The organism is Nitrosopumilus sp., from assembly GCA_029862745.1.
Lineage (GTDB): Archaea > Thermoproteota > Nitrososphaeria > Nitrososphaerales > Nitrosopumilaceae > Nitrosopumilus.
Genome location: JAOTWS010000007.1, coordinates 1 through 106580 on the forward strand (window position 1 = coordinate 1; position 106580 = coordinate 106580).

General features: G+C 32.2%; 126 protein-coding genes, 6 tRNA genes and 3 pseudogenes. 72 read left to right on the forward strand and 63 right to left on the reverse strand.

The genetic code is table 11. The features are described from left to right. The 5 genes from OEM44_08085 to OEM44_08105 form a co-directional block, all read left to right on the forward strand. On the forward strand, positions 1-1004 hold a 1004-nt coding region (locus OEM44_08085), incomplete at its 5' end, for a thrombospondin type 3 repeat-containing protein (protein MDH3516757.1). A 12-nt stretch (positions 1005-1016) separates the two neighbouring features. Further along, positions 1017-2054, forward strand: coding sequence for a thrombospondin type 3 repeat-containing protein (locus OEM44_08090; protein ID MDH3516758.1), 1038 nt, complete (start codon positions 1017-1019; stop codon positions 2052-2054). A gap of 12 nt (positions 2055-2066) precedes the next feature. Next, positions 2067-4868: a thrombospondin type 3 repeat-containing protein gene (locus tag OEM44_08095; GenBank protein ID MDH3516759.1), complete on the forward strand. Its 2802-nt coding sequence runs from the start codon at positions 2067-2069 to the stop codon at positions 4866-4868. Between the two features lie 48 nt (positions 4869-4916). Further along, the gene (gene dusB, locus OEM44_08100; protein MDH3516760.1) at positions 4917-5876 is read left to right on the forward strand and encodes a tRNA dihydrouridine synthase DusB; all 960 of its coding nucleotides are present in this window, start codon (positions 4917-4919) and stop codon (positions 5874-5876) included. Positions 5877-6015: 139 nt separating this feature from the next. After that, entirely contained in the window at positions 6016-6255 is a 240-nt protein-coding gene (locus OEM44_08105; protein ID MDH3516761.1) for an Lrp/AsnC ligand binding domain-containing protein, read from the forward strand. Positions 6256-6420: 165 nt separating this feature from the next. Here OEM44_08105 and OEM44_08110 read toward each other — a convergent pair whose 3' ends face one another. Next, positions 6421-6762, reverse strand: a complete 342-nt coding sequence (locus OEM44_08110) for a P-II family nitrogen regulator (GenBank protein ID MDH3516762.1) — start codon at positions 6760-6762, stop codon at positions 6421-6423. 125 nt (positions 6763-6887) lie between these two features. On the opposite strand from OEM44_08110, the gene OEM44_08115 reads away from it, so the two are divergent. Next, on the forward strand, positions 6888-7064 hold the full coding sequence (locus OEM44_08115) for a hypothetical protein (protein MDH3516763.1): 177 nt from the start codon (positions 6888-6890) through the stop codon (positions 7062-7064). A 98-nt stretch (positions 7065-7162) separates the two neighbouring features. After that, on the forward strand, positions 7163-7858 hold the full coding sequence (locus OEM44_08120; GenBank protein ID MDH3516764.1) for a hypothetical protein: 696 nt from the start codon (positions 7163-7165) through the stop codon (positions 7856-7858). Between the two features lies 1 nt (position 7859). On the opposite strand, the gene OEM44_08125 is transcribed toward OEM44_08120, so the two are convergent. The 14 genes from OEM44_08125 to OEM44_08190 all read right to left on the reverse strand — a co-directional run bounded on the left by OEM44_08125 (position 7860) and on the right by OEM44_08190 (position 19943). Further along, the gene (locus tag OEM44_08125; protein MDH3516765.1) at positions 7860-8435 is read right to left on the reverse strand and encodes a hypothetical protein; all 576 of its coding nucleotides are present in this window, start codon (positions 8433-8435) and stop codon (positions 7860-7862) included. A 64-nt stretch (positions 8436-8499) separates the two neighbouring features. Further along, positions 8500-8721 carry a hypothetical protein gene (locus OEM44_08130; protein ID MDH3516766.1) on the reverse strand — a complete coding sequence of 74 codons (222 nt, stop codon included), beginning with the start codon at positions 8719-8721 and terminating at the stop codon, positions 8500-8502. A gap of 16 nt (positions 8722-8737) precedes the next feature. Continuing rightward, positions 8738-9301, reverse strand: coding sequence for a TATA-box-binding protein (locus tag OEM44_08135; GenBank protein ID MDH3516767.1), 564 nt, complete (start codon positions 9299-9301; stop codon positions 8738-8740). Positions 9302-9367: 66 nt separating this feature from the next. Then, complete coding sequence (locus OEM44_08140; protein MDH3516768.1) at positions 9368-9817, reverse strand: ASCH domain-containing protein; 450 nt, start codon at positions 9815-9817, stop codon at positions 9368-9370. Positions 9818-9821: 4 nt separating this feature from the next. Then, complete coding sequence (locus OEM44_08145; GenBank protein ID MDH3516769.1) at positions 9822-11372, reverse strand: pyridoxal-phosphate dependent enzyme; 1551 nt, start codon at positions 11370-11372, stop codon at positions 9822-9824. 87 nt (positions 11373-11459) lie between these two features. Beyond that, on the reverse strand, positions 11460-13022 hold the full coding sequence (locus tag OEM44_08150) for a VWA domain-containing protein (GenBank protein ID MDH3516770.1): 1563 nt from the start codon (positions 13020-13022) through the stop codon (positions 11460-11462). Then, complete coding sequence (locus OEM44_08155; GenBank protein ID MDH3516771.1) at positions 13023-13868, reverse strand: AAA family ATPase; 846 nt, start codon at positions 13866-13868, stop codon at positions 13023-13025. It abuts the gene before it with no gap. Continuing rightward, positions 13858-15315, reverse strand: coding sequence for an NAD(P)/FAD-dependent oxidoreductase (locus OEM44_08160; GenBank protein ID MDH3516772.1), 1458 nt, complete (start codon positions 15313-15315; stop codon positions 13858-13860). Before OEM44_08160 ends, OEM44_08155 begins: the two co-directional genes overlap by 11 nt. Positions 15316-15496: 181 nt before the next feature. Next, positions 15497-15925: an exosome protein gene (locus OEM44_08165; GenBank protein ID MDH3516773.1), complete on the reverse strand. Its 429-nt coding sequence runs from the start codon at positions 15923-15925 to the stop codon at positions 15497-15499. 25 nt (positions 15926-15950) lie between these two features. Continuing rightward, positions 15951-16562, reverse strand: coding sequence for a 30S ribosomal protein S3ae (locus OEM44_08170; GenBank protein MDH3516774.1), 612 nt, complete (start codon positions 16560-16562; stop codon positions 15951-15953). Between the two features lie 40 nt (positions 16563-16602). Further along, a complete protein-coding gene (serS, locus tag OEM44_08175; protein ID MDH3516775.1) occupies positions 16603-17868 on the reverse strand; it encodes a serine--tRNA ligase in 1266 nt (421 codons plus the stop codon). After that, positions 17868-18110: a KEOPS complex subunit Pcc1 gene (locus OEM44_08180; protein ID MDH3516776.1), complete on the reverse strand. Its 243-nt coding sequence runs from the start codon at positions 18108-18110 to the stop codon at positions 17868-17870. The genes serS and OEM44_08180 overlap by 1 nt, the downstream gene beginning before the upstream one ends. Continuing rightward, positions 18073-19494, reverse strand: a complete 1422-nt coding sequence (locus OEM44_08185; GenBank protein ID MDH3516777.1) for a DHH family phosphoesterase — start codon at positions 19492-19494, stop codon at positions 18073-18075. The genes OEM44_08180 and OEM44_08185 overlap by 38 nt, the downstream gene beginning before the upstream one ends. Next, the gene (locus OEM44_08190; protein ID MDH3516778.1) at positions 19494-19943 is read right to left on the reverse strand and encodes a 30S ribosomal protein S15; all 450 of its coding nucleotides are present in this window, start codon (positions 19941-19943) and stop codon (positions 19494-19496) included. Before OEM44_08190 ends, OEM44_08185 begins: the two co-directional genes overlap by 1 nt. Before the next feature lie 123 nt (positions 19944-20066). Here OEM44_08190 and OEM44_08195 point away from each other — a divergent pair, with 123 nt between their 5' ends. After that, the gene (locus OEM44_08195) at positions 20067-20399 is read left to right on the forward strand and encodes a hypothetical protein (protein MDH3516779.1); all 333 of its coding nucleotides are present in this window, start codon (positions 20067-20069) and stop codon (positions 20397-20399) included. Positions 20400-20440: 41 nt separating this feature from the next. After that, positions 20441-20782: a hypothetical protein gene (locus OEM44_08200; GenBank protein MDH3516780.1), complete on the forward strand. Its 342-nt coding sequence runs from the start codon at positions 20441-20443 to the stop codon at positions 20780-20782. Between the two features lie 92 nt (positions 20783-20874). On the opposite strand, the gene OEM44_08205 is transcribed toward OEM44_08200, so the two are convergent. The 3 genes from OEM44_08205 to OEM44_08215 all read right to left on the reverse strand — a co-directional run bounded on the left by OEM44_08205 (position 20875) and on the right by OEM44_08215 (position 22428). After that, on the reverse strand, positions 20875-21405 hold the full coding sequence (locus OEM44_08205) for a hypothetical protein (protein MDH3516781.1): 531 nt from the start codon (positions 21403-21405) through the stop codon (positions 20875-20877). Positions 21406-21445: 40 nt separating this feature from the next. Continuing rightward, entirely contained in the window at positions 21446-21760 is a 315-nt protein-coding gene (locus OEM44_08210) for a hypothetical protein (protein ID MDH3516782.1), read from the reverse strand. A 98-nt stretch (positions 21761-21858) separates the two neighbouring features. After that, complete coding sequence (locus OEM44_08215) at positions 21859-22428, reverse strand: methane monooxygenase/ammonia monooxygenase subunit B (GenBank protein ID MDH3516783.1); 570 nt, start codon at positions 22426-22428, stop codon at positions 21859-21861. A 195-nt stretch (positions 22429-22623) separates the two neighbouring features. On the opposite strand from OEM44_08215, the gene OEM44_08220 reads away from it, so the two are divergent. The 4 genes from OEM44_08220 (at position 22624) to OEM44_08235 (ending at position 25520) form a co-directional block, all read left to right on the forward strand. Continuing rightward, complete coding sequence (locus tag OEM44_08220) at positions 22624-23247, forward strand: ammonia monooxygenase (protein MDH3516784.1); 624 nt, start codon at positions 22624-22626, stop codon at positions 23245-23247. 111 nt (positions 23248-23358) lie between these two features. Next, the gene (locus OEM44_08225) at positions 23359-23721 is read left to right on the forward strand and encodes a hypothetical protein (GenBank protein MDH3516785.1); all 363 of its coding nucleotides are present in this window, start codon (positions 23359-23361) and stop codon (positions 23719-23721) included. A 142-nt stretch (positions 23722-23863) separates the two neighbouring features. Then, positions 23864-24514: an ammonia monooxygenase gene (locus tag OEM44_08230; protein MDH3516786.1), complete on the forward strand. Its 651-nt coding sequence runs from the start codon at positions 23864-23866 to the stop codon at positions 24512-24514. Between the two features lie 139 nt (positions 24515-24653). Next, positions 24654-25520 carry a DNA adenine methylase gene (locus tag OEM44_08235; protein ID MDH3516787.1) on the forward strand — a complete coding sequence of 289 codons (867 nt, stop codon included), beginning with the start codon at positions 24654-24656 and terminating at the stop codon, positions 25518-25520. A 1-nt stretch (position 25521) separates the two neighbouring features. On the opposite strand, the gene OEM44_08240 is transcribed toward OEM44_08235, so the two are convergent. Then, positions 25522-25595 (reverse strand) — tRNA-Thr (locus tag OEM44_08240). A 91-nt stretch (positions 25596-25686) separates the two neighbouring features. Between OEM44_08240 and OEM44_08245 the strand changes: the two genes are divergently transcribed. Continuing rightward, a tRNA-Leu gene (locus tag OEM44_08245) sits at positions 25687-25806 on the forward strand. A 2-nt stretch (positions 25807-25808) separates the two neighbouring features. On the opposite strand, the gene OEM44_08250 is transcribed toward OEM44_08245, so the two are convergent. Continuing rightward, a complete protein-coding gene (locus OEM44_08250; GenBank protein MDH3516788.1) occupies positions 25809-26195 on the reverse strand; it encodes a hypothetical protein in 387 nt (128 codons plus the stop codon). A 115-nt stretch (positions 26196-26310) separates the two neighbouring features. Between OEM44_08250 and OEM44_08255 the strand changes: the two genes are divergently transcribed. Continuing rightward, positions 26311-27204, forward strand: coding sequence for a B12-binding domain-containing protein (locus tag OEM44_08255; protein ID MDH3516789.1), 894 nt, complete (start codon positions 26311-26313; stop codon positions 27202-27204). Between the two features lie 7 nt (positions 27205-27211). On the opposite strand, the gene OEM44_08260 is transcribed toward OEM44_08255, so the two are convergent. Both OEM44_08260 and OEM44_08265 read right to left on the reverse strand, forming a co-directional pair. Further along, positions 27212-27286: transfer RNA gene (locus OEM44_08260), tRNA-Ile, on the reverse strand. Between the two features lie 33 nt (positions 27287-27319). Further along, complete coding sequence (locus OEM44_08265) at positions 27320-27874, reverse strand: thioredoxin family protein (protein ID MDH3516790.1); 555 nt, start codon at positions 27872-27874, stop codon at positions 27320-27322. A gap of 80 nt (positions 27875-27954) precedes the next feature. Here OEM44_08265 and OEM44_08270 point away from each other — a divergent pair. The 6 genes and pseudogenes from OEM44_08270 to OEM44_08295 all read left to right on the forward strand — a co-directional run bounded on the left by OEM44_08270 (position 27955) and on the right by OEM44_08295 (position 32143). Further along, positions 27955-28028: transfer RNA gene (locus OEM44_08270), tRNA-Ala, on the forward strand. Positions 28029-28334: 306 nt separating this feature from the next. Further along, positions 28335-29408, forward strand: a complete 1074-nt coding sequence (locus OEM44_08275) for a hypothetical protein (GenBank protein ID MDH3516791.1) — start codon at positions 28335-28337, stop codon at positions 29406-29408. Between the two features lie 497 nt (positions 29409-29905). Then, positions 29906-30175, forward strand: a pseudogene (locus OEM44_08280) (hypothetical protein). Between the two features lie 76 nt (positions 30176-30251). Next, positions 30252-30728, forward strand: coding sequence for a pantetheine-phosphate adenylyltransferase (locus OEM44_08285; GenBank protein MDH3516792.1), 477 nt, complete (start codon positions 30252-30254; stop codon positions 30726-30728). A gap of 52 nt (positions 30729-30780) precedes the next feature. Continuing rightward, positions 30781-31110, forward strand: a complete 330-nt coding sequence (locus OEM44_08290; protein ID MDH3516793.1) for a hypothetical protein — start codon at positions 30781-30783, stop codon at positions 31108-31110. Positions 31111-31183: 73 nt separating this feature from the next. Continuing rightward, complete coding sequence (locus OEM44_08295) at positions 31184-32143, forward strand: hypothetical protein (GenBank protein ID MDH3516794.1); 960 nt, start codon at positions 31184-31186, stop codon at positions 32141-32143. Positions 32144-32290: 147 nt separating this feature from the next. Here OEM44_08295 and OEM44_08300 read toward each other — a convergent pair whose 3' ends face one another. Both OEM44_08300 and OEM44_08305 read right to left on the reverse strand, forming a co-directional pair. Then, positions 32291-32572, reverse strand: coding sequence for a hypothetical protein (locus tag OEM44_08300; protein MDH3516795.1), 282 nt, complete (start codon positions 32570-32572; stop codon positions 32291-32293). Beyond that, a complete protein-coding gene (locus tag OEM44_08305) occupies positions 32569-33681 on the reverse strand; it encodes a tryptophan--tRNA ligase (GenBank protein MDH3516796.1) in 1113 nt (370 codons plus the stop codon). The genes OEM44_08300 and OEM44_08305 overlap by 4 nt, the downstream gene beginning before the upstream one ends. A gap of 51 nt (positions 33682-33732) precedes the next feature. Between OEM44_08305 and OEM44_08310 the strand changes: the two genes are divergently transcribed. The 5 genes from OEM44_08310 (at position 33733) to OEM44_08330 (ending at position 38330) form a co-directional block, all read left to right on the forward strand. Continuing rightward, positions 33733-35121, forward strand: a complete 1389-nt coding sequence (locus OEM44_08310; protein ID MDH3516797.1) for a phenylalanine--tRNA ligase subunit alpha — start codon at positions 33733-33735, stop codon at positions 35119-35121. Next, entirely contained in the window at positions 35112-36746 is a 1635-nt protein-coding gene (gene pheT, locus OEM44_08315; protein MDH3516798.1) for a phenylalanine--tRNA ligase subunit beta, read from the forward strand. The genes OEM44_08310 and pheT overlap by 10 nt, the downstream gene beginning before the upstream one ends. Positions 36747-37045: 299 nt before the next feature. Then, on the forward strand, positions 37046-37465 hold the full coding sequence (locus tag OEM44_08320; GenBank protein MDH3516799.1) for an EVE domain-containing protein: 420 nt from the start codon (positions 37046-37048) through the stop codon (positions 37463-37465). Between the two features lie 43 nt (positions 37466-37508). After that, positions 37509-37748, forward strand: a complete 240-nt coding sequence (locus OEM44_08325) for an Lrp/AsnC ligand binding domain-containing protein (GenBank protein MDH3516800.1) — start codon at positions 37509-37511, stop codon at positions 37746-37748. Between the two features lie 15 nt (positions 37749-37763). Next, a complete protein-coding gene (locus OEM44_08330; GenBank protein ID MDH3516801.1) occupies positions 37764-38330 on the forward strand; it encodes a hypothetical protein in 567 nt (188 codons plus the stop codon). Between the two features lie 14 nt (positions 38331-38344). Here the strand turns inward: OEM44_08330 and OEM44_08335 are convergent, their stop codons facing one another. Next, positions 38345-38977 carry a hypothetical protein gene (locus tag OEM44_08335; protein MDH3516802.1) on the reverse strand — a complete coding sequence of 211 codons (633 nt, stop codon included), beginning with the start codon at positions 38975-38977 and terminating at the stop codon, positions 38345-38347. A gap of 153 nt (positions 38978-39130) precedes the next feature. Between OEM44_08335 and OEM44_08340 the strand changes: the two genes are divergently transcribed. After that, complete coding sequence (locus tag OEM44_08340) at positions 39131-41398, forward strand: aconitate hydratase (protein MDH3516803.1); 2268 nt, start codon at positions 39131-39133, stop codon at positions 41396-41398. Positions 41399-41411: 13 nt separating this feature from the next. Here OEM44_08340 and OEM44_08345 read toward each other — a convergent pair. Continuing rightward, positions 41412-41565 (reverse strand) — tRNA-Trp (locus tag OEM44_08345). Between the two features lie 90 nt (positions 41566-41655). Here OEM44_08345 and OEM44_08350 point away from each other — a divergent pair. From OEM44_08350 to OEM44_08370, 5 genes and pseudogenes are all read left to right on the forward strand, one after another. Continuing rightward, entirely contained in the window at positions 41656-42189 is a 534-nt protein-coding gene (locus OEM44_08350) for a hypothetical protein (protein MDH3516804.1), read from the forward strand. A gap of 30 nt (positions 42190-42219) precedes the next feature. Beyond that, complete coding sequence (pdxS, locus tag OEM44_08355) at positions 42220-43188, forward strand: pyridoxal 5'-phosphate synthase lyase subunit PdxS (protein MDH3516805.1); 969 nt, start codon at positions 42220-42222, stop codon at positions 43186-43188. Continuing rightward, a complete protein-coding gene (gene pdxT / locus OEM44_08360; GenBank protein ID MDH3516806.1) occupies positions 43185-43802 on the forward strand; it encodes a pyridoxal 5'-phosphate synthase glutaminase subunit PdxT in 618 nt (205 codons plus the stop codon). The genes pdxS and pdxT overlap by 4 nt, the downstream gene beginning before the upstream one ends. Before the next feature lie 62 nt (positions 43803-43864). Next, positions 43865-44245 (forward strand): hypothetical protein, encoded by a 381-nt coding sequence (locus tag OEM44_08365; GenBank protein ID MDH3516807.1) that lies wholly within the window; start codon positions 43865-43867, stop codon positions 44243-44245. A gap of 428 nt (positions 44246-44673) precedes the next feature. Then, positions 44674-44934: pseudogene (locus tag OEM44_08370) on the forward strand (peptidase). Between the two features lie 5 nt (positions 44935-44939). Here the strand turns inward: OEM44_08370 and OEM44_08375 are convergent. The 3 genes from OEM44_08375 to OEM44_08385 form a co-directional block, all read right to left on the reverse strand. After that, the gene (locus OEM44_08375; GenBank protein MDH3516808.1) at positions 44940-47258 is read right to left on the reverse strand and encodes a valine--tRNA ligase; all 2319 of its coding nucleotides are present in this window, start codon (positions 47256-47258) and stop codon (positions 44940-44942) included. Between the two features lie 7 nt (positions 47259-47265). Further along, positions 47266-48081 (reverse strand): 6-carboxytetrahydropterin synthase, encoded by an 816-nt coding sequence (locus OEM44_08380; protein MDH3516809.1) that lies wholly within the window; start codon positions 48079-48081, stop codon positions 47266-47268. Between the two features lie 70 nt (positions 48082-48151). Beyond that, positions 48152-48430: a 4a-hydroxytetrahydrobiopterin dehydratase gene (locus OEM44_08385; protein MDH3516810.1), complete on the reverse strand. Its 279-nt coding sequence runs from the start codon at positions 48428-48430 to the stop codon at positions 48152-48154. 69 nt (positions 48431-48499) lie between these two features. Here OEM44_08385 and OEM44_08390 point away from each other — a divergent pair, with 69 nt between their 5' ends. Then, positions 48500-49255, forward strand: coding sequence for an asparagine synthase C-terminal domain-containing protein (locus OEM44_08390; protein MDH3516811.1), 756 nt, complete (start codon positions 48500-48502; stop codon positions 49253-49255). Here the strand turns inward: OEM44_08390 and purB are convergent. The 3 genes from purB to OEM44_08405 form a co-directional block, all read right to left on the reverse strand. After that, the gene (gene purB / locus OEM44_08395) at positions 49248-50609 is read right to left on the reverse strand and encodes an adenylosuccinate lyase (GenBank protein ID MDH3516812.1); all 1362 of its coding nucleotides are present in this window, start codon (positions 50607-50609) and stop codon (positions 49248-49250) included. The genes OEM44_08390 and purB overlap by 8 nt on opposite strands. Positions 50610-50790: 181 nt before the next feature. Next, positions 50791-51012, reverse strand: a complete 222-nt coding sequence (locus tag OEM44_08400) for a hypothetical protein (protein MDH3516813.1) — start codon at positions 51010-51012, stop codon at positions 50791-50793. A 5-nt stretch (positions 51013-51017) separates the two neighbouring features. After that, positions 51018-51503, reverse strand: a complete 486-nt coding sequence (locus tag OEM44_08405; GenBank protein MDH3516814.1) for a CBS domain-containing protein — start codon at positions 51501-51503, stop codon at positions 51018-51020. A gap of 403 nt (positions 51504-51906) precedes the next feature. Here OEM44_08405 and OEM44_08410 point away from each other — a divergent pair, with 403 nt between their 5' ends. The 3 genes from OEM44_08410 to OEM44_08420 are packed head-to-tail and all read left to right on the forward strand — an operon-like array spanning position 51907 to position 54073. Further along, a complete protein-coding gene (locus OEM44_08410) occupies positions 51907-53355 on the forward strand; it encodes an RtcB family protein (GenBank protein MDH3516815.1) in 1449 nt (482 codons plus the stop codon). Further along, positions 53352-53762, forward strand: coding sequence for a DNA-binding protein (locus OEM44_08415; GenBank protein MDH3516816.1), 411 nt, complete (start codon positions 53352-53354; stop codon positions 53760-53762). The genes OEM44_08410 and OEM44_08415 overlap by 4 nt, the downstream gene beginning before the upstream one ends. After that, entirely contained in the window at positions 53762-54073 is a 312-nt protein-coding gene (locus tag OEM44_08420; GenBank protein MDH3516817.1) for a hypothetical protein, read from the forward strand. Before OEM44_08415 ends, OEM44_08420 begins: the two co-directional genes overlap by 1 nt. Here the strand turns inward: OEM44_08420 and OEM44_08425 are convergent. Continuing rightward, complete coding sequence (locus tag OEM44_08425; protein ID MDH3516818.1) at positions 54070-54558, reverse strand: 30S ribosomal protein S11; 489 nt, start codon at positions 54556-54558, stop codon at positions 54070-54072. The genes OEM44_08420 and OEM44_08425 overlap by 4 nt on opposite strands. Positions 54559-54674: 116 nt before the next feature. Here OEM44_08425 and OEM44_08430 point away from each other — a divergent pair, with 116 nt between their 5' ends. Next, positions 54675-54995 (forward strand): hypothetical protein, encoded by a 321-nt coding sequence (locus OEM44_08430; protein ID MDH3516819.1) that lies wholly within the window; start codon positions 54675-54677, stop codon positions 54993-54995. Here the strand turns inward: OEM44_08430 and thiL are convergent, their stop codons facing one another. After that, positions 54996-55946, reverse strand: coding sequence for a thiamine-phosphate kinase (gene thiL, locus OEM44_08435; protein ID MDH3516820.1), 951 nt, complete (start codon positions 55944-55946; stop codon positions 54996-54998). After that, positions 55930-57228: a phosphomannomutase gene (locus OEM44_08440; protein ID MDH3516821.1), complete on the reverse strand. Its 1299-nt coding sequence runs from the start codon at positions 57226-57228 to the stop codon at positions 55930-55932. The genes thiL and OEM44_08440 overlap by 17 nt, the downstream gene beginning before the upstream one ends. Before the next feature lie 53 nt (positions 57229-57281). Between OEM44_08440 and OEM44_08445 the strand changes: the two genes are divergently transcribed. After that, positions 57282-57355: transfer RNA gene (locus tag OEM44_08445), tRNA-Thr, on the forward strand. Between the two features lie 181 nt (positions 57356-57536). Here the strand turns inward: OEM44_08445 and OEM44_08450 are convergent. Further along, entirely contained in the window at positions 57537-58019 is a 483-nt protein-coding gene (locus tag OEM44_08450; protein MDH3516822.1) for a MarR family transcriptional regulator, read from the reverse strand. Positions 58020-58288: 269 nt separating this feature from the next. On the opposite strand from OEM44_08450, the gene OEM44_08455 reads away from it, so the two are divergent. Together OEM44_08455 and OEM44_08460 are read left to right on the forward strand one after the other, a co-directional pair. Then, positions 58289-59716, forward strand: a complete 1428-nt coding sequence (locus tag OEM44_08455) for a hypothetical protein (GenBank protein ID MDH3516823.1) — start codon at positions 58289-58291, stop codon at positions 59714-59716. 538 nt (positions 59717-60254) lie between these two features. Beyond that, positions 60255-61031, forward strand: coding sequence for an SIMPL domain-containing protein (locus tag OEM44_08460; protein ID MDH3516824.1), 777 nt, complete (start codon positions 60255-60257; stop codon positions 61029-61031). A gap of 440 nt (positions 61032-61471) precedes the next feature. Here the strand turns inward: OEM44_08460 and OEM44_08465 are convergent, their stop codons facing one another. Further along, positions 61472-61651, reverse strand: a complete 180-nt coding sequence (locus OEM44_08465; GenBank protein ID MDH3516825.1) for a hypothetical protein — start codon at positions 61649-61651, stop codon at positions 61472-61474. 94 nt (positions 61652-61745) lie between these two features. Between OEM44_08465 and OEM44_08470 the strand changes: the two genes are divergently transcribed. Continuing rightward, entirely contained in the window at positions 61746-61925 is a 180-nt protein-coding gene (locus OEM44_08470) for a hypothetical protein (protein ID MDH3516826.1), read from the forward strand. A gap of 3 nt (positions 61926-61928) precedes the next feature. Here the strand turns inward: OEM44_08470 and OEM44_08475 are convergent, their stop codons facing one another. Continuing rightward, a complete protein-coding gene (locus tag OEM44_08475) occupies positions 61929-62210 on the reverse strand; it encodes a winged helix-turn-helix domain-containing protein (GenBank protein MDH3516827.1) in 282 nt (93 codons plus the stop codon). Between the two features lie 84 nt (positions 62211-62294). On the opposite strand from OEM44_08475, the gene OEM44_08480 reads away from it, so the two are divergent. After that, a complete protein-coding gene (locus OEM44_08480) occupies positions 62295-62885 on the forward strand; it encodes a hypothetical protein (GenBank protein MDH3516828.1) in 591 nt (196 codons plus the stop codon). Here the strand turns inward: OEM44_08480 and OEM44_08485 are convergent. Together OEM44_08485 and OEM44_08490 are read right to left on the reverse strand one after the other, a co-directional pair. Then, positions 62882-63073: a hypothetical protein gene (locus tag OEM44_08485; GenBank protein MDH3516829.1), complete on the reverse strand. Its 192-nt coding sequence runs from the start codon at positions 63071-63073 to the stop codon at positions 62882-62884. The two genes, OEM44_08480 and OEM44_08485, sit on opposite strands and share 4 nt — an antisense overlap. 136 nt (positions 63074-63209) lie before the next feature. Beyond that, a complete protein-coding gene (locus OEM44_08490; protein ID MDH3516830.1) occupies positions 63210-64961 on the reverse strand; it encodes an AIPR family protein in 1752 nt (583 codons plus the stop codon). Between the two features lie 841 nt (positions 64962-65802). On the opposite strand from OEM44_08490, the pseudogene OEM44_08495 reads away from it, so the two are divergent. The 5 genes and pseudogenes from OEM44_08495 to OEM44_08515 all read left to right on the forward strand — a co-directional run bounded on the left by OEM44_08495 (position 65803) and on the right by OEM44_08515 (position 70994). Then, a pseudogene (locus tag OEM44_08495) lies at positions 65803-66480 on the forward strand (zinc-binding dehydrogenase). Positions 66481-66573: 93 nt separating this feature from the next. Further along, positions 66574-67044, forward strand: a complete 471-nt coding sequence (locus OEM44_08500) for an MgtC/SapB family protein (protein MDH3516831.1) — start codon at positions 66574-66576, stop codon at positions 67042-67044. A 158-nt stretch (positions 67045-67202) separates the two neighbouring features. Next, a complete protein-coding gene (gene corA / locus OEM44_08505; protein MDH3516832.1) occupies positions 67203-68264 on the forward strand; it encodes a magnesium/cobalt transporter CorA in 1062 nt (353 codons plus the stop codon). Positions 68265-68514: 250 nt separating this feature from the next. Further along, complete coding sequence (locus tag OEM44_08510) at positions 68515-68925, forward strand: cupredoxin domain-containing protein (GenBank protein MDH3516833.1); 411 nt, start codon at positions 68515-68517, stop codon at positions 68923-68925. 1181 nt (positions 68926-70106) lie between these two features. Continuing rightward, positions 70107-70994 carry a hypothetical protein gene (locus tag OEM44_08515; GenBank protein ID MDH3516834.1) on the forward strand — a complete coding sequence of 296 codons (888 nt, stop codon included), beginning with the start codon at positions 70107-70109 and terminating at the stop codon, positions 70992-70994. A 422-nt stretch (positions 70995-71416) separates the two neighbouring features. On the opposite strand, the gene OEM44_08520 is transcribed toward OEM44_08515, so the two are convergent. Both OEM44_08520 and OEM44_08525 read right to left on the reverse strand, forming a co-directional pair. Further along, positions 71417-71548, reverse strand: a complete 132-nt coding sequence (locus tag OEM44_08520) for a hypothetical protein (protein MDH3516835.1) — start codon at positions 71546-71548, stop codon at positions 71417-71419. 294 nt (positions 71549-71842) lie between these two features. After that, on the reverse strand, positions 71843-72040 hold the full coding sequence (locus tag OEM44_08525) for a hypothetical protein (protein ID MDH3516836.1): 198 nt from the start codon (positions 72038-72040) through the stop codon (positions 71843-71845). 499 nt (positions 72041-72539) lie between these two features. Here OEM44_08525 and OEM44_08530 point away from each other — a divergent pair, with 499 nt between their 5' ends. Beyond that, complete coding sequence (locus tag OEM44_08530) at positions 72540-73607, forward strand: hypothetical protein (GenBank protein ID MDH3516837.1); 1068 nt, start codon at positions 72540-72542, stop codon at positions 73605-73607. Between the two features lie 101 nt (positions 73608-73708). Continuing rightward, entirely contained in the window at positions 73709-74614 is a 906-nt protein-coding gene (locus tag OEM44_08535; protein ID MDH3516838.1) for a carboxypeptidase-like regulatory domain-containing protein, read from the forward strand. Between the two features lie 151 nt (positions 74615-74765). On the opposite strand, the gene OEM44_08540 is transcribed toward OEM44_08535, so the two are convergent. Next, positions 74766-74987 carry an NFYB/HAP3 family transcription factor subunit gene (locus OEM44_08540; GenBank protein MDH3516839.1) on the reverse strand — a complete coding sequence of 74 codons (222 nt, stop codon included), beginning with the start codon at positions 74985-74987 and terminating at the stop codon, positions 74766-74768. A 96-nt stretch (positions 74988-75083) separates the two neighbouring features. Between OEM44_08540 and OEM44_08545 the strand changes: the two genes are divergently transcribed. From OEM44_08545 to cgi121, 3 genes are read left to right on the forward strand one after another with little or no spacing between them, the layout of a single operon-like run. Further along, the gene (locus tag OEM44_08545; GenBank protein ID MDH3516840.1) at positions 75084-75839 is read left to right on the forward strand and encodes a TatD family hydrolase; all 756 of its coding nucleotides are present in this window, start codon (positions 75084-75086) and stop codon (positions 75837-75839) included. Positions 75840-75871: 32 nt separating this feature from the next. After that, complete coding sequence (locus tag OEM44_08550) at positions 75872-76207, forward strand: 40S ribosomal protein S17 (GenBank protein MDH3516841.1); 336 nt, start codon at positions 75872-75874, stop codon at positions 76205-76207. Between the two features lie 33 nt (positions 76208-76240). Then, the gene (cgi121, locus tag OEM44_08555) at positions 76241-77014 is read left to right on the forward strand and encodes a KEOPS complex subunit Cgi121 (GenBank protein MDH3516842.1); all 774 of its coding nucleotides are present in this window, start codon (positions 76241-76243) and stop codon (positions 77012-77014) included. Here cgi121 and OEM44_08560 read toward each other — a convergent pair. The 6 genes from OEM44_08560 to OEM44_08585 form a co-directional block, all read right to left on the reverse strand. Continuing rightward, positions 77006-77527, reverse strand: a complete 522-nt coding sequence (locus OEM44_08560; protein MDH3516843.1) for a THUMP domain-containing protein — start codon at positions 77525-77527, stop codon at positions 77006-77008. The genes cgi121 and OEM44_08560 overlap by 9 nt on opposite strands. After that, positions 77524-78114, reverse strand: a complete 591-nt coding sequence (locus OEM44_08565; GenBank protein MDH3516844.1) for an L-threonylcarbamoyladenylate synthase — start codon at positions 78112-78114, stop codon at positions 77524-77526. Before OEM44_08565 ends, OEM44_08560 begins: the two co-directional genes overlap by 4 nt. 160 nt (positions 78115-78274) lie before the next feature. Continuing rightward, positions 78275-78562, reverse strand: coding sequence for a MarR family transcriptional regulator (locus tag OEM44_08570; protein MDH3516845.1), 288 nt, complete (start codon positions 78560-78562; stop codon positions 78275-78277). A 118-nt stretch (positions 78563-78680) separates the two neighbouring features. Continuing rightward, positions 78681-79322 (reverse strand): hypothetical protein, encoded by a 642-nt coding sequence (locus OEM44_08575; protein ID MDH3516846.1) that lies wholly within the window; start codon positions 79320-79322, stop codon positions 78681-78683. A 57-nt stretch (positions 79323-79379) separates the two neighbouring features. Further along, positions 79380-79589 (reverse strand): hypothetical protein, encoded by a 210-nt coding sequence (locus OEM44_08580; protein MDH3516847.1) that lies wholly within the window; start codon positions 79587-79589, stop codon positions 79380-79382. 69 nt (positions 79590-79658) lie between these two features. Further along, entirely contained in the window at positions 79659-80825 is a 1167-nt protein-coding gene (locus OEM44_08585; GenBank protein MDH3516848.1) for a CBS domain-containing protein, read from the reverse strand. Positions 80826-81300: 475 nt separating this feature from the next. Between OEM44_08585 and OEM44_08590 the strand changes: the two genes are divergently transcribed. Then, positions 81301-81405 (forward strand): universal stress protein, encoded by a 105-nt coding sequence (locus OEM44_08590; GenBank protein ID MDH3516849.1) that lies wholly within the window; start codon positions 81301-81303, stop codon positions 81403-81405. Positions 81406-81582: 177 nt separating this feature from the next. Beyond that, positions 81583-81864, forward strand: coding sequence for a Fe(2+)-trafficking protein (locus tag OEM44_08595; protein ID MDH3516850.1), 282 nt, complete (start codon positions 81583-81585; stop codon positions 81862-81864). Here OEM44_08595 and OEM44_08600 read toward each other — a convergent pair. Continuing rightward, on the reverse strand, positions 81861-82322 hold the full coding sequence (locus tag OEM44_08600) for a hypothetical protein (protein MDH3516851.1): 462 nt from the start codon (positions 82320-82322) through the stop codon (positions 81861-81863). The two genes, OEM44_08595 and OEM44_08600, sit on opposite strands and share 4 nt — an antisense overlap. An 80-nt stretch (positions 82323-82402) precedes the next feature. On the opposite strand from OEM44_08600, the gene OEM44_08605 reads away from it, so the two are divergent. From OEM44_08605 to pyrF, 3 genes are read left to right on the forward strand one after another with little or no spacing between them, the layout of a single operon-like run. Next, the gene (locus OEM44_08605) at positions 82403-83404 is read left to right on the forward strand and encodes an adenylosuccinate synthetase (GenBank protein MDH3516852.1); all 1002 of its coding nucleotides are present in this window, start codon (positions 82403-82405) and stop codon (positions 83402-83404) included. 49 nt (positions 83405-83453) lie between these two features. Then, positions 83454-84140 carry a hypothetical protein gene (locus tag OEM44_08610; GenBank protein MDH3516853.1) on the forward strand — a complete coding sequence of 229 codons (687 nt, stop codon included), beginning with the start codon at positions 83454-83456 and terminating at the stop codon, positions 84138-84140. Continuing rightward, a complete protein-coding gene (gene pyrF, locus OEM44_08615) occupies positions 84121-84861 on the forward strand; it encodes an orotidine-5'-phosphate decarboxylase (GenBank protein ID MDH3516854.1) in 741 nt (246 codons plus the stop codon). Before OEM44_08610 ends, pyrF begins: the two co-directional genes overlap by 20 nt. On the opposite strand, the gene OEM44_08620 is transcribed toward pyrF, so the two are convergent. From OEM44_08620 to OEM44_08635, 4 genes are all read right to left on the reverse strand, one after another. Further along, positions 84841-85260 (reverse strand): NUDIX domain-containing protein, encoded by a 420-nt coding sequence (locus OEM44_08620; protein MDH3516855.1) that lies wholly within the window; start codon positions 85258-85260, stop codon positions 84841-84843. The two genes, pyrF and OEM44_08620, sit on opposite strands and share 21 nt — an antisense overlap. Next, positions 85257-85985, reverse strand: coding sequence for a polyprenyl diphosphate synthase (gene uppS, locus OEM44_08625; GenBank protein MDH3516856.1), 729 nt, complete (start codon positions 85983-85985; stop codon positions 85257-85259). The genes OEM44_08620 and uppS overlap by 4 nt, the downstream gene beginning before the upstream one ends. Before the next feature lie 134 nt (positions 85986-86119). Next, positions 86120-87265 carry a DUF373 family protein gene (locus OEM44_08630; protein MDH3516857.1) on the reverse strand — a complete coding sequence of 382 codons (1146 nt, stop codon included), beginning with the start codon at positions 87263-87265 and terminating at the stop codon, positions 86120-86122. Positions 87266-87336: 71 nt separating this feature from the next. After that, positions 87337-87837, reverse strand: coding sequence for a hypothetical protein (locus OEM44_08635; protein ID MDH3516858.1), 501 nt, complete (start codon positions 87835-87837; stop codon positions 87337-87339). 252 nt (positions 87838-88089) lie between these two features. Here OEM44_08635 and OEM44_08640 point away from each other — a divergent pair, with 252 nt between their 5' ends. The 7 genes from OEM44_08640 (at position 88090) to OEM44_08670 (ending at position 93442) form a co-directional block, all read left to right on the forward strand. Further along, on the forward strand, positions 88090-88236 hold the full coding sequence (locus tag OEM44_08640; protein MDH3516859.1) for a DUF5679 domain-containing protein: 147 nt from the start codon (positions 88090-88092) through the stop codon (positions 88234-88236). 69 nt (positions 88237-88305) lie between these two features. Beyond that, positions 88306-88728 (forward strand): translation initiation factor IF-2 subunit beta, encoded by a 423-nt coding sequence (locus tag OEM44_08645; GenBank protein ID MDH3516860.1) that lies wholly within the window; start codon positions 88306-88308, stop codon positions 88726-88728. Beyond that, on the forward strand, positions 88728-89024 hold the full coding sequence (locus OEM44_08650; protein MDH3516861.1) for a DUF424 family protein: 297 nt from the start codon (positions 88728-88730) through the stop codon (positions 89022-89024). Before OEM44_08645 ends, OEM44_08650 begins: the two co-directional genes overlap by 1 nt. An 85-nt stretch (positions 89025-89109) precedes the next feature. Further along, positions 89110-89919 (forward strand): serine protein kinase RIO, encoded by an 810-nt coding sequence (locus OEM44_08655; protein ID MDH3516862.1) that lies wholly within the window; start codon positions 89110-89112, stop codon positions 89917-89919. After that, positions 89916-90488, forward strand: coding sequence for a KH domain-containing protein (locus OEM44_08660; protein ID MDH3516863.1), 573 nt, complete (start codon positions 89916-89918; stop codon positions 90486-90488). Before OEM44_08655 ends, OEM44_08660 begins: the two co-directional genes overlap by 4 nt. Beyond that, positions 90475-92346 carry a DNA topoisomerase VI subunit B gene (locus OEM44_08665; GenBank protein MDH3516864.1) on the forward strand — a complete coding sequence of 624 codons (1872 nt, stop codon included), beginning with the start codon at positions 90475-90477 and terminating at the stop codon, positions 92344-92346. The genes OEM44_08660 and OEM44_08665 overlap by 14 nt, the downstream gene beginning before the upstream one ends. Further along, positions 92336-93442 carry a DNA topoisomerase IV subunit A gene (locus OEM44_08670; GenBank protein MDH3516865.1) on the forward strand — a complete coding sequence of 369 codons (1107 nt, stop codon included), beginning with the start codon at positions 92336-92338 and terminating at the stop codon, positions 93440-93442. Before OEM44_08665 ends, OEM44_08670 begins: the two co-directional genes overlap by 11 nt. On the opposite strand, the gene OEM44_08675 is transcribed toward OEM44_08670, so the two are convergent. Both OEM44_08675 and OEM44_08680 read right to left on the reverse strand, forming a co-directional pair. Beyond that, positions 93443-93901 carry an Hsp20/alpha crystallin family protein gene (locus OEM44_08675; protein ID MDH3516866.1) on the reverse strand — a complete coding sequence of 153 codons (459 nt, stop codon included), beginning with the start codon at positions 93899-93901 and terminating at the stop codon, positions 93443-93445. Positions 93902-94043: 142 nt separating this feature from the next. Beyond that, on the reverse strand, positions 94044-94175 hold the full coding sequence (locus OEM44_08680) for a DNA-directed RNA polymerase (protein MDH3516867.1): 132 nt from the start codon (positions 94173-94175) through the stop codon (positions 94044-94046). A 170-nt stretch (positions 94176-94345) separates the two neighbouring features. Here OEM44_08680 and OEM44_08685 point away from each other — a divergent pair, with 170 nt between their 5' ends. The 4 genes from OEM44_08685 to OEM44_08700 are packed head-to-tail and all read left to right on the forward strand — an operon-like array spanning position 94346 to position 95674. After that, positions 94346-94564 carry a hypothetical protein gene (locus tag OEM44_08685; GenBank protein ID MDH3516868.1) on the forward strand — a complete coding sequence of 73 codons (219 nt, stop codon included), beginning with the start codon at positions 94346-94348 and terminating at the stop codon, positions 94562-94564. A gap of 43 nt (positions 94565-94607) precedes the next feature. Next, positions 94608-94961: a hypothetical protein gene (locus OEM44_08690; protein ID MDH3516869.1), complete on the forward strand. Its 354-nt coding sequence runs from the start codon at positions 94608-94610 to the stop codon at positions 94959-94961. 21 nt (positions 94962-94982) lie between these two features. Beyond that, on the forward strand, positions 94983-95381 hold the full coding sequence (locus tag OEM44_08695; GenBank protein ID MDH3516870.1) for a hypothetical protein: 399 nt from the start codon (positions 94983-94985) through the stop codon (positions 95379-95381). 8 nt (positions 95382-95389) lie between these two features. Continuing rightward, the gene (locus tag OEM44_08700) at positions 95390-95674 is read left to right on the forward strand and encodes a hypothetical protein (protein MDH3516871.1); all 285 of its coding nucleotides are present in this window, start codon (positions 95390-95392) and stop codon (positions 95672-95674) included. On the opposite strand, the gene OEM44_08705 is transcribed toward OEM44_08700, so the two are convergent. From OEM44_08705 to OEM44_08720, 4 genes are all read right to left on the reverse strand, one after another. After that, positions 95671-96462 (reverse strand): S-methyl-5'-thioadenosine phosphorylase, encoded by a 792-nt coding sequence (locus OEM44_08705; GenBank protein ID MDH3516872.1) that lies wholly within the window; start codon positions 96460-96462, stop codon positions 95671-95673. The two genes, OEM44_08700 and OEM44_08705, sit on opposite strands and share 4 nt — an antisense overlap. Further along, the gene (locus OEM44_08710) at positions 96462-96974 is read right to left on the reverse strand and encodes an adenine phosphoribosyltransferase (GenBank protein ID MDH3516873.1); all 513 of its coding nucleotides are present in this window, start codon (positions 96972-96974) and stop codon (positions 96462-96464) included. Before OEM44_08710 ends, OEM44_08705 begins: the two co-directional genes overlap by 1 nt. A gap of 39 nt (positions 96975-97013) precedes the next feature. Further along, a complete protein-coding gene (locus OEM44_08715) occupies positions 97014-99137 on the reverse strand; it encodes a biofilm-associated protein (protein MDH3516874.1) in 2124 nt (707 codons plus the stop codon). Positions 99138-99235: 98 nt separating this feature from the next. Beyond that, positions 99236-101329: an ATP-binding protein gene (locus tag OEM44_08720; protein MDH3516875.1), complete on the reverse strand. Its 2094-nt coding sequence runs from the start codon at positions 101327-101329 to the stop codon at positions 99236-99238. 104 nt (positions 101330-101433) lie between these two features. On the opposite strand from OEM44_08720, the gene OEM44_08725 reads away from it, so the two are divergent. From OEM44_08725 to OEM44_08735, 3 genes are read left to right on the forward strand one after another with little or no spacing between them, the layout of a single operon-like run. Then, complete coding sequence (locus OEM44_08725; protein MDH3516876.1) at positions 101434-101895, forward strand: hypothetical protein; 462 nt, start codon at positions 101434-101436, stop codon at positions 101893-101895. 55 nt (positions 101896-101950) lie between these two features. Beyond that, positions 101951-102736, forward strand: a complete 786-nt coding sequence (locus tag OEM44_08730; protein MDH3516877.1) for a transcriptional regulator — start codon at positions 101951-101953, stop codon at positions 102734-102736. After that, a complete protein-coding gene (locus tag OEM44_08735; protein ID MDH3516878.1) occupies positions 102733-103326 on the forward strand; it encodes an RlmE family RNA methyltransferase in 594 nt (197 codons plus the stop codon). The genes OEM44_08730 and OEM44_08735 overlap by 4 nt, the downstream gene beginning before the upstream one ends. Here the strand turns inward: OEM44_08735 and OEM44_08740 are convergent. Continuing rightward, positions 103316-104464, reverse strand: coding sequence for a tRNA (guanine-N1)-methyltransferase (locus OEM44_08740; GenBank protein ID MDH3516879.1), 1149 nt, complete (start codon positions 104462-104464; stop codon positions 103316-103318). The genes OEM44_08735 and OEM44_08740 overlap by 11 nt on opposite strands. Positions 104465-104987: 523 nt before the next feature. On the opposite strand from OEM44_08740, the gene rnhB reads away from it, so the two are divergent. Next, positions 104988-105608, forward strand: a complete 621-nt coding sequence (rnhB, locus tag OEM44_08745) for a ribonuclease HII (GenBank protein ID MDH3516880.1) — start codon at positions 104988-104990, stop codon at positions 105606-105608. Here rnhB and OEM44_08750 read toward each other — a convergent pair. Then, a complete protein-coding gene (locus OEM44_08750; GenBank protein MDH3516881.1) occupies positions 105605-106348 on the reverse strand; it encodes a fibrillarin-like rRNA/tRNA 2'-O-methyltransferase in 744 nt (247 codons plus the stop codon). The two genes, rnhB and OEM44_08750, sit on opposite strands and share 4 nt — an antisense overlap. Beyond that, a partial coding sequence (locus OEM44_08755; GenBank protein MDH3516882.1) for a hypothetical protein occupies positions 106266-106580 on the reverse strand: 315 nt, incomplete at its 5' end. The genes OEM44_08750 and OEM44_08755, both read right to left, overlap by 83 nt.

The following is a 106580-nucleotide window of genomic DNA, read 5'->3' on the forward strand; positions in this document are numbered from 1 at the left end:
ATACACTCACTACACAGTATCAATTCCCAGATACTGACGGTGATGGAATTGAAGATAGATGGGACTCATGCATTAATGAGCCTGAAAACTATAATGATTATCTAGATAAAGATGGCTGTCCAGATGTTGAAGGAACAACGGGAGGTAATATGCTTGATGCTGATTATGATGGTATAGCAGATCATTTAGATCAGTGTCCAATGATTGCTGAAAGATATAATGGCTTCCAAGATGATGACGGCTGTCCCGATAGTATTGATTATCAAACAATAGGAGATTCTGACGGTGATGGTATCTATGATGATATAGATCAGTGCCCTCTTGCTAAAGAGACATACAATAGATATCTAGATTCAGACGGCTGTCCAGATTATGTAGCAGATAACAAATTTGTTTTTGATACTGATGGAGATGGTATTATTGATAACCTAGACTTGTGTCCAAATCGTCCTGAAACATTCAATGGATTTTTAGATTCAGATGGCTGTCCAGATAATCAAACATCCTCTATTGATACTGATAGAGATGGAATTTCTGATAATTTAGATTCATGTCCTCTAGATCCTGAAACTTACAACAGATTTCAAGATGATGACGGTTGCCCTGACACTGCAGATACACTCACTACACAGTATCAATTCCCAGATACTGACGGTGATGGAATTGAAGATAGATGGGACTCATGCATTAATGAGCCTGAAAACTATAATGATTATCTAGATAAAGATGGCTGTCCAGATGTACCTGGTGCACAATCAACTACTCCTACATATGCCGATTCAGATAATGATGGTTATCCAGATGTAATTGATTCATGTCCATTAAATCCTGAAACATGGAATAAATATCTAGATTGGGATGGTTGTCCTGATACTGCTCCAGAACAGCAAAGATTTGTACACGATGATGATCTAGATGGCATCATTAATGATGAAGATCTCTGTCCATTTGATCCTGAAGACTATGATGGAGACAGAGATACAGATGGATGTCCTGACCAATAGGTGTATCGAAGAATGAAAAAACAATATCTTTTAGGATTTTTGATTTTACTTACTACCACCATTGGAATGTTTCCAAGTGGAGTATATGCTAATGAAGCAATTGATTCTGACGGTGATGGAGTTCCAAATAACCTAGATCAATGCCCTCATCTTCTAGAAGACTATGATCCACAATATGGAAATAACATTGATGGTTGTCCAGCAGACTTTGTACCATGGTATGATGAAGATTATGATGGCATTCAAGACCACATTGATAATTGTCCAACTCTAAAAGAGACATACAACAGATTCCAAGATGAAGATGGTTGCCCTGATACACTTCCAGGAACTAAAGTTGGAGGATCTCCAGATTCTGACGGTGATGGAATTAATGATTATAAAGATCATTGCCCAAACCAACCTGAAACTTTTAATGGAATTCTTGATTTAGATGGATGTCCAGATAATTATATTTTAAAAACTGATAGAGATCAAGATGGAATTCCAGATGCAATAGATGCATGTCCAACTGCTAAAGAAACATGGAATAAATTCCAAGATGATGACGGCTGTCCAGATATTATTTCCAAATCATTTGTCGTTGATTCAGATAATGATGGAATATTGAATATCCATGATACATGCATACTGGAACTTGAAACTTATAATTTCTTCCAAGATGATGACGGCTGCCCAGATGTTAATAACATACAACCTGATTCTGACGGTGATGGTATTCCAGATGTAATCGATATGTGTCCCACACAAAATGAAACATGGAACAAATATTTTGACACTGATGGCTGTCCAGATACTTTACCAGTTGGAAATGTCATAATTGATAGTGATGGTGATGGAATAAACGATAATGTTGATTTGTGTATAAATGAAAAAGAAACCTGGAACAAGTATCTTGATAATGACGGCTGTCCAGACATTGCACCTGAGCAGTCAAGATACAAGCATGATGCTGATTTGGATGGTATTATCAATCAAAATGATCTCTGTCCATTTGATCCTGAAGACTATGATGGAGACAGAGATACAGATGGATGTCCTGACCAATAGGTGTATCGAAGAATGAAAAAACAATATCTTTTAGGATTTTTGATTTTACTTACTACCACCATTGGAATGTTTCCAAGTGGAGTATATGCTAATGAAGCAATTGATTCTGACGGTGATGGAGTTCCAAATAACCTCGATTACTGTCCTCATCTTCTAGAAGACTATGATCCACAATATGGAAATAACATTGATGGTTGTCCAGCAGACTTTGTACCATGGTATGATGCTGATTATGATGGCATTCAAGACCACATTGATAATTGTCCAACTGTAAAAGAGACATACAACAGATTCCAAGATGAAGATGGCTGTCCTGATACACTTCCAGGAACTAAAGTTGGAGGATCTCCAGATTCTGACGGTGATGGATATCCTGATTATATGGATTTGTGTCCAAATCGTCCTGAAACATTCAATGGCATTGATGATAAAGACGGTTGTCCTGATGATGCTTCAAGTTTAAAAGATACTGATAGAGATGGAATTTCTGATAATTTAGATGCGTGTCCTCTAGAATCTGAAACCTACAACTTCTACTTGGATCAAGACGGCTGCCCTGATAATGTAGATACACTCACTACACAATACCAATTCCCAGATTCTGACGGTGATGGAATTGATGATAGATGGGATCAATGTTTAAACGAACCTGAAAACTATAATGATTATCTAGATAAAGATGGCTGTCCAGATGTACCTGGAATTTCACAATCTGCATTACCTGATTCTGATTATGATCTGATTCCAGATATATATGACGCATGTCCATTTGAGCGTGAAAACTATAACAAATTCCAAGATTCTGACGGCTGTCCCGATGAAATTGAACTTTCAGTCTCAGGTGATTCTGACGGTGATGGAATTCCTAATAGTGTTGATCAATGTCCTTATTCTAAAGAAACTTACAACAAATTCCAAGATGATGACGGTTGCCCTGATACACTTCCAGGAACTAAAGTTGGAGGATCTCCAGATTCTGACGGTGATGGAATTGTTGATAATCTAGATCGTTGTCCAAACCAACCAGAAACATATAATGGATTTTTAGATTCTGACGGCTGTCCTGATAACTCTGACTCTATTCTTGATTCAGATAATGATGGAATATTGAATATCAATGATGCATGCATACTGGAACCTGAAACTTATAATTTCTTCCAAGATTCTGACGGCTGCCCAGATTCAAACGATTCTATGACTTCATCCTATCTATTCCCAGATTCTGACGGTGATGGAATTGATGATAGATGGGATCAATGTTTAAACGAACCTGAAAACTATAATGATTATCTAGATAAAGATGGCTGTCCAGATGTACCTGGAATTTCACAATCTGCATTACCTGATTCTGATTATGATCTGATTCCAGATATATATGACGCATGTCCATTTGAGCGTGAAAACTATAACAAATTCCAAGATTCTGACGGCTGTCCCGATGAAATTGAACTTTCAGTCTCAGGTGATTCTGACGGTGATGGAATTCCTAATAGTGTTGATCAATGTCCTTATTCTAAAGAAACTTACAACAAATTCCAAGATGATGACGGTTGCCCTGATACACTTCCAGGAACTAAAGTTGGAGGATCTCCAGATTCTGACGGTGATGGAATTGTTGATAATCTAGATCGTTGTCCAAACCAACCAGAAACATATAATGGATTTTTAGATTCTGACGGCTGTCCTGATAACTCTGACTCTATTCTTGATTCAGATAATGATGGAATATTGAATATCAATGATGCATGCATACTGGAACCTGAAACTTATAATTTCTTCCAAGATTCTGACGGCTGCCCAGATTCAAACGATTCTATGACTTCATCCTATCTATTCCCAGATTCTGACGGTGATGGAATTGATGATAGATGGGATCAATGTTTAAACGAACCTGAAAACTATAATGATTATCTAGATAAAGATGGCTGTCCAGATGTACCTGGAATTTCACAATCTGCATTACCTGATTCTGATTATGACGGTATAGCAGATCATTTAGATCAGTGTCCAATGATTGCTGAAAGATATAATGGCTTCCAAGATGAAGATGGCTGTCCCGATAGTATTGATTATCAAGCAATAGGTGATGGTGATGCCGACGGTATCTATGATGATGTAGATCAATGCCCTCTTGATAAAGAAACTTACAACAAATTCCAAGATGATGATGGCTGTCCAGACTCAGTTGCAGATAATTTAACCACTCATGATTCTGACGGTGATGGAATTGTTGATAACCTTGACTTGTGTCCAAATCGTCCTGAAACATTCAATAGCATTGATGATAAAGACGGTTGTCCTGATAATGATCTTGGTATAAGAGATGCTGATAGAGATGGAATTTCTGATAATTTAGATTCATGTCCTATAAATCCTGAAACTTACAACAAATTCCAAGATGAAGATGGCTGCCCTGACACTGCAGATACACTCACTACACAATACCAATTCCCAGATTCTGACGGTGATGGAATTGAAGATAGATGGGACTCATGCATTAATGAGCCTGAAAACTATAATGATTATCTAGATAAAGATGGCTGTCCAGATGTACCTGGTGCACAATCAACTGCTCCTACATATACTGATTTAGATAATGATGGTTATCCAGATGTAATTGATTCATGTCCAATAAATCCTGAAACATGGAATAAATACAATGATCATGACGGTTGCCCTGATACTGCTCCAGAACAGCAAAGATTTGTACATGACGATGATCTAGATGGCATCATTAATGATGAAGATCTCTGTCCATTTGATCCTGAAGACTATGATGGAGATAGAGATAATGATGGTTGCCCTGATTACTGATGTTAATTATTTGAAATACTAAATATATTCAGATTATAAAATTAAATTATGCTTCCAAATTTTTCAAGTAGAGCATTTTTAGCTCCTATGGCTGGAGTCAGTGATCCTGCACTTCGACTACAATGTAAAAACATGGGAGCTGGTCTTGTTGTTACAGAATTTACCAATATCCATAGTATTGTAGCTAAAGAAAACCAACTTAAAGAAAACATGCAAACAATACGAGAATTCATTGAATATTCAGAACAAGAACGCCCACTATCTGTTCAGCTGTTCGGTTCTGATCTTATTGCATTAGAAAAAGCTGCAAAAATTGTAGAACCTTATTTTGATATGATTGATTACAATATGGGTTGTCCTGCACCTCATATTACTAAACAAATGGCTGGAGGAGCTCTTTTACAAGAAGTTAATCTAACTCAGCAAATATTTCGCACACTTGTAAATGCCGTAAAAAAACCTGTAACTCTCAAAATTCGTTCCGGTGTGACAAATGCCAGTAGATTTCTTTTTAGAGATATTGCTGAAATTGCTGAAGATGAGGGAATTCAAATGATTACTCTTCATCCAAGAACTGTAAGTCAAGGTTATTCTGGAAATGCAGATTGGGCAATGATTAAAGAACTAAAAGAAATTTCCAACCTGCCTATTGTTGGAAATGGGGATATCACTACTCCTGAAGATGCTAAAGCTATGATTGATGAGACTGGTTGTGATTATGTCATGATTGGTCGTGGTGCAATGGGAAACCCATTTTTATTCGAGCAAATTAATGATTATCTAAAAACTAATTCCTATAGCGAATATTCTTTTAAAGATCGATTGGATTCTTTTTTTGATTATTTACACATTACAAGTAGGTATAAAATCAAATTTGCAAATATTAAGAGTCAGGCTATACGATTTACAAGAGGTATGTATTGTGGTTCTAAACTTCGTTCAAAAATTACCACTTCAAAAAATATTGAGGAACTAAAGAAAATTATGAATGATGCATATAACAAATAGAAATTTATTAAATTATTTTAAATCACTTTACATCTATTAATAATAGTACCAAAATTTGTACTAAATTTTTGAAAAAATTTGATTATTCTTATATATTTCAAAATATAGTTCAAAGTATGAACTTAGGATTTGATTTCTAATGGCAACAGCTTATGTTCTCATAAACTGTGAACTTGGTTCTGAAGATGCAGTAATCTCAGAATTAAAATCCATTAACGGAGTTGTTGAAGTACATGGTACATTTGGTGCATATGATATCTTAGCTAAAGTTGAATCCAATCTGGTAGAAGCATTGCGTGAAACCATCACTTGGAAGATTAGAAAAATCCCAAAAATTAGATCAACTTTGACATTGATGGGAATTGAAGGTCAACAATAATCTTCAACATACCTTGCTTTTATACTCAAATTGTAATATGTTACCATCCCTTCAAAAACACGGTCCTCCAAAGGGACACCTAACTGAGAGGGGTAGCAACCTCTCAGTAGTTAATTCCAAATCAAATTCACATGTAACTATTTTTAATTTAATAAAAGAAAATGATTAGAGAGCATCATTACCTCTCTTTTTTGATGCAATGTTGATGGTATCATCAACTGATGATATCACTATGATGCCATCTCCTGGGTTTCCAGTAAATGCTGCATTTGTAATTGCGGTGGTTATTTTGTCCACATCCAAGTCATTCACAATTGTACTAATCGTTGCAACTTTGTTGAATTCAGCAATAAAAGTACCTGTTCCTCTACCTGCCCTTATGGTTTGTCTTTGTCCAGAACCTCTTCCATTACCTTCAAGAATGGTAAATCCGCCAACTATTCCTTTTATTGCTTCTGATACTGCACCAGTTTTATCAATATGTACAGTTGCCTCAATTCGTTTCATTTCAATTCTTCTTTTATCATTGTTTAAAAAAGATTATATGTTTTTATTCAAATTTTATGATACTATAAGGTAATTGGTTATATTATAATCCTCTGACCTTTTTAGTACTAAATTAAATCAAAATTATGAAAAGTGATGAAAAACGATCTCATAGATTAAACTATCTTTTAAAATATTATTTGACAAATCCTAAAGAATATGATCTATATCTAAGAGCCAAACAAATGGGAGTGACTGACTCAACTGCTAAGGATTACATTAGAACAGTAATTATTCAAGCCCAGAAGATTTATTCAAAATAGTTTTAACCTATTCAAAAATTTACCTTTTTCTATTCTTAAGAAATCCTAAGAATCTAAAACAAGGAATTCATAAATAATCAATATATGAGAAAATACACATGGATGATCCATTACTAGATGATGTAAAAGCTCTTTTAGATAAAGACTTTGGAGATGATCGTATTCTAAAGCAAATTTGTAGAGCTTGTGAAAATAACGAAGTCATTAGTAATTATGAAAGAAACTATGTTAGAAAATTAGCAGAAAAATATCTGGGAAAAAAACCCAAAATTACTTCCACTCCATCTGCTGAAGAAAAAAATGTGGTTACAGATGTTATGATGTCACAACCAACACATATTCAAAAAATCCAACCACCTCAAAGAAAACCAGTAAAAATTCCATCTAGATCAAAAAATACAAAAATGATTATTGGGATTGGTACTGTTGCTTTGGCAATTATCATTGTAGTTGGTGTGTCATTTAGTGAAATGTCAGATGGACTTTCAAAAATAGATCCTAAAAATAATTCTATTCCTGTTTCATTATCTATTCAAACTGATTTGCCATCATACAATAAAAAAGATCTGATATCCATAAGTGGTGTATCTAATACTTCTGGAAATGTAAATCTCTCTATTGTAAATCAAAATAATGAACTTGTATGGACAGAACAGGTATCATTAAAAAATAAAGGATCTTATTCGACTATATGTATTGCTGGTGGACCAGGCTGGGAAAGTTCTGGAACTTATACCATCAAAGTAGATAATGGAGTGGAAACAAAATCAAGCACATTTTCATTTATTGCATAGTTTATTCAAATTCTTTCCAATGAGAATCAATTAAATCTCTTAATTTCTCAACACTAATTTCTTCCATATGTTCACGATAAACAATGAATTTATTTTGTCTTCCAGATCCTTCATCATAAATATTAGATGTGTTTTTTGGGATTGCATTATTTTTCCACTGATCCATTCCAAAAATCCATACTGTTGCATCCGGATTTGAAAATTCAATGTCATCACAACCTATAACATAAAGATAACATTTTGTTACACGATTTAATTTTTCATGCAATTTTTCATAGGCTATCATTTGACCCTTTGCAATATTGATCTTATCATTATGGAATCCTTTGAATTCTAGAATGACAAAACTTCCTTTGTGCTCAATTAGCCAATCTATATCCGTACCACCTGAGGCTATCATTCCATGAACAATTAAATCTCCTAATACCTCTCTCCCGCGACTAAATTCCTGTTCATCAAAAATTTGGTATTTTGCTTTTGGACTCTTGCGAATTATTTGTCTGGATGTTTCTTTAGAATTAACTAGATTCTCTTTTTCATATAATGTATCAATCAAATCGTTAGTTTCATCAGTCATAATCTTTTTTTAACTTTAAAACTCGATGATAAGAGAGTTTGTACAGTTAGGTGATTTCCTTGATCTATCTACAGAAAAATTCTTGTCCTGTTCCTTTGTATAAAATAAAATATTCATCTTGATTCTTCCTATCTTTTTTAGCGTTCAATGCATCTTGATACATTTCGAAATGCTCAATTAAATACAATTGATTTCCTGGTTCTCCAAAATAATCTATTCCTACTAAATTAAATCCAATTTCAGGAGTTAATTTGATCTTTTCACGCTCAAAAATATCTTCAGTCAATTTCTAAAATAAAAAATCACTGATCATAAATCATTAAATCCTTTTCTTCTAATAATGCATGTAAATTATGAACCGAACGATATACATCCGATTCTTTTTTAGCACCTGTACATACTAATTTTCCTGAGGCAAATAACAAAATTACAGTTTTTGGATCAAGCATTCTGTGAATTAGTCCAGGAAACTGTTCTGGTTCATACATACTTCGTGGCAAGGTTCTTGCTGCTTTTTCCAGGTGAATTTTTCCACCCAAATTAATGGCTGCAACAATATTTTGAACTGTGATCACTGCATCTTTTTTTATTTTGATTTTTCCCTTTCTTAGTTTTTGAACAACTGTGTTTACAGCTTTAATGGACATCTCTTCTGATTTAGCACCAGTACATACCATCTTCCCTGTTCTAAAAATTAATGTTGCTGTTCTTGGATTTGCTAATCTAAAAACTAGTCCAGGAAATTGTTCTGGATGATATTCTGTATCGGGAAATTTTTCTGTAATTTCAATAAGATCAATTTTTTGATCAACTGATGCAGATGCAACTACGTTCTCAACACTAACAATAGGCTTTGTTTGAGGCATAACGAGGGACTTTAAATAGCCCCTTTATATATACTAGTCAAATTTTTTTCAAAAATATGCCAAACGCTAATGATGTCCTATCAATTGATAGCTATGCTCTTTATCCATGATATCTGTAATAATGTCTCTATTTTTTATTTTAGGTATTTTGAAATCAAATAATCCTAATTGACCCTTCTGTGGAACTGGAATTCTAAATGATTTAGGGTTTCTTAACATGAATCCATAAGTCTTATTTTGAAATTTTTTTGATGACAAATGAAATTTTTTATCTAATTTTATTTCTTTTAATGAATTGTATTTTTTTATATCGTAAATCTCTGCTTTACCAATAATTGCACCTGTAACAAATTTTTTATCCATTTTTAATCTAATACAATCATCTCTTCTTATTTTTAATGGAGAATGAATTAAAAACTCTCCTCTAAAATTTGTACTCCAATTTCGTAATTCAATGGTTTTCTCACCTGAAATAATTAAATCTGCAAATGGCTGAGCCACAGAAAGGCATTTCAAGATTTTATTCAGTTGCTACCTTAATTAATTCACCAGGGTTTTTACCTCGTCCTTCCGGTAAATTTGTAATTCCGCCATTCAAACTTTGCGTAATTATTCCCTTACTGGCTAAAACTTGTGCAGTCATTAACGAAGTATTCCCAGCCATACATACTAGTAATGATTTTCCTTTTGTTCCTTCTAATTCTTTTTTAAACTCATTTGGAATTTGTTGAGTTTGTAATAATTGCTCTATAGTTTTTGCTTTAGGTACGGAAATTTTTGATTTATCAATACCCAATGATTTTGCTATTAATTCAATTCCTTTCTCACGTGGTGTATATTGTGTATGAACCCAAATAATTCGATCATAGTCTTTTGCTATTAATGCTGCATCATCTATAGAAATATTCATTGATAGTTTATTTTCTCCTATTTGCTCAAAATTCTTTTTGTATTTTTCAATTCCATCTGCCACTATTACGACCACTTTTTTATTATTTCCTGAACTGAACATTTGAATTGTTGAATACAATGCTAGCGCTGTACTCTCTCCTATATTATGACCTTTATCTACAAAAAACTTGAGAAGAAACTTTGCTTTTTCAAAATCTACTTCATGTTCTGCAGCGTATAGGTCAGGGTTATATAATTTCAATCCCAAAGCTTTGCTTTTAGTTCTAATTCCTGCAACATCTTGACCAGGAATAGGAAATACTACATGAATTGATTTTTTATCATATTTTTCAGTCATATACTGACTCAAACCTCCAGAAGTTCCCCCTGTACCAAATGAACAAATAATATGATAGTCCTTTAATGAATCACCCTTCTCATACAGCTGTTGATCAATTTCAGGAGCCGTAATAGTTCTATGAACATCCGTGTTCAATTCATTATCATACTGTTTTGGGCAAAATAAATCATAAATTTTTGCAAGAAACCTTGCCAAATTTATGATGTCCTGTTTTGCTAGCAATGCTTCTATCTCTTGAATATTTTTGTCAAAAATTTCAGGATTAAATCCAAGATCTGACAATTGAGATCTAACATTTCCTGCAGTTGCTTTTGCAGCTAACTCATTTGCTTTATTCTCCATTCCTGGTGCTGGACAAATATCCATATCTAAATCCATAATTCGAATATTTTCATTTCTTAATTCTTTAAAGACTCCTTCTTGTAATTTTCTTGAAACAAGTACAACCACATTAATTCCAAGTTTTGATAATTGTCCTAATGCTATTCCAAAATTTCCTGAGGTAGCTTCAATTACTGTCTGATCTCTTCTCAACTTTCCAGAAAGTATTGCGTTATGAATTATATGACTTGCTGCTCTGACTTTGATTGAGCCACTTAGTAATGTAGAATCAAACTTACCATAAACTTTCAAATCTTTATCATCCAGATCTAATTTATAAATGGTTTTAGCACATTCTATCAAATCTTCAGTAAGATCAACTAATGGAGTAGGATTGATAATCTTTGCATCTTCTAAGTGAGGTACATTACACCATATTTCATCCTCAAATCTTTTTAGTAAAATACTATCGATTTCTTTTCCTTCAATCTCACTCATTCTTTTTCCTCTGAATTAACATTTTTTTCAAGCTCATATAAAATATCTGTTACATTTTATATCAATTATTTTATTGATAACTAATTTTTATGCACCTAGAATACTAATTACTTTACTGGGAATATCATTTAATCTGCTTACAGCCATAGTTTTCTCATATCCTAAATATCTTAAATTATTTGCAATAGTTGTAGCTCTTACTGTGTTTTGACCAAGACCTAACGCTACCATCCTAATTCCTAATCCTTTGAATATTTTGGTTATATTTCTAACAGCATCAGAATCTGATGGTTCACCATCAGTTAATGTCAGAAAAATATCTGGTCTTTTTGCTTGTAAAATTGGTAGCATTTTATCATAAACTTCTGCTAGTGGTGTTGATCCATTTGCAACAATTTGAGCTAATCTCTTTGCGGTAATGTTGTTCCATTTCATATTTTCTGGTTTAATTGACCAGCATACTACTGATCTGTTTTCTGTGCTAAATGCATATACTGCAAATTTTACTTTAAGAAAAGATAAAACTTCACATAATGCTAGAGTTGCTTTTTTGTATTCAATAGCATCAGACGCAATACTTGATGAATGATCCAACAAAATTACAATTTTAGTTTTGATTGATTTTTTTACATCCGTAAAAAATGACTCATTACCCTCAATGTAGCTCTCCTCATCAAATTCATCTCCAGATCTAAAATGTTGTTCTTTCCAACCATATTTCCATTCTTTAAATTTCATTTTTAATCCATTAATTAAATTCATGTCATAAATTACCGTTTCATCTATATTGCTTGTAGATGGAATTTGAATTCCTATTGCATCTAATGACAATCCTTTATTTTCTGATTTTTTATTTTCGTCTAACAATATTTTATACTCATCATATACATTATCCCCCCTAATCACTGATGCAGGATCAACTGTACCAAAATCACCTTCTTTGTTTCTAGTAATTATTTTTAAAATTTTTAATAGTTCTTCTTCAGACAATGGCATTCCAGCTTTCATGAAAGGTAATGAAACTGGAATAGTTAGAAGAGAATCAATGTCTAAAATCTTGATTATCTCTGTTACATTTTTTCCAATCCAATTTGTATTATGATTTTCATCAATTGCTTTCTTGATAATCTTTTTTGCAAATTTGGATGCCTTTTTTATTTTTTCAAAATTACTAGATTGAATTTCGCCCTTGATTGCATCAAACATAAAATATTGATAAAACGCTTCGACAATTCTTGCTTTACCGTATACTGTATGAAGTTGAGGTCTAGCCACAAGCATGTATGTATAATTAAAAATTAATTCTTCATCCATTCCCTTCCAAATTTTTCTTCCTAATTGTTGAATTCTTTGCGTTTCTAATGTATTGAGAATAAATCCAAATGCATGATCATTACTAAGAATTTTTTTACAATATTTTATTCTCATTGCTTCATACCACAATGATGTCCTAAATTGTCTATATTTTTGGAAATCATTTCCTATTCTTTTTTCTAGTGGTGTGATCATCACTTTATTTTCATTAAGTCTTGTTCTAGTTTCTACTTTATCTGAAATCTCTACAATTATGTTTTCTTTTTCAGACCATCTTCTTACTAGAAATGTGGCGATTTCTAATAGTGATTCATTTTTGAGCTGAATTGTTTTCATTTAATTTCCAAACATAGAAGTAATTATGTCACTAACTTTTTGATATTCTATATTTCCCCATTGTGTGTACACATTTCCAAACACGATACCTGCTGCATCTTTTGATGACATTCCTTTATCTAGTAATTTTCCAAATGCAATAGTTTCTCTTAAGCTTGGTGAATAAAATAATTCTTCAACTGCAGCAGCTTGTCTTAATGTATTTGCAAGTTTGATTGCTTGAATTATTTCTGATTCATGTTCTCTGGAAACATACTTTTTTACAATTTCTAATTCTATGTCTTCTGGTGGGTATTCTAATTTGATTCTTACTGGAAATCTACTTAGTAACTGTGGAGGCAATTCTTTTGTACCGCTATGTGTTAATGGATTGATTGTTGCAACTACAAACCAATTTTCTTTTGCTTTGACCACTTCTCCTGTCGATTCTTTTAATGCAATTTGTCGTCTATCGTCTAATGCTTCATCTAATCTGAGTAACACATCTGCTTCTGCCGAATTAATTTCATCAAGGTAAAGTATGTCTCCCACTCTCATCGATTTTATCAATATTCCTTCCTCAAAACTCACTGTTCCGTTGGTAAGTGTTTTGGTACCGATCAGATGGCTTTCTCTAGTTCTTAAACTAAAATTAATTGATTCTAAATTCATATTCTTCTTTTTTGCAAAATCTCTTACTAGAGATGTCTTTCCAGTTCCTTTCGGTCCTATTATGATTACAAAAAGACCTGCCTCATATGCCTTATTCATGATTTGAATTGAATTATTCCAATCTAGATATTCTAATTCTTTCAAAGTATATTTTTGTTGATTTGAACAATATTTAATATTAGATCTATTTTCCAAATGCTTCCACTTTTGCAAATGCTTCATTTAGTTTTTTATGTAATATTTTATTCCATTCATCAAAACCTGAAGGATCTTTTGGATAATTCTCATAATGGTTTACTAACCACTGGTTTTGTTTTGATGTGTATCGTAATCCATCTGCTACTGTTTTATTCATTGCGCCTCTTATGATCAACCCAATTTTTCCCAATCCTGAAAAATCTGGATGCTCTCCTTTGCTAATTGCTTCAACATCCATATTTCCCAAAAAGTGTTTCATTCCATAACTTATTTGCTCATTACTCATTTGTTGAACTAGTCTTCTAAAAAGTTCAAGACCTGCAGTTTTGTATCCATATTCTTTAATAAAATCTAAATTGTACTGCCAAAGCCTTGCTTCTGAAACATCATTAGCTTCTAGTGCTTTTACTACATTATTTCCAATAATTGTACCTGCAATTAATGCAGGTCCAATTCCTCCAGCATCAATTGGTTTTGGCATCCATGCAGAATCACCTACCATCATATACCCACCAGAAACCATACAATCATTTTGCCGTCTAACTGAAACTTGGAATATTCCTGAATTATTATTGATATCTTCTGGATCCTCTGAAAGTCTTGGGTTTCTAATTGCTTTATTTCTATGTAAGTATTCTTTCATTAGGGATTCTACATTATCTTTTTTCCCTAATCTTTTGTTCCTTCTTTCTAAAAGTGATTTCTCAACTCCTAATCCTATGTTTACTTTGTTATCTGCTTTAGGAAATACCCAGCCATATCCACCAGGTGCGATATCTTGATCTAAATGAATAATACAGTATTCAGGATCAAATTCTGAAAGATCTTTCTCGCCTTGTTCAAAATACATTATGTATCTGCCAGTTGATTCTAAATCTCTTCTGTCGATTCTTTTTTCTACCTTTGTTGAGTTTTGGAGTCCATTCCTAAGCATAGATGTAACTCCTGTAGCATCAATCACAATTCTTGATGTTTTCTTAAAAGGTTGTTTTGTTTTATTATCTATTCCTTGAACTCCAACAACTTGTTGTCCTTCATAAATCAAACCTGTAAGATTTATCTCAAATAGAAATTCAATACCCATTTTCTTACATCGTTCATTTTGGATTTCTGGTAGCTTTTGACGATTAAGCATATATCCTGCACCATCAAATGGGATTGCTGTTTCTTTGTCTGGAGAATATGCCATTACTCCTTTTACATCATGCTCTATTTCGGGTCCAGTCCAAGCAACTTTTATTCTATTTGTCATAAAGTCAACTGCTTCTTTGGAGCATGCATCTCCACATACCCAGCCTGCCAATGATTTTCTGCCTGGTAAAAATTCTGGACTTCTATCCACAATCAAAATCTTCAAGTTTTGATTTGCATAATGAGAAATAGACTGTGCAGTAATTGTGCCTGCAAGACCTCCACCTGCTATTATAACATCATAATCTACCACAATAATTGGGCCCGTCTATCCGTATTTAAAATAATACTGTGATGACTAACTATCTATATCAAAAGTATTGATCGATTGATATTTGGGGTCGGTTCGTCGCGGCTTCTTCAAGGCGTTAGCTCAGACTGGAGCGGCTAATATTTCCTCATTCCCAAACTGAATACTCTCATTCCTATTTAACCTAGGTGACAATTTGAAAAATTTCTGTAAATGTTTTGACAGTATCTTTTTTGTTGTAAATTGGGGTGTGAATTTTTATTTTTATTGTTTCTTTTTGACTAACTACAAGATTACCTTTGATTAATTCTTGTTTGTCTACTCTCATATGAAATCTAGAATCTGCGGTTCTTTCTTCAATTTCATCAATTAATTGATCGATTTGTTTAGCAGACAACAACCCAAGTAATTTTCTCATAAAATTCTGAGCCTGTTTTTTTACTATTTTTGCATTTAAGATAATTATTGGATTTTCAAAGTGACCTATAGTCTCATTAACTGTAAAATCACTCTTTTTCAGATCTAAATAGTCTTCAAATGATTGAAAAATTTTTAAAATATCCTCAGTGGCATGAACGATCACATCTATTGTAATCTCAATTTTATCAATCATAATTGTAAAGAAATAGTCTTGCTGGTTATGCTTCAAGTAATTTTGTTTCTTTATCAGCTGTTCTGATGAGTTTTACTTTCTCAAGACCTACATGTCTTACTCTGATGACTTTCTTGAATGCTGCCATGATATCTGAATTAATTTTACTGTAGCATGTTGCTTGAACAAATTGTTCTATGTTCATACTAGGAATTGTATTGTTAATCACATCTCTTGCAATCAATCTTAATGCATGTTGTCTAGATGTGTTTAGTTGTCTATGAGTTAGAGCTAGTACTTTGACTCTAAAGACATATCCATCCTTGGTTTTAATATCTACAACGAAATTGATCTTTGATGAACCCCGTCTTACTAAACTACGCAAGAATTCTTTTGAATATTCATATCTCTTGAAAATTGTTGATGCTTTATCACCATCAACCTTACTAATCTGGAAATAGATTTTGTACTGATGCTGTGATGGATCTCCCTTTAATATGTCGTAAAGTGTAACTTCTAGAACCCTACCTAAAGCATTCTTGTCATCTGTAATTGGGACATATCCGATCGGGACATTGTTAAACGAATCTGGCGCATACACTGTAACCCAGCGTTTTTCTCGCCACTTGTCCTTTACTCGACCTTTTCTACGTGCCAATTACTAACGACCTTTGAATCCAAAATATAAGGGTATGTCACTAGATCTCTTTCTGATTTCCCATGTAACTTTGTAAAACCTGAGGAATTCTAATATGACCATCCTTTGTTTGGAAATTTTCCATAATAGATACCAGAACCCTAGTAGTGGCAATCAAAGTACTGTTAAGTGTGTGAATATATTGGGTGTCTTCATTTGTTTTATCTCTGTATCTTATCTTTAATCTTCTTGCTTGATAGTCCAAACAATTCGAGCAAGAAACAATTTCTCTATATGTATTCTGTCCTGCCATCCAAGCTTCAATATCGTATGTCTTAGATGAAACTTTACCCATATCTCCAGTTGATAATAGAACTACTTTGTATGGTATTTCTAAATTTTGATAAAATTCTTCAGATACTGCTAACATTTTTTCATGCTCATTACGAGAATCCTCTGGTTTAGAAAAAATAAACTGTTCAATTTTATCGAATTGATGAACTCTGAAAATCCCTTTTTGATCTCTTCCATGCGCTCCTGCTTCTTTTCTAAAACATGGACTAATACCTGCATATCTTAATGGAAGATCTTTTCCATCTATGATCTCTTTTGAGTGCATTGCTGCCATAGCATGCTCAGATGTCCCAATCATGTATAGATCTTCTTCTTCAATTTTGTATATGACTTCTTCAAAATCATCTGCAATAACTGCCCCTTCCATTGACTCTCGATTAATCATGTAAGGTGGTTGAACTAACGAATACTCTTTTTTTGCAAGAAATTCTAATCCATAGTGGATTAATGATTGATTTAATCTTACAAGATCATTTTTTAGATAATAAAATCTTGCTCCTGCTACCTTTGCAGCTCTTTCTAAATCTACCAAATCCAAATTTTCAGAAATATTGATATGATCATTTACTTTGAAATCAAAATTTGGTATCGTTCCCCATTTTCGAATTTCCTTATTGGCCTTTTGATTCATTCCTATAGGAACTGATTCATCAACAAGATTTGGAATAGTCATTGCTAGTTTTGAATATATATTTTCAATAATTTGTTGTTCAGATTCTAATTTTGCAAGATTTTCAGAAATATTTTTCATCTCTGATAAAATTGACGATGGATCTCTCCCTTCCTTCTTTTTTTGTGAAATATTCAAGGCCAGTTTATTCTTCTTTTTTCGTAATTCATCCGTCTGAATTATTAATTCTCGTCTTTTTTGATCTGATTTAATTAATCCATCCAAATCAAAATATACAGATCTTGCCTTGAGCATATCTCGAATAACCTGTGGGTTTTCTTTGATTATTTTTGGATCCAACATTACTCTATCACCTTCAAAGCAACTTGGATATGCTCAACAACTTCATCTACTGTTCCAATTAGATGTTTCATATTCTTCTTACTTTCAAAATTAAAAACTAGTTTGTTATCAACATTCTCAACATAAAGACTCAATCCTTCTGGGAAATTCACATTATCTGGTTCTAGAGCTTTTTTGATCGCATCTGCCTTTTCTATTGATATATTATTGAGAATTACCTGAACTTGACACGTTAATGACATTTATTTCTAAATAATTAAGAAACTCGTCTAATTTGTCTTTAGTTATTTTTGCTCCTGCTGCTGCATTATGACCTCCACCTACACCATCAAATTTTTCAGCTCCTGTTTTCATCAATTCACTGAGATTTATCTTTGATTTACATCCAAAGGCTTTTCTTGATGAAAATTTTATTGTGTTCTCTTCACCCTTGGTTCTTAATATTACAATTTTTCCTGAATTTTTTGGCGATCCTGCAATCAATGATGAAATAGTACCTGTCATGGTTTCTGGAACTATGTCATCTCCATTTACCATGATACATGTATCACTTTCTGAAATTCGCCATCTTTCATTAGTTAAGATGTTCATGTATCCTCTGATCATCTTTCTATATTCTGTCAAAATGGCTTCTCCTTCTCTTAGAATCTTGTTTCTATCCCCCATACATATTGCCATCCCTACACCTGAACGATTAATTCTTCCACATGAATTTAGCATAGTTGAAAATTCTCGCCCATCTCGTAAGAAACTTCGTCTGTCTTCTCTAGGAAATGTATAGGTGTATCCAATTAATTCCGACATTATCTCTGTAGCGTTTTTTCCAGAAGTGAATTTTGTAATAGCCTCAATTACCTGTTTTTTTTCATCCTCGTTAAGTTCTGCTGGAACTCGCCACCTTCCCTCTTCTTTTAGCTTAATTCCTGATGAATTTAGAAGAGAAAAACATGCATCTCTATTCCATGTTAAGCCTTCGATAAATGGTTGTGAAGTAAAGGCAAGAGCGTCTGGAAGTGATCTTGTTTCTCTACCTACTAATAATAAATCCAAATCAATGTCTACCAAACCCTCTTCTTTGGCAATATTAGCAATCTCAAAATTTTTACCTGTAAACGATTTCCTTTCTCCTTGATCTTGTCTATCTCCTAATGCTGAAACTACTGCAATTGCAGACAAATCTGAATTTCTTTCATCTAAAGCCATTGATGCAAGATATGCCATTCCACCTGCACAAATTTCAACTCCTCCATCTATACCGTATTTCCATGCATTGATTATATTTTGATTATCTATCTCCTCCTCTGAAATTTGATGATGATCTAAAACAATCCAGTTGTCTCCCAGGGTTTGATCAAGTTCATTTGCAAACCCTCCCCCAAGATCTGTTATTATGTGAAAATCACGAGAATCTGTTTTGAAAGACTCTACTACCTTTCTACTAAATTCCTTTGATGTTCTAACAGTACAATTAGCACCTGCTCTTATGAGTGCTTTAGTGATAATACTACCAGACGTAAGTCCGTCACAATCAATATGTGTTGTAACTGAAATTGATTTTTTAGTTTTTATTGATTCTGAAATTTTATCTTTAAAAAATGAAAGCGACTCATTAAATGACTTTGTCATTACTCTAATTGAGCAACCACTGATTTATATTTCCAGATTTTCGAAATTCTGCCAATCCTTTTGTAGTATACGGATAATCTGTGAACTTTAGCTTCGATTAATTCCAAAGATCTAACGTTTCTGTTATCTCCTTTGTTTGATTTTAGGTGTTTTTGAAGATTAACTGCTTTTCTCACAATATTTTCTAAATCTTCTGGCATCTCTGCTTTCAAATCATTTTCTTCTAAAATTTGACCCATGCTTTTTTTTGTAATTGGTTTGATTAGAGGAATAGCATGCTGATCTCTTAGCTTAATTCCAATTTGACTAGGAGTTAACCCGTCTTTAGAATATTTCACTACTAATTCTTCAACTTCTGAAGGACTTTGTGTGATCCAAGAAGGTGCACGCAACGTAGCTGGTCTAATAGAATGTGATTTTCCATGTCTGTGAGAGTGTAATCGTCCCATAATTTTGCTCATTAAAGAACAGAATTAAATGTTACTTTACTGATCTCGCTCATTTTATAGAAATTTGGGGTTTAGAATAAAAGTTAAATAAGTCTCTGGACTCAAAATGAGCAGGTAAACGGTATGAATACAAAAGTACTATTAGCAGCATCCCTAGTTGCTGTCTTCACTATTGGACTCTATGGAGAGGATGCAATAGCATTTGCACAATACATGGGTAACGTAGGTAGTGAAGGTGAAACCGGATCATACACATTAGAAGAAGCACTTGAAATTCAAAGAAGAAGAATTCAAGCAGCTGAAGCCAATCCAGCTTCTGGTTCAGGAACTCCATATCTTGACGCAAGCGGTGTAGTTGGTGCATCAGTTATTGCAGGTGCAGTATTCGGTGGTGTTGCAGGCGCTTTCTTCATTAGAGGAAGATCTGGCAAATACGCAGCAATGGGTAGAGGATAAACAAACCTCACTATTTTCTTATTTTCTTATTTTAATCCTTAGTGTATACTGATCTCGTACTTTATGATAATAAAAGAAATGTATATATCGCACAAATTGAGCCAAAATATACAATGACTCCTATCGTAGGAACCTTCCTAAGTATTCTGTCTTCAATTACAGGACAATTAGGACCAAACTATGATCCATTATTCTATGATGTAATGATTTACATCTTCGGAACCATGATGTTCACAATATTCCTTCTCGGAATTATCTCATTCTGGTTACGTGTACACGGTTGGGCTTACAAAGACAATCGTGAGAGATGGGTCGATGAATTAGACAGACACTTCGAAAGAGAAGGTATCGGTCTTATTCCAGACAACGGTAAATACTGGTAAAAATCACTTCCTTTCTTCTTTTCATTATTTTTAATACTTTAAGTTGAAAGTGTATTGAGTTTTTAAATATATGATTTCTTCATTTACATTTACTATTTTTCAGGTGGGAGGTAATCTTTATCCTTGGTTTCATCATATGCCTTTGTGGTAAAGACTCCTTTGTAGTTGTAACCATCTTGCAATGGTTGATTAATGAAATGAGGCGATTCCTTATCGTTGACGTATATTGTTGATTTACTCTGATCCATATCTTTCAGAGGAAAATCCCACATCCACAAAAAGTGACCTATTTCAAATGGATACTTTTCTTCCCATTCTACGTAAATTGTACCATCGTCTGTAAGTGTATACATAGTTCTTTTACATTCATCACCGTTTAATCCTGCGTTAATGTTTGCAGGTATGGGTGTTGGGAGACCGTCTATGACTAACTCTAAAGTGACTTTCATTTTGTATGGTGTCTCTTTATCATTAATACAAACTTTGAGAGGATTGTTTTGATTTAATTGAGCTTGAATTATTGTACTTCCTAAACCTATTGAAACTGCAATGATTGCCGTTATTGCAAGGAATTTAATGGTTTTTTTCCTTTTGTAGGGATCTCCCATTCCAGGGTATTTCATATTGTGATGACTTTAGTTCGATTACTTAAAGTCCTTTCTTTTAATCAATCATTATCTCGATTGTATCACATTGATCTTGATGATCAGCTAAAAAGTATGTGATTTCATCAGAGTCAATTTCTAACCACTCTGATTCTCCTTTGTATTCTAAATAGTCTTCAACAAATAAATCTCCTGGACCTGTTAACCTAACTACGACTTTTCCATTTTTTGTTTGTTGTTCAAATGGCAATTTGAGAACTTTACCTCTTCTTTGATTTTGGATATTTATTTTGTATTTGTCTGTTCTAAATTCTATTTCTCCAAAAAAATAACTTTGAAAAATATCTAATTTGAGTATCTTAAAACTTAGCATATTCTAATTACTTTTCTCTAGAAGATAAAACTTGATCTGTTGGATTTACGTTAAACGTTGTTAGTATATAGAAAATGAAAAGGAAAAGGTTGGGTTGTTTAGATTACTTGCCAGGGTCGTGTTGCAAACGTGATAACATAACCAACACCTATTATGATTGATTGATATGCGATGTTAGTATATGGGATTGGTTTGATAATTGGTTCTCCTTCAACAACTACTGTTTGACCTGGACCAAGTCCTGGACCAACTTGTGCTATGTTGAGTTGGGTGTGTACGTGATAAACACCTGCTTCAAGTGCTTTGGCTGATAGTGAGTAATCGACGACAGCATTACCTGAAATGTCAAAGACGTTTCCTGGTGGATCTCTTGCCAACATCTCCCATCTGTTACCTGCGTTGGTAGACTCTGTGAAAATGGATAGCCATCCTCTTAGGTCTCTCTCTACTAAACTGACTAGAGTTCCTTGAACTGTCAAGGTCTCGCCAGTTTGCAGGGATTGTCTGTTGAAGGTTTCATCCTCAATTCTGATGAAACGACTCTGGAGTTGTGCTTGGACACCGTGTGCATCTGCAGTTGGAAGTATAGTTTCAACCCAGTTGAAGCCTAGTGTTCCTAGTGCAAGTACTACAGCTAGTCCAAATACGAAAATTGTTTTTTCGACCATAGTTATCCCTAATATTGAGGAATTAATACACATCGTTATATGTTTTGCTTTAATGACGCAGATCGATATTTATTATAATGTTAAACATTGATGTTATACAACAAAATTCATACAAATTAATTCAAAATTACAATTTTTTTACATCATTTTAATAAATTAATTTTATAAATAACTAGTAATTTTGCTATAAATTTGATGCAAATCCATTATTTTCAAATCTCTTACTTTATATTCAGAATTAACACGTTAGACAACATGGCACAGATGCCCGCATTAATCCCAAAAGAAGTTGAGATCCAGAGACTAAAGAAAATCTGGCTCATCGTTATTGCTATGGGTTCAACTGCAGCATCAGTCGAAGTAGACAACTTCGTTGATGGTTCTTTACATCAAACCTCTATCAGAGATAGTGCATTTACACCAGCTCACTGGTGGCTATACTCCCACTTCATTACATTACCACTTGGATGGGGAGCAGCAGCAATCTATGATAGAAAAGTACCAGTTCTTAGAGGTCCAAATAACTCAATGAACACAGGTTTAAAGATGACCATTCTTGGTTACCTTGCAACTATGTTTACAATTGGAGTCAATGAGATGTGGCACTTTTGGTTTGTAGAAGAAATCTTTGCAGTTCCAAATCACTGGATGTTTAACATGGGAGTCGTAGTGGCTTTCATGGGTGCACTTGCATACGTAGTCAGAGTATATGCTCGACTTGTAGAATTAGGTGCAGAAACTCCTGGTGAGAACCCATACGTTGCTGAGATGTACAAGATGGCCCTAGAAGGCAAATTGTACAGCAGAGCAATTCCTTAGAAAAAGTGCATTAGCACCTTTTTTTCTTTTATTATTTTTAAACAACGTAGATCGTACCATCTTGTCAGTTTAGGAAAGACTTAAAAGAATCTGAATTAGAATAGTTCTAGAATGACTCTTCCTAAAGGATTCGGTTCTGGCGGCGCTGGTGGATCATCAAGCGCTGATATAGAACGGATGATTGGACGACGCGTTGAAAATATGACTGGTATGATCACAATTTCATATTGGGCAGCATTGTTGGCAACTTTTGGTGGTACTGCAGCAGGATATTTCTATTATCCATGGGCATATCCAACAGCAAGTGGTCACTTTGCATTCATCGTACTTGCAATCATTGAGGCAATAGGTTACATCTTCTGTGTTAAAGTCATGGAAGAAGGTTCCAACAAGAATAGTAATGGTATAGTTGGTGGCAGTATTGCTGCTTCTGTAGTATTTGTTCTATTCGTATCTCTGTACGTCGGTTGGTAACTAGAAGGAAAAACCCCTTCAGACATTTCTTTTTCATTTTAGTTCAGGGTAAAAGCAATACCTGAACACGTTTTTTTAATTCTGAACAACGATCTTCATCACACTCTAAAATTTTATATACTGACCATTTATTTGACATCATATGGTCTGGTTAAGACGATGTACACACTACTTATTCATAGTAGTTGTTGCAGTTAACTCTACACTGTTAACAATTAATGCAGGAGATTACATCTTCTACACTGACTGGGCTTGGACTTCGTATACGGTATTTTCAATATCGCAAACGTTGATGCTTATTGTAGGTGCTACATATTACCTAACATTTACAGGCGTTCCAGGCACAGCAACGTACTACGCTCTAATTATGACAGTATACACATGGATAGCAAAAGGCGCATGGTTTTCGCTAGGATATCCATATGACTTCATTGTAACTCCGGTTTGGTTACCATCAGCAATGCTGTTGGACTTAGTCTACTGGGCAACAAAGAAGAACAAGCACTCCTTGATACTGTTTGGCGGCGTACTGGTAGGAATGTCATTACCATTATTCAATATGGTAAACCTGATAACGGTAGCAGACCCACTAGAAACGGCATTCAAATATCCAAGACCAACATTACCACCATACATGACACCGATAGAACCACAAGTTGGTAAGTTCTATAACAGCCCAGTGGCTTTAGGTGCAGGTGCAGGTGCAGTGTTGGCATGTACGTTTGCAGCGTTAGGTTGTAAACTTAACACTTGGACATACAGATGGATGGCTGCTTGGTCAAAGTGGGACTAAAACTCCAACCTTTTCCTTTTCATTTTATTATTCATGTTTAGACGACTCTCTAAACTTCAAAATTTGATTAAAAAATACTGCACATATTGTGATCTTTTATTGTCTGTTTTAACAATATGTAATTTTGTGATTATAATAAGTGAAGCAGCAATTTTCTCCACAACTATCAAAAATAATTCCCAAACCATTTGTAAAATGGGCTGGTGGAAAACGTCAACTAATCCCAATTTTAAATAAGAATTTACCTAAAACTTTTGGTACTTATTATGAACCATTTCTTGGAGGCGGCGCATTACTATTTCATATGTTAACTGAACGTAATAGGCAAAAATGTAGTATCTCTGATCTTAACTCTGATCTTGTATTATCATATATTACTATCCGAGACAGAATAGATGATCTGATCACATCTCTCAGAAACCATGAAAAGAATTACCAAAAAGATTCAAAATCATACTACTATTTTGTTAGAGAAAGCAATCCTAGAAGTGAAATTGAAAAAACATCTAGATTGCTCTTTTTGAATAGAACATGTTTCAATGGTTTATACCGTGTAAATAGCAAGGGAAAATTCAATGTCCCACTAGGTAAATATTCTAATCCAAACATTCTCAATAAGGATAATCTCTACTCTGTAAGTAATATTTTACAATCCAGTAGAATCTCTATTCAATGTTGTGATTTTGAGGCAGTCCTAAGAGATGTCAAGAAAGGTGATCTTGTATACTTTGATCCTCCTTATCACCCAATCAGTGACACTTCAAACTTTACCAGTTACACAAACAAGGATTTCACATATGATGATCTTAACAGACTTGCAGATCTTTGTATGAAATTAGATTCTAAAGGCTGTAAGGTTCTTCTGTCGAATTCTAATTCTAACGAAGTTGTAGATATGTTCTCTACAAAACCTTGGACTATAGCCAAAATTAGAGCAAATCGATCAATCAATTCAAACTCTAAAAAGAGAACTGGTCACTTTGAATTGTTAATTAAAAATTATTAGAAGCTTCGAACGGGATCTGAACCCGTGACCTTTACATTACCAATGTAACGCTCTACCAGGCTGAGCTATCGAAGCACAAATTTACCGTGTACAAAATCCTTATAATTCTTGATTCTGGACCTATTTTCTCTAAACTGTTAAATTTCACTCAGATTTTTATCCTTTTGGAGGAGTAATCAAGCCTGGCCAAAGTAAGCACTATGCTTTTGGACATGCAGGACTTAAGATCAAATAATGGGTGATCCTGTCTCTCAGGAGTTCGTGGGTTCAAATCCCACCTCCTCCACTTTATCTTGGATTTTTAATTCCTCTGGAGTTTAGAACTTCGTAGATATCTGGTAGTGAAAACACAAAGCCAACGTGTACACAATCTTTTTCATCACAGAGCTGACAAAACAATTCACCTTTTTGAATTGTAACTTCTGCAATTCTATTTTTGATATTATCTTTTAAAATAACACGATCATCATCAACTGAAATTTTTTCAATTTTTGGAGCATATCTTGCAAATGTTTTATCTTTTTGCATCATCTCCTCTAGCATGTAAGTTACATAACCTGCAAAACTGTTGACCCCCTTCATTGTTAGGTCATCTTTACTTTTTTGATAAACTTCGTGGAATTTATCATAGACAGTTTCTGAAACGGTGATTGATTTGAATCCTGCTTTTGGCAATTACTTTCCCTTACCGTACTTTAAAGTACTCAAGTATATAATGTTTTATGATTAAATAATACTCTTGTGTGCTAATGGAAATTAGTCTTTATACATTACCTTGCCCTAGAGCACCATGGGTAAAGGCTATTCAACTGAGGAGATTAGAAGAAAACTGATCTCGTCTTTGGATGGTCATAGTGATGGAATGTCTGGTGTTGAAATTTCAGAGAGAATAGGTGTTAATAGAATCACCATGGCAAAATATCTCAAAGTTTTTGCAGCTGAAGGATTACTGCGACAAAAAAATATTGGAAATATCACATTGTGGTTTTTAGAATCAGGACAGGAATCCTTCAATTTCCCTGATGATTACTTCAAAGTAGTATCTAGATATATTGAATGTTTGGTAAAAGGTACTGAAGATCAAGTTTATTCTTTAATACGTAATTGTCTCTACTCTGGGGGAGCGATAAATCGTTTGATATTGGAAGTAATTTTACCTTCTATCGATCATGTTAAAAATTTGTTTGATGAGGGTAAAATTGGAACTGCAGAACAAAATTTACTTGAAACCACTATCTCCAAATCCCTTCAAATCTTTAATCAGATTCAGATAGTTTCTGATCCAAAAAAGAATGTAGTTGTAATTGCAGCTGACATGTACAGTAAATTACATTCTGAAGCAGCATCTGCTGCATATCATTCTGATGGTTGGAAGGTTTCTCATTTGGGTGATATGTCATCTGCAATTAATGTCTTGTTTGATCTCGATTTTCAAAAACTGATTGGAAAAATATGGAAAAAAAAACCTGGAATACTACTTGTAGTTATATTTTCACAAACTAGTGAAGGTCTAAACTTTTTTGCAGACTCTATAAATCCTATCAAAAAAAAATCTGGCAAGTATATGAAATTAATCCTTTGTGGAAAAACATCCAAAAAAGCCAAAATCCTCTCTGATTTATCATCTGAGAAAATTGGAGATGTTTTACAATGGTCTCAAACAGTTTTTCAAAATACAAAATAATAAAAAATGGGCCCGATGTGATTCGAACACATGACCTTTCGATTATCAGTCGAACGCTCCAGCCAAGCTGAGCTACGAGCCCACGAACAAATCTCTAGGCAAGACTCATTTAAGTTTAATTTTCTTTCCACTTGATTGAACATCCGATTGATGGCTCAAAATCTTTTTCAATTTTTTCTCCAGACAACAATCTTTCGATATTTTTAATCATTGTTTTCTCAGTAGCTGAATCATCTGGCTTCATGGCATTATCTATTCTTCCATGAAAAACTAGTTTTTTTTGGCTGTTAAACAAGAATGGATCTGGAGTGCACATTGCACCATATTTCTTGGCAATTTCTTGAGTTTCATCTACTAGATAATCAAACCCAAATCTTTTCTCTTTTGCTGTCTGTTTCATTGCATCAAAACTGTCTTCAGGATAGTCAGTAGAATCATTACTGTTTATTCCTATGATATGAATCTCATTTCCAAATTTTTCATATAACTCATTGAATGCATCAACTTTTGCCTTGACATATGGGCAATGATTACACATGAAGATAATCAAAATTCCTTTCTTTCCATGATAATCATTTAGAGAGTGTTTTTTGTCATCAATTCCTAATAATTCAAAATCTGGCGCAATATCTCCTGTTTTTAATTTGATTTGGGATTCTAAAAGTACCATGGTATCAAAATCTTGTTTTCAAATAAAATCCTTGCCAAGAAGACAACAATTAAAATCCACAGATTATTCATTTTTCATGTGGGCCGGTAGTATAGCCTGGTAGTATACCCGCCTTGCACGCGGGGGGTCACGGATTCAAATTCCGTCCGGTCCACTTCTAATTGTCTCTGATCTACGCTGAATTTCAGATTACTGCATGGGTTTAAATAGGATAAGTTTACGTTTTTTTTTATGGCAAGTGCAGCAGACGGTTGGCCGGTATTTATTCCACTCATTGTCGGTTTGGCTCCAGGTTTAATCTACTGGATAGCAATTACCGCAAAGAGAAAATAATATTACCTCTATTTTTAATTTCTTTTTATTCTTTGGTAGTGTAAACTAGGTTAAACGTTGTTACCTTTCTTGTTCACTATATCATATGTTACATGAAATTAATCTCTAATTTGAAGAAAATTTAGCGATGAAACTTTTTGTATATGCATTTATGATTTTACTTTTGGTTCCTTTTTCACAGGCATTCTCAGCAGAAAAAACCGATAACCTTCCAACACTGAGTGTTTCTTTGATGAATGAAACTTTTACCTATCGCGATTCTGAAGGCTACACAGTTATAGTTGGATTAGTTGAAAATAATAATCCTCTAGCTTCTGTGTCCAATGTCAGTCTAAAAGTCAATTTCTTTGATGATTTTGATCCTAATCCTCTGGAAGTAATTAATGGATATACCACTCTTGACGTAATTCCACCAAATGGGAAGTCCCCTTATTCTATTCGCTCTCAAACACCTAATCTTGACATCACTCAGGCATCTGTTTCTCTTTTGGGGTTTGATTCATCTGTAGAAAAACAAAAAGGACTTCATGTAAATCCAAGTGATGTATCTTTGAATACCTCGTTTAGATTTTCAGGAGTTTTACAAAATGGCGGTGCACCAAGTTCTAACACTAATGTCTATCTTGCTTTCTATGATGCCTTTGAACCCCCAAGAATACTACAAGTATCTACAATTGAACTTGGGTCTATTGATTCAAACTCTGAAGTTTCTTTTAATTTTAATGAAAAGATTGATTCAAGAGCAATAGGAATATACCTGTTTGCAGAATCCGACGTTTTCATTTCTGATTTGGTTGATGTTAAAATCTCTCACCCTCAAATGTCAACTAAACTGGTAACAATTTCTAATGTATCTGTTGAGGATTTGAACGGTGATAAATTATCTGAACTTAAAGTTGGTTCTATTGTTAATATAAAAAGTCAAACCTTAATTGAATTTGCAGCGGATCAAAAATCTGATGAAACTGCTTATACATATTATATCCAAGTTAAGAAAACTTCTGATAATCGTAATACTCCTGGAATTATAGAATACATTGGAAAATATGATGGAAGATTCATTGATGATGGATCAGAAATACAAATTATTGACTGGATTCCACAACAACAAGGATTATTTTACATCGAGACATTTGTTTGGGATAGAAATAATATTCCAATTGCAGAACCAGGCCCTGTGGTACTAATTATTGTAAATTAATCTCTAATTTCATTATTTACTAACCCTTTAAATTATGAAAGAAATGCCTAATGTTAATAATGAGGTCTAACAAAATTTTTGTTTTTATTGTAATGTTGATATTTATCACTGCCTCTTCAGAACATCTAGTTTTGGGTTATGGCGGACCTCCTGAACAAACCAGTGCTAATAATTACACTACAAAGATAAACACCAATCAGGAGTCTTACGATCTTGGTGAATCTGTTATATTTTCTGGAAATGTCAATAAATACGATGAAGATAGAAGTCTGAGAATTTCAATTTTTGATTCTAACAAAAACCTAATTGTAACTCAAAAAACTCTTGTTGATACTGATGGTACATTTTCCCATAGTTTAGTCCTTGATGAATATTTTCTTTATGGAAAATATACAGTTAAAGCTCAATATGGTAATTCAAAGGCAACTGTTGAAAGTATTTCTTTCTTGATAAATTCTAATGACATATCATCTATAGAAGAAGCATCTAATCAAAAAATTCCTAATTGGATTAAGAGTAATGCCGGTTGGTGGGCAAATGGTCAAATTGATGACAATTCATTTGTAGAAGGAATTCAATTCTTGATCAAAGAAGGATTAATGAAAATACCTGTTACTAAACAAGGTACGATTTCTCAAGACAATGATATCCCTAATTGGATTAAGAGTAATGCCGGTTGGTGGGCAAATGGTCAAATTGATGACAATTCATTTGTAGAAGGAATTCAATTCTTGATCAAAGAAGGATTAATGAAAATATCAAATTAATCCCATTTTTGATATTATTTTGATTAAAACGACGAAAAAAAGATAGTAATTTATTTTCAGACTTTGATAAGTTAGTATGTCAAAATTTCTGCTTGTTGCCATGGGTGGTACATTTGATATTATTCATAAAGGACATCTAACTTTACTTTCAAATGCATTTGGAATCTCTGACAAAGTGATAATTGGTCTAACTAGTGATGAACTTGCTATAAAAAAGGGAAAACTTCTTACCAACAAATATGAAAAACGTTGTGAAAATCTGAAAAGACTTATCTTAAAAGAATTTCCAAATGTTTCATTCCAAATTAGTAAATTAGATAATGATTTTGGCCCTGCAGTTTTAGAGAAAGAAGTTGAAGCATTAGTAGTAAGTGATGAAACAAGTAATCAAGGAGATATTTTAAATAAATTAAGAGAGGAAAAGAAACTCCCACCGGTAAAAATAATTATAATTCCTATGTTTTTGGCAAAAGATGGTAGACGTATATCTACAACTAGAATTAAAAATTCAGAAATAGATGCAGATGGAAACTTACTATCTGTTGACAAGTAGCTCCTCTAACATTGAGTAATTGGAATAAAACAAAATTTTTGAATTTAGTCACATGACAATCATCAATAGTATGATGAAAAAAATAGATACTGATGTATCTAACCTTAAGCAGGGCCTATATCCTCAAAACCTATCCTTCTGGTATCATAAAATTATCAAAGAAACAATTGAAATGGCTCCACCTTGGCTTCACGACAAAATCAAGGTACATCAAGATCCAATTCTTACTATGAAATTTAATTTAGATATTTCAAAACGTGCTGTCAGATATTTTATGATTGGAGTAGACAATAATTTAGATAACATGCCATATTCCACAAAACTCTATTTTCTTAAAGTACAAGAAATAATGTCAACTGAAATGGACAAATCCTTAGTTTGATGCTTTATATGTATTCTAGGCATAAACTTAAGCCGTAAGTATCTATATACAATAGATCTAAAACATACAGCAAATGGAATTATACAAATCAAAATATTCGGATAAAAAAAAATCTCACAGAAATAATAAACGAAACAATGAATCATTTCGTTCATTTAGATATTCCAGAGATGACAATAGAGGCGAGTCTACAACTGTAACATGTGCTGATTGTAGTGCTGAATGCCAAGTTCCATTTGTTCCAAGAACTGATAGACCTGTTTATTGTAGTGATTGTTTCAGAAGAAACAAATCACATGATTCAGAAAGTGACAGAAGTTCAAGATATTCCAGAGATGACAGAAGTTCAAGATATTCCAGAGATGACAGAAGTTCAAGATATTCCAGAGATGACAATAGAGGCGAGTCTACAACTGTAACATGTGCTGATTGTAGTGCTGAATGCCAAGTTCCATTTGTTCCAAGAACTGATAGACCTGTTTATTGTAGTGATTGTTTCAGAAGAAACAAATCACATGATTCAGAAAGTGACAGAAGTTCAAGATATTCCAGAGATGACAGAAGTTCAAGATATTCCAGAGATGACAGAAGTTCAAGATATTCCAGAGATGACAGAAGTTCAAGATCATCTTATGGTCAAGAATCTAGTGCAAACAAATCTAGATCCAAAAAATCAAGAAACGATAAATTTTTAAAAAAACAAGAGCGTTTCTATTCTCATGGTTCAGATAAATTCTATGCAGGAATAAAAGAAAAATTATTTGAAATATTGGGAGGTAAGATTTGTTCAAGTTGTGGTTTTAAGGACGAAAGAGCGTTGGAAATTGGCTACATATTTGGCGATGATTCATCTGACGGTACTGGACGAGGTAATGCTTCTCTAATGGGAAAATATATCTCAGAACCTGAACTTGCCAGAAAAGAACTTAAAGTATTGTGTTTAAATTGTAATGAACTAAGAGAAATTATATCAAAACCCGAAGAAAATTATTCAAAACCTAAACAGAAAAAGAGTAGATATTTCCCACGTTAACCTCTAAAATCATCTTTAAGAATTTATTAACACTTTAATTATAATTATTTTGAAATTAAATTATGAATGGTGACTTTAAGGCATTAGGAATTTCTTTGATTGTCATAGTTGGAGTTATAACTCTATATACTGTGTTTGGTCAGTAGATTACCCCTTAACAATTTCTACAATATTTTCAAGAATATTGGTTGAAACTAGCTGATGCTCTTTATCAATGACTGACTGAATAAAGTCAGCAAATTTCTCTACATCAACTTCATCTTTTAATAATATACTATGAGCTGATTTATCTTTCAATGAAATAATTAATTCATTTTTCACAGCATTTAGAATACCTGTGATGAAAGTTTCATTACCATCCTTGATGAAAATCAATGTGGCTAACTTTGTAGCTTCGTACTTATCGTCACATATGATGCGTATTTTCATTTATTTTCAAAAAGGAATTCATCTATCTTATTCTTTGCTTCTTCTCTTTTTTTCTGATGAATTGCAAGAAAATTATTAATTTTTTCAATTAGAATTGCTTTTAATTCCCCTGAAAGCAATTTCCCGGACTTATAATTCTCGTAAACTGATTTTAATTTATTGTCATCTGGTTCAAAAAATATTCTTAGGTATTGATATGACACATCAACATCTGGATTACCTCCAAACTTTCTATGTTGTTGAACATCTAACTGCCCTCCTGAAAATGCATATTTGTTAATTTTATTTTTCACAATATTTGGTGTATCAGTTGTGTAAACTGTACCTTTTTCATCAGAAGCTGACATTTTTCCACCTGGACCTTCTAAACCTGGAATCATTATATTGTGAATTAGAGCTGGTTTTGTTTTTCCTATTTTTGGTGCTATGTCTCTTGTTAACCTAAAGTGAGGATCTTGATCAACTCCTAATGGAATTAAAACTGGTTTATCTTCAATAAAACACGGTGCAGATTGTAAAGATGTGTAAAAAATCATACCAATATTTGTTTCATTTGTAAATCCAAATGTAGCTTTTGTATTGGAAAAATTAATTTTTTTTGCTACTTTTGCTGCAATTGGATAGAGAGTTTGAATATTTTTTGTATTGATAATAATTTTTGTTTTTTCTGGTTTGAAACCTAAAGCGATAAAATCTAATGCATTTTCATACGCAAATCTTCCTGTTTCTTCCAAAGTCAAGTCAGGTTTTGAATAAAACTTTTCATCGTCGGTAAGCTGAAAATACATATTCACATCAAATTTTTCCTGTAACCATTTTGCAAACATCCATGGTACTAAGTGCCCAATGTGAGTATGACCTGATGGTCCTCTACCTGTATATAGAAAAAATTTGTTACCTTTTTCATACTCATCAAGAATTCTGTTGAACTCTCTATGTGAAAAGAAAATCCCTCTTCTGAGCATATAGTGATCATCTCCAGTAATTCTTTTGATTCTATCCAATAATTCTGAAGATATCTTCTCAGTACCGAATTGCTTGATTAATTTATCATAATCTATGTCTCCTTCCACATGCCAAGGAGTTACAATAAAGTCATCAACTGACATTCCTCTTGACTTAGGTTAAGGTTTAAAAAGTCTTTTTCGAATTCTTTGCTGTTGTCACAAGTTTTTCATGATATTGAAAAAAAAATTATCCTTGCTCTTAGAGAAAACCCAAAACAATCTCTTGGAACTCTAGAAAAACACACACAGCTTTCACCTGATCAAGTTAGACGAGGAATTGAATGGTTGAAATTAAAAGGTTTAGCTAATGTAGATGAATCAAAATCAAGTATTATCAGCTTAGGTAAAAATGGAATTGAATCTCTTCAAAAAGGACTCCCTGAAAGAAGATTACTGGATTTGCTAAAAAGTGGACCTAGAAAACTGTCTGATCTACAAAAAGAACTTGGATCTGTTTTTGGCACTTCAATTGGACTGGCAAGAAAAAATAATTGGATAGAAACATCGTCTGAAAATATTTCAATAAAGAATCCACCATTAGAATTTCCTGGTGAAAAAACGCTCAACCAAATTGGAGAAAAAAAATTACCAAAAGACGAAATTGATAATAATGATCTTTCTTCACTTCTAAAAAGACCTGATTTTATTATTGAAGACATTGTGAAAACCAAAGAAATCACTTTGACTGATTCTGGAAAATCAATAGTAATTTCAAATTCTTCCGGAGAAATAGATGTTGAAGCAAAAGTGCCTAATGTTTTCGTTGCAAAAACTCATCCGCTAAAAGATACTATTGATGAAATTCGTGAAATATTTGTCACATTGGGTTTTTCAGAAATAATTGGTAATATGACTCAATCAAGTTTTTGGAATTTTGATGCTCTGTTTACTCCACAAGATCATCCAGCGAGAGAATTGCAAGATACCTTTTATCTTGATAGTATTTCAGCCAAAAAAATCGCCACACCTGAACAAATTAGAAAAGTTTCTGATTCTCACAAGAAAAATTGGAGATATCATTGGGATATCAATGAGGCAAGAAAAATGGTTTTAAGAACACATACTACTTGTGTCACAATAAAACATTTAGCAGAAAATAAGTTAGATGAGGCTAGAGTTTTTTCTCTAGGACGTGTATTTAGAAATGAAAAAGTAAGTTACAAACATCTTGTAGAATTTAATCAAATCGAGGGAGTTGTTGTTGGGAAAGATGCAAATCTTCGAAATCTAATGGGGATTCAGCGAGAATTTTATAAACGCATTGGAATTACAAAAATTAAATTTTGGCCAACATTTTTTCCATATACAGAACCATCGCTTCAAACAATGGTGTATAATGAAAGATTGGGAAAATGGATTGAATTATTTGGAATGGGGATTTTTAGACCTGAAGTGACTAAACCTCTTGGAATTACTACCCCTGTTTTGGCATGGGGTGGAGGTATTGAAAGAATCGCAATGCTAAAGTATGGTCTAGATGATGTTAGGGAATTTTATAATAATAATCTTGATTGGTTAAGGAATGTTACAAAATGCCAGTAGTTGAACTATCATACACGCGACTTCAAAAATTAGTTGGCAAGGTAACAAAAAAGCAAATTTCTGATTCATTACCTTTTCTGGGATTAGATATTGAATCTGAAGACAAAGACCTTGTCAGAATTGAATATAGTCCAAACAGACCTGATTATTCTACTGATTTTGGAATTGCACTTGGTTTGCAAGGATTACTAGATATAAAAACTGGTGCAGTTAAACTAAAAATCAAAAAATCAAACAAGTACCAAATATCTGTAAAATCTGGAGTATCAAAAATTCGCCCTTTTCTTACTGGAATTATTGCAAAAAATGGTAATATTGACAACAAAATTCTTGAACAGCTCATACAAATGCAAGAGGATCTACATATGGGAATTGGTAGAAAACGTACAAAATCTTCAATTGGCATTCATGATCTTGATAAAATCTCATTTCCACTAATGTACACAACAACTCACAGAAATACTAAATTCATTCCTCTCAAATCTACTAAAGAAAATACTATTTCTGAAATACTCGAACAAACTGATGTAGGTAGAAATTATGGATATATTTTAGATAATTCTTCAAGTGTACCCATAATTACTGATTCTAATAATATCATAATATCCCTACCTCCAATCATCAATGCGGCAATCACAACTGTTACAACAAAAACAAAAAATCTCTTTGTTGAGGTAACTGGAATTAATAAAGATGATGCTGAAGATATGCTTTCAGTAGTTGCAACCATTCTAGAAAGTGCCGGGTTTGCTTTGGAATCGGTTAAAATATCTGGCACAAAAAATTCATCACCTAAACTAGATCCAAAGAAAATATCTGTAAGTACTTCATTAATTAATCAAATTCTTGGTTTGAATCTCAACACTTCAAAAATTCTTTCATCACTAAAAAAATCTAGACTAGATGCAATCTCTAATGGGAATAAAATTATTTGTACAATTCCTGCATATCGATTCGATATTTTTGGACCTATGGATTTGGTAGAAGAAGTTGCTTTAGGATATGGAATTCAGAATCTTGAGCCTACTTTGATTCCTTCTCAAACAATTGGCCAAATAAATCCAGTTTCTCTTCAACTAAAATCACTAAATCAAATTATGATAGGACTTGGATATCTTGAAGCCCTAAATTCAAGCTTGACCAGTAAACGTGTTTTGTATGATATGACTAACAGAAATTCAACTAAAATCCTTTCTGTACTTGATTCAAAAAGTCAAGAACATACCATTTTACGTGATTCAATTCTTCCTGGATTATTAGAAAATCTTTCAAGAAACATTCATGAATCATATCCTCAAAAACTTTTTGAAACTGGTGTTGTTTTTACTATTGATAATCCAATATCTGAAAAAATTAATTTTTCTAGTATTTGTGCCCATAAAGATGCAAATTTCACTGAAATTAAGTCCATACTGCAATCTGCATTAAAAATTGGCTTTGGCATTTCAATTGAAACAAAAACCTTTTCTCATCCAACATTTGAAGCAGGACATTGTGCAAGTGTGATTTCAAACGGTAAACCAATTGGGATGATTGGAAAAATTGATTCCAAGATTGTTGAAAATTACAAAATTCGTATACCTGTTATAGGTTTTGAAATATCTCTGTCAGAATCAATTCTTTAAAATAAAATTCAATTTAACAAAAAATAATCTCATGAAACGGTATTTCATCAATGGTTTTTAGTAGGAGTTGATACATCATTAAATGCCCGAGAGCAGGCACGCAGACGGATTAGGATGATGTCGATCGTAATGATACCAATGATTTCTAATTCACCCAGGTGTGCTACATTATGGGCAACCCCGGTTTCAGAACGCGAGGAGGCTTATGGCTATGTACCCATGATTTTGTGCGAGTCAGAACCGGGGAACATTAATCTTTCAAAAACCATAAAACACCGCTAATCATATAGAAAAATGAAATGACAAATTATTGGTTGGCAAAACAAGAACCTAGTGGTCCAAGAGGATATAATTTTGAACAACTAAAAAAAGAAAAAACAACAATTTGGGATGGGGTTCACAATAATTTAGCATTAAAACATATGCGAGGAATGGCAGCTGGTGATCTTGTTTTGTTTTATCATACAGGTAATGAAAGACAGGCTGTAGGGATAATGGAAGTTACTTCAAAACCTTACCCTAATCCCAGAGAAGATGTTGAACGCTTCATTGCAGTGGATGTAAAATATAAAAAAACATTGAAACGACCTGTAACCCTTTATGAAATGAAAAAAGATAAAAAATTCAAAGATTGGGAACTGATACGAATTTCAAGATTATCTATAATGCCTGTACCGAAGCCAATATGGGATGCTATTCTAAAGATTTCTCAAAATTAACTATAATCGCTTTATTGATATAGTAGATTTGTTTGGTTGAATCATGGCAACAGCTTATGTTTTAATAAACTGTGAACTGGGTTCTGAAGAAGCTATTATAAAGCAACTAAAGAGCTTGGACGGTGTTAAGGAAGTTCATGGAACTTTTGGCGCATACGATATTTTGGCCAAAATCGAATCTGATACTGTTGAAAAACTAAGAGAAACAATTACCTGGAAAATCAGGAAAATTGAAAAGATTCGTTCAACCCTGACCCTAATGGGTATTGAAGGCCAAACATAATATCTTTTTTTTATTATGATTTTACATTTTATTTTTGTAATAAAAGAAGAAGATCGTGATAAGCGACAGTTTGAATTTGAATATGTTAAGAAAATGGGCCAATTTTATAAAAGATGGATTAAAGACAAATTTAATAAAGATTATGAGATTCAGTGTGATGAATTAATCACAACGCCAAGAAATATTCTTCAAAGGCTTGACACTCCCACACTTTTACGTGATCACCAACAACGAGGAAATGACATCTATCATTTTTACTTGACATATTTCAAACCTTGGTGGACTGATTGCACTTGTGAAGGATATCACGCTGAAAATTTTGGAATGGTGTTTTGGCAAAAACCTAAAGAAACAAATGATACATTGTTTCTTGCAGAAAAAAACTGCACAACTGTATCTCATGAACTCCTTCATGAATTATTAAGAATATCTGGTCATAAAAAATTCATTCAAGTAGTTCATGATATTTGGACAAAGCATTTGTTTGAACAATTAGAATTTGAACAATTTGATGAAAATTTTCAAAAAACTAATGAAAAACCCATGTTTCTTACAATGAATACTTCACAATTAAATCTGTAATCTAATTTTTAAAATCAGCACTTTGTAACAGAATATATGTTATTTTCAAAGTTTGCAGTTTTAAAATTCAACATATTTTCAGGATCATCTGATCTTGATTTGCTTAATTTTTCAAGTTCTACTAATGCATCTCCTCTGAAACCTACGGAAGAACCATAAATTCCATCTGTTAACATTGTTCCATGATCTCCTCTTTTGATATCATCAACCATTTCATAAAATCTAGTTGTTTCTTTTTTATTGACTGGGTTTCCTGTTGCTTTGTTATATGCAACCGCTATATACATTCCATTATTTTTTATTGCAACTGGAATCTTGTGATTTTTTCCTGATATTCCAGGAATAGTATCATTAACTATGACTTCACATTTGTGATACATACTTGAAACATATGCAAAAAATCTATACTGTGCATACTTTCCTGCACTATCTTCTTCACATCCGACAAATACCTTATGTAATAATTCCAATGCGTCATCATTCATACTTTGTAATCTATCATCAATCCTACCTCTTTCAAGAAGTTCAGATTTACATTCTTTAGCTACTAGTACTAAAATGAAATCTGGTAAATTATAATTCTTAAGAGCTGCTACAAATGCTCCTGCTTGAGACATTCCAAATTTTGGGAACCCTTTATTGACCATAATTACACCTCAATTTTGTAAATTTTGAACTTCTCAACCTTGTATAATAAAACTGCTTTTCGTTTATAATTGTTGAGAATTCTATGCCTAATTATGTATTTTTCTTAATTTTTGAATTGTAAATATTAAATTCGGGAAGATTCTATGTTTTACATGGATATCAGTACTACCACTCAACTTGTTTCAAATGTTTATTCAAAAATTAAAGAGAATGTTGTAAAATATAGAAACGTTGTTGGAAGACCTCTTACGCTTACTGAAAAAATTTTATCTGGGCATCTTTATGAGGTACCTAACAAAACTCTTACTGGTGGAAAAGACTATGTTTTTCTTAAACCTGATCGAGTTGCATTACAAGACGTAACCGGTCAAATGGTAATGCTTCAATTTATGCAAGCTGGACTTGACCAATCAGTATTACCTACAACTGTTCATTGTGATCATCTGATTAGAGCTGAAGTTCAAGGTGATGTTGACATGAAGGTCTCTCTTGATGAAAATAGTGAAGTTTTTAAATTCCTTCAATCTGCAGCCGCAAAATATGGATGTGGTTTTTGGAGACCTGGAGCTGGAATTATTCATCAAGTAGTTCTTGAAAATTATGCATTTCCAGGAGGTTTGATGATAGGTACGGATTCTCATACTCCTAATGCTGGTGGGCTAGGAATGATTGCAGTTGGTGTTGGTGGATTAGATGCAGCTGAAACTATGGCTGGGCTTCCTTGGGAGTTACTTTATCCAAAAAAAATTGGTGTTAAATTAACTGGAGAACTAAATGGATGGACAGCACCTAAAGATATCATACTAAAAGTTGCAGAAGAATTGACGGTTTCTGGAGGAACTAATTCTATTATAGAATACTTTGGTCCTGGAACAAAATCTATCAGTTGTACCGGAAAAGCCACAATTACCAACATGGGAGCAGAAATAGGTGCAACTTGTTCAATTTTTCCATATGATGAAAGAATGGAAACTTATCTAAAATATACAAACCGAGAAGAAATCGCTGAATTAGCAAATCAAAATAAAGAATTACTTGTAGCAGATCCTGAAGTCGAGACAAATCCTAAAAAGTTCTTTGATAAAGTAATTGAAATCAATCTATCTACGTTAGAACCTCATATTGTTGGCCCTCACACTCCTGATTTAGCAAGAGCAATTTCAAAATTAGGTGAAGATGTAAAATCAAATGATTATGTTGATCCAATATCTGTTGCACTGATCGGAAGTTGTACCAATTCATCTTATGAAGACATGTCTAGAGTCGCAAGTATTGCTCAACAAGCAAAAGAAAAAGGAATCAAATCTAAAATCCCCCTGTTAATTACACCTGGTTCTGAACAAATTCGTGGAACCATAGAAAGAGATGGTCAAATGGATTCTCTTAAACAAATAGGTGCAACTGTTCTGGCAAATGCATGTGGACCATGTATTGGACAATGGAATAGACCTGAATTAAAAAATGACGAAAAAAATACAATTGTTACTACGTTTAACAGAAATTTTCCAGGACGAAATGATGGTCGTAGAAGTACTTTGAATTTTATTGGTAGTCCTGAGATGATTATTGCATTAGCTTTAGGTGGCAAATTATCTTTTAATCCATTAAAAGATGAACTTACAGCTTCAGATGGAACAAAATTCAAACTAGAACCCCCAAAACCTGCACCAGAAGTTCCTGAAAATGGATTTATGATTCCTGAAGGAATTTTTATTGCACCACCTGAAGATTCGAATGATATTGAGGTAATTATTGATCCTAACAGTAAAAGACTGCAACTTTTAGAACCTTTTTCAAAATGGGATGGAAAAGACTTTGTTGATTTACCAGTTCTAGTTAAAGCTAAAGGAAAATGTACTACTGACCATATTTCTCCAGCTGGTGCATGGTTGTCTCTTAGAGGTCATTTAGACAATTTGAGTGATAACATGCTTTTGGGAGCAGTCAATGCATTTAATGATGAAGTAGGTAAGGGTAAGAATATTCTCAATAGTAAACTTGAAACATTTTCAAATATTGCAAGACAGTATAAAGAAAAACAAATTAGATGGATGATTGTAGGTGACAATAACTATGGTGAAGGTAGCAGCAGAGAACATGCTGCAATGTCTCCTCGATATTTAGGATGTACCGCAGTTATAACCAAAAGTTTTGCTAGAATTCATGAAACAAATCTAAAAAAACAAGGTATCTTGGCATTGACATTTAGTAATCCCGATGATTATGATAAAATCCTTGAAGATGATAAAATCAGTCTTGTAGATTTAAACAAATTAGAACCAAATACGCAAGTCAAATGCATCATCTCACATGCAAACGGAAGTAAAGATGAATTTTTATTAAATCATTCATATAATAAATCCCAAATTGAATGGTTCAAAAATGGTTCTGCACTGAATGTTTTGAGGAATAATCAGTAGATTTTTTTTGACGTGGGGCCGACCGGAATCGAACCGGCGACCTACGGGTCACTACAGCTCCAAACTTACATCATCCGTGAGTCAGTTTAGCTTAGTTAACCTTTGGAGCCCTTAGCGGTGATCTTTTTCGTAGACACTGTCGCCCTACCAGGCTAGGCTACGACCCCACAAACAAGAATAAAATAGACTTGAATTTTAAGTTATTTTTAACCAAGATTTATTTGCAATAATAATTAATTTACTATTGATTATCAATAATGGTAAAACCAATTTACTTAGTATTAGGTGCTATTCCAGTAATTGTAGCTCTGTTAATTTCGGTACCATTAATTATTAAAAATGAAATTCCTACATCTGCAGCAAATTATACTGATGAAATTGAAATTGAATATACAAAACATCAGTTAAAAAAGATCTCTAATGGGATTACTGAAAGAACTGGTGCACAAAAAACTGAAATTCTTTACATAAAAAATGATGGTGAGACAAAATATTCTGTTACTGAACAAGGTTATCTTAAACCTGATGTTCGATCTCATTTAGATGAAAAAAAACTTAATAAAATTAAAGCACTGATAAAAGAAACTGGATTCATTGCAATTCCATCTGAATCCTTCAAAGTTTTTGACAATGCAACTGAATATCAGAAATCAAATGTCAAAATTACTCTTAATGGTCATGTCAATCAAATACACTGGCCTCAACAAAACGTTACAAATGATTTTATTCCTCCAATAATCACTATGGTTGAATCAGAACTTGATTTAGTTATGTCTGAACTTAGTGAATAGATACAAATAGTCATTAGGAAAAATTAGAATATGCTTTCACTATCTGGCGAACGACATGATGCAAAAGGAATAATTTCTGAAAAAATAAACTCATCTGATATTTTACGCGGCTCGTCTACTCTTAAACGTGGATTCGCCCATATGTTAAAAAATGGAGTTGTAATGGATGTCACAACTGTAGAACAAGCTCAAATTGCTGAAGAATCTGGAGCAGTTTCTGTAATGGTTTTAGACAAACTCCCATCTGAAGTTAGAAAAGCTGGAGGAGTTGCACGAACCGCAAGCATTAGAATTATTGAAGATATTATGGATTCTGTTACAATTCCGGTAATGGCAAAATGTAGAATTGGTCATATTCATGAAGCACTTGTTCTTCAAGAAACTAATGTTGATATGATTGATGAATCTGAAGTTCTAACTCCTGCTGATGAGCTTCATCACATTTGGAAATGGGACTTCACTACTCCTGTAGTTAATGGTGCAAGATCCTTGGCTGAAGCTTTGAGAAGAATTGAAGAAGGAGCATCAATGATTAGAACAAAAGGAGAACCTGGAACAGGAAATGTTGCAGAAGCAGTAACTCATATTAAAAAATTAAACGATGAATTGAGAATAATTAAGGGAATATATGATTCTGGAGATAATCAAGATTTAGTTAGAATTGCAAGAGAATTCAAAGTTTCATATGATATTGTTAAACAAACTGCAAAACTTGGGAGATTACCTGTAGTAAATTTTGCAGCCGGAGGAATTGCAACACCAGCTGATGCTGCATATCTTATGTCACTTGGATGTGATGGAATATTTGTTGGCTCTGGAATTTTTAATGCCGATGATGCAAAACAAAGAGCAAAAGCAATAGTTTTAGCTACTACTTTTTGGAACGAATCTGATAAAGTTAAAGAAGCTCAAAAAATGATAGATGAAAGACAATCTATGTTAGGGTTAGATGTTAAAACACTTGAATTACGTATGCAAGATCGTGGTGGTTCAGCATGAGTCTTAATATTGGAATCTTATCTATACAAGGAGATGTTCAAGAAAATCTCCTTTCAACTAAATCAGCAATTGAACAATTAGGATTAGATGCTAAAGTATCTGAAGTAAAAACCCCTGATGAAATTTCTCAATTAGATGGTCTGATTATCCCTGGCGGTGAAAGTACAACAATTGGTCAACTCTCTCTAGTAAATGGTTCATTAAAAATCCTGAAGGAAAAAATTGAAAGTGGAATGCCAGTACTTGGAATTTGTGCAGGAATGATCATGCTTTCAAAAACAGCTGATGATCGTGTTATGGGTAAAACTGATCAACCTCTTTTAGATATTCTTGATATTAAATTGGAAAGAAACTCATTTGGCAGACAAAAAGAATCCTTTGAATCTTATGTGTCAATGGATTCTATTGGAATTCCTAAATTTAATGGTGTGTTTATTAGAGCACCATCTGTCTCTGATGTTGGTTCAGGAGTAGAAATACTTTCAAAATTTAATGAACGAATCATTGCAGTAAAGAAAGGCAATGTGATTGGTACTGCATTTCATCCCGAACTAACAGGAGATACATCATTACACAAATTCTTTGTAAATCTGATTAAGATCTCAAAAAATTAGTCAATCTCTAAATTGATAACTTCTGAGCAATTCTTTTTAAGTATATAGGCTTTTTTTTTAAAATGAAGATAAAGTTGGGATTATTTACGATTTTATCTATTTTACTATTATGCTCAATAGGAATTCTTACCATTGATACAGCATTTGCTCAAGATTCTGAAGATTACAGAGAAAACTTAACAGAAAATCTAGGTGGACAAACTGAAAAATATGAAGAGAAATTAAGAGAAATTAAAGAAAAATATCAAAAAAAGATTGATGCTCTATCTGAAAAAAACCTTCAAACATTAGAAAAATCTGAAGCAAGAAAAGAAAAACTAGAAGAAAACTCTGAAAACATACAAGAGAGATTAAAAGCAAAATCTGATATGCTAGATGATGCAGTAGGTGATGAAATAACTATAGAATTATCCGAAACTATAGCAGGTATAACTGGAAATTAAGAATGTTTAAAAAAAATTGTTTCTATTTTCTTGGATTTATCTTTTCAATTATTCTAATCTCACCAATTCAATTATCTCATGGAGAAATAGGGTCTATCTCTGTAGAATCATTTGATGTTAACTATGATATTGAGAATGGAAGTCTTGAAACAATTTACTTTGATCCTGATTTTGTTGAATTGATCATTATAATGAATACTATATCTGATGGAACTATAGAGTTGACAATTCCAAGATCTCTATTGGATGCAAAATTTGATACTTCTGACGATGTCTTTTTTATCTTAGTTGATGGTTTTGAAACTAATTACATAGAAATAGATTCAACATCTGACTCTAGAACTATTATAATTCCATTTTTTGGGGGTGATTCAATTATTGGTATTATCGGAACTGATTCTCTTAATATATTCTCAGAGGAACCTAAAATTCCATCTTGGATTAAAAATAATGCTGGATGGTGGGCTGATGGACAAATTGATGATGTTGCGTTTGTACAAGGAATTCAATACCTGATAAATAATGGCATTATGAATATCCCTCCAACTGAATCTGGAGATTTGTCTGGAAAAGATATTCCATCTTGGATTAAAAATAATGCTGGATGGTGGGCTGATGGACAAATTGATGATGTTGCGTTTGTACAAGGAATTCAATACCTGATAAATAATGGAATTTTAGTGGTATAATAGGCTCAATCTAGTAAATTATGCATAGATTTCAAGTCATTTTTGAATGGCTTGAGAATTTCAGGAATTTCAACTTTGATTGGATCTTTTAATGACAAACTTTGAGATTTTTTTTCATTCCACACTTTAGAATTAAATTCAGTTATCTCTTTGGTGATTTTACTTTGATCTTCTAAATTCTCAGGTTCGATTTGTTTTTGTTTATGTATACTTTCTTTTGAATACAAAATTTTCCAAAGATGTTCAGTTATGAATGGCGTGATTGGCGCTAATAATTTTAAAATCGTTGAGAGTGATTTATGTAGTGTAAATATGGCACCATCACGTTCTCCATCTGAGAAATTAATGCCATAAGCTCTTGCTTTAACCATTTCAATGTAATGAGCTGCAAACAAGTTCCATGTGAATTCTCTAATTGCAATTGCAGGAATAAAAAAGTTATATTCATCATAGCCTCGCTTACATTCTTTCACTAGGTTATCTAATTCGGATAGAATCCATTTGTCTGACTCACTAAGTGTTCCAGATTTTATTACTGGAAAGCTTGACAAGAATCTTGATATATTCCATAACTTACTGAGGAATTTTTTAGTTGATTCAATTTTTTGTTCATTACATCTGAAATCATATCCATGATTAATTTCACTTGCGCTCCAAAATCTAAAAGTGTCTGCACCTAATTTTTCTATCACTGGTAATGGATCTATTGCATTTCCTTTACTCTTACTCATTTTCATTCCTTTTTCGTCAAGACCATATCCCATAACCCATGCTTCAGACCATGGCTTCTTTCCTGTTAGTTGTTCACATCTTAGTAGTGTATAATACAACCATGTTCTTACAATATCTTTTGCTTGTGGTCTGATTGAAGCAGGATATACCTTTTTGAAAAATTCATCATCTCTATTGAATTTACTAATGAAAAGTGGAGATACACTTGAATCCATCCATGTATCAAATGTTCTCTCTTCCCCAACAAATTCTGTAGAATCACATTTTGTACAATTATTGATTAAACATCTTTCATTCCAAGGTTTATAGTATTTCCCAGGCTCAGGAACGTAGGGTTCTGAACATTTTTTACAGTACCAAATTGGAATTTCAGTACCATAATACCTTCTTCTAGATATTGGCCAATCGATATTGATAGATTCCAACCAATTGATTAGAATTTGTTTATGCATTGTTGGATGAAATTCTATTTCTTGTCCCAACTTTTTCATTTTTTCAACTGAATCTTTTTGTTTGAGATAATACTCTTCCATTGGAATGATTTCAATTGGAGTTTTACTTCTTTCTGAAACAGGCGTTCTATGAACAATTTCTTCAATTTTTTCTACAAAGCCATTTCTTTCCAAGTCTTCTATGATTTTTGTTCTCGCTTGTTTTGGTTTTAACCCTGCATATTCTCCAGCTGCATCTGTCATCTTTCCATCTAATCCAATTGCAACAACCTCTTCTAATTCCAGTTCTCTAAATAACGCTACATCGTTTTGATCACCATAACTACATATCATTACAGCACCAGAACCAAATTCTTTTTGTGCTGAATGATGTGTTCTTAATTCAACCTCTGCATTAGTAATTGGAACTATCACTTTCTTTCCAATATATTTTGAATATCTTTTATCTTCAGGATTTACAATAATAGTTCTACACGCACAAATTAATTCCGGTCTTGTACTGGCAATTATTATTTCCTGATCTGTGTCTTTAATTTTGAATTTCATGTATACCAGTTTAGTGGATAAATCTTCGTATGTTATCTCTGCATCTGCGATAGTAGTTCCTGATACCCAATCATAGTTATTTGGTCTGTTTGCCAGGTATATCTGACCCTTCTTCCATAATTCAATGAATGTTGATTGAGTTAGAGTTCTGTACTCCTCTGAATCAGTTCTGTAGTAATTTGCAAAATCCCCACTAATTCCCAAATTTTTCATAATGAGAATCATCTCTGCTTCTAAATCATCAAGTGCATCTCTACACAAATTTAGAAATTCATTTCTATCTGTTTCTCTCATTCTGATGTTGTGTTTTTTTTCTGTGTATAGCTCTACTGGTAATCCATTTCTGTCAATTCCTATTGGGAAATAGACATTTTTTCCAGCCATTCTTGCAGTGCGTGCAATCATATCGATCTGTGAATAATGTGCTGCAGCTCCAATATGCCATGGTCTACCTGAAGGATATGGGGGAGGAGTATCTATGGTAAAATTCTCATTTTCTGGTTTGAATTCATAAGTTTTTTCTTCTTCCCATTGTTTTAGAATATTTTTCTCTAACTTTGGATCCCATGCTTTTTCTGATATTTTAGGTTCCATTTTTTATCTATCTTGAAATATTTGAAATAATATGAGATCCTTTATTGTAGCCTTCATATATGTAAACTCCAAGTGCTTCTACATTTGACGGCATTTTAGGCGCTAATAATTTGATAATCTCACTTGAAAGATTTTCTACCGTAGCTTCCCCTTCTAACAAATAAGTAGTATTTTTTGGAACTTGTAACTCAAACATTCCTTTAGGACCTTCAAATTGAATATGATAATGTGACTCATCTTCCTTTCTCAAGTATTTTCTATTTATGAAAAATTTATGATCAAACACATTTACAACCTCTTTGATGATTTTTTTTGCTACCCCAAAATCTAATAGTAAATTATCTTTCATCTGTCCTACAAGTTCTACCATTACAGAAGATGTATGCCCGTGCAGAATAGAACATTTTTCAACTAATGGAAGTATGTGTGCATAATCAAATGAGAATGATGCATCTTCTAAAAATATAGAACCTGTCTGAGGCGATTTTTCATAAAATACAATATCTTGTAATTCTTTAATTTGTGCAACATATTTTGCATGACCAATTGCCATTACTTTGTCTTTTGGAAAGTCTTCTTTGATCTGTTTGTATTTTTCAATATCTTCATCATTGTCAATTACTTCAATTAACCCCTTCTTTGTCTTAAAATCTACAGTAATTTCTTTTCTGTTCTTTAAGACAATCTTGTGATTATATTCATATTCTTCTTCAAGAAAGGTGAGCATCTGTGCAATGGTCAACTCTGTTCTTGTCCTAAGCAAATTTCCCTTTTTATCAACATATCTAAAATCTGAATCCATTATTGTTGGAGTTGAAGCCATGTGAAGTCATCTTATTTTGGATATAATATAAATTCCGTAATGGTTGTGCCTAAAAATATATCCTTTGTAACTATACGAAGGAATTCAGGATTTTTGCTAGATTTACATCATTTTTTGTAATGCCTCCAGCATCATGAGTTGTCAATTCCACTGTAATTCTATTGTATACATTAAACCACTCTGGATGATGATTCATTTTTTCAATCTCCATGGCTGCTCTGGTCATAAAACCAAATGCCTGATTGAAACTATCGAATTGAAACTCCTTGTGTAGTTTTTCATTAACAACACTCCATCCTGATAGATTCTTTAATTCATCCTCAATATCTTGTTGGGATAATCGTATCATACTGTATTATATTTAATGTTAAATTAAAAGATTGATTCATTACCTTTTATGGAATATGTGATATAAACCATGGATGAAATAAACAAAAAATTACTTGAGCATATCAAAAATTCTATTTCTGAGATTGTTAAAGTGAAAAAAATTGGAATCGCTTTTTCTGGAGGCGTAGACAGTGCATTAATCTCTAAAATATGCTCTGACATGAATTATGATATTATATTGCTTACAATTGGATTCCATGAATCTCATGATATTTTATTTGCAAAACAAGTTAATGAATATCTAAAATACCCTCATCATGTTTTAGAAATTGATTCAGATACATTTCCTTCAATATCCTCTAAAATTCACCAAACAATAGAGACTGATAATTTATCTTGGAATGAAAACTGTATTGCTTTTCATTATGTTTCTAAACTAGCAAACTCTTTAGAACTTGACACTGTAATTACAGCAAATGGAATAGATGAATTATTTTGTGGATATAATGTATATAGAGAAGTATTTTCTGAAGGAGAATCAAAAATTAACCAAGTCATTCTTGCTAAATTAGATAATGAATTAAAAATGATGAAGGCTGTCAATCTAGTTGCATCTGAATTTGGAGTAACAATACTTCAACCATTACTCTCACAAAAATTCATCGAATATGCAAAAACTGTCCCAATATCTGAAAAAATTCATGACTCTGAAGATCTATATCGTAAACACATTATACGAAAATTAGCCCAAGAAATTAATGTTCCAGAACTTTCTTGTACAAAACGAAAAAAAGCATTACAGTATGGCTCTAAAATTCACAAGGCTTTACTAAAAACTAGATAAATTTCTTAACTGTACTTTGAACTGATTTTTCTACATTACTAATGATTGTAGGTGATGCTCCAAGGTGTTTTTCTGGTGAAAATATTGCATCAATTTCTTTATCGGTTAGCTTTGAGGAAAATGCTTTATCCCTTTTGATTGCATCCTTGTAGAACATTCCTTTATCGTTTGCCTCAAATGCAACTCTCTGAACATCTCTATATGCATGAAATCTTGGAATACCTTTTTTGATTAGTGCTTCTAAAACAAATTCTGCAAAGATTTGGCCTTTTGTGATGTATAAATTATCTATAATTCTTTTCTCATTTACCAACAAGTTTGAAATAATTCTGGTCATAGTTTCTAACATTTCGTCAACTAAAATGGATACAGTTGGTATTACAAATCTTTCATTGGCTGAATTTGAAAGATCTCGCTCATGCCATAATGGAATATTTTCAAATGCAACCGCGACTTGACTTCTTACTAATTTGGATAGTGATGATACTCTTTCACTCTTTATTGGATTTCTTTTTACAGGAACTGCACTGCTTCCCATTTGCCCTTTTTTGAATTGTTCTGCAACCTCTCCGATCTCAGTTCTCTGTAAATTTCTAATCTCTATTGCAATTTTTTCTAATGTAGCACCAATTAGTGCCAACTCAAAAACATATTCAGCATATCTTTCTCTAGGAACAACTTGAGTTGTAACTTCTGCTGGAAATAATTTTAATCGCTTTGCAGCTCTTTTTTGTACTTCAAGTGACTTTACGCCCATTAGTGAGCCTGTCCCTACAACACCCAATGTCTTGCAAATCAAAATTCTTTTCTTTATCTCTTCAATTCGCTCTACATGTTTTGCCATCTCTGCAGCCCAGTTTGCAAATTTCAATCCAAATGAAATAATACTTGCATGTTGACCATGTGTTCTACCAACTGCTGGAATCTTTGCATGGTTTACTGCTTTTTTTGCAAGAATTGATGCCATCTTTGCAACTTTAGGCTCAATAATTTGTAATGCATCTCTCATCTGCATTGAATTACTAGTATCGACTAAATCATTACTTGTAAGACCATAGTGAATCCATGGTCTTGCATTTTTGCTACATTTTTCACTAAGTGCTTCTACCAAGGCTGCAGTGTCATGATCACTTTTTGCCTCTAACTGTTTGATTCTTTTTGCAGTGATTTTTCCAGACATTACAGCTCTGTGAATTTCTTTACCTACACTTTTTGAGATCATTCCTATCTCGCTTTGGGAAATGGCAACAGATCCTTCGATCTCCAATTGATAATCTACTTTCTTTTGTTCACTGAAAATATCCATCATTTCTTTTGTGCCATAACGACCATTATCGATAGGTAAAATTGCCAATATTCTTAGTCATTTTACATTGAAAATAAATCTACTTATGAAATCAATGTTCATAATTTCTTTAGAGATTAAATCTACTCTGACTCTTAATTTATGGCAATCACAAAGACAGCCTTTTTGCTATCACATTCGCTTGCAATCTGGACACACCTTCTTTCTCCAATATTGCACTGTATCCATTTTAGTATCGCTGTGTCACTTTGAAAGTCCCTTTTTTCACTTGAAGAAGAATTTTGATCAAATACAATATCCAAAACCCAATTAGTATGTAATACAAAATACTTACATCCGGCTCTTCTAGAATTTCTCTTGATTCTTCATCTACAGGCTGATCAAATGGTGGTATGTATACAATTCCAAGAAAAATTGGTATTGTTACTAGAATAATAATTGGTATTACCATGATTTCTAATTATATGGACTATAATTTGTATAAATTTTTGCTACTGAATGAAAATACATGTCTCTCATATCTTCTTCTACTGATACTGCCAATAAATTAACAATGTCTGTTGCTGTAATTATACCAACAACATCCCCCTTATCAATTACGGGTAATTTTCTTACTCCACTTTTATGCATCAAATCTCCTGCAGCTCTCACTGTTTCATCTGAACTTATCGAAATCAATGGTGATGACATTATCTGTTTTATGGGTGTACTAATTTGATATGCATGAGCAGCAACTTTTACTGCAAAATCCCTATCTGTGACAATTCCTACTGGTTGGTTATTTTTCATAATAATTATTGCTCCAACTTTTGCATCTTCCATCATTTTTGCAGCTTCATTGATTGTCATTGTTGCATCTATGGAAACAACTGATTTAGTCATTACATCTGCTATTGTCATTATTTTTGCCTCTGTCATTTTACGAATTAACTTGTATCTCATTCCATATTTGGATCTTCTAGAATCTCAAAGCTGAAAATCATACAAGATAATCTAAATTTACTTTAAATAAAAAACTGATTAATTTTTTTTATTTTCCAGAATAATCTTAAATTATTTTGACTTTACTACTCTCAATAATTTGCAAAGTTTTTTGAAGTTATTTTTCTATAATACCTGTATCTTGTAAAACCCATTCTAGGGATTTGAAATACCATTGTTTAAAATTTTTCTCATCAATTACCCAATCTGGGTTTGCTCTTAGTTCTGCAAGTAACTGATTGGCTTTTTTTGTAATTGTTGCTTGATCTAACCCATTTTATAGTTGCTTTTGTTTAATTTAAAATTGTTTTTAGAAATCTTCTGATGATTTAAATTGGATTGAAAGAAAATTTTATCAATACTGATGTCTACTGTTATTCCAAAAAAAATTGGAGAAAATCAATACCAAATTGAACCTGATTCAAATCTTGGAATGAAAGTACCTGTGAGAATCTATGCTGATGAATCTCTTTTGCAAAAAATGCTGTCTGATAGAACAATAATGCAGGCACGAAATGTTGCTTCAATTCCTGGAATTATAGGCCACAGTGTTGTATTGCCTGATGGTCATGAAGGTTATGGTTTTCCTGTTGGTGGTGTTGCAGCTATGGATGCTGAAGAAGGGATGATTAGTCCCGGTGGAGTTGGATATGATATTAATTGTGGAGTAAGATTACTTCGTTCAAATTTAAGCGAACAAACAGTTCGTTCAAAACTAAAGGAGCTTGTAACTGATCTTTTCAATTCTATTCCATCAGGTGTTGGATCTAAAGGTGCAGTTAAGCTAACCCATTCAGAACTTGATGAAGTTTTAGTAAAAGGAGTTAATTGGGCAATTGACAATGGTTATGGTTCATCACATGATTCTGATGTATGTGAAGAGAATGGCCAAATTCAAAATGCTGATCCAAACGAAGTTTCTGATAAAGCAAGAAAAAGAGGTGCACCTCAACTCGGAAGTTTAGGTTCTGGAAACCATTTTCTTGAAGTACAAAAGGTTGCAGAAATTCATGACGAAGAAGCAGCAAGTCGAATGGGAATTAAAGAAGGTACTATTACAGTTTTGATTCATTGTGGTTCTAGAGGTTTTGGTCATCAAGTATGTAGTGATTATCTTAGAATTTCTGAACAGGCAATGACAAAATATGATATCAATTTACCTGATAGAGAACTTGCCTGTGTCCCTAATAATTCTGATGAGGGTGAATCCTACAGAAAAGCAATGTTTGCAGCATTAAATTTTGCATGGAGTAATAGACAAATGATAACTCATTGGACAAGAAATTCTTTTGAACGTGTGTTTCATCAATCCGAATCTGATCTTGATATGAAATTAGTTTATGATGTTGCGCATAATATTGCAAAAGTAGAGAAACACAAAGTTGATGGCAAAGAACGTAAACTTGTAGTTCACAGAAAAGGTGCTACACGAGCATTTCCTGCAAACCGAGATGAAATACCATCAAAATACCGTGATTTGGGCCAACCTGTTTTGGTTCCGGGTTCAATGGGTACTGCAAGCTGGATTTTACTTGGAAAACCCAATTCTATGAGTTTGAGTTTTGGCTCAACTGCTCATGGGGCAGGAAGAACAATGTCTAGATCCAAAGCTAGAAGAAATTACACTGAAGATGATGTAAAAAAATCCTTGAATGACAAGGGCATATTTATCAAAGCATTAACTCGAGATGGAGTTGTAGAAGAAACTCCTCTTGCATACAAAGATGTTGATGCTGTAGTTAACGTCTCTCATAATCTGGGAATTGCCACAAAAGTTGCAAAATTAGTACCTATTGGTGTGATTAAAGGTTGAATGAAGAAGATTCTGAACTTGAACGATTAAAGGCAAAACGACTAGCTGAAATGCAAAAAAATATTTCTTCTAGAAAAGATCAAAGTCCTAAATCTCCAGAACAAGTAATCCCACCAAATCCGCGAGATTTATTGGTCAAAATACTTGGATTTAGAGGATTAGAAGTGTTAGAAAACGCTGAATCTCAATTTCCAAATGAAACTAAAATTATTGTTGAAAAACTATCTGAATTAATTAAAACTGGTGACATCAATGAAATTATTGATGGAGGGAAACTGTTGACATTATTTAGATCAGTTGGGATAAATGTTCGAATGAAAACAAACATCAACATTGAACAAGATGGAAAATTTATATCCTTAAGCGATAAACTTAGTAACCAATCCTCTAATGATAATGATGAATAATGAATATTGTTTTAGAAGTTGGAACAAAAAATTATGTCGATGATTTACTTATAATTAAAAAAGCTCTTTCCCATATGGAAAGCTTAGTTGGCGCATATAATGGATATGTACTAAGTGAACCATCATCAAAATTTGGATGGACATTTTTTAAATTGTCCTTTAAACCAAATTTACAAAATGGTATTGAAGAAAAATTTTCTGACATGATACAAAAATATCCTTCAAGTGATCATACACAAAAATTTGCAGATTTTATTAATGATTTTTTTATTTCTAAAGGTAGCGACGTTAAAATAAAAATATCTGATTAAACTCTTCTTCCTCTTTTTCCACCTTTCTTTCTAGTGGTATCATGAGGAATTGGTGTTACATCATCAATCCTTCCAATTTTAAAACCGCCTCTTGCTAAAGCTCTGATTGCAGCTTGTGCTCCTGGACCAGGTACTCTGGAGCCAACCCCTCCTACTGCACGAACTCTAATATGGAACCCTGTGAATCCTTTGGTTTTTCCAACCTCTACTACTGCATTTGCAGCTTTCATTGCAGCAAATGGAGATGATTCGTATCTGTCAGCGTTAACATGTACACCACCAGAACTAATGGATACAGTTTCGCCACCTGTCAGGTCGGTCATGTGAATAATTGTATTATTATAACTACTGTAAATGTGAACTATTCCCCATTTCTCAGGACCATCTTTCTTTGCTGTCGGCTCAGATTGTGTTTCTTCAACTTCTGATTCAACTTCGTCTACAACTGACTCAGTTTCTTTAATTTCCGCCTCAATTTTCGACAATGTCTATCCACACCTTAAAGGGTTTAAAAAACATTGATTTTTTGACTTTATTCCATTTGGTCACTTGACTTAAAATTTGTGATTCTTCATATACTGTGGTATTCTGGTTAATTTTAATGACATCTATTTTTTTATTAGCACTCGGAATTGGGGTTGCAACTCTTTTATTGGCTTCTGCTATATTCTCCTTTCTGACACCGCTCTCCGATTTTGTTTTATCCCCTCAAGAACAAAAATGCCAACAAATAGCCAATGAAGGTTACAAAATTCATAAAATTTACCCTAATTCAAATCCAGATGAATTACCTAATAATGATTTTCAGCGTTTGATGTATTTAGATGATTTATGGATAAAAGAGTGCGTTTCTGTTTTACCTGCTGATTCTATATTTAATATCGTAAATAACGTAGAAAGAAACTCTCCATATGGTGAATAGTTATCTAAAGTGTTTCCATCCTAAATCTTTCAGACGAAAAAAACCATTATCTTTTTTCACATAAACGCCATTACCAGAAGTAACATATCCAATCTCGATGATTGGAATCTTGTAAATTTTAGCATTTTTTTGAACTATTTTTTTGTATTTAGGCGACACTGTAAATACAAATTCATACTCTTCTCCTCCATGAAAAATTAAATCATTTAAATTAAGTTTTTGAGATTTTGCATATTTTTCTAAATCTGTCATATGTGGAAGATTGTTGATAACAAATTTCTTTTTACTTTGTTTTGACATTTCATTTAATGTTGTAGATAAACCATCACTAGAATCCATTGATGATGAAAAATATTTTTTATTTTTTAAACCAAATTTTAATTGAGGTTTTGGTTGTGTTACTGATTTAATTGCTTTTTTCACAAAAATATCATTTCCCTTTTTCTTATTGAGAAGTATGTTTAATCCAGCAGATGTGTAGCCAAACGGTCCAGTCACAAATATTAGATCCTTTTTTTTAGATCCTTTTCTTTCTACTATTCCATCTGTCTCTCCAAAAATACATACATTGAAAACAATCTCTTTCCCTTCATTTGTGTCTCCTCCAAGAATAGAAATACCGTATTCATTACATGCCTTTTTAAAACCTATTCCAATTTCATTAATTTTTGAGCGTAAAATTGTCTTTGGTAGATTTACTGAAATTATCCCAAATTGAGGTTTTACACCCTTTGCAGCAAAATCACTTACACATGCAACAATACTTTTTCTTGCAGCATCTGATAATTTCATTTTAGATGGAATATCTGTACTTTCAACTAATGTGTCTGTCTTCACTGCAATTTTGTTTTTCCCAAATTTCCAAATTTCAACATCTTCAGTTACAAACTTCTTACTACCTAATTTACTCTGAAAGATCTTGATTATTGATGATTCATCTAACTTTCTCATAACTCTGATTCACCAACTCTAATGCATCCTTTACGATTTTTTTACATTTTATCTCATTATTAGATTCTGCTGAAACCCTAATGATATCTTCTGTGTTTGATTTTCTGATTAGGATCCAACTATCCTCATCAATAATCCCTTTTATCCCATCTAATGTATTTACTCCTGAGTATTCTTTTGAAATTTTAGATGTCAATTCTTCAATTACTTTATCATGAAAATTTGAATCAACTTTTATTTTCTCTCTGATTTGACAATAACTTTCCATGTAATTCAAAATTTCATTGAATTCTGATGTTCCTAACATTGACGCAATTAGTCCGCTTGTTATAATCCCATCTCTACAATAATTGAATTCTGGTAAAATAAATCCACCACTGCTCCCTTCACCTCCAGCTTGCGCATTATTTTTTAACATTAGATCAATCACATTTGCTTCTCCTACTTTGGATCTTTGTACTGTTCCACCCTTTTCTTTGATGAATTTTTCAACTGAAATACTTGTATCTATACTTAGGACAAAATCTTTGTATCCTAATCCTAGAGATTTCGCTACTCCTAACCCTAATGTCACATCTGGAGCTTGTTTTTTTCCTTTTCTAACTACGACTAAACGATCTCCATCTAAATCAAATGCAAATCCTATTTCTTTTTTATTTGATATTGTAATTAATTCATATAACTCATCGGATGTGGGATCTGGACCTCTGGAACATCCTAAAAGACTTTCATTTAGAATTTCAATATCGCATCCAATTATTTTCAATAATTCAGGTGCATACCCGCTAGCAGCCCCTCCACCTATATCCACAACTATTTTTGGATTATTTTCTATGCTTCCTATGATTTTCTTTGCATCGTCTATATACGTAGATGTAATATCATTTTCAGTGCCTATTTCTGTTTTTAATTTTTTTTGATACTTAATAATTTGTGGAAGTTCTTGTTCATTAATTCCTCTACCTTCAATAATGAATTTCATCCCATTCCATTCAATTGGGTTATGAGATGATGAAATAACTAATCCCGCACCATATTTCCTTGCCTCTCTAAAAACTACAGGAGTTGGTGCTGTTTCTAAATTGAAAACATTAATCCCTCTTCCCATTAATCCCGCACTAGCTGTTTCTTTTATAATTGAGCTTGATGGTCTGGTGTCTTTACCAACAACACATTTTTTTGATTTGATTAATGATGAAAAATTACCACACAATTCTAAAATGTCATTTAGATTAAGGTCCTCTCCAAATATTCCTCTTATCCCAGAAATTGTTTTTTTCAATTAATCCAACTCAGAAAGACTTTTTATTAACTCTGATGGGTTTATCCAAACGTGCCTTGGTAGCTCAGCCTGGTAGAGCGAACGCCTCGTAAGCGTTAGGCCGCGGGTTCAGATCCCGCCCGAGGCTTTTAACACTAGTTTTAATAACCCTAACTACATACATTACGATGAAAGAAGATATCGATATGGTCATCACAAAAATAGTTTAAATGGACGGTGACCTAAAAGATCAGGAGACAGGTTCTACATCATATTATAAAAAATATCTCAAAATGTTTTACATATGAGTCATATTTGGAATATGAACGCTATAACTTTACCAGTATTTTTTGTGATTTGTTTTGAGGATCAGTCCACAGGTCGGGATCCATTTTTTCTCCCATTTGCTTGATGAATTCTTCAGTGTTGGCCCTTATTTGCTCTAGTACTTTTTTGGTAACCTCCATGTCTTTTTTCGATATTTTATCCAATCCCATATTTCTTATCTCCAAAATTGAATCAATTATTGGATCCACTACATCTTTGGATTTTTTGGTCATAAAGATTAGATTATTTCTCCTATCTTTTGGGTCTGATTGTCTTGTAAGATACCCTTCTTTTTCCATCTTGTCTATCACTGGTACAAGAGTAGGGGCCTCAACAAATATCATATCTGCAATAGTCTTTTGAGTAATCCCCTCTTTTATTGAAAGTACAGCAATTATCTTCCATTGTGCACCTGTTAAGTCAAAACGTTCATGCATCTTAATGTCTGCTGCTTTTTCCCATGATTTAGCTGATGTTTTTAGCAAAAGTCCTATGCTTTCTCTAAGATCTAGTGTTTTAATTTCAGATTACCTCTTTACCTTTTTCTTTTTTCAATATGTGTTATATATGTAGTAATTAGTCTTATATTAATTAAGAATTAAGTCATTTAAATATAATCATTAGTATCCTAATCTTTATTATTTACAACAAATTAGTCAAAATAATGGGGGCTGTGTTTACTCAGTTGTGTAAAATCAAAGAAACAAAATTATCAAGAAATAGCAAAAAATTATTTTACCTTATCTTTTTATGTATGATTTCAGTTTCTCTTATCCAAGTTACCTATGCCCAGACTGAAAGTAATGATAATGATGTTAAGATAGATGAGCAAGTAACTCTGTCTGACGACCTACTTTCTGATCCAATAGCACAAGACCTTCTAAAAAAGATAGAACAGACACGAAAGTTCATTGCTGAATTGGAGCAAAAGGAGTTTGAAGAAAATCAAGCAAAACAAAATCTTGAAGAGAAAAGAATATTATCCTTGAAACACCTCCAGCAGGATTTAGAAGAATGGGAGAGGTTATGGGAGAAGCATTCATCAAAGAATGCATTTGAGAGTTTTGTAAGCAAGAAACCTGAATATGTACGAGGCGTATTCTGGGATCAGTTTGAATTCAAGGAACAAAAGGTCAAAGCAGGACGAGAAGCTCTAAAACAAGTTTTACTAGATGGCGGAAGTCTAAAGGATGCACGAGATGCATACCACAAAGCAGCCACAACAAAAAAGATTGAATTAATTGAAATGAATGCACAATTTAACGTAAAACATAATCTGGCATACTATGGACAACAACAACTATTCAACTCTACAGGGCAGTTCCACCCTTCACCTGCAGCTGAGACAAGTATTGCACAGTACTATACTGATTACAGACTAGATCCAACATACTTGTTGGCAAATCCAGATGATGAATATTCAGCTAATTATGGATCAAATACAAGTCTCGATATGCAATGTAGATCAGATTATGTAGTTGTACACAGAACAAATCAAAACGATTACGTTTGCATCCAAGAGTCCACTGCAGAAATATGGGAACGACATGAAATGGGTAAAATTGTAGACAAGGAAGAAAAAATATCAGTTGATGAAAATTCTATGGTACAAAATGTAGCTACTAACCCCGGTACTCAATGTCGTGAAGGATACACTGTGTTGTATCACATAACAGAATCAAATTATCAGTGTGTTTCAGAATCCACTGCAGAAAAATGGCTAAGTGCTGGAACAGGCGAGGTCCATGATCTACTACAATACATCTCAGGAAAAGATCAATACAAGATAATATTGGATGAGGTCTATGAGATTAATCAGGAAATATCAAACATTGATGAAGAATATGACCTCAAGCTAGTCCAATTAGAAACCAAATATGATGATATCCTAAAAGATGTCGAAAAATCTGCAAAACAGGTAGAGAAAGATCTGCTAAGTGAATTTCATGCAAGTCAAACTATGACCAAAGATGATCTAGGCAAAAAAATAATTGTCGTGAGAGACAATCTTGAACTAGAAAAAAAGAGTATAATTCAAGATAAATCAAATGCAATCATATCTCTTGAATCAGAGCTAAAAGATATGATGCTTGACATTGCAAAAAAATACGAGAATGATTCAGACATTGAAGTAATCTGGAGTACTGTAAAGTCAACCTATGAGGCAGTTCCAAGAAGATAATCTTGAAATTCAAACAGATTTTAAGAAATAAAAAAGAATAATTATTCTAGAACTGATTTAATGAAAAATAATTTTGGTTCTTAAGACGAAAAACTACCAGCAGCATCTTGGTGAGATCCTTTGAAGATTAGTACGATATTTGATTAGAGTATACTGACACAATTCTAACATTAAAACAAAATAACATGTCAATTTACTTTATGCTATATTCCTGTATAAAAGATAGATACAACAATGCTTGTCTAGATCTTTTTTTATTTTTATTTCAAATAGTTTATAATTGTACATTTGATCTTTTCATATCATTCACTGATGATTTGACTGGATAAATTATTCTTGAACCTTTTCTACAAACTTTGTAATTATCCCAGCACGAATCAACAAATGCTAAACTGAGAGGAAGTACGTACATCATCATGGATATTTATTGATGGCAACAAATAATTCTTTTCGCCTTCTTTTTAATTTAGTTTATAACATTTGCTATTAAATCATAATTTAATCAAACCTTATCTTTTGAATATATCATTGTACTATAATGAAAACAAACCAGACAATATTTCTTAGTGCAATAATTGCAATAGCGGTTCTGGCATCAGTGAATGTACTGAATACGAGCAATGAAGCAGTAGCACAAGTAACAGAAAATAATCTTCAAGAGAGAACAATCTCTGTTACAGGTATGGCTAATACCTTAGTAGAACCTGATTTGCTAGTAATCACATTTGGAATGGAAACACAAGAAAAGACTGCAAAAGAGGCACTCGATACAAACTCTAATGCAATGAATGACGTGATAACTGCAATCAAGACCACAGGAATTGTAGAAGATGAGATTAGTACTTCTCAGTTTAGCATATATCCAATCTATGATGGATTTGAGGATCCATTAACTAAAAGATGGACACAAGAACTCAGAGGATACCAGGTCACAAACACCATATCTGTAAAAACCACTAGTTTGAATTTGGCAGCTGAAATCATTGATAATGCAGTAACTGCAGGTGCAAATAGAGTAGATAATGTATACTTTACAATCTCTCCGGACAGACAGACAATGCTAAAGGATGATTTGATTGGACGAGCCATAGAGAATGCAAAAGAAAAAGCTGAAAAAGCACTCTCTCCACTTGATTATACAACTATTGGAGTCAAGGCAGTATCTTTATCTGACTTTGCAATACCTCAACCCATGCCAATGTATGACATGGCATTTGAAAGTATGGCAGTAAAATCAGCACCAACACCAATATTCTCATCCGATCAAGAAATCAATACCAGCGCAAATGTGGTATTTCTAATTGGGAGTAAATAGCCCAATCTTTTTTTCCTTTTAAATAAATTACAACTATACATTTGTGAAAAATATCAATACCTATCTTCCTTTGTTTATGATAATTGCAATAATTGGAGTATAGTACAATGTCATAATGTTGATTCACTTTATTTTTTGTTATATTTTTCTTTTATAGGATGATGATCTTTTGATTCCCGATCTGTTAGGACTCTGAATGGTTGCGTTCAAAATCCACCGAGACTTTGTTTTGTTAATTTTTTTTAATAATATATAGAAAATTCTTAAGAGATTGATTCATCAAAGGTTTCAATATCTGTTTCTAACTCTTTTCCTAAACCTTTCCACCATTGCTTTGTTTGATCTGTCATATCTTCTCTAATTATTTGCGTAAAATTGTCCTTTATAGATCTGTCGATTGATTAATAATTAATCATTTCATAACATATTCTAAAATAATTTTACTTCTCTTGTTTCCTTTTCATTTTTCTGTATATGATTATCAAAAGTGTACCTCCTGCACATCCCCAAAATAATTCTGATGTGCCGTTTCTTATTCCATATGATTCAAATAAACCTACAAAGGCTAACGACATTACTGCAACAAGAACTAATCCTACAATTTCAAGTATCTTTACCATGATCTTCTGTTGCAATCATGTACTATCAAAAAGATATATGGTTTTGTAAATTAGTTCATTTGTGGATAAATATCTTTTAGTGATCTTGATCTTTATGGTTGTGACCATTCCTATAGCATTTGTTGAACCTTCTACGGGTCAATTCAGAGATCCACCGCTTATTCCACTATTTTATGCAGCTATAGGTGGAATTATAATTATTCTGGTTTATAGCTCTTACAAAGATAAAAAAGACCGCCAAAAGGCTAACGCTAAAAGGAGATCTAGAAAATAGATTTTAAAGCTCTAACCCAAATGATTCAGCAATACTTGAAAAATTCATGTATGAATCTAAATACTGTCTACCTTTAGGAGTTATTACAAAAGTGTTCTTTCCATCAAATTCGATTTTATTAATTAAACCTGCACCGGTTAAATTCTCTAAAAATTTAGATAATCTTGAATGTGATAAATTTGCCTTGGTGAGAAGAGATGTTGTTTTAATGCCTTCTTGACCCGATTGTTGAGTGGCAGTTAGTAAATCCGCAACAATTTGCATACTAGTTCTATAGGAAGTCATATTCTACTTATTCTCAAACTCAGATATAAGGGTATTACCATTAATTCAGATCAGATAAATAAGCTTCAAGTTGATTTTCATCCAATGTCATCCCAATCATCTATACCGTGGTTTGATGACTTTGTGGGTGTTGCTTATAGATACTATGATCTTAGAATGAACGTTGTTCCATTATTTACTGACAGAAAAAAATCTACATCCATTTGGCATGATATTATTCACTGGTGGGTAGATCCATCCATTAAAATTAGATTTTTAGAAATGGTTGATAAGTATTGGTTTATCCTTGGTGCTGATTCCCAAAAGCCTGAAACCAATCTATCTTTTTTCAAAGAATTACCAAAATCTGAAAATTATACACGATTTAAGAAGGGTCATGGAGGAGAAGCATATCTAAGATTAGGAGTTTATACAAAAAAAATCCTTAATGATGTAAAAAAGGACGCTCTATGTGATTGTGGGCATGAAGCTCAAGATCACGATGAAGGAGACTGTGATGTATGTCTTTACAACAAATGTGATTGCAAGAAATTTTCTAGTTTTCAAATAAATTTGTTGAAAAAAAAAAAAATTATTACTGACATTAAATTTTTAGAAGAAAAAAATGTAAAAAGTGATCCTTTTGTTTGGAATTGTATTAATATTAACAAGTATTCAAAATCTAAAAAAAACTAATCTAAATGTTTGTTAACTCTAATGTGTTCTCCTGGATAATATTCGTCTAATTTTTTGGAATAACATTTTCCACAAAGTGTTCCTTCTATACCCCATTCGTCCATTGCTCTGAAATGTAATTGGACTTTTTCGCTACAAATTACACATTTGTCTTTTATCCCCAAAGTATCTTTGTTCTTTTTAATCAATATAAAAAACATTCTAGAATACATGTACTTAGAAAAATTATGTTAAATATTACTGGTTTATAGGTAACTTAGGTAGAGTCTGATCAATGTAAACCTCCTGCAAGATTTTTACTTGGTTGGATCTCTACCCTCCTAATTAAAATAAACTGTTTGCCAATTTTTTTAATGCCGCAATTTCCTCCTCTTCCTGCCTGATCTTCTTATCGATCACGCGAAGCATTGTGTCATTCCAAACATGCTGAGAGAAAAAATTATGTTTGGTATTTGCTAATTCAATTTCATCATCTACTACTGTATCTTCAAGAAATTTGGTTACTATTACATCCGTAATTTTTAAAATTCTTGAATTAAGTTTAAAACTACGAAAAATAGGTTCCAATTTTCTTATATCTTCTTTAAAGTCTCCTTTTGATTCAATGATTTTTTTATGTAGTATTCTAAAGTACACTGCAACAAAAAATAAAGTTGCATATCTTTTTGTTTTATGACCTCCTTGTTTTCCATATCTCAATGATTTTTTTGCAAATTCTTTAACAAGATATGGATAGAGTAAAATTCTATAATCATCTTTTAAATTATCATTAAAAATATCATCATACTTACTTCCTCTTGGGAGAAATTGGGCCGGTGAACTATATGCTTCAGTTGGTCTTTGTTCTATTCCTGCAACCAATGATTGAATTGCATCTTTGGCAACAATTACTTTCTTATGATTATCTGGAAGATAATTATTATATGTTGAATCTCCCTCGTATTCACATTGCTTTGATTTTGTTTTTGTATCAAAAGAACCTGCTTGAATTTCATAAAAGTAACCACAATTTTTCAATTGTGATTTAATTGATTTGTGGAAATCCATTAATGAAACGAGATCTTTTCCTCTTACTGAGTTTTGAGAATTTCTATATTTTGTAATGTTATTTTGTTCTTGTTCATCATCCGCTTTGATAATTGTAACTGTCATAGAACCCTCCATGTTTTTTGTTCTCTTTGAATGATCTAAAATTGAATTTGATGTTTGCGCACCATTAACAATTTGAGGAGCATAAAGATCTATAATATTTTCTCCTAATTCTGTAAAATCACTAACTACAATCGTGATCCCATTATTATAAAAAAAGAATTTATCTGGATTGCTTTGAAGTGTTTCACGCAATCCTTTGTTAACTGTAGTCTTGAATTGCATCCACTGTCTGATATTTGATTCAAACACATAATCTCTATTTCTACTAACAAATTCAGTCAGTTCTCTTAACTTTAAAATACCTAATACTGTATTTTCATGTCTGAGCATTTTCTCTAATTTAATTGATGATTTTTTACCCGCCGCAGGTTTTTTTATGCGATCCCATAGTTTTTGAATTATTACGCTTTCATCAGTAATCTCAACTAATTCATCTTCATATTCGACTTTTTGATCTGTAACATAACAGCATTTTATCTTTAGATTTTTTTCTTTAATTTTTGTTACAAGTTGAGCTAATTCTGGTCTCATTCTTGTTACGTCTTTTGCAAGTAATCGTTTAGTATCTTCTTTGAATTTTGCAATTGCTTCTAGTGAGTGTGATGTCCCATATTTTGCTTGAAATAATCTAATTGTATTATCTGAAAAATCTACTGGGAGATAGGCATCAATTCCAAGATCATTTGCTCCGTCAACAATAGCATCAGCTGCATCATCTTCTGTTGCCTCAAAGACTCTGGTAAGAATCCATTGAAGAAAATTATTACCTTTTTCGACCTCACTTTTAGAATTTTCTGCATATTCATGAATACTTCCTCTTATATTTTCTGCAAAACCTTCTAGAGGTATACTAGAATTTTTTTGTACCAAAAGCGTATGAGAACCTGGTATGTATTCTAACAATCCATTTCTATTTTGAGCCAACCTGTTTTTCTAATATGTTATATATTTAGAGAATTAGGTAATTATGTAATTACCATTGCTTCTTGTAACTTTTTTAATAATGCTTATCCCTAAGATACCGCGTCGCAAGGGTTCCCATCTTAAGATATGCTAATAAGATGGCTAAAAGGTATAGGTCATTTTGTAATCTCAAAAGATGTTTATTAAAAAGGAATAAAGTAAGAATCTTAAATTAATTACATATATGTTTCCAAAATATCCTGACTTTCATTTTGAAGTATCGTGTTAACCTTGTTAATTATTTTTGAAATAGAGTACTACGTAAATTCAAAAAATAATATGATCTTACAACTAAAACATCAAAAAGTATGAGAATTGTATTCCATTTTAGTGTTGGTACATCACAAAGTACATACAACATAGAATCAATATTCCAGATAAAATTATTCAAAAATTAGGCTGGAATGATGAGGATCAAATAATTCTGAATGTAAATACAAAGAAGAAAATAATAGTTTTGGAACTTAAGACCAAAAACCAGCGCTAGTACTCTGGTGACAGTTCCACATCGCTTCGTTATGTTAAAAATAAAACAATAGTATTTAGTTCATACTGATGATTCATCAGTTTATCTTTTATGCAAATTTTACAATAATATATTTAAAATTCATACGGAAGAGTCATTTACCGTTTAACCAAACCATCACACCCTATGGATTAGATAATTTGACTAATCCTGATTTTCATAAAGTAGAATAAGAATATACTTTTTTTATTGATAAATTGCAGAATTTAAAGCAGATCTGACATTTGATCTATGTCACTAACAACAATTTGAGGTCTAATCCGATTATACATTTGTAATTTGCCAGAAACAAATGTTTCTAAAATTCCTCAAGGTGTTTCATATGAAGATGCAGCAGCAGCTTCTATGACCATTCTTACTTCATGGCATATGTTGGTTGGAAGAGCAAAAATCACACCAGGGCAAACCGTCTTAATTATGGGTGGCGGTTCAGGTGTTGGTAGTTTTGGTATTCAGATTGCTAAATTATACAATTGTACAGTCATAGCAACTGCAAGTCCAGACAAACTAGAAAAATGTAAGGACCTTGGTGCAGACTATGCAGTAGATCATAGAAAGGAAGATTGGTCAAAGGAAGTTTTTAGAATTACTAAAGATATTGCTGCTAAAACTGGAAGAAGACCAGGTATTGATTTAGCATTTGATCATATCGGTGAAACTCATTTTAACCAACAATTATCTCTGTTAAATTACGGCGGAACCCTAGTCACATGTGGTGCAACTACAGGATATTTCCCAAAAATTGACATTCGTCAGATTTTCTTTAAGGGAATTAACGTTCTTGGTTCCACTCAAGGGACAAAAGCAGAGATGGATGAAGGACTCGCATGGATGGCTAAGGGTAAGATTAAAGCCCAGATAGACTCAGTTTATACGTTTTCACAAGCAGCTGAAGCTCATACAAAGATGCTAAAAGGGAACTTTTTTGGCAAAATCATAATGAAACCAGATTAATGAAGTATAATTAAAAACATATGTGCAATACTCATGAATTCTTTGTAAGTATACTGTACAAAGTTTTATCTCTAATTTAACACTTAAACTAACATGTCAGAGGAATTTTTAGATGTATTTCTCAGAGGAGATGAACTTATAGTTGCAATTGGTTTTGTGATTGCAATTATTGGCGGATTTTTAATTGGCGTTGAAAGAGAGAATAGAGGAAAGTCCGCAGGAATTAGCACGCATATACTAGTAATAGCAGGTTCTATGATATTCACATATCTTTCAGCTAACGTGGATCCTAACTCCACATCAAGAATAGCAGCATATGTTGTTGCAGGGATTGGTTTTCTTGGAGGAGGAATGATAATAAAAGGAGATGCAAAGAAGATTTTCAATCTTACTACTGCTGCAAGTATTTGGGTTTCTGCAGCCATAGGTATGGCGCTAGGCTTTGAATATTACTTTCTTGCAATATTGGGAATTGCTCTAAATATTTTTGGTCCAAGAATACCAAATATCACAAAAAAATATACAATAAATGCCAAACAAAATGACCAAGATGATGATAAGTGAAAAGATCATAACTGTAATATGATTTTTTGAATTATTTTTAGCGAACATATTAAATTCAAAAATACCTGCACTTAATGTCTTAAAACCGCACCAATTTTGATTTTTTCAAAAGTAGTGTTTCAAACCATCTATATCATACCATTGTGTTTGGATATAATATGGCTAGACTTTTTAAAAAATCAGGACGAAAACCAGGGCAGGCACCAGGTAGCATAATTCACATTGGTGAAATAAATAATGTTTCCAAAATACAAGTTATTAATTTCGATAAAGAAGATCTATATGAAAACGAAATTAAAAAAGTTGAAGAATGCTTTCCATTTTTTGAAAAGTCTAATGTAAGTTGGATTGATATTGTAGGCTTGCATCAGATAGACGTTATTGAGAAAATTGGAAAACAGTTGAAAATACATCCACTGGTTTTAGAAGATATTGCTAATACCTATCAGCATCCCAAAGTGGAAGACTATGAGAATTATTTTTTCATTGTCATGAAAATGTTTAGATTCGATCAAATAGAAAGAGAACTCAAGACTGAACACATTAGCGTTTTATGTGGTTCAAACTTTGTTATTTCTTTTTTTGATAAAGAAAGTGATGTCTTTGAGCCTATTCGAATAAGAATTAGAGAAGGAAGGAAAACATTACGAGAAAGTAACTCAGACTATCTCATGTATGCCTTGCTGGATGCAGTTGTTGACAATTACTTTATGGTACTAGAAAATATAGGTGAAAATATAGAACATTTAGAAAAAAATATTTTACAAAATCCAAAGTCCTCCAATCTCACATCATTACATAAACTTCAAGATGACATATTGATAATTCAAAAATCAATCCTACCTTTAAGAAGATTAATCCCAACTATTGAACATAGCACTTCACCGTTAATTTCCAAAACAACAAGAATTTATCTAAAAGATGTAAATGATCATCTTACTCAGATAGGAGATACAATTGATGCAACAAATAACAAATTTTCTGCAATGAATAACCTTTACCTTTCAGTACTGGGCCAAAAAACAAACCAAGCGATGAAAATTTTGTCCTTGATTGCTACTATTTTTATTCCAATGACTTTCCTAGCAGGTGTTTATGGGATGAATTTCCAGTTTATGCCTGAATTATCTTCACCAATAGCTTATCCAATTGTGTTGGCAAGTATGACCGGAATTGGTCTTTCAATGATAGCATATTTTAAAAAAAAGAAATTATGGTAAACTAAGTAGTTTCAAGGAATTTGATTTCTAATTATTTTCATAATTAGTATGAATTTATAAAAATAATTTGACATTCAAACTATGCCAAATCTGAATCTGAACATGTGTCACAAATACTAAAGGAGCATTTCCAGTAAGATTTACCGCACTCTCTTGTGGAATTGCTGTCAAAATGATTAACCATGTAATGAATTTTATACAAAAAGGATGTTATAATTATGTAATAACCCAATTTTGGATGTGATATGTTTTGTTAAAAAAAATAACTATTTTAGGAATTACTGTAACTGCAATTCTGTTGATCATATCTTTATCAACTTTTGATCCCTCTTCTGAAGAAAATAATGATGAATTGGAATTAATTGTTAAAGGTGATGTTGTAATGCCCTCAAAAGTTTCTCGTCCTGGATGTGAAAAAATGGACAGATGTTATATTCCCTCTATAATTACAATTGAATCTGGAAAAGAAGTTACTTGGGTTAATGAGGATTCTGCATTTCATAGTGTAACCTCAGGCTTTTACGATACGCCATCTGATCTATTTGATAGTGGTTACCTAGATCCATCTGAATCATTCACATTCACTTTTAATGAGCCAGGCAGATATGATTATTTTTGTACTCTTCATCCTTGGATGTATGGACAAGTAATAGTAGAATAAGGTACCCGAGGGAGTCGAACCCCCTTGTATAAGCTTTGCAGGCTCACGCATAACCGTTCTGCCAGAGTACCGTTTTAAAAAACCCAAAATGAACAATTAAACTCTTTAGATCAAACGCACTAGTCTAATTAAAAACAATACATCCATACAGAATCAATATTCCTAATAAAATTATTCAAAAACTAGGTCATATTCTGGAAGATCATATTGGTTTGAATGCAAATCCAAGAGCAAAATAATGGTTTTGGAACTTAAGACGGACAACGCTTGATGGTATATGAAGAATGTTTATCGCTTGTTGTTAGGTGAAAGCTACATCCACAGCCATTTTATCACATTAGTATTTAGATCATACTGTTGATTCATCAGTTTATCTTTTATGCAAACTTTACAATAATATATTTAAAATTCATACGGAAGAGTCACTTACCGTTTGAGCGAACCAGCACGTCCATGGGTTGGGCAATTTGGCCCAACTCTTATCTACTAAAATCTTTATACGATTCACCATTAATTTGTACGTAGAATTTCTTCTTGAATGTTAAATACAAACTTTACAATATCATGTTATTGGAAACCGTAACTGTTTGGAAGTGTTATAGATGTGACATGATATTCACAAAGGAGTTATCATCTATTTTTCATAAAGATATATCCAAGCATCACATACAAGAGATAAAAACTACATTGTTTGTCTAATTCATTCTATTAAAGAAATCAAGATAGTCTTTTGTGAAAAAACAGAATTCTATCTTTACCATTTTTTGTGATTGTCATAACTACAATAGGTTTAACATTTTTTGTTATTATTTCAACCCTTATCTTATGACTTCGTCATCGTCCAACAAACAATTTCTGATCAGAGAAATAATATGTGGTAATTGGGAAAGAATTTTGATGTAGGTAACTCTTACGCTTACAAGATCTGTGATCCTCATTCCATATAGAATAATTAACCAAGAGTTATCATCACTATTTTACGAAAAATATGTAGCATAATTACAGTTTATACTATACTATAACTCTGATTTTTATTAATCTCATAATCTCTGATGATTCGAAATGTTTTGATACTTATAATGAAATTTTACATAAAATTAACAAATAAGAATGGAAAAAATTCATCATTTTATGCCTAAATCTAATACATATTTATGAAAAAGTGATATTGTAATAATTCAATGTATGATTCTCTAATACAATCAATTCAGAATTTACAAAAAAGTAAATATGGTAAAGGTAACAAGCGTAAATTAACATCAATTCAAAGTGCATTAAAACTAGCAAATCCATTATTTGTTTCAACTGTCAATTCAGACGATACAAAAAATAAATTAATTAATTTTAGAAATATAGAACAAACAGAACAGGTTCCAAGAATTTTAGATATTTTTGCAAATATCTTTGAAATTCAATGTCTTGAAAAAAATGGAGCGTCTGCAAAAAATTACTCATTGTTTTCTGTAACACTTCTTAAAATTATAAAAACTCTTAATGCAGACAAAAAACGAGGTTTATTATCTGCGCATAGTATTAACATTCTAAATAATATGTTTATGAAACATCCTGTAGAATATAAAAAAATTGAAACCAGGGATCCATTAAAATTTGTATTTATAATAATTGAACTTGCTATAGATGCAGAACGAAACCTTTCAAATCATTATGAATTTGATGTAATATTACTACGCCAGATCATGCCATTAATGCAAAGATATTATATGAAATATGATAATGCAATTTTAAAGATAAACGATGAGTTTACCAAAATATCAAAATTTAGATTAACGGTATCTATTGGAGAAAGACACAAAGAAATCGTGAAGATATTTTTACAGTACGGCATGTCTAATCTCCCAATTAGAGACAAAATATCTAGAGCAAAAAATATCATGGAGAAAATAATTCAGGAAAATAATGACTCTATTGTATTGGAATACTATAATCTATTGAAACTTTGTTTTGATGATAAAGAATTACGTCCACATCTGGTAACAATTGCAAAAACAAGGAATCGCCCAGATAGAAGATTTACAAACACCATATTAGATGAAGTATCAAAACTTTAATTTTTACCTATGTCTACATACATTTCTATCCTATTGTGGTATTCTTCACTGATCTTGTAATACTTTAAATGTATTAGAACATCTTGTGAGAATCTTTCGATTATATTTTGTGTGAGACTTTTTGTTGTACATTAACAAACAAACAGGCTTTTTCTACTCTTTTTAGACAAATCAAAAATTATTATTCAATAATTTTCCTGCCATCAACATTACTACAAACTTATCTACTCCTACTTTGTACCCTTTGAGTCTTTATTCTTGTTTTTAGCAATCTTCTTACTGATTATAGTCACTATAGTAGTTGCTAAATGTTCTTGGTGTGAACATTGACTATCTATGTGTCATATCTAGATCTATGTTTATCGATAACCCCCACACTTTATTGTGTAGTTGATACAGATGGTGTAGTAACAGTTGCATCATCAATCAGCATCTGTATTTTTACCTGAAAATATAGGGACAATATTTGCAGATCTTGTGTGTGCCTTATTTGTGGTGGTGGGAGTTGAAATTAATTTGGTTGGATTAATGATTACTCTAAGGTATAGAATCATTTCGAATCCTGTACAAAAGCATACTTCACTACATAATCTTAATACTGACTTTTCTTTTCATCCGAAAAGAGATGTTGACAAGTAACTAAAAACTCATGAAATAAATCTTGTTTTGATACACACAACTTCTTAGGAGCCACAGTATGTGTTAACTCCAAGAAAGTGGCAGGAGGTAATCAAAATATTAAAGATTTGAAATATAGGTATTAACAACTGTAGAAAATAACAACATTTGTTTGATAATGGATTGTTTTGCACTCTAACTATAAAAAAAGAAAAAATAAAGAAAATTTTCTAAAACTCTATGGTTGATCCTGCTGAGATAGAATATTTCTGACTCTGCTCTTCTCCATGAACATCATACCATGAGACGTTAAGGTTTACCTTGTTTCTCATTGCTGATTCTACTTTGATACAGCTTGCATGTTTTAGCCTGTCCTGGATTGGTTTTTCTTGTACTGTTGTTACTTCTTGTCCTGATTGTTTTTTCATACTGTATGTTAAGTAATATGGATTTAGCATCAAGAGTGAAAATTAATTTTTAATCGCTTGAAGTGTTTTGACAAAAATAAGACATCTCCTATAATGTCTTTTTTATAAGTAAAAAATGAATTAATTTTCGATCATTTTATAATATTTTTTAAAATTTTTGATGAAATGGTTTACAATGGAATAATTCAATATAGAAGGCAAAAAAGCCTGGAATGTATGGAAGATATTAGGTAGGATAGAAGAGCTGTTCTTAATATGATATTTTTATTCATTGGGAAGGAAACATTGCTCATATTATGTATATGCTATAACCACAAACCCAAAGGCACACAAAAGTGGTACAGACTAATGATGTTACATCAAGTGAAAACATCTAAATTTTCAAAATTATATAACTTGGTTTTACCTTTTAATCTCCACAAATACAAATTTTTAAAGGTTCTATTGTTTACATAATGTCTAATCTAACTTTTTTAACCTTGGTCAAATAATTACATTTATGGCTCAAAAGTTTCTCCAGTTGCTTACCATCTTTCTGATGCTTTCATTTTTTATTGGCATTGGATTCTCAGAGTTGTCATTTGGAGATAATGATTTAGAATCTCCTAGAAAACAACTGGAAAACGAGATAGACCCAAAAGAAGTACAGTGTAAACCACGTCACATGTTGGTTCTTTTACAATCTGACAAACTAGCATGCGTGAGTAAAACTACTTTCCTAAAATTAGAAGAACGTGGATATATAAAATCAGTTATCAAAGAATTTGTACATGAATCCACAAAAATCAAAAAAGAATTCATTGCTGCCACAGCAAATGTTAGTTCAGGATCAACAATCAAAGGAGATACTGGAAAAGCATCAACTGCAGAAATAACAAACATTCCTGCCTCTAGGGGCTCTATAGTTAACTTCTATATCACAGATCATGATTTGAACACTAGTCCAAACGGAGTAGACATTGTTGATGTCACCCATCTACTTGAATTTTCAATAAATGGAGTTCCTATCAAGGGTCCACAAAAGATGACTGAAACCGGATCTGATACTGGCCAGTTTTATGTAAAATTACATCTTCCAGATTCCATAAATGAAAAATCATTAAGTCAAGACGATATAGTCGAAATAAAATATCTTGACGAGTCTGATGCTGGAGGGGATCCACTAGTAATCTCAACATCATTACCATTATCACATACATATGCTCAGATGCAGACTTCTAGCGGAGGTAAGACCCGAATCGGACATGAGTTTACTGTGAGAATCTATGAACCTGACGCAAATCTTGACTCAAGGGATGTAGACAGGATTCCGTTAAGCAAAATAGAGTACAGAGGAGAGGGTGGAATAAGAACAACTCTAAATAATTCTGCATTTGATGCAAATTCATCTTTTCTTAGAGAGACAGGTGATAACACCGGAATATTCGAGGTAATAATAAAAATTCCACGAACCATTGATGGAGATATTGTTGACATTGGTGACTGGTATGAGCTCAGATATATTGACACATCTACTCCATCTAACTCATCAGAAGAAATCAAACTACGAGGAAAGATAGGACTCTAATTGCACCTTTTGTATTTTTTTTATGAGTCAATAATTTTCAAATGAATTGATCATATTTTTCAATACTTGGAATTAATTTCATTTTTTTTAAATACAAAGAAATGCTTAACCTACTTCCTCTTTTGGGATTGTTATCTGGTGTTATGATCCTATTTTTTGTTTCACCTGTGTGGGCTGAGAGTGGTGGCATGAAACTTTCTATAAGTAGTCTATCTGAATTTGAACTTGGACATCATCCTTTTGTTAATGGCATTGTGACCGATTCTGATGGCAAACCAATACCTGATGTCAAGATTCAAGTAAACTTTCCATCCAGTGTGGGAATTACAACTACTGATTCTGCAGGAGAATTCTCAATAACGTCAAGTATTCCTGCATATCTAGGAGAGCACACAATTACTGTCTTTGCAACAAATGATTCACTACACCTGAAAGGACAAGTCAAATATCAGGTAATCACATCACCTAAGATTTTAGACAAGAGTGTAAATCTTGAAGGAGAAGGTCTCAAGACAAGCAATTACAACAACAGCAAGTATGATCTCCAATTACGGACAATTCTTAAGGACATTGAGAAACAAAAAATAGAGACCATAAAGAAAGAGATCGTTTCTGAAAAGACACAAGCCATATCAGAACAAAGGTTACAAACATATTCAAAATTGGAAGATGAATTAAAATCTCTTGAAGAGAAAAATGAAGCTCATACTCCAAGAAATGCTTTTTTGAGATTCTTAGCAGACATTGACTATTCTGTAAAGAATATTTTCTGGCATCAATTCTTATTCACTGAGGAAAAGACAGATAATGCACGTAAAGCCAAGGAATACGCAATTGTGGAAGGTAAGTCTTCAGTAGACGCAACAAAAATTTTCCAGCAAGAGGCAGCAGTTACCCAAAATGAACTAATCGAATACAACAATGAATTAAACATAAAGTATGGAAATACAACAAACAGTATTCAAGAGCAGTTTAATGAAAACGGTAAGATTCCAAGAGAGAAATGATGTGAAATTTAATACAAAACAAACTATTAACAACTAATATTAGAAAAATATCTTTGCTATAATGACTATAAAGTTATAACATTATTTTTTCTAAACTTTGGCTCAAAACAAGTGTTTAATTAGATATCTACATCTAATTAAATTCTTTAGATTAGAATTTGTTAAACGGCTTTGAAGCCAATTTAACATCTTCCCCTTTTACCGTTTTTCTACCTGCATGAGAAGCCATATCAACCGCACTTTTTGCAACGCCATTTGCAATCTCTTCAATAATTCTTCGTAATTCATCTGCTGACTCGTCACTAACTCTCTCTGCACCTGCCTTTTTCAAAATTCTATACATTGCAGATAACCCCAATTCCGATGATCTCATGGATCTTATTTTATTTTTTTCCGAAAAAAGATAATGAGTGAAAAAATATCACCAAGAAATCGATTTATACAGACTATTTTAAGAATTGATAAAGAGATGACTTGGTATTATGATTCACATATACATTTGTCTGATCATGCATATTGTTCTGACATGGAGTTTATCTTAAAGGAAATGGAATATCTCAAAATTAAGGCATGTTGTGTATCGATGGATAATAAAAATTCTATAGAAACCTTAGAACTGTCTAAAAAAAGTAATCTAATTTTACCCTTCATAGGAATACATCCTGAATGTGCAAATGATGAACTTGAACATATGGTTACCCTGATTGAAAACAACCATTCACATCTTTCTGGAATCGGGGAAATTGGATTAGATCCAACATATGTACATAATGACAAAGGTACTAAAAGACAAATTCATGTATTTGAAACATTATTATCATTAGCTGATAAATTTAACAAACCCATTTCTATTCATTCAAGAAAAAGTCTTGATAATATTTTTGAAATTATGACTTCATATAACATTAAACATGCTTCACTTCATTGGTTTGATGGAAGTAAAAAACAACTCAAAAAAGCCATGGATATGGAGTTTTTTGTCTCCTATGGACCTGTAATGATTTACGCAAATGATAAACAAACATTACTTGCCAATACAGATGAATCAAAAATCCTTGTTGAAACTGATGGACCTGTAAGGTTTTCTAGGTGTTTTGAAATGAAGTCTGGACAAATCAGTTTTATTCCAAGTGTTATTTTTTGTGCATCAAAAATACTGGAAAAATCTTTTGATGACATGACTTCGTTATTGGAAATGAATTCAAACTCATTTCTTGGAATATAAGTATAAAATACCCTACTTATTTTAAACGTCTATTGGATAGAATAAAGCGTCTTTCATATGAAGTCTTAGCTAGTCATAAATCTAAATTTGGTGAAGATTTTGCAGATAATAAAAAAGCCCTAAATCAGATTGCAATAGTTCGCTCCAAAGGTCTTAAAAATAAGATTGCTGGTTATATCACAAATTTTCTCAAAAAAGAAATAAGAGAAGAAAAAGCAAAACAAGTGAGAATCAAATCTTCACAATCTGAGGAAATTAAGGACGAAGAAATTGATATGGAAATCACAGAACCTGAAATAATTGAAATTGGAACAGACTTAACTTCTGCAGATGAAATAACTGAAACGACAGACGAAAAAAGTGATTAATAAATTAAATACTATTTTCTAACCCCATTGAATATGATCACTGTAAAATTTGTTGGTGGGGCAAAAAAGTCTTTTCTAACAGAACAATTACAAATTGATAAGTCTGATATTTCTATTGATGAATTACTTGGTTTATTATTGAAACTAAAACCTGTTGATTCTGTCAAACTTGACACTACAAATATTCTGATTGCAATAAATGGTGTTGACTCATCTGCCATGGACGGAAAATCTACATTGATAAAAAATAATGATCTTGTAAGCATTATTCCCATTATTCATGGAGGTTCATCGAAAAAATTGGTCTTTGAAATTGCTAAAAAAAAAATTCAAATAATTGAGATCAAAGGTCAAAAATCAATCAATGTTCAATTTCTTGATAATTTAAGAAAAAAATATCCAAATATCTTGCTTCAAGCCATATCTAGTGACTTCATTCTTAACAAATCACATTTGATCAAAATTTTATCATTATCTATTAAATGCAAGAATAACAATGTAATGCTTTCAAACAAACTTGAAATTGATATTTTGATGCGTTATGCATTATCTAAACAAATCTCAGATGCGATAAAAAATGCTGGAATTAAATCAAATAATAATTTTATTCTAATTGCAATTGGAAATAAAAAAACATTGAATTCATTATATGATGAATTATTACCAATTTCTGTAAATATATTTTTAAAAAATAATGAACGATTTTTGAAAAAATATTTTAAGATTACAAAAAAACAACTTGATTCAATTTATTCTAAGAATCCTCTAGAAGACATATTAGTAGAAAAAGCATCTATTTTAGTCTGAAATACTACGTTTAATTTTTTCAGTGCTTAACACATCCGATTTTTTTAATATTGAAATTCCTGTTTTATTTCCTAAAACCTCAATCAAGATAACTTTATCTGGAAATTCTAGTGATACTTCATTTTTTATCTTATTTGCTACTTCTGAAATAATCGCTTGGCTTGATAGTTTAGAATTTCTTTTTCTTATAGATATTCTGTATGTTTCACCCTCTAAGATCTGCTCAGATAAATTTTCGACTGTTTTCTCTATTTGATTGATTTCTGATTCTATAAATTTCTGTATTGGTATTATTCTTAAACAGTATCTTACACTCCATGGTTCATCAAGAATCATATCTCTAATTTTTCTTACTACCTCTATAGGATCGAGTTTTGTTTCGGCAGTCAAGATCCCAGACATATTTGTAATACAAATTTTTGGTTCTAGATCCCCCAATTCTTTTAAAATGTAGATTAGCTCTTCCTCAGTTTCTGGTTCTAGGTGTCTGGCACAGGTAATAATCAAATTCATAAATCTAAGATCTCCTTTTTACTCAAAGAACCTTCACGAATAATTTTGATCTCATCATTTATTATCTCGATTATAGTTGATTCCCCCTTACTTGTAATTGTTCCACCATCTACAAAAACGTCATAATCTTTTATCTTGTTGAAACATTCATCTGAGTTTGTGAATGACGGCTCTCCAGAAACATTTGCACTTGTACCTACAATGAAATTACATTTTTCTAATAAATCTAAAGTGCATTTGTGATTTGGTATTCTGATAGCGATTTTATTGTTTAAATTTAATGATTTCTTTAGTTTATCATCTGTGATTTTTAGTATTATTGTTAACGGTCCTGGCCAAAACTTATCTACAATTTTTCTAGTATATTTATTAAAATGAGCAATTTGTTCAGCTAATTCTTTTGAATATACTAAAACAGGAAATGATTTTGATACGTTTCTGGATTTTATCTTATAAATTTTTTTAACTGCATTTATGTTATATGGATTACATCCAATCCCATACACTGTATCTGTTGGAAATACTGCAATTCCACCTTCATTAATAATTTGAGATGCTTTTTTGATCCCCTCTTTATCACAATTCACTTTCAATGTTTGTTATGCTCTTTTTTTGTTTAATTATCATTTACTTTTGAATAAGTTTTTACAGTTCTTGTTTTAATTTGAAAAGTGTGTCTAAGCCATCTGATTATGAAGATACAGATTTCGAGGATGATTTTGATGATGAATTTGATGATATAGAAGATTAAATACTTAATCCAAAATTATCTGCAAAGTTAGTAAATGTATGATATGCCTGTAAAAACTCTCTACCTGTTTGACTAATTTTATATTTATTTGAACCTTGGAAATCTAATTGTTCTAAAAGCCCTTGTGATACTAGCGTTTTTAATATTCTGGATATTCTAGAATGAGAAATGTTTGCTTTTCTAATTAGATATGTAACTGTTGCACCATTTTCATCTTGAAGATCATCTCTGGTTGTTGCTAAAATATCGCCTATAATTTTCATATGTGTTCTATATTCTGCCATTTTGATATTGATTCATTTTCAAATTTCTATGATAGGGGATTGATATTTTCCAATATACTAAAAAGATAAAAGAATTTGACAAATCTTTAATTTTTATAAATTTTGAGCCTGATCAAAATTATTCTAAATCTGTATCAAATTTTATCTTAGTCAACGGTACTTTACTTACTGGAATGAATAATGCTATTAATCCACCTATTTTGATCACCATTGATATTGGATATAAAATTGATTCAGGGAATACAAATGAATACCATCCCAAAAATTCTCCTAACGCTAAAAAACTTAATCCTAAAGAAACTGAAATTGCCCCTTTGTTTCTGTTATCCAAATATGATAACATTGTTTCTATTGCACCATATGCCAATAAAATGAATGAAACTGATCTAAAGATATGTTCGAGTTGAACAGAAGAAACTAGGAATAGGGGTAAGATTCCAACTGATCTAAAGTAATTGGATTTTGGAAAAAATGATTTGATGCTATGTGAGAATGCAATGAAAAAATACCCTATTGTTTGAATTACAATTCCTAGAGTTTGAATCCATCTTTCTATTGTACCTGATTTTATGACAAAATCTTCTGCCATGTATCCTGCCAATATGACAAAAAAACCCAAACTAATTGAAAAAAATGCAATTGTTAATCTAAATAATGTTGGGCTACCAGTATTTCTAAATCCTATTAATGCCATAATACCTATAGCAAGTCCTATCAAAAATCCTATCAGATTTAATATCTCTTCTAATAAAAATTCCAATGATGTTTAGCAACTTTAACTAATTATTTTAATCTGCTGAATCATTTTATCATATTGTTAATCCCATTCATCTAATGATCCTGAAGTGTGACCTTCTGTACTACCTGTATAATCCCCAAGAATATCTGAATATTTAGCTTCATTGTGTGCTACAAATTTTACATATTCTCCATAACTCATATCCAATTCACATGAATTGCATTTTACAGATGAAAAATCCATTGCCAATTCTGCATCTTTTTTACAACTTGGACATTTTATCTTCATGAATGATAGCTCATTGATATTTATTATTACTTTATATTAAAAAGTCTGTTCATTAATTTAGTTCATAATTTAGAACATCGGTGAACCAATTTTCCTGATACTCGTTTTAGAGCGATTTTTAGCACGTTTTGACAGTATTTTTAATAATTTCTGGCTTAATTCTTCTAAAACTTCACTTAGGTCAAACCCCACTGAACTAAAAATTAATGGTGCATGGTGTGATGTAATAATCATTATAGATACTTCATATGTTCCTTCTTTTTTATTTCCAGTTCTTTGTTGTTTTATTGATACTCGTGCTTCATGAATTTCTGAATATACTTTTTGTATTCTTTTTAATGTGTCTTCAAATTTTTTACTAATTAGATTTACATTTTTCTGATCCTCTGGTAATCCAACTATGTATAATGGAATTGGAGTTTCTATTTTTGATGTTAATAATCCCAGAATGTCTCTAAAAGTAATGATTCCTATGAGATTATCCCAAAGATTAACTAAACATCCTGAAGTGTTTGTTTTTAGCATTAAATTTACAATGTAATTGAGATCGTCACTTGGTGTACATTGAGGAAATCTTATAGTTCCAATATTTCCAATTTTAGATTCTAGTTTATGTAATGTTCTAACTCCTACTGATTTTTTTCCTTGACGCTCTTGAGGTAAAATATACTCTAAGATATGTGCTGATGTGAGAACTTGTTTTATTTTTCCATTATTCAATACAGGAAGATGATCTATTCTTTTTGAAATCATTATTCTTCTAGCATTACTGAGAGTTTCTTTAGATGATATCACTGTGGGATTTTTAGTATGGATCAAATTTGCCTTTATCCATTTGTTGTCTTTAGTGGAAATAAGTCTCAAAATTCTTTTTACATTGACAACTCCTATAATCTTATTTTTTTGAACTATTGGTACTTCACGGATTCTATAATGCGCTATGATGTTTGCAGCTTTTTGAACTGAATCATTTGGAGATAAGTATGGAATCGGGTATAGAAATGACTCTACTTTCATCTCTGTAATGTTTTTAGCATTTAGAAGTGCGCGTATGTTAGTTGAAAGGATGGATCTACCATTGAAATAAAAAACATCATACGCATCATTTTTTGAAATTTTGTTAATTACACTTGAAAGTGTATCTGATGGTTCAATAATGACTGCTTTAGAAATTAATGATTTAATTTTGGTTGATTGTACCTCCTCCAAATGCTTATAGATTGTATCTGTAATCATATTGATGCTCTATTTTTTGAATTATTCCTATTTTTAAATTAAATGAATTCTTGATTTTCAAAGTTGATTTTATTGATTGAGAATTAGAAATTGTTTTTAATATTGTTTATGAAGTGTTTAATTAAATATACATAATTTATGGAATTTATTGTTAAAAAGTCACTCTGTATGAATATTTTAATTCCTCTAGATGATTCAACTTATTTTGAAAAAGCTCTTTTACATGTATGTAATATGATAAAAAACCATCAATCTAGTTTAATACTTGTGTTTGTTGTTTAAAAATCAATTCTTGTTAATTTATTGGATAAAAAATAGTATCTTAAAATTTTAAAAAAACTTGGAAATAACATTTTGACTAAAGCAAAAAACAAACAAACTACTACTATACAAGGAGGAATTCAAAAATAATTATGAAGGTAAAATCCCAAATGAAATTGTTAAACTTGCAAAAAAAGAACAATGCAATTTAATCATTGTTGGAAGTAAAGATCTTGGTGCTATAGCAAGATTTTTTCTTGGGAGTGCATTAAATAAACTTGCAAATAATTCTCTTTGCTCTGTTCTAATTATGAAATAACGGTAAAAATAGAAATACAATTAAAATCTCCAAAAATTCACCATTGATCTAAATATGATTTTGAAGCATTAGATGATCAAAACTTTTATCTATGAATATAGAAATTGAACAAATTAAGGCTTCATTTTAGAATATATATTCGATAAAAGATAAAAGGAGTTTCAATTGGGTTTTATTATGAGTCGTACTTGTACCAAATGTAAGAATATCATTCCTGATAATGAGGAACTTGGAATTGTTGCTGCAAAATATCCCACTTGTACCAAATGTTGGGCTGAATGGAAAGAATATCAAATTATGGTAATGAATGAAATGAAACTTGACATGTCTCTACTTGATCATAGAAAATTATTGAAAAAGCACGAAAAAATCTTCGTAGGTGTATTATCTCCTGAGGGAGAAGTAATAGACTACACAAATGAAGATAATCGAAAACCTGATGAACCTAAATCCCTCTAAAGTCTTAAATGTTTTCTAGCATTATCTGGTATCACTAATAAAATTTTTCTTCTTGCATCATCCTCTAAATTATTGATAATTTTTTTAATTGTATTTGCAACAACTTCTTTTTCATTTTTATCTAATGTTAAAAATATTTCTAGAATCCCATCTAAATTAAAAGTAATTAATTTTTGTGGCGATTGTGATACCTCTATAATATATGCTGAAAATAATCCTTCTCTTTGTTCCTCAGTAAGTGTTGTTAAAATTTTAAGCCATGTTCTAAAAAGCTTTGAAAAGTTCGGAAATGGGATTGTTGGTCCTGCTTCTAATGCATTATTGATTACTTCTTTTTTATCTAATTCAGACAGTGAAAAAAATTCCATCATTCTTTTTTTTAAAATAGGATTTCTAAGAAAATCTGGGAGACTAGCTAAATTGACTATTATATTCCCAGCAAAATTTTCTCCAACCATAATTCTAAAAGAATTTACGTTGAATATAAAATCATGTAAAAATACTTTAGCTTAAATAAACCAAATAGATGTTTAAGTTTATGACATCAACTGTAGTTGTTGGAGGGTTTTTTGGTGATGAGGGTAAAGGAAAGATTATCTCATATTTGGCAATTAAAGATAATCCAAAAATTATAGTTCGTGGTGGAGCAGGCCCAAATGCTGGACATACAATTAGAGATGGCAATAGAGTGTACAAAGTAAGAATGCTTCCAAGTGGATTTTTAAATAAAAATGCTAAAGTCATGATTGGTCCTGGTGTTGTAATCAATCCAGATGTTCTCAAAAAAGAAATTGAAGATTTTGATGTAATTGGACGTTCATTTATTGATAAAAATTGTGGCGTTATTGAGGAAATTCATCTACAGCGAGATTCTAGAGGCGAATTAAAAGAAAAAATTGGAAGTACTGGTTCTGGTACTGGTCCTGCAAATGCCGATAGAGCAATGCGAGTTCTAAAACTAGCAAAAGACTTTCAATCATTATCCTCACTTGTCATAGATGTTCCTTTTGAGATAAATTCAGCACTTGATGCAAATGAACACGTTTTGATTGAAGGAACTCAAGGTACTTTTCTTTCTTTATGGCATGGAACATACCCATTTGTTACCTCAAAAGATGTTACCGCATCTGGTATCTGTGCTGATATTGGTCTTGGACCTACTAAAGTTGATGAGGTTATTGTTGTTTTCAAATCATATGTTACGCGTGTTGGAACTGGTCCATTAAACGATGAACTCTCATTTGAAGATGCAGAAAAAAAAGGATGGTCTGAATTTGGTACCGTCACAGGCCGCCAAAGACGTGCTGCAAGTTTTGATTTTGATTTAGCTAGGCGTGCAATCATGCTCAATGGTGCAACACAAATCGCTATTACAAAATTGGATATTTTATTTTCAGATTGTGCAGGGAAAACCTCCTTTGATGATTTATCTGATAATGCAAAAGAGTTTATAAAAAATGTTGAAGATAAATTAAATACGCCTGTAACAATTATTGGAACTGGTCCATCTATCTATGATGTGATTGATAGAAGAAATTAGGCTCCAAATTTTTGGATACGTTTAATTTGATAATCTACATCTAATCTCTGTGGATAAATTACAGTCTCCTATAGTTGATAAATTACCACGTTATATTCAAGTTCATTCAACTTTGGAGTTTACCAGGCTTGTTTGTGCATTAGAACGTGCACCGCGTGTTTCTTTTTTACATGATCATGATGGTAAAAAAATTTTATCTGTACAGATGGATGTTTTAAAAGAAAAACCAATTGTATATTATACTCCTCTGGAGCATAATGGTCACTATCTTTGTTACGGGTTAAAAGGTGGTAAAGAAGAATCTGAAATTGTTGATACTACTTCTGATGCCAGTAAGCTTTATTCACCAATCATAAGAATAAAATCTTTACCAAAAACTTTGCAACCTGGTAATGGAACTCTAGATAGATATCAGCCAATAGAGTTGGAAGATATTTCCAGTCTTGCAAAACTTACATGGGGTTTTGAAGAAACTCCCTTCCCTTTATTCCTTTTTCCTCATAATAACAAATGGCTAATTGGCGTTTTTATGAATTTTAATGATGAAGGAACATCATATTTTTGTCATGTTGTATTGAACAGTGATCCAGAGAAACCATTCCTCAAGTTTTCAACCGCAAATAGAACTGAACCTGTGTTTGTAGATAGTCCATCTGAACATGGTTATTCTTATATCAAGATAATAAAATTAAAAGATACCCACCCTCTTGTTGATTATGGCCACCTTCAAAACTAGACTTTCACAGATCTCAAAAACTAATGGTAAGGTAATACTTGCTAATGACTATGATCTAACTGTTAAAAATTTACCTGCAAAAACCATCCAAAATATCAAAGAATTACATCCATTTTTATGTGGTATAAAATTAAATTTTCAATTACTGCTTCCTCTTAGTGGTAAAGAAATTCTAAAGATTAACAAGACAGCACATCAGTATGGTCTTCAAACAATCGCAGATATCAAACTTAATGATATTGGAAATACAAATCAAATAGCATTAGAACATTTATGGAATTTGGGTTTTGATGCAGTGATTGCAAATCCAATAATGGGTTTGGATAGTCTAAAAAATTTGGTGAAGTCTGCCCATAAAAATGAAAAAGGTGTTATCACTTTATGTCATATGAGTGCACCAGAGGCTAAACTATCATATGACATGGAAATAAAAATGGGCAAAAAACAACAATTGTATCAATTGTTTCTGAGTTGGGCTTTGACTGCAAAAGTTGATGGAATTGTGGTTGGAGCTACCTTTCCAAAAATCATCAAATATTGTTCTAAAAAAGCAGGAAAAAACCTGTATATTTTTTCACCAGGAGTTGGTACTCAAGGTGGCAACGCAGATGAAGTAATTTCTTCTGGAACTGATTACCTAATAGTTGGAAGGACTATTCTTAATTCTAAAAATCCAATTAATATAGCAAAAGAATTACATCTACAGAGTATTTCTAAGTAACATTTGGGCTCTTGTTAATACTGTTTTTGCATTATCAAATGTCGTTTTCTTCATAGCTGATGTGAAATCCATCCACGTGTAATCTAAATGTTCATGTGAAATTGTCACATCTTTAGTTTTTGTTTCGGCCAAGAAGAATACCACTTTTTTATGAATTAATTCCCCTTGATATTGAAAATTGTATTCAATCCATTCTTCAAAATTCTCTAAAAATGTTATATTTGTAATTCCTGTTTCTTCTTCAGCCTCTCTTATTGCGGTTTGATGCATAGATTCACCTTTTTCCATTTTTCCTTTTATGAAATCCCAATGACCTGATGGATAATGTAAAAGTAAAAATAATTTTTTTGATTTTTCTTTTCTGAATAATACAATTCCAGCAGATGTCTCTTCAATCATTTTCCTAACCTTCTTTTCCTCTCTTGAAAAGTTCTAATCGCTCTCATTAAATCTATTTTTCTAAATTCAGGCCAAAAAATGTCCATGAATACTAATTCACTATACGCACTTTGCCACATAAGAAACCCGCTCAATCTTTTTTCCCCTGATGTTCTTAAAATCATATCTGGAGATGATTGTGGTAAATGAGATGTGTATAGGTTTGATTCAATCTCTTTTTTATCAATATTATTGATATCTAGAGTTCCATCTCTGATTTTTAGTCCTATTTTTTTTACAGCATCTACTAATTCATTTTGTCCTCCATATGCTAATGCAATATTTAGAAAATGATTATCATAATTTCTCGTAGCATCATCTAATTTTTTTAAAACTTCTTTGATCGAATATGGAAGTAGTTCAATCCTACCTATAGCTTTAACCCTCATTTTATTTCGATGAATTCTAGGATCCTTGTATAATTTTTCTAATCTCATACGAATTAACTCATAGAGATATTCTAATTCGTCATCCTTTCTATCTAAATTCTCTGCTGAAAGTGCGTATAGCGTGATAATTTTAATATTGAATTCCTCACACCAGTCAAGAAGATTTTCAACAGCATCAGCTCCCTTCCAATGCCCTTTTTTTGGCATTGTCAAATGTATTTTGGCCCATCGTCTATTTCCATCTAAAATTAAAGCGACATGGTTGGGAATGTCCCCGTTTTGAATCTCATTTTCCAATCGTCTGCTATAAATCTTATAGAGCCCAGATATGTGAAAAATCACATCAATTATTTTGCTAAAGTCTTGCCACCCTTTGATAATTCATATGATTGAAGATATCAGTGTTTTTCAAGTAATGATACGATAATAATCTAGTCTGAAACCATTTCTTGATGTTTATGTTTTCTATATTTTTTAAAGAGAATTGTAGCTGAAATTAGTGTTGCTGCCAATCCTCCTAACAATGGTGGAATTAAAGTAAATGAATTTTCATCATTGATTATAATATTAGTAAATTGAGATATAACTGGATAGAGTGCTATTAAGACAATAATCCTTAAACTATCACTAATTTGTCTTGGAATTCCACCTATCCAATTACTAAGTAATGTTCCAGCAAATATTGCACCTAATCCAATCCATAAAATTGGTAATGCCCCTGTAATAAATTCACCAATTATTATTTTATCAGTAATTTTTGTTATTAATTCAGCATCTGATTCAATTAATTTTGAATCTACTGCATTAATTCCAGCTGGCACTGATGAAAGAATTAACAGAACACCTGCAACCATTGTAAACATTCTGATAAAACCCATAGGGGTTGGTTTTGACCAATTTGATAATGTTCTATCAATATCAAATGCTCTAATCAAGAACGCTCCTCCTAAAATGCTTATGAGAATTGAAAATATTTCAGCTGTGTATCCAAATATAGTCCCTATCCCACCAATTAATAAAAGAATTCCAGGAACTCCTAAAAAGAATTTTGAATATTTTGAATCATATGCTAACATTTTTAGATATTTTCCAAAAACGGCATACGAATACTCTACACTTCTACTCACTTTCATCACAACGCGTTGTACTGATACCACTGGCAAGACGTTTTGAATAACTGGTATAACGCTTTCATCATCTTCTCCATCAGAAACAATTACAGCACCGTTTGCAGAAAATTTTTCTAAAACCTTTCGTGTTTCGGCAAGAATTTTTTCATCAGCATGAATTCCTCTATCCTTAATTCCTGCAATAGTGACTACTTCTACTTGATACCCTTTACTGATTAAATCTTCATATGTCTTAATTGCTGCAAAAATAGAATTTGAATCAGCGTCTTCTGGATCCTCTAATGCTAATCTTTGAGCTGCCTCTATACACGCATCTCTGCCTATGACTGGCGTGTTTATTCCAGCTTTTTCTCCAACATCATTATCTCTATCTATGCAAATCACTAATAATTTACTGGCAGTTGAAGCATTCACATCTTTTTCTACTTTGTCAACTCTCTGAGACATTCTACTTTCTATTACTGAATTACTTTTTAACAATTTCCAACAATTATGATTAGTAAAACTCGGTTTTGAGACTAACCTGGTCTTGATTCATTTGATATTCTAACAAATTCTGAAGATTCATTCTTCAACAATTCTATTTTTTGTATCACTTCATCAATTTTCTCTTGTGAATCATCATTTTCAATCAAATTAGCCAATACTTTGGTTTCTGTAATATATGAGTTAAATTTTTTTAACGCCTCCATATAGTTGATATAGCTGGCCACCCATTCTTCAGATGGTTTGGTTGTCACAAATTCACTTATTTTGGCAGTTATTTGAGATGATGTAACTTCAGTAATTGTAATGTATTCCTGTGGTGTAATTTTTCCATTAAGAAGATTCTGATATTCGATATTGATTGATTCTTCTAAAATCTCATGAATACTTTTGATTCCATCTAGATAGCCTTCATAGTCAGATACCACAAACGTTGTTTCATTATCTTGTGGAATTACCCATGACAAAAAACTTGCACCCGTAATTGCAGCCAAAATTATCCCTGTTACAGCAATCCCTTTTTTTGATGCCATTTTGATACTTTTCTATGAATGGTGTTTATAATTGATAATATTTGAAAAATCTTTAACTTATTAAATAATTTCTAAAGAAAACATATTATTTTGTATTTGAACTAATGATTTTATAAAAAATTTCCTTATAAATTGAAATTTCTGTTATTTTTCCTTTTTTCATACCTAAAAAAAATTTACCTACATCTAGTCTATAGTTAAATATTTTTCACAGGCTCTTCCTAAATACCACAAAGTTTGATGGGTTTCATAATGGTTCAAGCATATTGCGTAAAATGCAGAGCAAAAAGGGATATCAAAGACCCTAAAGAAACTAAACTAAAAAATGGACGTCCAGCAGTAAAAGGTACTTGTCCAACATGTGGTACGAACGTTTTCCGTATAGGAAAGATGGAATAATCTAAAACACAAGTCCACACGATTCTCTTTTTCAAAACCAATATAGGGTCATATGTATATTATTTTTTAGTGACCAAATCAGACTATGAAAATTTGCTTAAACGTATCCAGGATAAACTAGAAGACTCTAGCAAAGAATCCCAAACTAGGTTTGAATTACCAGTAGTGGATGTGATGTGGGAAGGACAAAAGACTTTTTTACGTAATTTCTCAGAATTTCCTAAAGTTCTTCGAAGAGATCCAGATAAGGTTCTCCAATACCTATCAAAAGAATTTGCAGTTCCTGCAGAAAGATTGGGTGATAAAGCCATGTTTGTTGGAAGAAGAGCTCCCGATGACTTTACAAGATTATTTCAAATTTATGTGAAAAATTATCTTGAGTGCCCAACCTGTAAGAGTCCAGATACAAAAATTCTCAAAGAAAATCGAATCTCATTTCTAATTTGTGAAGCATGTGGAGCAAAATCTACTTTAAAAGGTAAATATGCGTAATGCAATTCTCAGTACGAATTACTGAATATCAAAAAAATTCCATGTTGAGCATTTGTGATGCTGATCTTTTAGGAAAAAAAATTATTCAAGATGAGTTAACAATGCATATTAGTGAAAGCTATTACGGGGAAAGATTTGTTGAAAGAGATGAAGCAGAAGATCTACTAAAAAATTCATCGATAATAAATATGGTAGGAAAAAAGACTGTCTCACTATCGATTGATCTTGGTATTGCCTCCAAAAATGGTGTGAAAATTATTTCAGGCATTCCTTTTCTAATTGTTTTCAAAATATGATATATGTTTGAATTTATTTCTAATTCTTGTATTATTTTTCATAATGACAGAAATCTCTTTTATCTAGTATCTTTACTAATATCCATTGTCTGATGATTTAATTTCTGATGATTTATTGGTTGATGACTTAAGTAGAAAAATAGAATCTAATGTTGACAATAGATTAATTTCTAAATCTCATCGAGGTGGTTTGAAGGATGGTTTCAAAAAAGGTAAAGTAATCAATGAAGTTTTGGATAAACCCACTGTTATGACTCTTTACAAAATGATCACAGATCATGTTATTGCATATGTTAATGGAGCTATAAGTGCTGGAAAGGAATCTGTAGTTTTTTGGGGTGTCGATGAAAATAATGTAGACGTTGCTTTGAAAATTTATTTGGTAAGTACTTCAAATTTTAAAAAACGTGAGTCTTACATTCATGGTGATCCAAGATTCTCTAATGTCAAAAAAGGTACTAAAAATCTAGTTTATCTGTGGGCGAAAAAGGAATTTCGTAACTTGATTCAATGCTATGATGCTGGACTTCCAGTTCCAAGACCCTTATATCTCACAAAAAATGTTCTTGTAATGGAATTTATTGGTTCAAATGGTTTTCCTTGTAAGTCATTATTATACTCAGAAGTAGACAAGGAAGATTATAATCAAGCAATATCTATTATTAAAGATCTTTATAATAAAACAAAACTGGTTCACGGAGATTTTTCAGAATATAATATTTTTAAAACAGAAACCGGATTACTAGTTTTTGATTTGGGCTCTGGAGTTGACATTAGACATCCAAATGCTCAAGAATTTCTTAAAAGAGATATTTATAATATTACAAAATTTTTTAATAAAAGAGGAATTTCTGTTAGTAACCCTGATGAATTATTTGAGGCGATTATAAAATGAGTTTTGAAAAACTAATTCGTATTCCAAATGATAGGATTGCTGTTTTAATTGGAAAGTCAGGTAATGTAAAATCAAAAATTGAACAATTATGTCATGTATCTTTGGAGATTGATGGTGAAACTGGGGAAGTTTTTATAAAATCACAAGATAGTATTGAAAAAATTCAACCTTTCAAAGCTATGGAAATTGTTATTGCTATAGGTAGAGGCTTTTCACCTGAAAATGCTATGACTTTACTACAAGGTGAAAATGTATTGCATATTATAGATCTCAGGGAATTTACTGGAAAGTCTAAAGCAAATATTGAAAGGATAAAAGGGAGGATTATTGGAGAAGGTGGTAGAGCTAGAAGAAACATGGAAAATCTTAGTGGTACACATATCTCAGTGTATGGAAAAACTGTTTCAATTATTGGCGATGCAAGTAAATTACGATTAGCAGTTGATGCAATATCTTCAATTTCAAGTGGAAGTATGCATGGTGCAGTCTATACTAAATTAGAAGCTGCAAACAGAAGAAATAAACAAGAAAAAATGAAATTGTGGGAAGATCAAGATGTCTTCTATTAAAGAAAAATTTAATCAAATATCACCTAGTGAATTCTTTTACAGTAATCGTGATTTAGCTGGATTTAGTAATCCTACACGATCCCTGTATACTGCTGTTAGAGAATTTGTTGAAAATGCCTTAGATGCATGTGATCAAAAGGGGATTCTTCCAGACGTTCATCTAATTATCAAGGCTGTTGATCCTGAAAAATCTGATCCTAAGCCCTATATTTTGACTGTAAAAGATAATGGTCCTGGAATAGATTCTAGTCACATTCCACTTGCATTTGGAACTGTATTATATGGTTCCAAATTTGGACTAAAACAAGCCAGAGGAATGTTTGGTCTGGGTGCAACAATGGCCATTTTGTATGGACAAATTACAACTAACAAACCTGTTATAGTAAAAAGCTCTGTGGATGGAAAAATACAAGATGAATTTGAATTGCTACTGGATATTCAAAATAATAAACCAGTTATTGTAAAACATTCTACTAAAGAAGTTTCAAAACATGGACTCTCTGTTAGTGTTTGTTTAGAAGGTGATTACTCTAAAGCAGGAAATAAAATAAGAGACTATGTATATGAAACTTCTTTGATTACTCCTTATGCATCAATTTCTTTTGATGATCCTAAAGGAGAAAAATTTAGCCATCCTAGATTTGTAAAAGATATTCCACCCCCTCCTACAATAATTAGACCTCATCCACATGGAATCGATGTAGAAAGAATTAGGAGAATGATAGTTGAATCCCAATTTGAGATTCCTACTATTGATGATGCAATGATCGAAAAAGTCAGAAAAGATTTAGGATTGTCAATGAAAAGTCTTAGTTTTACTGGAATTATGGACAAAGCAAAAAAAAAATGGAAAACACTTCCACGCCAAGTTAGAGTTGTAATTGCATTGATGTCATTTTTGAAAATGGATTTTGATAAGCTGATGAAAATTAAAATTGAAGATATTGACATGTCAAACAAAAAATTATTTTATTGGGATTTTGGTGATTCACAATCGAAATCAATAGACTTGGATCCTACAAGTTCTTATTTCAAACAATTAACAAATACTGTCCAAGGTGAGCCTTTAACCACCTTTCTAACTAAAAGATTTCAACGTATAGGTCCAACCACTGCGCTAAAATTTGCAGAGTTTGCAGGATTTAAGCCTGAAAAACGGATGGGCACTATGACCAATCAAGAGTTAGTAAATCTTAGTGATTCCTTGCAAAAATATGAAGATTTCCTTGCACCTGATCCCAGCTGTCTTGCACCGTTAGGAGAAGAATCGTTAGAAAAAGGAATAAAAAAATTCTTTAATCCTGATTTTACTGCTGTAGTTCAGCGCCCTGCATCAGCTTATTCTGGATTTCCTTTCATTATAGAAATGGGTATTGCATATGGTGGTGACATTAAAACTGGTGGACCACATGTTTACAGGTATGCTAACAGAATTCCATTACTTTATGATGAAGGAAGTGATGTAGTGCTTAAAGTTGTTAATGATGCTGATTGGGGTAGATACAAGGTAAAAGGTGATCCCCCTTTCATCATTGTATCTCATATATGTTCTACTAGAATTCCTTACAAAACTGCAGGAAAAGAAAATGTTGCTGATAGACCAGAAATAGAACGAGAATTAAGATTAGGGTTACAATACTTGTCAAGAAAATTAGCAGCATACATGTCTAAAAGAGGACAAGCCGATATGGCAAAAAAAAGAGCTAATCTTTATGCAAAATACATTCCATTAATTGCTCAATTTTGTACTGAACTGGCTGATAAGAAAAAAGAACCTAATTACAAGAAATTATTAGAAGATGAAAGTTCATTTGAATCTAAAAAGATAGTAAAGGAGGAAGCTGAAATTGAAAACTAGTAAGTCCAAAGAACGAAGTAAAAAGGCTGATGAAAAACAAAAGAATATTCTTGAGATGCTTAAAAGTCATGGTGCAAAAATATATGATGACTTAAATAATGAACAATTTCCAAAATTCTCAATTCCGAGTAGATCTGTTAGCAATATAGTTTATGATAAAAAACTTAGACAATACATTTTAGGAAACAATGCTGCTTTGAGAAGTTCAAGAAATTCTTCTCAATTAAGATCTTTTACACAATTAATGTGGCTAGCATTTTTTGCAAATAGATTAACCAAAGAAAAAAAATCATCCACCTTAAGAGATGTTTACTATTCATCACAAGCTTTCGCAATTGAGTTTGAAGATCAATCTGAATCTGATAACATAATTGTTGATTTAGAGGCAGTAACTTCAAAACCTCGAGAAGATTTTCACATTTTTCCTGAGGAAAGAAGCTCGATCTTTGGTGATTTAACTATAGAATATACTATTCCTGGATATGAAGGAAAAACTATGAATTTATCTAATCATCCTGATGGATACTCAATAGGTCCTAGTTTAACTACTGCAGAATTAGTAGATACTAGTGCTGAAATTGTAATTGCTATTGAAAAAGGTGGTCTTTTCACACGATTTGTTGAGGAGCAAGTTGATAAAAAATTCAAATCTATTATAATTAATACTGGTGGACAAGCTCCACGTTCAACTAGAACTTTATTGAAAAGATTACATGATGAAATGAACTTACCTGTAATTGTGCTTACTGATGGTGACGTGTATGGAGAACATATTGCCATGGTTATCAAATCCGGCTCAGCAAATGCTGCTCATCTAAGAGAGCTAACCGTACCTGATGCAAAATGGGTAGGAGTTTGGGCAACAGACATTGAAAAATATAAACTACCTACTATTCCTATGACTGAATCTGACATTAAACGATGTTATGATCTTCAAAAAGATCCTAGATATGAAGATGGTATTTGGAAAAAAGAATTGGATGTGTTTTTGAGACTAAAAAGAAAAGCAGAATTGGAAGCTTTCTCAAAATATGGGCTTACGAATATTACCGATAAATATTTACCACAAAAATTAGAACTGGCAAAAAGTCTCTGATTATTTTATTCTGAGTGTCAAGACGCCATTTCTGTATTTGAAATCAAATATCTGCATGTTACTTGCATCTTCTATGGGAACCTCTTTCGAGAAACCAGCAGTTCCACGTATGTATAATATGCCATCTACTAACCTAACTGCAATTTTATCTTCTGGTCCTGGTACTTCAGCTACAAATACAAATTCCCCTTCGCCCTTTATTAGATCATAAACCCAGTTTTTTGTTTCTTGTTCTCTTGTTTGAGTGTATGCTGGTTTTTGATTTTTAGTCATTTTTTTTAGAACTCTTACCCAGTAAAACATTGTCAGTGCTGCAACACCTATCAAGATAAAGCTAACAAATCCTGAATCTGCTCTTTGTGTCATAATATAGATAACTCCTAAAAATAAAATCACTATAATTGGTATTACAAAATTTAATGATTTCTCATTTGAATATGCTCCTTTGTAACTTGCCAAACAGTACAAATCAGTAACTACCAAATATAAAGTATCTATGAAAATTTATCCACTTTGAGTTAATTTGTATGAAATAAAAAAAGAATATTGGAAATATGTGATATATTAAGTTCAAAATTAATTAAACAAAACTGATCTGAAATCACTTACTACGATGTTTTGATAAACATTCTTTACAATAGACTGGTCTATCTGGTTTTGGTTCAAAAGGTACTTCTGAATCTGTACCGCAATCGGTACATTTCATAGGATACATTTTACGTTCTTCTGACATGAATTTCTATTAATTACCTTACATAAGAATCAATTAAATTTTAATACTTCAAAATTAATAATGTATTTCTTTTTTTTAGAAAAAATCTTCTAGATTCAGATTAAAATCAAAACTATACAAAATTTATAATATATATTCCATTTTTATTACCATTTTGAAAAATCCATCTGTTGATTGATGATAACAAATCTAAACTTACCACTAGTGAAATTGTACTGAGAGGAACAATAATTGCTGTAATTATTACTGTACCATCAATTATTACATTTTTTATTAGTTGGATAATTCTTGAAAATTTGATATCTGCTGTAATTTTGGGTGGAGTAGTTCATTTCATTGCAATGGGATTTTCACTAAAAATTTCTAAAAATGTCATGGTAAAAAAATGAGTTTATGGAATATTTTTTATGGTGTCGCAATTTATTACAAGATATGTATTCCTCTAAGATTGAAAATGATTTAGTTTCTGAAATTCATTTAGAACCCATTCATGCCAAAGTCTTCCTTTTGGTTACCTGTTATGGAAAAATGTCACCAGAGATAATTGGAAAAAAATTAAAGATCTCATTTAATGAATCTAAAAAGATATCTGAAGATCTGATGGCTTTTGGTGCTTTCATAGATATTTCTGAAACCGAATTTGAGGCAATGCATCCACGATTCACTTTAGTTAACATGTATCGGAAGATGTGTGAAAGAGAGAATATTGAATTCAAACGAAATAAAATTGTTGATAATATGGGAGCAATTTTAGAAAAACCCTATAATGATGCAAGAACTAAATAATGCTAAAGATGAGAAAAAATATTGAGTACTGACACTGAAACTTGTAAACATCAGCCAGTTTATTTTGGAGTTGTAAACATCAACATAGATGAGCGCACAATTGGTTCAATAGATGTTTGGAGATGTGGTGTTTGCAAGAAAAAATTCTGTGAAGAAAAACAACTTGGAATTGAAGAACTAGCTGACCTTGTAGGCATGCCAAAAATTGATTCAGATGCAAAATGGGCAGTTACAATCTGTAAACTACAAAAAGAAAAATACAAATGGAAACTAGTAAGAATAAAAGAAAATGGCGAAATCAAACACGAATGCCTGGATGAACAGGTAATCCCACTCAAAGTAAATAATTTTAAAGTTGAAAATGAAAATCATTGGAGCTTTTTAATTGACGAGAATATCAACAAGGCTGTGGAAATTTAATCTTTAAAATGGATCTAAAAGTTCACATTAACAATATACATGGAAGTCAGATGGCTGCTAAGATCATCGGTAATTTTACTATTAATAACAATGAATTTCGTTTTACCGCAATTGCATTTGGACGAATAGGGGGTCAAAATATTGGAGCAAAGATTTCTAAATCTACTGAAAAAGAATTAGAAAAATTAGGATATGATCCTGAAGAAATTATTTTGTTACTTCAGAGAAGCCTACTTCAAGGTGATTTAACCCTTCCAGAAGGTCTTAAACGAGAATCATTTGTTGATGATTAAAATTCTGCTTCTTCTAATGCCTTTGCACATGAACAAGTCCTAGTTTTTGGAATTTTTTCTATTAATTCAGTAAGTATTGTCTTTGTTCTTGCGACGTTTTTTGAAAGTATTTCAAGAACTTCTTTTGCAGTAACTGGCTTCTCTTTCCATACATCATAATCTGTAATTGTTGAAATTGATGCATAACACATCTGAGCTTCTCTAGATAGCTGGCATTCTGGAACAAGTGTCATTCCAATTATATCTGCTCCAATTGTTCTAAAAAATTTTGATTCTGCTTTGGTTGAAAATCGTGGACCTTCAATACAGATATATGTGCAATCTTTGTGTATTTGCATATTTTGATTATTTACTACATTTAATATTGATGACTGCAATTCTGGACAAAAAGGGTCAGCTACTGAAATATGGATGACTCTTCCTTTTTCTGAAAATGATCCTTTTCTTGATTTTGTAAAATCTAAAAATTGTGAAGGTAACACAAAATGACCTGGTTCTAACTCTTCTTTCAGGCTTCCAACAGCTGAAGGTGCAATTATCCTTGTAATTCCTAATTCTTTAAATGCCCAAATATTTGCCCTGAAATTAATCATGTGAGGTGGAATTGTATGTTTTTTTCCATGTCTTGGAAGAAATGCGATTTTCCTTTCATTAAATACTCCTACTGTGATTGTATCTGAAGGCTTTCCATAAGGTGTATCGATGTTTATTTCCTGTGGATTTTCTAACAATCCTGAATCATAGATTCCAGTACCGCCAAAAATTCCAATCTCTACATCTTTTTCCATTAGTACTTCACCAATGATTTACAATTGTAATTACTAATTTCATTCATTCCATTTAATTCTGCTAATTCTATTATGAATGCAAATCCTGAAATTTCTCCACCTATTTTTTCAATTAATTTTGCAGATGCTTTGGCTGTTCCGCCAGTTGCAAGTAAATCATCACAGATGAGAACTTTTTGTTTTTCTTTGATGATGTCCTTTTGAATCTCTATAGTGTCTTTACCATATTCGTTGGGATATGACAATTTTGTTGTTTTTCCAGGTAACTTGCCTACTTTTCTAATCATTATCATTCCCTTATTGTATCTTGAAGCCAAAATGCATGCAAGAATAAACCCTCTTGATTCTATTCCTGCAAACACATCTACATCATTGGGATGAAAATGTTTTTCAAATTCATCAGCAATGAAAGATAATGCCGATGGATCCTTCAAAATTGGACTAAAGTCTCTAAACAATATTCCTTTTTTAGGAAAGTTTGGATATTCCGCTATCTTATCTTTTAGATTCATAATTAATCACTCTATTAGGTGAAATAAAATTGTTTGATACTACTGGATCTTATAGGTTGTTTCAGCAGACTTCAATGCATCTGAAGCCTTGATTGTATATGTTCCTGGTTCTGTATCTTGAGGAACGATCCATGGTTGATTAATCTCACCGGATTTTGATGCCGGAAATGAGAGTTCTTCAATGACTTTTCCACCTTGATCAACAATTTCAATTTGAACTGTTTGTGTTGCCCCATATACATGAATGTTGATTGTCTTTCCAAATCCTGGAATTGCTTTTCCTTCATCTACAACTACTACCATTCCTTCTTGAATAACTCCTAGAACATTGATTTTTGTATTATCAAAGTTTGAACCACTTGTTGCCTTAATTGTCCATATCCCTGGTTTTGCATCTGATGGAATTCTAAATGACCCCTCAGAAATTTTTCCATTTTTATTTGAAAAAGTATCTCTAGTTTTAATTTCCTTTCCATCTGGGTCAATCATGCTTACAGTTAATAGATTGTTGGGGGATGTTTCTCCTAAAATCAAAACTGAATCACCTGGATGATAATCAACTTTTGTGGTGTTAATATCGATCTCTCCAGAGCCTGTCTGTAGACCTACTGTAAATGTCTCTGAACTCTGAGTACTTCCTTTACTAATGACAGCAGTATATACTCCTGATGAATATCCTTTCAAATCTATAGTGTGTGTTCCTCGCCCATCTGGTTCCAATTTAATTGATATAGCATCCCCTTTGGGTTTGTCGGAAGGATCAATTATTAACAAACTAATGATCTCAGATGCTTTCCCTGATAACGTAATGACAGCAGTATCTCCTGCTTTGTAATTTAACTTATCAAATTCTAAATTAACTGGGATTGTAGGCATTTGACCAATTCCTACATGAATAAATTCTTTGTATGTTTCCTGTGTTGCAATTAGGGTATATGTTCCCTCCATTGTATTTTGAGTGGTTGGGAATTCAAAACTTACAATACCTGATTCATCAACCTGAATAATATCTGAAGTAATTTCCTTTCCTAGTGGATCTTCTAATATTAATTCAATAGACTTACCTGGTAAAGCTGTACCATTAAATTTTATAGTTTGGCCTTGATCAAATTTTAATGTGATTGGAGTGATAATTATTTTTTTGTCAGATTCTAATGTCCAATTAATTGTTTTACTGCTTCTTCCATCTGTAAGAACTCCTACGTATTCACCAAATGGTCTATCTAATGGAACTAAGAGTGGCTCTACTTCCCAATTTCCTTTACTATCTGTTTCTGCTGCGATTGCTCTGGTCAAATCTCCATTTGGTCCCGTAATCTCCATTTTAACTGCACTATTTGGATTTCCGGTTCCAAAAATCTCTAACAAGTCCCCTCTATGAATCACATTTGGAATCCCTTGGATTGTAAGTGGTATGTTTACTGAATCTATAACTCTACTTGTAATTTGACCTACTCTGAGACTAATTTTTTTCTCTTCACCATTTTTGTTTACTATTTTAAAATCTGCTCTATCTGCGTTTTGGTTTTCTGGAATCTTCACTGTAGTCATAAAATTACCATCTTCATTTGTCTCAAAGTTGCCTATTTTTGTTGAATCAATATAAACATCAAACATTTGTGATGCTCCAAACTTCTCTCCTGTAACTCTTATTGTTGATCCGATATTTGGTTTCTCTGGAACTATTCTAAATGTTGACTCTGGAGAAATAGATACATCTGTATTTCCTTTACTATTTGGATCTTCAACCTCATTTGGTAAACTACTGGCAATTGATTTGCCTATGCTAATCTGTTTATCTTGTTTATCTAATGCTTTCCAATTAATACCTAAATTTGATTTGTCTGTCTTTACCCCAAATTTTACAGATTCACCTGGTTTGATGGATTCTGATGATGTAAAAATTATAACTCCTTGTGGTGTTTTTTCACCAACCCATCCTTTCTCAGTTTTAAAAGATGTAAAACTAAAATCACTTCCAAGCCAAATTCTAAATGCGGTGATATCTACATCTGAATCATTAGTTAATTCTAGAACTGTGGTTTCATCTAATGCGATACTTTTGACAGTTACTTCTTCTGCATGTGCTGGAATTAAAATTAATGTTACTGAAAACAATAATGCAATTGAGAGGATAATTCCCCTAGTAGAGGATCTATTCATGGAATCTAAACTTCTCATCTCTCACTTAAACCTTAAAGAACTTCTCTCATTTTTCTATTTCTTAGTTTAGTATTCCTTATGAGCAAACTTCTTAAATCTCAATGTTTGGCCTTTTGAAATCTGTCAAGGTCTGATTTTGTAGAAACATTTTGATACTGTCTAATTCTTTCAGCAATTAATCTATACAATGATCTAAACTGGTCTTTGGTTTTATCTGTAAGGAAATCAGTTTCTTCTAATGTGATTTTTTCACAAATATAACGAGTGACTTCCTCATTATCAAATTCTCCCCAATCGTCATCTCTGTGCTCTTGCCATATTTTTTTCAATTTCTCCAAAACTCCTCCACCTTCTTTATCTATTATATCCTGAGGAGTGAGATTTGAAAATCCTTCGTGTCTTAACTTAATTTCATAAGTTTGATTTACTGGATAGAGATAATCTTCGAGTGCAATATAGTCTTCAATTGATTCTAATTTCTTACCTTCTCTTTCAAAGAAAATTGTCTGAATTGTTGAAAACTCGTTTGAAACCAGCTGGGCAGAAATTTGTTTGGATTCTTGAGAATTATCTAATAAAACAAACGTCTTGTAACCATGATTCCTGTAAAAAATTGCTAATGGTAATACTGAGTTTTTGTTATATGCTGCAATAACGTTAAGTGGATTCATTGAAATATTTGGATCTTGTAAGAATTTATCAAATGCATTAAGATACATTGCATCAGACATTGTCTCTACAATAATTATCGGTCTTGAGTTTCTTCCAATCTCTCTATCTACAATAGATTCAACTTGACCTCTGCATAATCCATATAAAATAGGTGTTAGTGTCTTGTCATCTGCATTCCAATAATCATAAAAGATTCTGCTGAGATGCTTTCTCTTATCCAATTCTACAACTAGTAAGTTACCTGGTGTATAATCGAATATCATAAATGGTGAGTGTGTTGCATACAAAACTTGGTTTGATCCAGCCAAGTTTTTTAACAAATCTGAAATTCCCATCTGTTGTGTGGGATGAAGATTTCTTGCAGGTTCATCTAATAGTAAGATTGCTTCTTTTAGTTCGGCCCTCTGAGTTTCTGCTGCAAAGTTTACAATAAATGAAAATGTCCACTTAAAACCCTCTGCTCTTCGGTTTAATAATCCTGTATTTGTAATGGTTCCATCTTTATGAACATCTGAAATTACAACACTCATGATATTTCCTGGATTATATCTTAAGTCAACATGAATTGGATCTCCTTTCCATGCTGGATTTAGCCTCCTTGTTAATCTATTACTTGCTGCATTGAGAAGTTTGATACATTTTGAAGGACTCTCTTTGACTTCGTCTAACTCTTTGATGTCTAATTCAGCTAGATAGAATAAATTTCTTACAGTTTCTGCTTTGTCAAATTCCTCAACAAATTCAATTGAATTAGCTCTTTCTTTTTTCTCCTCTCTGAGGTATTCATTAAGGTTAATGTTTCCATAGATCTTCTTATAATCAGAAAAATAGACGAATCTTGGATGCAAATGAGACGCAATGAAATTTTGTATTGCTGTTCTTTCGCTTTCACCACTTAGAAGATTTGAAAATTGGTTTTCTGGACTTTCATAGATTTTTTCCCATTCTTCAATCACTTTGGGTTCTTGAATGGCTATAACATGAAATTGGTTACTAAATTCTGCCATCCCTTTATCAAATATCTCTTGACTCTTTGGAACTTTTGCTTCAAAGAATTTTGTATCTATTTGTATTCTCAAGTGATTAGGAATTGTATCTAAAAACTCAAAAATTTGTTTTGAAAAATTCTCCCATGAATTGATCCCTTTATTTTCATCTTCACCAAGTTTTATATCTTCAAACTCATACTGGATCTTTGGATTTCGATTTGTCCTGATTAATTTTATCTTTTTAATGTTTGGTAAACCTGGGAATTTTTCTTTTATGAGGCTAATTTCATGTTGATTTAATTCAAATTCGCCTTCTGCTAATCTCATTTCATCTTTTAGATCTTCACTCATCTCATCACAAAGATCTAGTTCTGAAACTATTTCATCCCTATTTAGCAGCGTTAGAGCTTGAAGAATTGTTGTTTTTCCACTTTCATTCCTTCCAACAAACGCTGCCAAGTCTCCCACTGTAATTTCCCCAGAATCATGAATACAACGATATGCTCTAACTCTGAATTTTCTAAGTCGCATCTAGCGATATTTAGTCGGCTACGATTTAACTCATTCGTCAAATTGTTCTGAATTTATCTAATTTTGCTAAATAGATATAAGGGAATTATAGATTTTAAAACAAAATGGCATCCAAGAGTATTTTTGTTGTATTTGTTTTACCTGTAATTTTTTCACTAATTATTGGTGTTGTAGTGTTATCTGGAATTCTTCAGACTCCTGATAGAGAATTAAACCTGTGGCCTATGTCCTCTTTAGATGGATTCTCCTCTGATAGTCCTCCAATCGAAATAATTGGTTTGTCAAAACAATATTCTACTTCTGAACCTGTAGAAATCCAAGTCAAAATTGATGATTCCTCATTTAGATGTGGAGATCTTTATATTACAATTTATTCTTCTGGGAAAAGTACTGCTATAACCCAAGGTGGATTCTTTAACCAATGCTTTGATGAAAACAATCTTCTTCCAATAAGAGATAATTTCTCAAAGGTTATCGAGACTCCAGGCTTGTATGAAATAATCATAGAAATGGTCTCAAAAGACATGAAGAATATTTCAACAAAGGGAATATTTACTGTTAAATAGGAACAAGATATTGAATAATACATAATAAATTAAAATTAGAAAATAAGGTGATTTGATGGTAAAGAAAAAAGATAAACTAATTGACGAGGCAGAAAAAATCAAAACAGATATTGCTGCATTAAAAAAGAAAAAGAAGGTACTTGATTCATCTTCTATCAAAAAAATTAATTCAAAGAAAATTGAAAAACCCGCAAAAAAATTAACAAAGAAATCTGAGCCAAAAAAATTAACAAAGAAATCTGAGCCAAAAAAATTAACAAAGAAATCTGAGCCAAAAAAATTAACAAAGAAATCTGAGCCAAAAAAATTAACAAAGAAATCTGAGCCAAAAAAACCAATCGAAAAACCTGTTAAAGTAAAGAAATTAACTAAAAAAGAATTAGAAGAGGCTAAAAGGGAAGCTGAAAAAACATTAGAAGAAGAATTAGAAGAACAACTTACTGATGAAGAAATTGAAAATTTTCAAATTGAAAAAGTCGATATGGAAAGGCTTACCAACAAAGTTTGTGATGTTTTAGCAGAACATGAATCTGAGGGAATGTTTCAAAGTGAATTGTGGAAAAAACTTAAACTATCAAGTCGTGATGGCTCACGCCTTTCCCTAAAACTTGAAAGAATGGGTACTATTACTAGAGAAAAACTTCTTGAAAATAATCGTTGGACTTACAAATTAATTTTAAAGAAGACTCCAATCAGTACTCAATCAATTGAGAATGCCCCCTGTTTGGTTTGTCCAGTTGAACAGAAATGTTCTCTTGAAGGAGAAATCAGTCCTACAAATTGTCAGTTCATTGAAGACTGGGTACTTGCCGAAATGAAAAAACCTGCGAAGTCCAAATGAAACTAATCGACGCTCGTAAAGATCACTATCGAAAATTGGCACATGAACAAGGTTTTCGAAGTAGAGCTGCATTCAAACTTAAAGAATTAAATCACTCATATCGTTTAATTGGTCCTGGTTTTTACGTTCTAGATTTGGGATGTGCGCCTGGTGGCTGGACTCAGATGGCTGTAAAATTAGTTGGTAACCAAGGAAAGGTGATGGGTATAGATTTGTCCTATGTTGAAGAGATTCCTGGTGCTCATATAATTAGAGAGAATATAGAAGATGAACATGTAATCGACGAGATAATATCATATTTTGGGCGTAAAGTAAATGCTGTGATCTGTGATCTTTCACCACAAGTTAGTGGAAACTGGACAGTTGATCATGCAAAGCAAATTTCCCTGAATTATGATTGCACCAAAATCATGGATAAAGTTTTAGCACATAAAGGAAATGCTGTTTTCAAAGTATTTGATGGTCCATATTCTATGGAGTTTAGAGATTATATCAAGAAAAAATTTGTTAGGATTAATCTTACAAAGCCTAACGCCAGTAGAAAACAAAGTAGTGAGTTATACTATGTTTGTTTAGGTTTTACTGGTTAGTCTGAAAAATTTTAGTTATTTCATTAATGTTTGCACTAGTCCTAAATCCAGTTGGATTAAATGCTGTTACACTAGCCGTAAAGTTATTTTGCTCTAAATTCTGTATTGCTTTTTCCAACTTTGGTGGTGATATTTTCATTTTTGATGCAATTTCATCTAGTGTAAAATATGTTGCTGGCATTTCCGATTCTGCAAGACATTTTTGAATAGTTTTTTCACAAACTTTGTCTACTTTTAAATTTGGAATTTCAACTAACATGTTTTGAATAAATTCTCTATCAAAAATATTTCCAATCCACAGTGGCCCTGCAACACTAATTTTTGAATTACATAATTTACATTCTTTTTCTTGTTTTGTTGATGTTTTTCTATGTCCACAATTTTTACAATGTAAAATATACCCAAGATTTTCTTTTTGATCCGGTCTGTTTAAGACTTTAACATAAATTCTATAATAATGCATTTCACTTTCTACAAACATTGGAATAATTTCTACTCCTAGTCTTGCCGCAACTATTCTTAGACAGCCAAGAACTAATCTGATTGCCATCTCATTCCCATATTCTACTCTAACTGGAACTCCACCGTATTTTCTCTTACATGCAGCTTGAAAGATACCATTTAGTACTTGAAGATCTGTAGCCGCAGTAGAAAAAATTCCACCATGCATGGTTGCCCTTATTCCACAGTCAAAAAATGCCGCAGGGGAGCCAAATGGATCTATATCAACCATTGAGCCTCTTTCTCCCTTTTTTGAATGATTACTTAGAAATCTACAGACTTCATTTTCTGAAAATTCAATATTTTTTAGATTATTCTGACTTGCTGAATATTCTGCCATTTTTAGTGCAGTTGGGTTAAGATCATTGATTATTGTATTTTCAACTTTTAGTTCATTAGATACACGAAGTCCCCTTGCACCAATACCAGACATACCTTCCAAGAAAATCCTTGGTCCTTGAAAATTTTTCAAAAATGCTGCATATGCAATTATTGAAAAATCTCTATTTACTTTTGCCTTTGGATTAAAAAATGCTGGTTCTTTTGGTGGAACTTTATCAGTCAATGATCTCTTTGGAACTAGAAGTTTTGTGTCTCCTTCGATAATCTCCTGAAAAGTTTCATTTGGAATTTCCAATTATTCCTTTAATCTCGTATTGGTTTAATACTTGTGGGTACTCACAAATTTGAATGTTGAATATTTACAGAATTGTTTTCAAAAAATTTGATTTCTAGATTAGTTTTTAGAAATAGATTTAAAATTAATTCAATATGATTGATGAATTATCCTATGTTTCAAATCATGTAAAAAATATGTTAAATGCATTGAATAACAGATTTTCTCGTAGATATCCTGAAATAAATAATCTAGAGAAAATAATTGAGAAATAACCTATATCCAATCATAATTTTTAATTTGTGACAAAATGAATTAAAAATATTCTCTGAATCTAACATAATGATTGCAACAGATTTTTTAAGACATGATTAATCGAAAATTGTTAGAATGACTGATATTTCTAAAAAGAAATTAGTAACACACAAAAATTGATTGAACAGATTTTTTATCCAAAATGGATGTTTAAAACCTCTCACAAAAATTAATTTTAATATTTTTGAGTATAAAATGAGTTTAATAATTATGATTTAAGAGAAAACTTGTGCAAATTTGTGGTGTGGATGATGCAGGACGTGGCTCTATGTTGGGACCACTCGTTATAGCTGGAATCTCATTGGAAAAGAAAAACCTCAAGCAATTATCTTCATTAGGAGTAAAAGATTCAAAAAAACTCTCTCCAAAATTACGTGAAATTCTTTATAAAAAAATTCTCAAAATAGTTGATGATTATTACATTGTAAAAATTTCTCCCAAATCAATTGATGCTAGCGTAAAAAATCATTGCCTTAATGATTTGGAGGCAAAATACATGGCAAAAGTTGTATCAAAATTAAATCCTGATACTTCATATGTTGATTCATGTGATGTCAATCCAACTAGATTTGGACGAAAAATATCTAAAATGTCTGACAATCATAAAATTAAATCATATCATTATGCAGATAGTAGATTTGTAGTTGTATCTGCCGCCTCTATTCTTGCCAAAGTAACACGTGATAGAGCCATTGTGAAATTAAGGAAAGATTATCATCTAGGTAGTGGATATCCTTCTGACTCTATAACTGTGAAATTCGTGATGAATTATTACAAACTGAACCATTCTCTGCCTAGCTTTGTACGTAAAAGTTGGAATCCTGTTCAAAAAATTGTAAAAAACAACTAGCTTTTGTATTTTGCAATTAGCATTGCATGATCTTTGTCATATGGATGTAAATCTATTGATTGTAAAATATCAAATTTAACTCTCAACTTTTCTTTTTCCTCTTCTACAATTTTTTGAGGAGATTTTGTAACATCAATACTTCTTGTTTTTATTACTAAAAAGAAATATCCTTCTTTTTTTAGAAACATGTCGCAATTATCTATTGCAATTTTTGTTTGATCAGGTTGTGCTATGTCTACATACACAACATCAACTTTTCCAAATATCGAAAAATATTCTTTTGGTTTTCTTGCATCCTGTAAAATTGGCATAATGTTTGTTCTAAATGATGCAACTCTGTCTAAGAAATCCCTTGCAACTCTACTTGCATGCTCTACTGCAAAAACTACTCCACTAGGACCTACGATATCTGAAATATGGCTTACTGTAGTTCCAGTAGATGCCCCTAAATACAAAACCTTAGTTTTATTTTCGAATGGGAAATAATCTAAATCATTCATTATTGCAGCTGCTAATTTACTTCTAGATGGATCCCATAATCTATATTCTACTCCTTTTTGAATAACTAATTTTTCTTTGTAAACTTGATTTCCTTGAACTAAATTCTCAGTAGCTATTTTTCTTTGTCCTTCTGATTTTACCCAAAAATATGATTGCTTATCTTCTTCCAAACTTCTTTCTCTTTTTGTTTGAATTTGTCCTTTGTTTATTATCTCCACCTTCTCTTCTTGGACTGTCAAATCTTCCACCTTCTCTTCTTCTTTCGCCACCTTCTCTTCTTGGACTGTCAAATCTTCCACCTTCTCTTCTTGGACTGTCAAATCTTCCACCTTCTCTTCTTGGACTGTCAAATCTTCCACCTTCTCTTCTTCTTTCGCCACCTTCTCTTCTTGGACTGTCAAATCTTCCACCTTCTCTTCTTCTTTCGCCACCTTCTCTTCTTGGACTGTCAAATCTTCCACCTTCTCTTCT

What these genes read in the sequence shown, in the direction of transcription:
- OEM44_08090 (MDH3516758.1), top strand. Translation starts at nt 1,017, where the DNA reads ATGAAAAAACAATATCTTTTAGGATTTTTGATTTTACTTACTACCACC.
- OEM44_08095 (MDH3516759.1), top strand. Translation starts at nt 2,067, where the DNA reads ATGAAAAAACAATATCTTTTAGGATTTTTGATTTTACTTACTACCACC.
- dusB (MDH3516760.1), top strand. Translation starts at nt 4,917, where the DNA reads ATGCTTCCAAATTTTTCAAGTAGAGCATTTTTAGCTCCTATGGCTGGA.
- OEM44_08105 (MDH3516761.1), top strand. Translation starts at nt 6,016, where the DNA reads ATGGCAACAGCTTATGTTCTCATAAACTGTGAACTTGGTTCTGAAGAT.
- OEM44_08110 (MDH3516762.1), bottom strand. Translation starts at nt 6,762, where the DNA reads ATGAAACGAATTGAGGCAACTGTACATATTGATAAAACTGGTGCAGTA.
- OEM44_08115 (MDH3516763.1), top strand. Translation starts at nt 6,888, where the DNA reads ATGAAAAGTGATGAAAAACGATCTCATAGATTAAACTATCTTTTAAAA.
- OEM44_08120 (MDH3516764.1), top strand. Translation starts at nt 7,163, where the DNA reads ATGGATGATCCATTACTAGATGATGTAAAAGCTCTTTTAGATAAAGAC.
- OEM44_08125 (MDH3516765.1), bottom strand. Translation starts at nt 8,435, where the DNA reads ATGACTGATGAAACTAACGATTTGATTGATACATTATATGAAAAAGAG.
- OEM44_08135 (MDH3516767.1), bottom strand. Translation starts at nt 9,301, where the DNA reads ATGCCTCAAACAAAGCCTATTGTTAGTGTTGAGAACGTAGTTGCATCT.
- OEM44_08145 (MDH3516769.1), bottom strand. Translation starts at nt 11,372, where the DNA reads ATGAGTGAGATTGAAGGAAAAGAAATCGATAGTATTTTACTAAAAAGA.
- OEM44_08150 (MDH3516770.1), bottom strand. Translation starts at nt 13,022, where the DNA reads ATGAAAACAATTCAGCTCAAAAATGAATCACTATTAGAAATCGCCACA.
- OEM44_08165 (MDH3516773.1), bottom strand. Translation starts at nt 15,925, where the DNA reads ATGATTGATAAAATTGAGATTACAATAGATGTGATCGTTCATGCCACT.
- serS (MDH3516775.1), bottom strand. Translation starts at nt 17,868, where the DNA reads ATGTTGGATCCAAAAATAATCAAAGAAAACCCACAGGTTATTCGAGAT.
- OEM44_08180 (MDH3516776.1), bottom strand. Translation starts at nt 18,110, where the DNA reads ATGTCATTAACGTGTCAAGTTCAGGTAATTCTCAATAATATATCAATA.
- OEM44_08185 (MDH3516777.1), bottom strand. Translation starts at nt 19,494, where the DNA reads ATGACAAAGTCATTTAATGAGTCGCTTTCATTTTTTAAAGATAAAATT.
- OEM44_08190 (MDH3516778.1), bottom strand. Translation starts at nt 19,943, where the DNA reads ATGGGACGATTACACTCTCACAGACATGGAAAATCACATTCTATTAGA.
- OEM44_08195 (MDH3516779.1), top strand. Translation starts at nt 20,067, where the DNA reads ATGAATACAAAAGTACTATTAGCAGCATCCCTAGTTGCTGTCTTCACT.
- OEM44_08205 (MDH3516781.1), bottom strand. Translation starts at nt 21,405, where the DNA reads ATGAAATACCCTGGAATGGGAGATCCCTACAAAAGGAAAAAAACCATT.
- OEM44_08210 (MDH3516782.1), bottom strand. Translation starts at nt 21,760, where the DNA reads ATGCTAAGTTTTAAGATACTCAAATTAGATATTTTTCAAAGTTATTTT.
- OEM44_08215 (MDH3516783.1), bottom strand. Translation starts at nt 22,428, where the DNA reads ATGGTCGAAAAAACAATTTTCGTATTTGGACTAGCTGTAGTACTTGCA.
- OEM44_08220 (MDH3516784.1), top strand. Translation starts at nt 22,624, where the DNA reads ATGCAAATCCATTATTTTCAAATCTCTTACTTTATATTCAGAATTAAC.
- OEM44_08225 (MDH3516785.1), top strand. Translation starts at nt 23,359, where the DNA reads ATGACTCTTCCTAAAGGATTCGGTTCTGGCGGCGCTGGTGGATCATCA.
- OEM44_08230 (MDH3516786.1), top strand. Translation starts at nt 23,864, where the DNA reads ATGGTCTGGTTAAGACGATGTACACACTACTTATTCATAGTAGTTGTT.
- OEM44_08255 (MDH3516789.1), top strand. Translation starts at nt 26,311, where the DNA reads ATGGGTAAAGGCTATTCAACTGAGGAGATTAGAAGAAAACTGATCTCG.
- OEM44_08265 (MDH3516790.1), bottom strand. Translation starts at nt 27,874, where the DNA reads ATGGTACTTTTAGAATCCCAAATCAAATTAAAAACAGGAGATATTGCG.
- OEM44_08275 (MDH3516791.1), top strand. Translation starts at nt 28,335, where the DNA reads ATGAAACTTTTTGTATATGCATTTATGATTTTACTTTTGGTTCCTTTT.
- OEM44_08285 (MDH3516792.1), top strand. Translation starts at nt 30,252, where the DNA reads ATGTCAAAATTTCTGCTTGTTGCCATGGGTGGTACATTTGATATTATT.
- OEM44_08290 (MDH3516793.1), top strand. Translation starts at nt 30,781, where the DNA reads ATGACAATCATCAATAGTATGATGAAAAAAATAGATACTGATGTATCT.
- OEM44_08295 (MDH3516794.1), top strand. Translation starts at nt 31,184, where the DNA reads ATGGAATTATACAAATCAAAATATTCGGATAAAAAAAAATCTCACAGA.
- OEM44_08300 (MDH3516795.1), bottom strand. Translation starts at nt 32,572, where the DNA reads ATGAAAATACGCATCATATGTGACGATAAGTACGAAGCTACAAAGTTA.
- OEM44_08305 (MDH3516796.1), bottom strand. Translation starts at nt 33,681, where the DNA reads ATGTCAGTTGATGACTTTATTGTAACTCCTTGGCATGTGGAAGGAGAC.
- pheT (MDH3516798.1), top strand. Translation starts at nt 35,112, where the DNA reads ATGCCAGTAGTTGAACTATCATACACGCGACTTCAAAAATTAGTTGGC.
- OEM44_08320 (MDH3516799.1), top strand. Translation starts at nt 37,046, where the DNA reads ATGACAAATTATTGGTTGGCAAAACAAGAACCTAGTGGTCCAAGAGGA.
- OEM44_08325 (MDH3516800.1), top strand. Translation starts at nt 37,509, where the DNA reads ATGGCAACAGCTTATGTTTTAATAAACTGTGAACTGGGTTCTGAAGAA.
- OEM44_08330 (MDH3516801.1), top strand. Translation starts at nt 37,764, where the DNA reads ATGATTTTACATTTTATTTTTGTAATAAAAGAAGAAGATCGTGATAAG.
- OEM44_08335 (MDH3516802.1), bottom strand. Translation starts at nt 38,977, where the DNA reads ATGGTCAATAAAGGGTTCCCAAAATTTGGAATGTCTCAAGCAGGAGCA.
- OEM44_08340 (MDH3516803.1), top strand. Translation starts at nt 39,131, where the DNA reads ATGGATATCAGTACTACCACTCAACTTGTTTCAAATGTTTATTCAAAA.
- OEM44_08350 (MDH3516804.1), top strand. Translation starts at nt 41,656, where the DNA reads ATGGTAAAACCAATTTACTTAGTATTAGGTGCTATTCCAGTAATTGTA.
- pdxS (MDH3516805.1), top strand. Translation starts at nt 42,220, where the DNA reads ATGCTTTCACTATCTGGCGAACGACATGATGCAAAAGGAATAATTTCT.
- pdxT (MDH3516806.1), top strand. Translation starts at nt 43,185, where the DNA reads ATGAGTCTTAATATTGGAATCTTATCTATACAAGGAGATGTTCAAGAA.
- OEM44_08365 (MDH3516807.1), top strand. Translation starts at nt 43,865, where the DNA reads ATGAAGATAAAGTTGGGATTATTTACGATTTTATCTATTTTACTATTA.
- OEM44_08375 (MDH3516808.1), bottom strand. Translation starts at nt 47,258, where the DNA reads ATGGAACCTAAAATATCAGAAAAAGCATGGGATCCAAAGTTAGAGAAA.
- OEM44_08380 (MDH3516809.1), bottom strand. Translation starts at nt 48,081, where the DNA reads ATGGCTTCAACTCCAACAATAATGGATTCAGATTTTAGATATGTTGAT.
- OEM44_08385 (MDH3516810.1), bottom strand. Translation starts at nt 48,430, where the DNA reads ATGATACGATTATCCCAACAAGATATTGAGGATGAATTAAAGAATCTA.
- OEM44_08390 (MDH3516811.1), top strand. Translation starts at nt 48,500, where the DNA reads ATGGATGAAATAAACAAAAAATTACTTGAGCATATCAAAAATTCTATT.
- OEM44_08400 (MDH3516813.1), bottom strand. Translation starts at nt 51,012, where the DNA reads ATGGTAATACCAATTATTATTCTAGTAACAATACCAATTTTTCTTGGA.
- OEM44_08405 (MDH3516814.1), bottom strand. Translation starts at nt 51,503, where the DNA reads ATGAGATACAAGTTAATTCGTAAAATGACAGAGGCAAAAATAATGACA.
- OEM44_08410 (MDH3516815.1), top strand. Translation starts at nt 51,907, where the DNA reads ATGTCTACTGTTATTCCAAAAAAAATTGGAGAAAATCAATACCAAATT.
- OEM44_08420 (MDH3516817.1), top strand. Translation starts at nt 53,762, where the DNA reads ATGAATATTGTTTTAGAAGTTGGAACAAAAAATTATGTCGATGATTTA.
- OEM44_08430 (MDH3516819.1), top strand. Translation starts at nt 54,675, where the DNA reads ATGACATCTATTTTTTTATTAGCACTCGGAATTGGGGTTGCAACTCTT.
- thiL (MDH3516820.1), bottom strand. Translation starts at nt 55,946, where the DNA reads ATGAGAAAGTTAGATGAATCATCAATAATCAAGATCTTTCAGAGTAAA.
- OEM44_08455 (MDH3516823.1), top strand. Translation starts at nt 58,289, where the DNA reads ATGATTTCAGTTTCTCTTATCCAAGTTACCTATGCCCAGACTGAAAGT.
- OEM44_08460 (MDH3516824.1), top strand. Translation starts at nt 60,255, where the DNA reads ATGAAAACAAACCAGACAATATTTCTTAGTGCAATAATTGCAATAGCG.
- OEM44_08465 (MDH3516825.1), bottom strand. Translation starts at nt 61,651, where the DNA reads ATGGTAAAGATACTTGAAATTGTAGGATTAGTTCTTGTTGCAGTAATG.
- OEM44_08470 (MDH3516826.1), top strand. Translation starts at nt 61,746, where the DNA reads ATGGTTGTGACCATTCCTATAGCATTTGTTGAACCTTCTACGGGTCAA.
- OEM44_08475 (MDH3516827.1), bottom strand. Translation starts at nt 62,210, where the DNA reads ATGACTTCCTATAGAACTAGTATGCAAATTGTTGCGGATTTACTAACT.
- OEM44_08480 (MDH3516828.1), top strand. Translation starts at nt 62,295, where the DNA reads ATGTCATCCCAATCATCTATACCGTGGTTTGATGACTTTGTGGGTGTT.
- OEM44_08500 (MDH3516831.1), top strand. Translation starts at nt 66,574, where the DNA reads ATGTCAGAGGAATTTTTAGATGTATTTCTCAGAGGAGATGAACTTATA.
- corA (MDH3516832.1), top strand. Translation starts at nt 67,203, where the DNA reads ATGGCTAGACTTTTTAAAAAATCAGGACGAAAACCAGGGCAGGCACCA.
- OEM44_08515 (MDH3516834.1), top strand. Translation starts at nt 70,107, where the DNA reads ATGTATGATTCTCTAATACAATCAATTCAGAATTTACAAAAAAGTAAA.
- OEM44_08520 (MDH3516835.1), bottom strand. Translation starts at nt 71,548, where the DNA reads ATGATTCTATACCTTAGAGTAATCATTAATCCAACCAAATTAATTTCA.
- OEM44_08525 (MDH3516836.1), bottom strand. Translation starts at nt 72,040, where the DNA reads ATGAAAAAACAATCAGGACAAGAAGTAACAACAGTACAAGAAAAACCA.
- OEM44_08530 (MDH3516837.1), top strand. Translation starts at nt 72,540, where the DNA reads ATGGCTCAAAAGTTTCTCCAGTTGCTTACCATCTTTCTGATGCTTTCA.
- OEM44_08535 (MDH3516838.1), top strand. Translation starts at nt 73,709, where the DNA reads ATGCTTAACCTACTTCCTCTTTTGGGATTGTTATCTGGTGTTATGATC.
- OEM44_08540 (MDH3516839.1), bottom strand. Translation starts at nt 74,987, where the DNA reads ATGAGATCATCGGAATTGGGGTTATCTGCAATGTATAGAATTTTGAAA.
- OEM44_08545 (MDH3516840.1), top strand. Translation starts at nt 75,084, where the DNA reads ATGACTTGGTATTATGATTCACATATACATTTGTCTGATCATGCATAT.
- cgi121 (MDH3516842.1), top strand. Translation starts at nt 76,241, where the DNA reads ATGATCACTGTAAAATTTGTTGGTGGGGCAAAAAAGTCTTTTCTAACA.
- OEM44_08560 (MDH3516843.1), bottom strand. Translation starts at nt 77,527, where the DNA reads ATGAATTTGATTATTACCTGTGCCAGACACCTAGAACCAGAAACTGAG.
- OEM44_08570 (MDH3516845.1), bottom strand. Translation starts at nt 78,562, where the DNA reads ATGGCAGAATATAGAACACATATGAAAATTATAGGCGATATTTTAGCA.
- OEM44_08580 (MDH3516847.1), bottom strand. Translation starts at nt 79,589, where the DNA reads ATGAAGATAAAATGTCCAAGTTGTAAAAAAGATGCAGAATTGGCAATG.
- OEM44_08585 (MDH3516848.1), bottom strand. Translation starts at nt 80,825, where the DNA reads ATGATTACAGATACAATCTATAAGCATTTGGAGGAGGTACAATCAACC.
- OEM44_08595 (MDH3516850.1), top strand. Translation starts at nt 81,583, where the DNA reads ATGAGTCGTACTTGTACCAAATGTAAGAATATCATTCCTGATAATGAG.
- OEM44_08600 (MDH3516851.1), bottom strand. Translation starts at nt 82,322, where the DNA reads ATGGTTGGAGAAAATTTTGCTGGGAATATAATAGTCAATTTAGCTAGT.
- OEM44_08605 (MDH3516852.1), top strand. Translation starts at nt 82,403, where the DNA reads ATGACATCAACTGTAGTTGTTGGAGGGTTTTTTGGTGATGAGGGTAAA.
- pyrF (MDH3516854.1), top strand. Translation starts at nt 84,121, where the DNA reads ATGGCCACCTTCAAAACTAGACTTTCACAGATCTCAAAAACTAATGGT.
- OEM44_08620 (MDH3516855.1), bottom strand. Translation starts at nt 85,260, where the DNA reads ATGATTGAAGAGACATCTGCTGGAATTGTATTATTCAGAAAAGAAAAA.
- OEM44_08630 (MDH3516857.1), bottom strand. Translation starts at nt 87,265, where the DNA reads ATGTCTCAGAGAGTTGACAAAGTAGAAAAAGATGTGAATGCTTCAACT.
- OEM44_08635 (MDH3516858.1), bottom strand. Translation starts at nt 87,837, where the DNA reads ATGGCATCAAAAAAAGGGATTGCTGTAACAGGGATAATTTTGGCTGCA.
- OEM44_08640 (MDH3516859.1), top strand. Translation starts at nt 88,090, where the DNA reads ATGGTTCAAGCATATTGCGTAAAATGCAGAGCAAAAAGGGATATCAAA.
- OEM44_08650 (MDH3516861.1), top strand. Translation starts at nt 88,728, where the DNA reads ATGCAATTCTCAGTACGAATTACTGAATATCAAAAAAATTCCATGTTG.
- OEM44_08660 (MDH3516863.1), top strand. Translation starts at nt 89,916, where the DNA reads ATGAGTTTTGAAAAACTAATTCGTATTCCAAATGATAGGATTGCTGTT.
- OEM44_08665 (MDH3516864.1), top strand. Translation starts at nt 90,475, where the DNA reads ATGTCTTCTATTAAAGAAAAATTTAATCAAATATCACCTAGTGAATTC.
- OEM44_08680 (MDH3516867.1), bottom strand. Translation starts at nt 94,175, where the DNA reads ATGTCAGAAGAACGTAAAATGTATCCTATGAAATGTACCGATTGCGGT.
- OEM44_08690 (MDH3516869.1), top strand. Translation starts at nt 94,608, where the DNA reads ATGTATTCCTCTAAGATTGAAAATGATTTAGTTTCTGAAATTCATTTA.
- OEM44_08700 (MDH3516871.1), top strand. Translation starts at nt 95,390, where the DNA reads ATGGATCTAAAAGTTCACATTAACAATATACATGGAAGTCAGATGGCT.
- OEM44_08705 (MDH3516872.1), bottom strand. Translation starts at nt 96,462, where the DNA reads ATGGAAAAAGATGTAGAGATTGGAATTTTTGGCGGTACTGGAATCTAT.
- OEM44_08710 (MDH3516873.1), bottom strand. Translation starts at nt 96,974, where the DNA reads ATGAATCTAAAAGATAAGATAGCGGAATATCCAAACTTTCCTAAAAAA.
- OEM44_08715 (MDH3516874.1), bottom strand. Translation starts at nt 99,137, where the DNA reads ATGAATAGATCCTCTACTAGGGGAATTATCCTCTCAATTGCATTATTG.
- OEM44_08720 (MDH3516875.1), bottom strand. Translation starts at nt 101,329, where the DNA reads ATGCGACTTAGAAAATTCAGAGTTAGAGCATATCGTTGTATTCATGAT.
- OEM44_08725 (MDH3516876.1), top strand. Translation starts at nt 101,434, where the DNA reads ATGGCATCCAAGAGTATTTTTGTTGTATTTGTTTTACCTGTAATTTTT.
- OEM44_08730 (MDH3516877.1), top strand. Translation starts at nt 101,951, where the DNA reads ATGGTAAAGAAAAAAGATAAACTAATTGACGAGGCAGAAAAAATCAAA.
- OEM44_08735 (MDH3516878.1), top strand. Translation starts at nt 102,733, where the DNA reads ATGAAACTAATCGACGCTCGTAAAGATCACTATCGAAAATTGGCACAT.